General features: G+C 69.8%; 91 protein-coding genes, 1 tRNA gene, 1 other RNA gene and 2 pseudogenes. 58 read left to right on the top strand and 37 right to left on the bottom strand.

All coding sequences use genetic code 11. From position 1 onward, the window contains the following. Nucleotides 1–322 (top strand): annotated as a pseudogene (locus FM105_RS14675) (hypothetical protein); the annotation flags it as partial. Nucleotides 323–344: 22 nt separating this feature from the next. On the opposite strand, the gene FM105_RS07285 reads toward FM105_RS14675, so the two are convergent. The 5 genes from FM105_RS07285 to FM105_RS07265 all read right to left on the bottom strand — a co-directional run bounded on the left by FM105_RS07285 (nt 345) and on the right by FM105_RS07265 (nt 9,784). Continuing rightward, complete coding sequence (locus tag FM105_RS07285; RefSeq protein ID WP_087006792.1) at nt 345–1,772, bottom strand: M20 family metallopeptidase; 1,428 nt, start codon at nt 1,770–1,772, stop codon at nt 345–347. A 91-nt stretch (nt 1,773–1,863) separates the two neighbouring features. Beyond that, on the bottom strand, nt 1,864–6,924 hold the full coding sequence (locus FM105_RS07280; RefSeq protein WP_256970284.1) for an Lhr family helicase: 5,061 nt from the start codon (nt 6,922–6,924) through the stop codon (nt 1,864–1,866). An 80-nt stretch (nt 6,925–7,004) separates the two neighbouring features. After that, a complete protein-coding gene (locus FM105_RS07275) occupies nt 7,005–7,553 on the bottom strand; it encodes a type 1 glutamine amidotransferase domain-containing protein (RefSeq protein ID WP_087006788.1) in 549 nt (182 codons plus the stop codon). 216 nt (nt 7,554–7,769) lie between these two features. Then, entirely contained in the window at nt 7,770–8,699 is a 930-nt protein-coding gene (locus FM105_RS07270) for a cation diffusion facilitator family transporter (protein ID WP_087006786.1), read from the bottom strand. A gap of 146 nt (nt 8,700–8,845) precedes the next feature. Further along, nucleotides 8,846–9,784 carry a DUF808 domain-containing protein gene (locus FM105_RS07265; RefSeq protein ID WP_087006784.1) on the bottom strand — a complete coding sequence of 313 codons (939 nt, stop codon included), beginning with the start codon at nt 9,782–9,784 and terminating at the stop codon, nt 8,846–8,848. Between the two features lie 340 nt (nt 9,785–10,124). On the opposite strand from FM105_RS07265, the gene FM105_RS07260 reads away from it, so the two are divergent. The 4 genes from FM105_RS07260 (at nt 10,125) to FM105_RS07245 (ending at nt 19,061) form a co-directional block, all read left to right on the top strand. Further along, nucleotides 10,125–11,564, top strand: a complete 1,440-nt coding sequence (locus FM105_RS07260; RefSeq protein ID WP_087006782.1) for a glycosyltransferase family protein — start codon at nt 10,125–10,127, stop codon at nt 11,562–11,564. Then, nucleotides 11,554–14,256, top strand: coding sequence for a glycosyltransferase (locus tag FM105_RS07255; protein WP_087006780.1), 2,703 nt, complete (start codon nt 11,554–11,556; stop codon nt 14,254–14,256). The genes FM105_RS07260 and FM105_RS07255 overlap by 11 nt, the downstream gene beginning before the upstream one ends. Next, nucleotides 14,253–16,385: an ABC transporter ATP-binding protein gene (locus FM105_RS07250; RefSeq protein WP_087006778.1), complete on the top strand. Its 2,133-nt coding sequence runs from the start codon at nt 14,253–14,255 to the stop codon at nt 16,383–16,385. The genes FM105_RS07255 and FM105_RS07250 overlap by 4 nt, the downstream gene beginning before the upstream one ends. A 159-nt stretch (nt 16,386–16,544) precedes the next feature. After that, nucleotides 16,545–19,061: a phosphotransferase gene (locus FM105_RS07245; protein ID WP_143275845.1), complete on the top strand. Its 2,517-nt coding sequence runs from the start codon at nt 16,545–16,547 to the stop codon at nt 19,059–19,061. Nucleotides 19,062–19,182: 121 nt separating this feature from the next. Here the strand turns inward: FM105_RS07245 and FM105_RS07240 are convergent, their stop codons facing one another. Then, nucleotides 19,183–19,659: a MaoC/PaaZ C-terminal domain-containing protein gene (locus FM105_RS07240; RefSeq protein ID WP_256970282.1), complete on the bottom strand. Its 477-nt coding sequence runs from the start codon at nt 19,657–19,659 to the stop codon at nt 19,183–19,185. A 52-nt stretch (nt 19,660–19,711) separates the two neighbouring features. After that, nucleotides 19,712–19,807, bottom strand: an RNA gene (gene ffs, locus FM105_RS07235) — signal recognition particle sRNA small type. Nucleotides 19,808–19,911: 104 nt separating this feature from the next. Between ffs and purU the strand changes: the two genes are divergently transcribed. Further along, complete coding sequence (gene purU / locus FM105_RS07230) at nt 19,912–20,817, top strand: formyltetrahydrofolate deformylase (RefSeq protein WP_087006773.1); 906 nt, start codon at nt 19,912–19,914, stop codon at nt 20,815–20,817. A gap of 88 nt (nt 20,818–20,905) precedes the next feature. On the opposite strand, the gene FM105_RS07225 is transcribed toward purU, so the two are convergent. Then, nucleotides 20,906–21,367, bottom strand: a complete 462-nt coding sequence (locus FM105_RS07225) for a flavodoxin family protein (protein WP_087006771.1) — start codon at nt 21,365–21,367, stop codon at nt 20,906–20,908. A gap of 29 nt (nt 21,368–21,396) precedes the next feature. Between FM105_RS07225 and FM105_RS07220 the strand changes: the two genes are divergently transcribed. The 4 genes from FM105_RS07220 (at nt 21,397) to FM105_RS07205 (ending at nt 25,456) form a co-directional block, all read left to right on the top strand. Continuing rightward, nucleotides 21,397–22,341: an alpha/beta fold hydrolase gene (locus FM105_RS07220; RefSeq protein WP_087006769.1), complete on the top strand. Its 945-nt coding sequence runs from the start codon at nt 21,397–21,399 to the stop codon at nt 22,339–22,341. 228 nt (nt 22,342–22,569) lie between these two features. After that, complete coding sequence (locus FM105_RS07215; protein ID WP_179207109.1) at nt 22,570–23,493, top strand: helix-turn-helix domain-containing protein; 924 nt, start codon at nt 22,570–22,572, stop codon at nt 23,491–23,493. 300 nt (nt 23,494–23,793) lie between these two features. Next, nucleotides 23,794–24,894 (top strand): LLM class flavin-dependent oxidoreductase, encoded by a 1,101-nt coding sequence (locus tag FM105_RS07210; protein WP_087006765.1) that lies wholly within the window; start codon nt 23,794–23,796, stop codon nt 24,892–24,894. A gap of 46 nt (nt 24,895–24,940) precedes the next feature. Then, nucleotides 24,941–25,456, top strand: coding sequence for a flavin reductase family protein (locus FM105_RS07205; RefSeq protein WP_087006763.1), 516 nt, complete (start codon nt 24,941–24,943; stop codon nt 25,454–25,456). A 126-nt stretch (nt 25,457–25,582) separates the two neighbouring features. On the opposite strand, the gene FM105_RS07200 is transcribed toward FM105_RS07205, so the two are convergent. The 5 genes from FM105_RS07200 to FM105_RS07180 form a co-directional block, all read right to left on the bottom strand. After that, complete coding sequence (locus FM105_RS07200; protein ID WP_256970281.1) at nt 25,583–27,283, bottom strand: polyamine aminopropyltransferase; 1,701 nt, start codon at nt 27,281–27,283, stop codon at nt 25,583–25,585. Continuing rightward, entirely contained in the window at nt 27,280–27,705 is a 426-nt protein-coding gene (locus FM105_RS07195) for a DUF350 domain-containing protein (RefSeq protein ID WP_087006761.1), read from the bottom strand. The genes FM105_RS07200 and FM105_RS07195 overlap by 4 nt, the downstream gene beginning before the upstream one ends. Nucleotides 27,706–27,781: 76 nt before the next feature. Next, nucleotides 27,782–28,141: a hypothetical protein gene (locus FM105_RS07190; RefSeq protein ID WP_087006759.1), complete on the bottom strand. Its 360-nt coding sequence runs from the start codon at nt 28,139–28,141 to the stop codon at nt 27,782–27,784. After that, entirely contained in the window at nt 28,138–28,830 is a 693-nt protein-coding gene (locus FM105_RS07185) for a DUF2617 family protein (protein ID WP_087006757.1), read from the bottom strand. Before FM105_RS07185 ends, FM105_RS07190 begins: the two co-directional genes overlap by 4 nt. Beyond that, entirely contained in the window at nt 28,827–29,468 is a 642-nt protein-coding gene (locus FM105_RS07180; RefSeq protein WP_256970280.1) for a DUF4178 domain-containing protein, read from the bottom strand. The genes FM105_RS07185 and FM105_RS07180 overlap by 4 nt, the downstream gene beginning before the upstream one ends. Before the next feature lie 187 nt (nt 29,469–29,655). Here FM105_RS07180 and FM105_RS07175 point away from each other — a divergent pair, with 187 nt between their 5' ends. Together FM105_RS07175 and FM105_RS07170 are read left to right on the top strand one after the other, a co-directional pair. Beyond that, the gene (locus tag FM105_RS07175; RefSeq protein WP_087006753.1) at nt 29,656–30,534 is read left to right on the top strand and encodes a Sir2 family NAD-dependent protein deacetylase; all 879 of its coding nucleotides are present in this window, start codon (nt 29,656–29,658) and stop codon (nt 30,532–30,534) included. A 111-nt stretch (nt 30,535–30,645) separates the two neighbouring features. Next, nucleotides 30,646–31,404 carry a TIGR03085 family metal-binding protein gene (locus FM105_RS07170; protein ID WP_087006751.1) on the top strand — a complete coding sequence of 253 codons (759 nt, stop codon included), beginning with the start codon at nt 30,646–30,648 and terminating at the stop codon, nt 31,402–31,404. Nucleotides 31,405–31,448: 44 nt separating this feature from the next. Here the strand turns inward: FM105_RS07170 and FM105_RS07165 are convergent, their stop codons facing one another. Together FM105_RS07165 and FM105_RS07160 are read right to left on the bottom strand one after the other, a co-directional pair. After that, nucleotides 31,449–32,147 carry an ABC transporter ATP-binding protein gene (locus tag FM105_RS07165; RefSeq protein ID WP_087006750.1) on the bottom strand — a complete coding sequence of 233 codons (699 nt, stop codon included), beginning with the start codon at nt 32,145–32,147 and terminating at the stop codon, nt 31,449–31,451. A 72-nt stretch (nt 32,148–32,219) separates the two neighbouring features. After that, nucleotides 32,220–33,326, bottom strand: coding sequence for an ABC transporter permease (locus FM105_RS07160; protein ID WP_256970279.1), 1,107 nt, complete (start codon nt 33,324–33,326; stop codon nt 32,220–32,222). Between the two features lie 232 nt (nt 33,327–33,558). On the opposite strand from FM105_RS07160, the gene FM105_RS07155 reads away from it, so the two are divergent. Together FM105_RS07155 and FM105_RS07150 are read left to right on the top strand one after the other, a co-directional pair. After that, a complete protein-coding gene (locus FM105_RS07155; RefSeq protein ID WP_087006748.1) occupies nt 33,559–34,950 on the top strand; it encodes an ATP-binding protein in 1,392 nt (463 codons plus the stop codon). A 120-nt stretch (nt 34,951–35,070) separates the two neighbouring features. Further along, nucleotides 35,071–35,709 (top strand): response regulator, encoded by a 639-nt coding sequence (locus FM105_RS07150; RefSeq protein ID WP_087006814.1) that lies wholly within the window; start codon nt 35,071–35,073, stop codon nt 35,707–35,709. A 127-nt stretch (nt 35,710–35,836) separates the two neighbouring features. Here FM105_RS07150 and FM105_RS14785 read toward each other — a convergent pair whose 3' ends face one another. From FM105_RS14785 to FM105_RS07130, 4 genes are all read right to left on the bottom strand, one after another. Further along, nucleotides 35,837–36,133 (bottom strand): CsbD family protein, encoded by a 297-nt coding sequence (locus tag FM105_RS14785; RefSeq protein WP_218777923.1) that lies wholly within the window; start codon nt 36,131–36,133, stop codon nt 35,837–35,839. Nucleotides 36,134–36,261: 128 nt separating this feature from the next. After that, entirely contained in the window at nt 36,262–37,368 is a 1,107-nt protein-coding gene (locus tag FM105_RS07140; RefSeq protein WP_087006746.1) for a tartrate dehydrogenase, read from the bottom strand. Continuing rightward, entirely contained in the window at nt 37,361–37,651 is a 291-nt protein-coding gene (locus tag FM105_RS07135; protein ID WP_087006745.1) for a hypothetical protein, read from the bottom strand. Before FM105_RS07135 ends, FM105_RS07140 begins: the two co-directional genes overlap by 8 nt. Nucleotides 37,652–37,654: 3 nt before the next feature. Then, the gene (locus FM105_RS07130; RefSeq protein WP_087006743.1) at nt 37,655–38,317 is read right to left on the bottom strand and encodes a DUF1707 SHOCT-like domain-containing protein; all 663 of its coding nucleotides are present in this window, start codon (nt 38,315–38,317) and stop codon (nt 37,655–37,657) included. Nucleotides 38,318–38,404: 87 nt separating this feature from the next. Between FM105_RS07130 and FM105_RS07125 the strand changes: the two genes are divergently transcribed. The 14 genes from FM105_RS07125 (at nt 38,405) to FM105_RS07060 (ending at nt 54,174) form a co-directional block, all read left to right on the top strand. Next, the gene (locus FM105_RS07125; protein ID WP_087006812.1) at nt 38,405–41,893 is read left to right on the top strand and encodes a DNA polymerase III subunit gamma and tau; all 3,489 of its coding nucleotides are present in this window, start codon (nt 38,405–38,407) and stop codon (nt 41,891–41,893) included. Continuing rightward, nucleotides 41,890–42,495: a recombination mediator RecR gene (recR, locus tag FM105_RS07120; RefSeq protein WP_087006741.1), complete on the top strand. Its 606-nt coding sequence runs from the start codon at nt 41,890–41,892 to the stop codon at nt 42,493–42,495. The genes FM105_RS07125 and recR overlap by 4 nt, the downstream gene beginning before the upstream one ends. Before the next feature lie 220 nt (nt 42,496–42,715). After that, a complete protein-coding gene (locus tag FM105_RS07115; RefSeq protein WP_087006740.1) occupies nt 42,716–43,378 on the top strand; it encodes a hypothetical protein in 663 nt (220 codons plus the stop codon). 2 nt (nt 43,379–43,380) lie between these two features. Then, entirely contained in the window at nt 43,381–43,599 is a 219-nt protein-coding gene (locus FM105_RS07110; protein WP_087006738.1) for a helix-turn-helix domain-containing protein, read from the top strand. A gap of 210 nt (nt 43,600–43,809) precedes the next feature. After that, on the top strand, nt 43,810–45,108 hold the full coding sequence (locus FM105_RS07105; RefSeq protein WP_087006736.1) for an aspartate kinase: 1,299 nt from the start codon (nt 43,810–43,812) through the stop codon (nt 45,106–45,108). Beyond that, a complete protein-coding gene (locus tag FM105_RS07100; RefSeq protein WP_087006734.1) occupies nt 45,105–46,148 on the top strand; it encodes an aspartate-semialdehyde dehydrogenase in 1,044 nt (347 codons plus the stop codon). Before FM105_RS07105 ends, FM105_RS07100 begins: the two co-directional genes overlap by 4 nt. A 243-nt stretch (nt 46,149–46,391) precedes the next feature. Further along, the gene (locus FM105_RS07095; RefSeq protein ID WP_087006732.1) at nt 46,392–47,426 is read left to right on the top strand and encodes a metal ABC transporter solute-binding protein, Zn/Mn family; all 1,035 of its coding nucleotides are present in this window, start codon (nt 46,392–46,394) and stop codon (nt 47,424–47,426) included. Next, nucleotides 47,423–48,301 carry a metal ABC transporter ATP-binding protein gene (locus tag FM105_RS07090; protein ID WP_087006731.1) on the top strand — a complete coding sequence of 293 codons (879 nt, stop codon included), beginning with the start codon at nt 47,423–47,425 and terminating at the stop codon, nt 48,299–48,301. The genes FM105_RS07095 and FM105_RS07090 overlap by 4 nt, the downstream gene beginning before the upstream one ends. Further along, nucleotides 48,301–49,200: a metal ABC transporter permease gene (locus tag FM105_RS07085; protein ID WP_087006728.1), complete on the top strand. Its 900-nt coding sequence runs from the start codon at nt 48,301–48,303 to the stop codon at nt 49,198–49,200. The genes FM105_RS07090 and FM105_RS07085 overlap by 1 nt, the downstream gene beginning before the upstream one ends. 105 nt (nt 49,201–49,305) lie before the next feature. Beyond that, nucleotides 49,306–50,232, top strand: a complete 927-nt coding sequence (locus tag FM105_RS07080) for a metallophosphoesterase (protein ID WP_087006726.1) — start codon at nt 49,306–49,308, stop codon at nt 50,230–50,232. Between the two features lie 72 nt (nt 50,233–50,304). Further along, nucleotides 50,305–52,614, top strand: a complete 2,310-nt coding sequence (locus FM105_RS07075) for a transglycosylase domain-containing protein (protein WP_087006724.1) — start codon at nt 50,305–50,307, stop codon at nt 52,612–52,614. A gap of 113 nt (nt 52,615–52,727) precedes the next feature. Beyond that, complete coding sequence (locus FM105_RS14670; RefSeq protein ID WP_087006723.1) at nt 52,728–52,889, top strand: hypothetical protein; 162 nt, start codon at nt 52,728–52,730, stop codon at nt 52,887–52,889. 11 nt (nt 52,890–52,900) lie between these two features. Further along, the gene (locus FM105_RS07065) at nt 52,901–53,371 is read left to right on the top strand and encodes a RidA family protein (RefSeq protein ID WP_087006721.1); all 471 of its coding nucleotides are present in this window, start codon (nt 52,901–52,903) and stop codon (nt 53,369–53,371) included. A gap of 2 nt (nt 53,372–53,373) precedes the next feature. Beyond that, nucleotides 53,374–54,174 carry an MBL fold metallo-hydrolase gene (locus tag FM105_RS07060; protein ID WP_087006719.1) on the top strand — a complete coding sequence of 267 codons (801 nt, stop codon included), beginning with the start codon at nt 53,374–53,376 and terminating at the stop codon, nt 54,172–54,174. A 107-nt stretch (nt 54,175–54,281) separates the two neighbouring features. Here FM105_RS07060 and FM105_RS07055 read toward each other — a convergent pair whose 3' ends face one another. Then, nucleotides 54,282–54,959 carry a Crp/Fnr family transcriptional regulator gene (locus FM105_RS07055; protein ID WP_087006717.1) on the bottom strand — a complete coding sequence of 226 codons (678 nt, stop codon included), beginning with the start codon at nt 54,957–54,959 and terminating at the stop codon, nt 54,282–54,284. Nucleotides 54,960–55,091: 132 nt separating this feature from the next. Between FM105_RS07055 and nth the strand changes: the two genes are divergently transcribed. After that, entirely contained in the window at nt 55,092–55,985 is an 894-nt protein-coding gene (nth, locus tag FM105_RS07050; protein WP_087006715.1) for an endonuclease III, read from the top strand. Then, complete coding sequence (locus FM105_RS07045) at nt 55,982–56,704, top strand: NUDIX hydrolase (protein WP_087006713.1); 723 nt, start codon at nt 55,982–55,984, stop codon at nt 56,702–56,704. The genes nth and FM105_RS07045 overlap by 4 nt, the downstream gene beginning before the upstream one ends. An 83-nt stretch (nt 56,705–56,787) precedes the next feature. On the opposite strand, the gene FM105_RS07040 is transcribed toward FM105_RS07045, so the two are convergent. After that, nucleotides 56,788–57,195, bottom strand: a complete 408-nt coding sequence (locus FM105_RS07040) for a phage holin family protein (RefSeq protein WP_087006712.1) — start codon at nt 57,193–57,195, stop codon at nt 56,788–56,790. Nucleotides 57,196–57,329: 134 nt separating this feature from the next. Then, complete coding sequence (gene acs / locus FM105_RS07035; protein WP_087006709.1) at nt 57,330–59,261, bottom strand: acetate--CoA ligase; 1,932 nt, start codon at nt 59,259–59,261, stop codon at nt 57,330–57,332. A 272-nt stretch (nt 59,262–59,533) separates the two neighbouring features. On the opposite strand from acs, the gene FM105_RS07030 reads away from it, so the two are divergent. The 8 genes from FM105_RS07030 (at nt 59,534) to FM105_RS06995 (ending at nt 67,435) form a co-directional block, all read left to right on the top strand. Continuing rightward, the gene (locus FM105_RS07030; protein WP_087006708.1) at nt 59,534–62,260 is read left to right on the top strand and encodes a DUF308 domain-containing protein; all 2,727 of its coding nucleotides are present in this window, start codon (nt 59,534–59,536) and stop codon (nt 62,258–62,260) included. Between the two features lie 184 nt (nt 62,261–62,444). Beyond that, the gene (gene ssd / locus FM105_RS07025) at nt 62,445–63,557 is read left to right on the top strand and encodes a septum site-determining protein Ssd (protein WP_087006706.1); all 1,113 of its coding nucleotides are present in this window, start codon (nt 62,445–62,447) and stop codon (nt 63,555–63,557) included. Next, nucleotides 63,554–64,774 (top strand): TadA family conjugal transfer-associated ATPase, encoded by a 1,221-nt coding sequence (locus FM105_RS07020; RefSeq protein ID WP_087006704.1) that lies wholly within the window; start codon nt 63,554–63,556, stop codon nt 64,772–64,774. Before ssd ends, FM105_RS07020 begins: the two co-directional genes overlap by 4 nt. Continuing rightward, nucleotides 64,771–65,496 carry a type II secretion system F family protein gene (locus tag FM105_RS07015; protein ID WP_087006702.1) on the top strand — a complete coding sequence of 242 codons (726 nt, stop codon included), beginning with the start codon at nt 64,771–64,773 and terminating at the stop codon, nt 65,494–65,496. The genes FM105_RS07020 and FM105_RS07015 overlap by 4 nt, the downstream gene beginning before the upstream one ends. Then, entirely contained in the window at nt 65,493–66,125 is a 633-nt protein-coding gene (locus FM105_RS07010) for a type II secretion system F family protein (RefSeq protein WP_256970275.1), read from the top strand. The genes FM105_RS07015 and FM105_RS07010 overlap by 4 nt, the downstream gene beginning before the upstream one ends. Before the next feature lie 312 nt (nt 66,126–66,437). Next, nucleotides 66,438–66,707: a DUF4244 domain-containing protein gene (locus FM105_RS07005; RefSeq protein WP_087006808.1), complete on the top strand. Its 270-nt coding sequence runs from the start codon at nt 66,438–66,440 to the stop codon at nt 66,705–66,707. A gap of 1 nt (nt 66,708) precedes the next feature. Beyond that, nucleotides 66,709–67,059, top strand: coding sequence for a TadE family protein (locus FM105_RS07000; protein ID WP_087006700.1), 351 nt, complete (start codon nt 66,709–66,711; stop codon nt 67,057–67,059). Between the two features lies 1 nt (nt 67,060). Further along, complete coding sequence (locus tag FM105_RS06995; protein WP_087006698.1) at nt 67,061–67,435, top strand: Rv3654c family TadE-like protein; 375 nt, start codon at nt 67,061–67,063, stop codon at nt 67,433–67,435. Nucleotides 67,436–67,492: 57 nt separating this feature from the next. Here FM105_RS06995 and FM105_RS06990 read toward each other — a convergent pair whose 3' ends face one another. The 5 genes from FM105_RS06990 to FM105_RS06970 form a co-directional block, all read right to left on the bottom strand. After that, on the bottom strand, nt 67,493–69,937 hold the full coding sequence (locus tag FM105_RS06990) for a DEAD/DEAH box helicase (protein ID WP_087006696.1): 2,445 nt from the start codon (nt 69,935–69,937) through the stop codon (nt 67,493–67,495). 49 nt (nt 69,938–69,986) lie between these two features. Continuing rightward, nucleotides 69,987–71,291: an MFS transporter gene (locus FM105_RS06985; protein ID WP_087006694.1), complete on the bottom strand. Its 1,305-nt coding sequence runs from the start codon at nt 71,289–71,291 to the stop codon at nt 69,987–69,989. A gap of 51 nt (nt 71,292–71,342) precedes the next feature. Next, nucleotides 71,343–72,539, bottom strand: a complete 1,197-nt coding sequence (locus tag FM105_RS06980) for a Dyp-type peroxidase (protein WP_087006693.1) — start codon at nt 72,537–72,539, stop codon at nt 71,343–71,345. After that, the gene (locus FM105_RS06975) at nt 72,536–73,153 is read right to left on the bottom strand and encodes a copper chaperone PCu(A)C (RefSeq protein WP_087006691.1); all 618 of its coding nucleotides are present in this window, start codon (nt 73,151–73,153) and stop codon (nt 72,536–72,538) included. The genes FM105_RS06980 and FM105_RS06975 overlap by 4 nt, the downstream gene beginning before the upstream one ends. Before the next feature lie 185 nt (nt 73,154–73,338). After that, nucleotides 73,339–74,052 (bottom strand): hypothetical protein, encoded by a 714-nt coding sequence (locus FM105_RS06970; protein WP_256970274.1) that lies wholly within the window; start codon nt 74,050–74,052, stop codon nt 73,339–73,341. Nucleotides 74,053–74,174: 122 nt separating this feature from the next. Between FM105_RS06970 and FM105_RS06965 the strand changes: the two genes are divergently transcribed. Beyond that, on the top strand, nt 74,175–75,857 hold the full coding sequence (locus tag FM105_RS06965) for a class I SAM-dependent methyltransferase (protein ID WP_256970273.1): 1,683 nt from the start codon (nt 74,175–74,177) through the stop codon (nt 75,855–75,857). Nucleotides 75,858–75,962: 105 nt separating this feature from the next. After that, entirely contained in the window at nt 75,963–78,779 is a 2,817-nt protein-coding gene (gene topA / locus FM105_RS06960; protein WP_087006685.1) for a type I DNA topoisomerase, read from the top strand. A 156-nt stretch (nt 78,780–78,935) separates the two neighbouring features. On the opposite strand, the gene FM105_RS06955 is transcribed toward topA, so the two are convergent. Next, nucleotides 78,936–79,622 carry a lipoate--protein ligase family protein gene (locus FM105_RS06955; protein ID WP_256970285.1) on the bottom strand — a complete coding sequence of 229 codons (687 nt, stop codon included), beginning with the start codon at nt 79,620–79,622 and terminating at the stop codon, nt 78,936–78,938. A 177-nt stretch (nt 79,623–79,799) separates the two neighbouring features. Here FM105_RS06955 and tmk point away from each other — a divergent pair, with 177 nt between their 5' ends. Together tmk and FM105_RS06945 are read left to right on the top strand one after the other, a co-directional pair. Further along, nucleotides 79,800–82,649, top strand: a complete 2,850-nt coding sequence (gene tmk, locus FM105_RS14910) for a dTMP kinase (protein ID WP_256970272.1) — start codon at nt 79,800–79,802, stop codon at nt 82,647–82,649. Further along, the gene (locus FM105_RS06945) at nt 82,646–83,794 is read left to right on the top strand and encodes a DNA polymerase III subunit delta' (protein ID WP_087006683.1); all 1,149 of its coding nucleotides are present in this window, start codon (nt 82,646–82,648) and stop codon (nt 83,792–83,794) included. Before tmk ends, FM105_RS06945 begins: the two co-directional genes overlap by 4 nt. Here FM105_RS06945 and FM105_RS06940 read toward each other — a convergent pair. Together FM105_RS06940 and FM105_RS06935 are read right to left on the bottom strand one after the other, a co-directional pair. Then, nucleotides 83,784–84,992 (bottom strand): M20 family metallopeptidase, encoded by a 1,209-nt coding sequence (locus FM105_RS06940; protein WP_087006681.1) that lies wholly within the window; start codon nt 84,990–84,992, stop codon nt 83,784–83,786. The two genes, FM105_RS06945 and FM105_RS06940, sit on opposite strands and share 11 nt — an antisense overlap. A 46-nt stretch (nt 84,993–85,038) precedes the next feature. Then, on the bottom strand, nt 85,039–85,659 hold the full coding sequence (locus tag FM105_RS06935) for a LysE/ArgO family amino acid transporter (protein WP_087006802.1): 621 nt from the start codon (nt 85,657–85,659) through the stop codon (nt 85,039–85,041). An 86-nt stretch (nt 85,660–85,745) separates the two neighbouring features. On the opposite strand from FM105_RS06935, the gene FM105_RS06930 reads away from it, so the two are divergent. The 4 genes from FM105_RS06930 (at nt 85,746) to FM105_RS06915 (ending at nt 88,455) form a co-directional block, all read left to right on the top strand. Continuing rightward, a complete protein-coding gene (locus FM105_RS06930) occupies nt 85,746–86,645 on the top strand; it encodes an ArgP/LysG family DNA-binding transcriptional regulator (RefSeq protein ID WP_087006680.1) in 900 nt (299 codons plus the stop codon). 36 nt (nt 86,646–86,681) lie between these two features. Then, a tRNA-Thr gene (locus FM105_RS06925) sits at nt 86,682–86,754 on the top strand. A 139-nt stretch (nt 86,755–86,893) separates the two neighbouring features. Further along, nucleotides 86,894–87,799: a universal stress protein gene (locus FM105_RS06920; protein WP_087006678.1), complete on the top strand. Its 906-nt coding sequence runs from the start codon at nt 86,894–86,896 to the stop codon at nt 87,797–87,799. Beyond that, complete coding sequence (locus FM105_RS06915) at nt 87,796–88,455, top strand: NUDIX hydrolase (protein ID WP_087006676.1); 660 nt, start codon at nt 87,796–87,798, stop codon at nt 88,453–88,455. Before FM105_RS06920 ends, FM105_RS06915 begins: the two co-directional genes overlap by 4 nt. A 50-nt stretch (nt 88,456–88,505) precedes the next feature. Here FM105_RS06915 and mobA read toward each other — a convergent pair whose 3' ends face one another. Beyond that, complete coding sequence (gene mobA, locus FM105_RS06910; RefSeq protein WP_087006674.1) at nt 88,506–89,138, bottom strand: molybdenum cofactor guanylyltransferase; 633 nt, start codon at nt 89,136–89,138, stop codon at nt 88,506–88,508. A 114-nt stretch (nt 89,139–89,252) separates the two neighbouring features. Continuing rightward, on the bottom strand, nt 89,253–89,909 hold the full coding sequence (locus FM105_RS06905) for a TetR/AcrR family transcriptional regulator (protein ID WP_087006672.1): 657 nt from the start codon (nt 89,907–89,909) through the stop codon (nt 89,253–89,255). 152 nt (nt 89,910–90,061) lie between these two features. On the opposite strand from FM105_RS06905, the gene FM105_RS06900 reads away from it, so the two are divergent. From FM105_RS06900 to FM105_RS06880, 5 genes are all read left to right on the top strand, one after another. After that, nucleotides 90,062–91,672, top strand: a complete 1,611-nt coding sequence (locus tag FM105_RS06900; RefSeq protein WP_087006670.1) for a carboxyl transferase domain-containing protein — start codon at nt 90,062–90,064, stop codon at nt 91,670–91,672. A gap of 5 nt (nt 91,673–91,677) precedes the next feature. Then, the gene (locus FM105_RS06895; RefSeq protein WP_087006668.1) at nt 91,678–93,714 is read left to right on the top strand and encodes an acetyl/propionyl/methylcrotonyl-CoA carboxylase subunit alpha; all 2,037 of its coding nucleotides are present in this window, start codon (nt 91,678–91,680) and stop codon (nt 93,712–93,714) included. 38 nt (nt 93,715–93,752) lie between these two features. Next, the gene (locus FM105_RS06890; RefSeq protein ID WP_087006666.1) at nt 93,753–94,925 is read left to right on the top strand and encodes an acyl-CoA dehydrogenase family protein; all 1,173 of its coding nucleotides are present in this window, start codon (nt 93,753–93,755) and stop codon (nt 94,923–94,925) included. Nucleotides 94,926–95,022: 97 nt separating this feature from the next. Continuing rightward, a complete protein-coding gene (locus FM105_RS06885; RefSeq protein WP_087006800.1) occupies nt 95,023–96,687 on the top strand; it encodes a phospholipase D-like domain-containing protein in 1,665 nt (554 codons plus the stop codon). 115 nt (nt 96,688–96,802) lie between these two features. Further along, on the top strand, nt 96,803–97,372 hold the full coding sequence (locus FM105_RS06880; RefSeq protein ID WP_256970271.1) for a MaoC family dehydratase: 570 nt from the start codon (nt 96,803–96,805) through the stop codon (nt 97,370–97,372). Between the two features lie 102 nt (nt 97,373–97,474). Here FM105_RS06880 and FM105_RS06875 read toward each other — a convergent pair whose 3' ends face one another. From FM105_RS06875 to FM105_RS06865, 3 genes are read right to left on the bottom strand one after another with little or no spacing between them, the layout of a single operon-like run. Beyond that, nucleotides 97,475–98,233, bottom strand: a complete 759-nt coding sequence (locus tag FM105_RS06875; protein ID WP_087006664.1) for a LutC/YkgG family protein — start codon at nt 98,231–98,233, stop codon at nt 97,475–97,477. After that, nucleotides 98,230–99,912 (bottom strand): lactate utilization protein B, encoded by a 1,683-nt coding sequence (locus FM105_RS06870; protein WP_087006662.1) that lies wholly within the window; start codon nt 99,910–99,912, stop codon nt 98,230–98,232. Before FM105_RS06870 ends, FM105_RS06875 begins: the two co-directional genes overlap by 4 nt. Further along, a complete protein-coding gene (locus tag FM105_RS06865; RefSeq protein ID WP_087006660.1) occupies nt 99,909–100,730 on the bottom strand; it encodes a (Fe-S)-binding protein in 822 nt (273 codons plus the stop codon). The genes FM105_RS06870 and FM105_RS06865 overlap by 4 nt, the downstream gene beginning before the upstream one ends. 180 nt (nt 100,731–100,910) lie before the next feature. Here FM105_RS06865 and FM105_RS06860 point away from each other — a divergent pair, with 180 nt between their 5' ends. After that, nucleotides 100,911–101,756 carry an HpcH/HpaI aldolase/citrate lyase family protein gene (locus FM105_RS06860; protein ID WP_087006658.1) on the top strand — a complete coding sequence of 282 codons (846 nt, stop codon included), beginning with the start codon at nt 100,911–100,913 and terminating at the stop codon, nt 101,754–101,756. A gap of 15 nt (nt 101,757–101,771) precedes the next feature. On the opposite strand, the gene FM105_RS06855 is transcribed toward FM105_RS06860, so the two are convergent. Beyond that, nucleotides 101,772–102,464: an NADPH-dependent FMN reductase gene (locus FM105_RS06855; protein ID WP_087006657.1), complete on the bottom strand. Its 693-nt coding sequence runs from the start codon at nt 102,462–102,464 to the stop codon at nt 101,772–101,774. A 177-nt stretch (nt 102,465–102,641) separates the two neighbouring features. Here FM105_RS06855 and FM105_RS06850 point away from each other — a divergent pair, with 177 nt between their 5' ends. Then, complete coding sequence (locus tag FM105_RS06850) at nt 102,642–103,352, top strand: peptide deformylase (protein WP_087006655.1); 711 nt, start codon at nt 102,642–102,644, stop codon at nt 103,350–103,352. 33 nt (nt 103,353–103,385) lie between these two features. Here FM105_RS06850 and FM105_RS06845 read toward each other — a convergent pair whose 3' ends face one another. Further along, nucleotides 103,386–105,143: an ABC-F family ATP-binding cassette domain-containing protein gene (locus FM105_RS06845; protein ID WP_256970270.1), complete on the bottom strand. Its 1,758-nt coding sequence runs from the start codon at nt 105,141–105,143 to the stop codon at nt 103,386–103,388. Between the two features lie 190 nt (nt 105,144–105,333). Here FM105_RS06845 and msrA point away from each other — a divergent pair, with 190 nt between their 5' ends. The 5 genes and pseudogenes from msrA to FM105_RS06820 form a co-directional block, all read left to right on the top strand. After that, nucleotides 105,334–105,855, top strand: a complete 522-nt coding sequence (gene msrA / locus FM105_RS06840) for a peptide-methionine (S)-S-oxide reductase MsrA (protein WP_087006651.1) — start codon at nt 105,334–105,336, stop codon at nt 105,853–105,855. Further along, nucleotides 105,852–106,625 carry a nitroreductase family protein gene (locus FM105_RS06835; protein WP_256970269.1) on the top strand — a complete coding sequence of 258 codons (774 nt, stop codon included), beginning with the start codon at nt 105,852–105,854 and terminating at the stop codon, nt 106,623–106,625. Before msrA ends, FM105_RS06835 begins: the two co-directional genes overlap by 4 nt. Further along, complete coding sequence (locus FM105_RS06830; RefSeq protein WP_087006649.1) at nt 106,622–108,028, top strand: MFS transporter; 1,407 nt, start codon at nt 106,622–106,624, stop codon at nt 108,026–108,028. Before FM105_RS06835 ends, FM105_RS06830 begins: the two co-directional genes overlap by 4 nt. A 350-nt stretch (nt 108,029–108,378) precedes the next feature. After that, on the top strand, nt 108,379–109,236 hold the full coding sequence (locus FM105_RS06825) for a hypothetical protein (RefSeq protein ID WP_087006647.1): 858 nt from the start codon (nt 108,379–108,381) through the stop codon (nt 109,234–109,236). A 302-nt stretch (nt 109,237–109,538) separates the two neighbouring features. Then, nucleotides 109,539–110,046 (top strand): annotated as a pseudogene (locus tag FM105_RS06820) (hypothetical protein); the annotation flags it as partial.

The following is a 110,046-nucleotide window of genomic DNA, read 5'->3' as shown; positions in this document are numbered from 1 at the left end:
GATGGAGAACCTGCATGCGATGTGTAAGCACCATCATGAGTTGAAGACTCAGGGCATCATCCGGTTGCAGCGTCTGGGCAGGAATGAAGTGGCGTGGGTGCTGCCGATGGGGCAGACCGCGTCGACGAGCCCGCCGCCGTTGGCAGCGGGGTTGGATCCTCCTGACCCGGAGGTGTTGGTGGCACGGGCGGAGTGGTTGGATCGGGCGCCGGTGGGGGAGGACTTCGAGGGCCCGGACTTGTTCACCACGGTTCAAGCACCGGAGGAATCTGAGACGTCCGACGTGCCCGACGTGCCCGACGAGGTGCCACCCCCGTTCTGACGTCCAGGGCAGGGGTGGGCCCTCAGTCGAAGTAGCTCGGCACGTCGATCGCCCCACCGGTCCTGTCGAACTCCTCCGCGACAGCCGCGGCGAGCTCGTCGTCGTGGAGTACGTCCAGGAGTGTTGCCGCGAGGCCGTATGCACCGTCTGCCGCTGCCGCTCTCGCAAGGTCCGACGTCGCGGCATCCGCGAACTCTCGAGTGTGCAGGGCGACCGCCGAATCGCTGATCTTGATGAGGGGGTGCATCCCCGGGAGCCTGTGACTCACGTTCCCGAAGTCCGTCGACGCAGCGAGAGTCTCGGATACGACTCCTCGCGGCAGCGGATCACGGCCACGGCCGCGCTGTGCCTCCACCCACCTGCCGGTGAGTGCCTCGTTCGAGCGGACGGAGAGTGACGGAGGGTGCTCATCCCACCTGATAGTCACACCGCACCCGGTCATGAGAGCGGCCCCGCGGGCCACATCGTCGACCCGGGAGGAGAGGTCGCGCAGCGTCTCCGGGGCAGGGGAACGCACGTACATCTCGACGCGCGCGAGGTCGGGGATGACGCTCGCTCTGTCACCGCCCGACGTGATCACTGCATGGATCCGGTCGGTGGGCGGCATCTGCTGACGCAGGAGGCCCAGCCCCTGATACATGAGGGAAGCGGCATCGAGCGCATTGCGCCCCATGAACGGCTGCGCGGACGCATGGGCGGTATGACCGTGGAAGTCGACGGTGAGTGTGCGCCTGCCCAACCACAGCTGGTCGGCGAGGTCATGGCCGTACCCATGTGCCATGACGGCGACGTCGATCTCATCGAACGCACCCTCCTGCGCCATGTGCTCCTTGCCGGTATGGCCCTCCTCAGCCGGCGTTCCGAGGAACACCACACGACCGGGAACGGCCTCCGGGTCCTCGTCGGCCAGCATCTTCAACCCCAGGAACCCGCCGAGGCCCATGACGGCGATGACATTGTGCCCGCACCCGTGACCTATCTCGGGCAGCGCGTCGTACTCGGAGAGCACAGCGACGACCGGAGGCTTTGCTCCGATCGCATGCGTTGCTCTCGCATTCCCGGAGGTGGCAGAGGCACACGGGTTGATCTCGGCGCGGATCGCCGTCTCCAGTCCATGGACACCCAACTGCGCCTCGACTCCGTGGCGAGCGAGGACATCGACGATCGCCCGCGCGGACCGGTGCTCCTGGAACGCGGTCTCCGGATGCTCCGCCAGATCGAGCATGAGATCCACGAGTTCGGCGCGCACGGACTCGATGTGTGCTTCGAGCCGTGCGTGCAGGTCGGAGCTCGCCCCGGTGAACTCTGAACCCGGATGGTGAGCCGTCGCCTGTGCTGCATCGGAGTCCGCCTGCAGCCTCTCGAGGAAGTGCGTCGACGGAGCGACGGGGCTCGCAGGCGGGACGGGATCGGAGAAGTCCCGCGACGCTCGTGGAGGTCCTGCAGTCATGCAGCTCACGGTACCGGTCGACGGCAAGTGGCTGCAGCGCTCATCGAGCTCGTTCCGCCGAACACCCACGCGCGACGGCGGCGCAGAACACCTACGCGCGACGGTGGAAGCGGAGCCCTCGCGGTGTGACGGACAGGCCAGCATCCTGCAGCGCCGTCGACCAGGAATGCCGGTAGGTGGAGACCCCGTCGATGGTCTCCAGCGTGAGATCGGCGGCACCGGAGCGTCGGAGGAAGGCCACGAGTGCCTCCGCGTGCTGTCGCGTCTCGTCGGTGATGGAATCGTTCGCCGCGTCTGCCGTGCGTGCCGTGTCCGGAGCGTCTGCCTCCGCCCGTGGCGTCCGTGCCTCGTCGGCACTCGCGAACGTGAGGAGGGTGCGGCCGCCGCGTGAGAGCCACGCGCGCACCTCCCCGTCGTCCAGCACGACGAGTGCTCCCGCTGACCTCGACGGACGCGTGACACCGGGATCGTCCGGCCGGCTGCCCTCGCCTGTTCCCGGTGGCCAGGGCAGCATCCGACCGTACGGATTCGCGGGATCGACGGCGGAGACGACGACGGGACCGCCCGAGGGTGCTGCGCCCGCTGGACTCGGTGGAAGCACTGAACCCGCAGACCGCACTGAACCCACGGCGCTCGACGACGCGAGGTCGCGGAGCCGATCCACCGTGGACGGTTCCGCGAACTGTGCTCCACCGAGGCCGTCGACGAAGTGACCGCGGACCACATGACCTGCCTCCTCCAGGCGTGCGCAGATGCGGTGGACGACGGAGAATCCGCCGGGAACGGCCTCGGCGACGGCGGCGTCGCGGCTGACCACACCGTAGCGATCGAGCAGCGCTTCGACCAGGCCGAGCGCCCTCTCCGTCGGCCCCATCCGGTCGACGGCCGCAGCGGTCCAGCGGCCTCGCACGCGGGGGTCGGGCATGTCCACCGCAGTCGGCGCCAGTGACCGGTACGCCGACCCATACGACGAGCCGAACAGCTCGCTGTCTGCCCCCACCTCCCGGAGTCGCGGCCTCCGCCCGGTGCCGCGGGTCCGGCCCGAGCGACCCCGCGACCGCCGGTTGGCAGAACCGGCGGAACCACCGGCTCTGAGCCCCCGCACGCTGCGCTCCCGGCCCCCTGCAGGCGCCGCGTCCGCCGCGCCCCGCACGGGTGCGAGGGAATCCGTCGTCACGAGACCTCGGCGGGCCAGCCCCCACAGTGCCGTGCGCAACCCGTCGGGGGTCGGGGGCACAGCTGGCGAATGGGCCGGAGGTGGGGCCGGCGACTGCGCGGTCGCTCGCGCGCTGATCTCCTCGGCCGTCCAGGCACCGCCGGCGGCGAGGACGTCGAGGATGGCCCTTTGCAGCTCTGACAGGTCGGAGCCGTCGTCTGCGTGAGGGGATTCGTCCGCCAGTTCAGCGAGGGGCAGAGCGATGAGCGGATCCGGCGCCGTGTCAGCGGATGCATCGGCAGGTGTCCAGACGACCTCGCGGGCGGCGACGAGGTCGTCCAGCAGATGAGGCGAGAAGTCCCCGACGCGGGCGGTGAGGATCTGAGATTCCCACAGAGAGGCGGGCAGCGCGGCACCGGACAGCTGCTCGAGTGCGCGGACCAGTCCCGAGGTCCCGTGCCTCCGCCCGCCGAGAGCATGCCGTTCCGCGAGCAGCCGTGCGTAGGCGCGGGCAGGCACCGGACGCGTGGCCGCGCGCGCTGCCTGGAGTCCCCGCCGCCGCACGCGGGCGAAGACGTCCGTGTGCATCCACCCGGATGCGGTCGCGATGAGGACGCCCTCGCCGTCCAGTCGCTCGAGGAGGGGGAGGACGAGTGCGTGCCCCACTGCGAACCGCTCCGCGAGGTCGTCCGCCGTGACGACTCCGCAGGTGCGAGCACGGCGCACGACCAGGTCGCGCAGGGGATCGGGACCGGAGTCCAGATGCTCGTCGGGGATCTTCCGATCCGAGCGATCCTGCTGACCCGCTCCCGTCGCCGAGGTGCCCATACGCACTGCTGAGGGGCCCATGACAGCGCGCAGCCTGCCGGCGTCCTCGACCGCGGCCCACAGCGGAGTCGCGCCGGACGTCCGTGATGCGACGACTGCGCGGCCCGCCGCCGCCAGCGCGTCGAGCGCCTCCGCGGATTCCTCCGCCACCGCGTCAGCGTGTGCCGGGCCCGAGGTCTTCGCCCGAGCTGCGTTCTCCGGCTTGCCTGTGTCCTCTGACCGGTCTGTGTCCTCCGACCGGGCGTCAACCTCCCACCGGGCAGCGACCTCGGCGCCGGTCAGGGGTCCGAGTTCGCGCAGGAGGTCCGCGACGCCCTCCACGCCACGGGCGCGTCTGTCGGGGAGGGTGCGCTGGAGCTCGGCCTCGACCTCGGCGATGAGTGCGGGGTCCAGCAGCTCCGCGGCGTCCTCCCGGCCGACGAGATCGGCCAGCACCGCGGGGTCGAGCGCGAGGACGGACGCGCGCTGCTCCGCGAGCGGACGATCGCCCTCGTAGAGGAACTCACCCACGTACCCGAACAGCAGATCTCCGGCGAACGGCGACGGCACCGCCGTGTGCGCGACGTGCACCCGCACGGACTCCTCGCGGATCCCCGCCATGAGGCGCCGCAGACCGGCCAGGTCGTAGACGTCCTCGAGGCATTCGCGCGCCGTCTCGATGAGGATCGGGAAGTCGGGGAACTCGGCCACTGCCTCGAGGAGGCGGCCCGCCCGCAGTCGCTGCTGCCAGAGGGGTGTGCGCCGACCGGGATCCCGTCGCGGCAGCAGCAGCGCTCTCGCCGCGCACTCCCGGAACCGCGCGGCGAAGAGCGCCGACCCGCCCACGAGCCGTTCGACCCGCTGGGACAGGACATCGGGGTCGAAGGCGAACAGAGCGGGGTCGATGTCCGTCCCGTCCGCGTCCTCGGCGGGGATCCGCGCGACGATGCCGTCGTCGGCGGCCATCACGGCTGCGCTTCCGCCGAACCGCTCCCGCAGGCGCTCATCGATCGCCAGCGCCCACGGGGCGTGGACGCGGCGGCCGTAGGGGGAGTGCAGGATGAGGCGGAGGTCGCCGGTCTCCTCGGGACAGATCTCGAGCACGAGGTCGGTGTCGCTCGGCACGACACCGGTCGCGTCGCGCTGTGCGGAGACGAAGGACTGCAGATTGGAGGTGACGCGGTCGGGGCCGGGACGGGGAGGTCCGCCGAGGCTCGGGCCGGGGTGGTCTGCGGCGTCCGCGATGGCGCGCGCGAAGCCGCCGATCGCTTCGCCGAGCGCCATGGGACGCCCCGGTCCCTCCCCGTGCCAGAACGGCAGACGAGCCGAGCGGCCCGGTGCCGGCACGACCGTCACCCGGTCCGTCGAGATCTCCTGGACCAGCCACGATCCCGCACCCAGGGTGATGACGTCGCCCACCCGTGATTCGTGGACCATCTCCTCGTCGAGCTCGCCGACCCGCCGGGCGCCCGCGGCCTCGGCGCCTTCGGGGAGGACCACGGAGTACGCGCCGCGGTCGGGGATCGTGCCGGCATTGGTCGTGGCGAGGCGCTGGGCACCGGAGCGGGCCGTCAGAGTGTCCGCGTCCCGGTCCCACACGAGGCGCGGACGCATATCGGTGAATGCCTCGGACGACCAGCGGCCGGCGAGCATGCCGATCACCGATTCGAAGGACGCGCGGCTGAGGCGCCGGAAAGGGTGGGCCCGGCGGACCGTCGCCCACCACGCATCCAGCTCCACGTCCTCGAGCGCCGTCGCAGAGACCGTGTGCTGCGCGAGCACGTCGAGGGGGTTCGCCGGAGGCGAGAGCGGTTCCAGCAGGCCGCGCTCCATCCGCTCGACGATCACGGCAGACTCGAGGAGATCGCGCCGGGTCCGCGGGAAGACGAGGCCCGAGGCCGTCGCCCCCACTCGGTGGTTCGCCCGCCCGACCCTCTGGAGGCCGCTCGCCACGTCCGGTGGCGCGGCGATCTGGATGACGAGGTCGACATCGCCCATGTCGATGCCCAGCTCCAGGCTGGACGTCGCGACGACGCAGCGCAGGGACCCCGACTTCAGGTCGTCCTCCACGAGTTTCCGCTGCTCCTTCGACACGGAGCCATGGTGGGACCGCGCGATGACGGTGGACTCCCCGGGAGCAGTGATGGCGGGCTCGTCAGACGCAGGACCGTCCTCTGACGCAGCACCGTGCCGGCGTGTGGAGCGGTTCGTCGTCGGTCCGGTCGCGGAGTGCAGGACCTCGGGATGGGCGGCGTCGAGACGATCGGCGTGGAGCGCGTTGAGCTGCGCTGTGAGCTTCTCCGCGAGACCGCGGGAGTTCACGAAGACGATCGTCGATCGGTGGGCGAGCACGGAGTCGAGGACGCTCGCCTCGATGTGCGGCCAGATCGAGCCGGTCCTCTCGTCGCCGGCAGCGCTCGCGTGGGCGGTGGCGTCGCCGCTCCCTGCTCCTGCGATGTCGTCGAGGTCCGGAACGGGCACGACGATGCGCATGTCGGGGACCCTCTCGGCGGCCGGCTGCACGATCGTGACCGGCGCCGACCCGCCGAGGAACGCGGCGACGGTGTCGAGCGGACTGACCGTCGCGGACAGCCCGATCCGCCGAGCGGGTCGCTCGAGCAGATCGTCGAGGCGCTCCAGCGAGAGGGAGAGGTGCGACCCGCGCTTCGTGCCTGCGACCGCGTGCACCTCGTCGACGATGACGGTGTCGACGGTGCGCAGAGTGTCTCGCGCCCGTGACGTGAGCATGAGGTAGAGCGACTCCGGCGTCGTCACGAGGATGTCCGGCGGTCTGCGCACCAGCCGTGCGCGCTCCGCCGGAGGGGTGTCCCCCGTGCGCATCCCCACGCTGACGGTGGTGCGGGAGTCACCGGGGCCGAGGTCGTCGGCAGTCCCGGAGCCGGAGCTGGGGGAGGTGCCGGGGTCTGTTCCGGCACCGGAGTCGCGGTCGGCATCAGCCTGTCGTGCGGCGATCCCGGCGAGCGGCGCCTCGAGGTTCTTCCGCACATCGGCGGCCAGGGCCTTGACGGGGGAGACGTAGAGGACGCGAGTACCGGCGGCTGCGCGCTTCTCGCTCGCGAGCCGGTCGATCGCATGGAGGAACGCGGCGAGGGTCTTGCCGGAGCCGGTGGGGGCGACGACGAGTGCGTGCTCCCCACCGGCGACGGCGCGCCACGTACCGAGCTGCACCGGCGTGGGGCGGTCGAAGGTGTCCTCGAACCATTCCCTCGTGGCCGGTGCGAACTCGTGCAGCGCTGTCGGGGCGTCGTTCAGGCCAGCGCCTCGCGGATCGCTGCGTTGAACGCGTCGAGGTCGCCGGGGTTCCGGGACGTGATGAGGTTGCCGTCGACGACGACCTCCTCGTCCACCCAGCGGGCCCCCGCGTTCTCGAGGTCGACCTTCGTCGACGTGAACGACGTGAGGCGGCGATCCTTCGCGACTCCGGCCTCGGCGAGTATCCAGGGTGCGTGGCAGATCGCCGCGACGGTCTTGTCCGCGTCGAAGAAGGCCTTCACGAGCGCGACGGCCTCCGCGTTCGTGCGCAGCGCGTCGGCGTTGAGCGTGCCGCCGGGCAGGACCAGAGCGTCGTAGTCAGCGACGGACGCCTGCTCCACCGGCACATCCACGGGGAACGACTCCGCGTGGGTCCAGTCGCCCTCCATCGCCTGCAGCGTGTCCTTCGACGGCGACACGATCGCAGTCGTCGCTCCTGCCTCGTCCAATGCTGCGCGCGGGCTGGTGAGCTCCACCTGCTCGACGCCGCGCGTGAGGAGGAAAGCGACCTTCTTCCCAGTGAGAGGAGTGCTTGCGTCAGCCATGTGCGGATCCTTTCGTTGCAGAGCGATGTCCACCTTCCAGAACGGGTGGACGGCGAGCACTATTCCGCTGCGGAGCAGACCGGCTCGCAGTGCGACAGGGTCGAGGGGCGTGTGGGGCCCGGTCCCCTCGATTCGCCGCCTGCGTGTGTCGTTCGCCGGTGCGGACAGTGGAGTCCGGAGCACGCAGGCGGCCAATCGGCCGCGGCCTGCCCGGAGCTACGTGTGGGGCAGGGGCTCGTCTTCGCTGCAGTCAGATGGCTCCAGCTGGAAGGTGGTGTGCTCGATGCTCTCCTCGAAGTGATCGCGTACGCATGCGCGCAGGTCCTCGAGGATCGCCTCGGTGTGGCCGGCGGTGAAGCAGTCCGGATCGACTTCGACGTGGGCCGTCAGCACGGGGAGGCCCGTCCCGATCTGCGACACGTGCAGGTCGTGGATGCCCTGCACGTGCGTGTTCTCGAGCAGGTGGCCCCTCACGTCTTCGAGGTCGAGCCCCGACGGCACCGCCTCCATGAGGATCCGCACGGAGCTGCGGAGGATCAGGAACGCGCGCGGGACGATGAGTGCGGCGATGAGGAGGCCCGCGAGTGTGTCGACCTGCGCCCACCCCGTCGTCGCCAGGATGATCGCGCTCACGATGACCGCGACAGAGCCGAGCGCATCGTTGAGCACCTCCAGGAACGCCGCGCGGAGGTTGAGGTTGGAGTTCCGCCCGCCCAGGAGGACGACGAGCGACGCGATGTTGCCGGCCAGCCCAATGATGCCGAAGACCAGCAGGCTGCCGGCGGGGACCTCGGGCGGGTCGAACAGGCGCTGGGCGGCGATGATGACCGCGTAGGTGCCGACCGCCAGGAGGAGGAGGGACTGCAGGGCGGCGGCGAGGACCTCCGCGCGCCGCATGCCCCACGTGTGCTTCGCCGATGCGGGACGCAGCATGAGCTGCGCGGCGATGAGCGCCATGAGCAGTCCGCCCGCATCGGTGAGCATGTGCGCGGTGTCGACGAGCAGGGCGAGCGACCCGGTGAGCACCGCACCGACCGCCTGCGCGACGAGGACGGCCACGGTGATCCCGAAGGCGACGGCCAGGCGCGTGCGATTGCTGTGGGCGGCGCCGTGGTCATGCGAGTGACTGTGGGTCACGAGCGTCATCCTCCTGCAGGGCGAACATCCGAGACCTACATATTAGCAAACATGCATACGTGTCTCAGTGGCTCGGCTCACTCGAGCTCAGTGCTCCTGCTCACTCGGGTCCGCCCGTGCTCAGTGAGGCACAGCCCACCCAGGCTCACCCGTTCTCAGTGCCCCTTCTTGCCCCATGGCGTGAGACTCACGACGCCGAGCACCAGTGAGCCCACGAGGAAGCCCAGCACCATCGAGCACAGGGTGTTGATCAGCCAGGCGAGCAGCCCGCCCACCGCGGCGATCCCCGCGACGGGGACCTCGAGGGAGTGGACGAGGTCGTACGGCAGGGAGAAGCCCAGGTCGGACATGCCGACGAGCACGATGTGGCCGCCCACCCACAGCATGGCGAAGGTCCCCACGATCGCCAGGGCGTCGAGCACGTGGGGCATTCCCGCCACGAGTGCGCGCCCCACGCGCTGCGCCGCGGCGCGCGGACGCTGCGTCATCGCGAGGCCCACGTCGTCCATCTTCACGATGATCGCCACCGCGCCGTAGACGAGCACGGTAATGCCGATCGCCACGACCACGAGGATGATCGCGCGCGTCAGCAGCGTCTGGGCCGCGACTTCATTGAGGGAGATGACCATGATCTCGCAGCTGAGGATGAAGTCGGTGGTGATCGCACCGCGCACGACGGTGTCCTCGGCCTCCTTGCCCTTCACCTGAGTGGGCTCCTCGGTCCGCTCCGCGTGGTTGCCCCGCAGCTTCTCCCACACCTTGTGCGCGCCCTCGTATGACAGATAGGCGCCTCCCAGCATGAGCAGCGGCGTGAGGACCTGCGGCAGGAACGTGCTGAGCACCAGGAGGATCGGCACGATGATGAGGAGCTTGTTCCGGAGCGAGCCCTTCGTGATCCGCCAGATCATCGGGAGCTCGCGCGCCGGCTTCACCCCGGTCACATACTGCGGAGTGACGGCCGCGTCGTCGATGACCACGCCGGCGGCCTTCGCCCCCGCCTTCGCAGCGCCTGCGGCGATGTCGTCCACACTCGCCGCCGCCAGCCGAGCCATCGCGGCGACGTCGTCGAGGAGTGCGACCAGACCGCCGCTCATCGGAGGATTCCAGTGCTCGTCTGTGTGGGACTCGTCTGCATGGGAACAGCCTAGGACCGCCGGGGCGTGTTCGGTGACGCGAGCGGCGCCTCATCGCCGGAGGGCGGAGCCGGCTTTCCCGGATAGCTTCCCCGGTGAACTCGCCGGTGAGCTCCCCGGTGAACGTGCCGGTGAGCTCGCCGGTGAATGAGTCTTCCCGGTGAACGATTCGTGCATCACGGGTCTTCTATAAGAGAACACTCATGATCGTCTAACACGTGTCTCACACCCTCTTCCTAGCGTGGAGCGCACACACCGGCGGCGGAAGTCACCGTCGGCCGGACGAACCACAGGAGCTGCGATGCACGACACGACACATGCGGATGCACTGGGAGCTGATGCACTGAGAGTCGTGCTCTATTCCCACGATTCCGTGGGCCTGGGGCACACGCGGCGCAATCTTGCGATCGCCGAGGCGCTGGCCGCCGGCATGCCCAAGGCGACCGGCCGTCCGGTGTCCGGCCTCATCATCTCCGGCGCGAGCGATGCCGCCCAGTTCCCCCTCCCCAATGGCTGGGACTGGCTCCTGGTCCCCGGCATCACGAAGGACTCGAAGGGGAAGGGGGCAGGGTCGTCGACCGAGGCCGTTCCGACCGGCACCGCGCGCCGGGACCATGGGCACCGAGCCTTCTCCTCCTACGTCCCCCGCAAGCTCGACGTCGCGCCGCAGCGGGTCCGAGGACTGCGCTCCTCCGTCATCACGGGCGCACTGCTGACCTTCCGACCTCACCTCGTCGTCGTCGACCGCCATCCGTTCGGTGCGGACGGCGAGCTCGACGAGCCGCTCACCGAATTCCGCGCGCAGAAGCCGGAGGCGCGCATCGTGCTGGGCCTGCGCGAGGTGCTCGACGACCCGGTCACCGCGATGCGCGAGTGGGAGCACGTGGGCGTCGACCGCGTCGCCGACCTCTACGACGAGCTGTGGGTCTACGGCGACCGCTCCGTGCACGACACGATCGCCACCGGTGAGATCCCGCCGCAGCTCGTGCACAAGACCCGCTTCACCGGACTCCTCGCCGCGGATCGACCTGCGCGGGCGGACGTCGACCTGCCGCAGAATCCCCTCGTCGTCACCATGGTCGGCGGCGGCGGCGACGGGGCCGCGCTCGCAGGTGCAGCCGCGACTGCGCCGCTGCCCGACGGCGTCGAGCACCTCCTCGTCACCGGCCCGCAGATGCCGGCCGCCGATCGCATGGCGGTCCATTCGGCCGCCGTCGCCGCGGGCTCCCGCACCCGCGTCGTCACGACGGTGCCGGACGGGCTCGCCTGCATCCGCACGGCGGACGCCCTCATCGGGATGGGCGGGTACAACACCGTGACCGAGGCGCTGGCCACCGACACTCCCATGCTCGTCTGCCCGCGGGTGGAGCCCCGCACGGAGCAGCTCATCAGGGCGCGCGGACTGGGAACGCAGGGCTCCCTCGACTGGTGCACCCCTGCACGGCTGAGCCCCGAGACGATCGGAGAGTGGATCGCCTCCGCAGTCGCCGACGGCGGCACCGTACGAGACCGCCAGATCACCGCCCGAGGTGCCCTGCGCCTCGACGGACTGGCCCGCGTCGTCGAGTTCGCGGCCGGCCTCGCCACGGGGGAGTCGACGCGGGTGCGGAGCCTGTCCCGCGCCGTCACAGCTCGCCTCGGCTCGTCGCGCTCAGCACCCGCACTCGCATCCACACCCGCACCCGCCACCGGCTCACGTGCTCAGGGCGGAGACCGAATGGAGGCCGCCCATGCAGGCTGAACGACCCGCTGCAGCTGAACGGCGCACCGCAGCTGATCGGCGCACCGCCTACGTCGTCAAGGTCTACCCGCGCTTCTCGGAGACCTTCATCGTCACGGAGATCCTCGCCCGGGAGGCAGCGGGGGACTCGCTCGACATCTTCGCGCTGCGCCCCACGACGGACGTGCGGTTCCACCCGGAGCTCGCCCGCGTGAAGGCCCCGGTCCACTTCGTGCCGCGCCCGCGGAAGATGTCGGAGGGCTGGGAGATCATCGGCGAGGCCACCGCGCAGCTGCCCGGATTCGCACAGCGCTGGGCTGAGCTCCTGCCGGAACTCACCGAGTACCCCGCCGACGACGTGCACCAGGCCGTGTGGATCGCACTCGAGCTGCATCGCCGCGGCATCACGCACCTCCACGGCCACTTCGGCTCCCTCGCGGGCCAGACCGCGGAACTCGCCGCGCTGCTGGCGGGCGTGACGTTCTCCGTCACGACCCATGCGAAGGATCTCTTCCACGACTCGGTCGACCCCGACCGCCTCCGTCTCCTCCTGCGACGCGCGCACCACACCGTGACGATCTCGTCGTACAACCTCGCGCATCTGGCCCGGCTCGCACCGGAGGCGGCCGACCGCGTCCACCTGGTCTACAACGGCCTCGAGCTCGATCGTTTCCCCTATCGAGCTCCCCGCCGCATCGACCGGGGGACACCCCTGCAGATCGTCGGAGTCGGTCGACTCGTCGAGAAGAAGGGCTTCGCAGACCTCATCACCGCCGCCGGCCGTCTGCGGGACGCGGGGATCGCCGTCCGGGTGCGGATCGCGGGCGACGGCGACCAGCGCGAGGACCTCGCCGCGAGGATCGCCGAGGCCGGGGTCGGCGACATCGTCACCCTCCTGGGTGCCATGACGCAGTCCGAGATCGTCGACCTGCTGCGGGACGCGGACGTCTTCGCCTCGCCGTGCGTCGTCGGTGCCGATGGCAACGCGGACGGGCTGCCGACCGTCCTGCTCGAGGCGATGGCGGTCGGCGTCCCCTGCGTCGCCTCCACCGTCACGGGCATCCCCGAAGCGGTGCGCGATGAGGACACGGGGCTGCTCCACGCACCCGGCGACCTCGACGGACTCGTCCGCGCCCTCACCCGCCTGGCGGATCCTGCTTTCGACCGGGTGGAGATCGCCCGTCGGGCGAGGGCGCTCATCGAGGCGCGCTTCGATTCGGCGCGACAGGGACGCACCCTCATGAGCCTCGAGGACGGTGCGCCCACAGATGCCCTGACGGCCGCCGACACCGCGAGCCTCCACGCGCGGGAACAGGCGAGTCCGGCTAAGACCGCAGCGTCGGCAGAGTCCGCAGCGTCGGCAGCCACCCCAGCCTCGGCCTCGGCGGATGCGCCCGTGACCGGCCCGGTGCCGGATCTGCGGGGCAAGCGGGTCGCGTACGTGTGCGTCGATCCGGGGATCCCGGTGTTCGGCACGAAGGGCGCCACCGTCCACATCCAGGAGGTCGTGCGCGTCCTGCGCGACCGCGGCGCGGACGTCACCGTCTACGCCGCCCGGCGGGGGAAGGCCGAACCGCCCGCGGACCTCGCCGACCTCCGTGTCGTGGACGTGCCGGTGGGATCCGGCGCCACCGCCGAGCGCGAGCGTGCGCAGGCCGATGCGGCCCAGGAGATCGCGCACCGCGTGCTGGCCGATGGCACGGACCTCGTCTACGAGCGATACTCGCTCTTCTCCGACGTGCTCGCGCGGGCCGCCGCTGAAGGGGTTCCCGGCGTCCTCGAGGTCAACGCTCCGCTCATCGACGAGCAGCGGGAGCACCGCGAGCTCGTCGACGGCGACGCGGCACTCACTGCACTGCGCACCCAGGCTTCGGCTGCGACCCGCATCGCGTGCGTGTCCGAGCCCGTCGCGGACTGGGTGCGGAGCACGGCAGGCGACGCCGTGCGCGGTTCGTCGATCGTCGTCGCGCCGAACGGTGTGAACACGCGCCGGCTGCGCCCGCGGGCGGAAGCCGAGACTGCGGCGGCAGCAGCTCCAGCATCACCGACCGTGGAGCCAGCCACCGCGGCATCAGCACCAGCGACCGCGGCATCAGCACCTGCGACCACAGCATCGGCGACCGCACCCGTGCGTGTCGTGTTCGTCGGCACCCTCAAGCCGTGGCACGGGACCGATGTGCTGCTGGACGCGCTCGCGGAATCGTCCGGCGACTGGCGGCTGCGCATCGTCGGCGACGGCCCGCAGGGCGAGGAGCTGCGCGCCCGCGTGGCGCAGCTGCCCGCGCACACAGCGGGCCGAGTCGAGTTCACGGGCGCCGTCACCCCGGAGCAGGTCCCGGATCTGCTCGCGGACAGTGACGTCGCCGTCGCGCCGTACCCGCTGGCGGCTGCCTCGGACTCCTACTTCTCCCCGCTCAAGGTCTACGAGTACCTCGCCGTGGGGCTGCCGGTCGTCGCATCCGCGATCGGACAGATCCCGCAGGTGCTCGACGGCACCGGTGCGGGGATCCTGGTCCCACCGTCGGACGCAGGGGCGCTCGGCAGTGTCCTCGACACGCTGACCGCGGACCGGCCGACGCGTCAGGATATGTCCCGCCGCGCTCGCCGACTGGCTGTCGAGCGCCACGACTGGAACCGCGTCGTGGACGCAGTCCTCGAGGGCGTGGAGATCGGGGTCCTGGAGCCGCCGAACACAGCACGGGTGCCGGCATGACCAGCAAGGGATCGACAGGCCGCGTCGACAGCCACGCGCTGCGCCGCACGCTCGGCATCGTGTCGCCGCACGTGCGCGGGCACCGCGGTCTCATGGCCGGCGGCGTCGTCGCGCTCCTCTTCGAGGTCGTCTTCCGCGTGCTGGAGCCCTGGCCGGTGAAGTTCGTCGTCGATGCGGTCTCCGCGCAGCTCGGCGCGGACCTCGAGGGGGCCGCCGAGGCGACCACGGGTCTGCTCCTGGCGTGCGGTGCCGCCGTCATCGTCATCATCGGGATGCGGGCGCTCACCAACTACCTCGCGACGGTCGCGTTCGCGCTCGCCGGATCGCGCATCGCCACGCAGCTGCGCGCCCGCGTGTTCAGCCATGTCCAGCGGATGTCGATCGTCCGGCAGCGCCGGTCGCGCCGCGGTGATGTCGTCCAGCGGCTCGTCGGCGACGTCGGCAAGCTCCAGGACGTCGCCGTGACGGCGGGACTGCCGCTGTTCGCGAACATCATCACGCTCCTCGCGATGGGCATCGTCATGGCGATCCTCGACCCGCTGCTCGCGCTCGTGGTCGTGCTCGCATGCGCGTCCTACGCGCTGCTGTCCCGCGGTTCGACGGGGAAGATCACGCAGGCAGCGCGGAAGACGCGGCGAGGCGAGGGCCAGCTCGCGGACATCGCCCAGGAGTCGCTGGGCGCATCCGATGTGGTCCACGCCTACGGACTCGAGGACGAGGTCTCCGGACGCTTCGCCGGATCCAACGCGAAGACCCTCAAGGAGGGCGTGCAGGCGAAGCGCCTGGCGGCCGGACTGGAGCGCCGCACCGATGTCATCGTCGGTGTGGCGACCGCACTCGTGCTCGCCGGGGGCGGCTGGCGCGTCACGCAGGGTGCGATGACGCCGGGCGACCTGGTCATCTTCCTCACCTACCTCAAGACCGCGATGAAGCCGCTGCGCGACCTCGCGAAGTACACGGGCCGCATCGCACGGGCGACGGCATCGGGCGAACGGGTGGCCGACCTGCTCGACGTGCCGCTCGAGATCCGTTCCGCTCCGGGCTCCCGCGAACTGGGTCAGACCGAGGGGCGCCTGCGCTTCACCGGAGTCCACGCCGGCTACGGCATCCCCGACGACTCCAGTGACGGCGACTCCGCTGACGGCGGCGCAGATGGATCCGTGGCAGAGGCCGCCGCTCCGCAGGTGCTGCGGGGGCTCGATCTGGAGATCCCCGCCGGCCAGTCGGTCGCCGTGGTCGGTCCGTCCGGCGCGGGCAAGTCGACGCTCGCGATGCTGGCTCTGCGGCTGCTCGACCCCGTCGACGGTCGTGTCGAGCTCGACGGGACGGACCTGCGCACCCTCACTCTCGAATCCGTGCGCTCGCACATGGCGTACGTCCCGCAGGACACCGTGCTGTTCTCCGGCACGATCCGCGACAACATCCGCTTCGGCCGGCTCGACGCGGATGACGCGGAGATCGTCGCCGCAGCGCGCGCGGCGTCCGCGGACGACTTCATCACCCGGATGCCCGACGGGTACGACACCGTCGTGGGTGAGCGCGGCGGGACGCTCTCCGGCGGCCAGCGCCAGCGGATCGCGATCGCACGCGCCATCCTGCGCGATGCCCCCGTCGTGGTCCTCGACGAGGCGACCACCGGGCTGGACCCGTCCTCCGCCCAGGCTGTGCGCGATGCGTTGGACAGCCTCACCCGCGGGCGCACCACTCTGTTCATCACGCACGACGCGGCGACCGCGCTCGACGTGGACCGGGTCGTGTGGATCGAGGAGGGACGGATCCTCGTCGACGGTGCACCGCACGACCTGCTCGCGCACGGGGACGAGCGCTTCACCGCCTGGGTCGAGTCCCAGCGCGAGGCGAACGGCGGTCGCGAGGCGAACGGCGGTCGCGCCGGCGATCGCGAGTCGCGAGAAGAGGCATCCGCGCTGGGAGCGCGCGTGCCGGGGCAGGTGACCGGGGCCTCGGCGGTGGAGCTCGAGGCTTCGGCAGCAGAACCGACGACCATGCTTCCGTACATCCCGCCCAAGCCCTCGTGGCACCCGGCGGAGCAGATTCCGCCGCTGCCGGTGCACCCGCCGGGGGCGCGCCGCGCGCGGACCTCTGCCGACCGCATCCATGTGCGGGGGTGAGGGGCCGTGCACGGACACCAGCAGGTCGACGAGCCGCGCACGGCTGAGAAGCCGATCCGCGGGGCACGCACGCTCGATGACTCACGCGCCAGCGTCGGCTCACCTGCCATCGTCGGCTCACGTATGACCGGACGCTCGCATACGAAGGGGGACCACCGCATGACCGCTCCGATGGAATGGGTGCGCGACACCGCGGTCGAGCGTGAGGCCGGCGGCGAGCTCGCGCAGATCCTCGGGGACGATGTCCGGCTCGAGCACCTGCGGTACAAGCCGGGGTACTCGCTCTTCGCACGTGTGGTCCCCGCTGAACAGGGCCCGCCGCGCTGGCTGGTGCTGTTCGACCCCGAGGCGCGGGACAAGATCTCGAAGCTGCGGCGCGCCGCGAAGCGGTCGGGCATCGGCCTCGTCGACGCCACCGTGCCGCGTCATCCCGACTGCACGCTGCTGTCGGGCCCCATCGGGGTCGACCTGCGGCTGCGGCGCCGCCTGCGTGCGGTCCGCGGGCTCCTCCACCGCGATGGGACGCCGCGGGGCCACGTCCTGGCGTACAACCCGTGGAAGCGCCTCGTGCAGATCGTCGACTCCCCGCGCGTCGACGGCGAGGTCGTGGCCGCGGGCGAGGTCGTCGTCAAGGTCAGCGCACCCGACGGCGATGCCGCTGACGAGGCCGTGGTGCGGGTCCTGCGGGACCTCGCCGGGCAGGGGGTGCCGGTGCTCGAACCGTGCGCGGCACCTGCTCCGGGAGTCCAGATCTTCCCCGTCATGCCCGGCGGAGACCTGGCCCGTGCGCTGGGGGCAGCGGGTGGGGTGGGCGGTGGCACTGGTGTGGAGGGCGGCGCGGGTGGGGATGACGGCGCAGGTTCAGCCTCGTCCCGCCTCCTCACAGCGACGGCGGAGGCGCTGGCCGCGCTGCATGCGGCGGACCGCGGACGTGTGGACCTGGCCCTGGGGAGTGCGGGCCCGCTGTGCGAGGTCGACCCCGCAGCACGTGTGGCAGGTGCTCGCGATGCGATCGTTTCGCTCGCCCCCGCGCTGATCACCGCTTTCGACGCCGTGGCCCGCACCGTCCTGCGCTCGATCGCGGATGCCCCGACGGTCGTCCTGCACGGCGATTTCTCCACGGACCAGGTACTGGTGGGGGAGAAGGTGCTGGCGGACGCCCGGGACTCTGCTGACGACAAGATCCCCGCGGGCGAGCAGACTCCTGCGGGCGATCAGGTGCTCCTGAACGACTTCGACCGCGTGGGCGCGGGTTCCCCCGGCTTCGACCTGGGGTCGTTCGCGGCCGTCGAGCTGCTCGCTGATCGTGCCGCGACGATCGACCCGTTCCTCGACGCGTACGCGTCCGCCGGCGGCAGCCCGCCGTCCGATGTCCACGTGTGGACCGCCCTCCACCTGCTGCTGCGCTGCATCGAACCCGTGCGCGATCTTGCCCCGGATCACGTCGGCGAGGTGGAGCGACGGATCTCGCTCGCGGCTGAGCTCGTGGGTGCGGAGGACCTCGTGGGTGAGGGCTCGCGACCGACGCCGGCCTCACAGCCCACGGACGTCGCACGACCCGAGTCGGCCTCGCGACCGGCAGCCGGCGCTGCCGCTCGCCGAGCCTCCCGCCGAACCTCGCGACCGCTTCTGCCGGACTCGGTGGAGACCGTCGATGGGACCATCGCAGTGGGACGTGCCTGGCCGAGCGCTGACGGGGCCCAGCTGTTCGAAGGCCGTGACGGCGCGGGCCGGCTGCGCGCCGGAACCTGTGCCGCCGACGGCGGCGTCCGCCTCCTGCCGCACGCGACCGACGAGCGTCTGCCCGGCCTGCGATCCGGCGGCGAGCTGCTCGTCCACCGCGCGGGCCGCCGCGCTGTCGTGCGCGAGACCGCGGACGATGCTCCCGGCGGTGTCGTCTACGTGAAGCACCTGCGGCCGAAGAAGGTCGCGCGCGTCGCGGAGGCCTCGGAGACCGCCGGTCGGCTGGCCCGTGCGGCCGGCTTCGCCGCGCCCGAGGTGCTGAGCACCGACCAGCACTCTCTCACCCTCTCCTCCGCCCCGGGAATGCCCGTAGCGGACCTGGCCGTGCGCGCAGACCTCACTGCCTGGCAGGTGATGTGGGAGACCTGGCTGGAGCACTGGCCCCGCCTCGTGCGGTCGACCGGTGGGGAGGCTGACGTCCACGACGCAGGAGCCGAGGCCGAGGTCGTGGCGACCTGGGCGCGCCACCTCACCGACTACGACCCGCTGGGCTGGTGCGACAGCCGCGCGGGGCGGTCGATGCGCACGCACTACCTCGCGGCGGCGGACGATGTCGCGTTAGCACTGCGGAAGCGGACCGGGGGACTGGGCATCAGCCACCGGGACCTCCACGACGGACAGATGCTGTTCGACCCGGAGACCGTCGCGCTGTCACTGCTCGACTTCGACACGCTCGCGTACGCGGAGCCGGAATTGGACCTCGGCAACCTCATCGCCCACATGCGACTGCGCAATCACCAGGGACTGCTGGGGGAGCAGGCTCGGAATATCGCACTGACCGCTGTCGACCGTGCGGCGGAGGTGCTGGAGGCCGATGGAGCACGCCTGGAGGCGTACACGCGCGCCTCAGCACTGCGACTGGTAGGCGTCTATGCATTCAGGCCGCAGTGGCGCGCGCTCGCCCAGTCGTGGTGCGAGAAGCTGGTCGGGTGAGGGCATTCCGACGGTGCGGACCGGTGGGCTGAACGCGAAGGTCAGCGCTGGTCAGCGAGGCTTAGTGCTGGCCGTGGAGGTTCAGCCCTGGTGAGAGACGCTCAGCGCTGGTAAGAGACGCTCAGCCCTGGGCGCGGGCCACGAAGTCGACCGTGACGTCGAGGACCTGCTTGCCGTGCTGGTTCACGAGTGTTCCGGATGAGACGCCGACGGCTCGGCCGTTCTTCGGCGGGCTCATCTCCTCCACCCGCATCGAGCCGGTGAGTGTGTCGCCAGGCCGGACGGGCCGCAGGAACCGCACGGAGCGCAGCTGCTTGCCCGCGATGATGTCGAAGCCGCTGAGCACCGTCTCGACACTGAGCCGCTGGAAGACGGCAAGAGTGTGGATGCCGCTGGCGATGAGACCGCCGAAGTCCGATTCCTCCGCCGCAGCCGCGTCCACGTGGAAGTACTGGGGGTCCCAGTCGCGGCCGAAGGCGAGCACCTCGTCCTCTGTCACCGTGTGCGACCCGATCTTCCGCTCGACTCCGATGGGGATCTGCTCCGCGGGCAGGCGGACGGACGCATCCGTGGACGTGCCCGGAGTGGCTTCTGTCATCATCGACTCCTCGCTGGAACGGCTCCTCAACGGAACGGCTCCTCAACGGAACGTAAAGGACTTCCCACGCACCCGCCAGAGCTCACTTACCCTTGCTGCCTTTCGGCCCTGGGGGAGTTCGCAAGATGACGCCGCGTGGGAAGCCGGGAGCCAGTCTAGTCCAGCCCCCGCTGAAGGGCGAACCGGCCCCCGACGGGCGAGAAGGCTCCAGGCCCTGATGAGCGAGAGGACCCGGGATGCTTGAATGTCTCCATGACTTCCCACGACACGGTCTCCCCGGATGCGGCGACCGGCTCCTACGTCCTCACCCTCCACTGCGATGACCGTCCCGGCATCGTCGCAGGGGTGAGCCGCGTCCTGAGCGAGCACGGATGCAACGTGACGGAATCGAAGACCTTCGAGGACGCCGTCCACGGCACCTTCTTCGCCCGCTTCACCTTCACGGTGCCCGCCGCGCCGGCTGGAGGCGAGGGGCACGATGCGGAATCCGCCCTGAGCGCAGACCTGGACGTCATCGCGAATGAGTTCGGGATGACGCTTCGCCTGTGGCCCCTCGCACGTCGCATGCCGGTCGTCCTCATGGTGTCGAAGTGGGTGCACTGCCTGCGCGACCTGCTCTACCGGGCGCAGTCCGGTCATCTCCCCGTGGACATCGCCGCGGTGGTCTCGAACCATGAGGACCACCGGTCGCTCGTGGAATGGCACGGCGTCCCGTTCCACCACGTGCCCGTCACCCGCGACACCAAGCCGCAGGCCGAGGGGCGCCTCCTGGAGATCGTCGAGGAGACCGGCGCGGAGCTCGTGGTGCTCGCCCGCTACATGCAGGTCCTGTCGGAGGGGCTCACGGAGGAGCTGAGCGGCCGCTGCATCAACATCCACCACTCCTTCCTGCCCAGCTTCAAGGGCGCCAAGCCCTACCACCAGGCATTCGAGCGCGGCGTCAAGATGGTCGGGGCGACCGCCCACTACGTCACCAGCGACCTGGACGAGGGGCCGATCATCACGCAGCGGGTCGCTCCCGTCGACCACTCCTACAGTCCCGCGGACCTGCAGCGGCACGGCCAGGACGCGGAGGTCGCGGCATTGACCGACGCCGTCAGGATGCACGCCGAGCACCGCGTCATCATGCAGGGAGGGCGCACCGTCGTGCTGCGGTGAGGGTCACTGCAGCGCGAAGCCCATTCCAGCGTGAAGGCCATTCCAGCGCGAAGCCCATTCCAGCGTGAAGGCCACTCCAGTGAGAGCGTCACTCCAGGGCTGATGCCATGACCGTCGCGGTCATCTCCTGCACCTGCTCGAGGTGGGAGTCCTCGACCGCGCCGGTCCAGACGACGGGGTCGTGGGAGAGCTTCCACCCGATCCCGGTGGTGATCGCCTCCATCGCCTTCTCCGCACCCGTCGTGTCGTAGCCGCCGTGGATCCAGTACGAGAACGGCCGACCCGCCGTCTGCTCGCGGACATGGTCGTAGACGGTGTCGAAGAAGTGCTTGAGCGCGCCGGAGATGTAGCCGAAGTTCGCGGTGGTGCCCAGGACGTAGGCGTCGGCGGCCAGCACCTGGTCGATGTCCGGCTCCAGAGCCGCGACCTCGACCAGCTCCAGGTCGCCCAGCTCCGCGAGGTCGGGGATCTGCGCAGCACTCAGCGCGGCATCGGCGATGCCCCGCGTGGACTCCGTCGGCGAATGATGGATGAGCAGGATGCGAGCCATACCTCCACGCTACCGCCTACTGTGGAGCCATGGGAGACGCAGATCACACAGACGGTGCGGTACGTGTGGACACGCACGTCGGCAGCCCGTACGACAACAAGTCCATCGCCGCACGACTGGGCGGCGAGACATTCACGACCGACCTGGACGGGCTGGTCTTCGACGGCTTCCGCGTGCCGGCGACGGGAGATGCGGCAGACCGCCCCGTCGCGGTGCTGGTCCACGGGTGGCCGCAGTTCGCGGCCTGCTGGGAGGACACGGCGCGGCAGCTGGCCGCGGCCGGCATCGACGTCATCGCCTACGACCAGCGCGGGTACTCGCCGGGCGCGCGACCCGAGGACGTCGCCGACTACGCCCTCGACCGGCTCCTCGACGACCTCGACGGGCTCCGCCGCGCATGGGGCCTCGACCGCTTCCACCTGGTGGGCCACGACTGGGGCGGCGTGCTGGGCTGGTCGTATGCGGCGCAGCACCCGGAGGCGCTCGCCACGTTCACCTCGGTGTCGACGGCGCATCCGGTCGCGCACGCGACCCGCATCGCGGAGGACCCGGACCAGTACGAGCGGATGCACTACATGCGGCGGATCCGCAAGGACCCCGCAGGAGTCGAGGAGCGGATGCTCGCGGACGGCGGCGCGAAGCTCGCCGCGCTCTACGACGGGACCTTCGCCGAGGACCGGGTCCAGTCGTACATCGACCGGTTCTCCCAGCCCGGGGCCCTGAAAGCCGCACTCGCGTACTACCTGGCGTATGGCGGAGCGCGCCCGGAGGACGGGCCGGTCACCGTTCCCACCCTCTACGTGTGGGGCAGCGAGGACCTGGCATTCACACGCGGCGCAGCGGAGCTCACCGGCCAGTACGTCGAGGGCGACTACCGCTTCGTGGAGATCCCCGGCGCCTCCCACTGGCTGCCGGAGCAGGAGCCGGACGTGGTGGCGGGGTCCGTGATCGACTGGATCCGCGAGCACCCGTGATGGGGGCGGTCGCGTGGCTGTCTGCGCCAGTCGTGCACCGAGCGCATCGACGATCCTGATGGTGAACCCGGGTTCGACCTGAACGAGCTGAGAACCGATTCCCGCAGGTGTCGATGCCGCACTCCGTGCGCATCCGCTATGACGGTGTGCAGAATCTGTACACCACGATCGGTCCGCACAGGTGAGGATTATGATCGCATTCACGCAAAGGCGCGCTGTGGAGGTCGTATGGGACAGGAATCGGCGGCACGTGGGGAACCGCTGCGCCGCATCGTGCTGCGCGTGCTCGAACGGAATCGCAGTGAGCTCGAGGTCACCACGAGCTGGGTCGCGTTCGCGGATGAGAAGGGCCTCGTCTCCGTCGAGTGGTCGTCGGACCCACGGATCGAGCGTGAGATCCGCTCACTGTCATTGGGCGCTGGTGCGGAGCTCGACACCGACGTGGCGGGCAGGAACGACATCGGGACGGCTCTCCGGCTGGGCACCTCATCGTTGGTCCGAGGTGCCGACCACGACGACGAGAGGTTCTTCGAGCTCGTGTGCGCTGCCAGCCCAGTGCTGCACCCGGTCACCTCGGAAGTGTGCGGAGTCGTCAACGTGACCGGGCATCTCAAGGCATCGCACTCACATGTCGCGATCGCGCTCAAGCTCATCGTCTCCCAGATCCGGAGCGAGCTGATCCGGGCCACTCCGCCCCGTCCGCTGCGGTTGGCCGACGCGCACCGACGTCTCACCTCCCACGTGCCCAACGCTGTTGCGACATTCGATGAACACACCCTCATCGCCGAGGACGCGCTGACTCCTCAGCTCGCATCCGTCAATCGTCGCGAACTGTGGGAGTCACTGTCGACGCTGTCCGTGGCTGCTAAGGAAATGGTTCTGCCCACCGGTCACCGGGTGCAGGTCGTGCCGGTGACGAAGGGAACGTGGGTCGACGGTGCCTCGGCGGTGTTCGACATTCCGCGCGCCGAGTCGCTCGAGACAGGACGACCCGGCGGTGACGAAGGTTCGCTCACCCTTCTCGAGGAGGCGGAGCGCAGTGTCATCGCCTCTGTGCTCCGGGAGTGCGAGGGGAACAAGTCTGACGCGGCGGAGCGCCTGGGCCTGTCCCGAGGCACTCTGTATGCGCGCATTCGTCGCTACCGACTCTGACGTCTTTCTCTGACGTTTCTCCGCCGCACTGCACGTCTTCACTCATCGATCACGCTGTCGACGGATCGTCATCACTGAACGCGACTGTTCATCTTCTGAACACCCGGGCGCGAACAGCGAATGCGATTCGTAGGCTCGCAGTGAGATGCACCACAGAGACGGGGCGGCGACGTCCCGCTCAGCTGCCTCACACAGTGGATCTCGGCTCAAAGACGGGCACGAGGTCTACGCAGCGGCTGGGCCCTCCACGGGCCCAGCCCACAGAGCACTAATTCCGACCCCACGAAAGGCGCAGGGATCATGAAACTCGGACTCTTCGGAATGCCTATCCACCCCGCTGACGTCTCACTGGCCGACGCCTACGAATCAGATGCGAACAGGATTGTCCTGGCAGACGAGCTCGGCTACTCGGAGGCGTTCATCGGCGAGCACCAGACGTGCGCGACGGAGCCCGTCGCTTCACCCCTCATGCTCATGGCCTCCGTCATCCACCGGACGAAGAACATCACGCTGGGCAGTGGAGTGACTGCGCTGCCGATGTACCACCCTGCGATGGCCGCCGCGACTGTCGCGCAGTTCGACAACATGGCGCGCGGCCGCTTCATCTGGGGCGTCGGCCAGGGCGGTCTGGCAAGTGATTGGGAAGCCTTCGGCGTCATGGACGGCCAGGAGCGCAACGAGCGCATGATCGAGTCGGTCTCGATCATCAAGGAGCTGTGGACTGGCACGGCGCCATTCCACTTCACCGGCAAGCACTACCCGTTCTCCATCGATGAGACGGTGAATGCGGAGCTGAGCATCGGCCAACCCATCAAGCCGTTCCAGCGTCCCCACCCGCCGATCGCCGCGACCGCGATGTCTCCGGCGTCGAACAGTGTGAAGCAGGCCATCGTGCAGGGCTGGATCCCGATGTCAGCCAACTTCGTTCCCCTCTCGACCGTGTATTCCCACTGGGACAAGATCGTCGAAGGCTATGGCGAGCGCGGGGAGGAGCCGACCGGTGAGAACTGGCGGGTGGCGCGCAACGTCCTCGTCGCGCCCACCGACGAAGAGGCACGTGAAAGGGCCTTCGACCCGGCCGGCCCGAACTTCCACTACTTCCACTACCTCTGGAACCTGTTCTACGGGCTCGGCGCAGGTGCCGTCATGAATGGCACCGGTAAGGACGATGCGGACGTCACCGTCGATGACCTCATCGAGGACATGGTGATCCTCGGGTCGCCGGAAACAGTCGCACGGCGAATCGCTGAGATCCGGGAGAGGGCACCGTTCGGCACCCTGCTCACGACGATGCTCGATGGTTCCAACCCGGCGCACGAGGTGTACGAGCAGGAGTCGATGCGGCTGCTCGCCACCGAGGTCGCCACTCGCGTGGACGCGCCGGTCGGCGCTGCAGTCTGAGCCGACAGACCACTATCCGATTGCGTTCCTACGAGAGGAGCACGTCATGAATGCACTCACACAGCAGTTCGTCACTGCCTTTCGCAATCATCCCGCGGGAGTCGCGCTCGTCACGGCTGATGCGGGCGAAGGCCCGGTCGCGATGACTGCCACCTCCGTCTGCTCGGTGGATGCGGATCCGCCGACGGTCGCCTTCTCCGCGTCCGCACGGTCGTCGAGCACGCCGACTCTGCTGCGCGCGGATACGGTTGTCGTCCACCTGCTGAGCTCACGTCAGCTCGATCTCGCGCAGTTAGGTGCCACGAGCGGCATCGATCGGTTCGCGGACACGAGCCTCTGGCGACGGCTGCCGACCGGAGAGCCCCTCTTCACCAATGCCGCCGCGTGGATCCGAGGTCGCATCACCGGAACCCTGCCGGCTGCGGGTGGGACCCTGTTCATGGTCGAGGGGGAGGAGATCGGGGGTCGGCATACCGAACCTGATGCTCCGGTGGAACCGCCCCTCGTCTACCACAGCAGGGCCTGGCACTCTCTGGGCGAGACCTCGCAGATCGCGGTCTGAACACCGGTGAGCAGCGGCCGGTGAGGCGGAGCGGGGGCCGTGCACGGACGGCCCCCGCTCCGCCGTGTCGAGTGGCTGACCCGCTTCCGCGCGACCCACGAGCGAAGGATTGCCCACGATCTGCGGTCAGTACGCCACCCACGCCCTGCGGTGCTGGTCGATGACGTACGGGTGCAGCAGGGTCGAGGCCTGCGGCTCTCCGACGGATGCGCGGGCCCGATCCGGAGGGAAGACGGCTGCGGCGTCGATGACCGGCTCCGTGGCGTAGGTGAGGTCGTCCGGGGCGTCCTCGGGGAGACCCAGTGGCGGGCCGCCGGGGTCGGCTTCCGTGCCGGAAGCGCGGTCTGCGGGTGAGCTCTCACCCGACTCTCCTTCTGCCGACTCTCCCTCTGCCGGCGCACCCTCTCCCGATGCCCCCGCGAGGAGGAAGCCCCAGTCGCCAAAGCTGGGGACGTCGACGTGGTAGGGGGTGACGGCGAGGCCGGCTCGGCGGACGGATTCCGCGACGCCCCAGTACGCCTCCGGCGCGAAGTAGGGCGATCCGGCCTGGATCACCGTCCGCCCCTCCGGCGCCAGCGCACGAGCGACGAGCCCGTAGAACTCCACGGTGTAGAGCTTCGCCGTCGCCGCATCGTCCGGATCGGGGAGGTCGATGATGATCGTGTCGTAGGCGTCGGCCGCCGCTTCGCCGCGCAGCCACGCGAAGGCGTCCGCGGCGATCGTGGTCACCCGCGGATCGGACAGGGAGCCCTCGTTGAGCGCGCTGATGCGCTCGTCCGACTGCGCGAGCTCGACGACGGCGGGGTCCAGGTCGACGAGCGTGACCGCATCGACATCGTCGTACTCGAGCACCTCACGCGCGGCCATCCCGTCGCCGCCGCCCAGGATCAGCACGTCCTCACGCGGGCCATTCATCGCGGGGTGGACGAGGGACTCGTGGTACCTGTGCTCGTCGGTCGACGAGAACTGCAGGTCGCCGTTCAGGAACATCCGCAGGTCATCGGTGCGGTGGTCCCGCGTGAGGACGATCTGCTGGTAGTCGGAGCGCTCCGAGTGGGTCACCGTGTCCCGGTAGATGCTCTGCTGCCCGGTGATCTCGATCGTGTCCGTCGCGGCCCACGCGACCCCCAGCACGGCGAGGACCGCGACCAGCAGCACGGACAGCCACACCTTCAGCCGCCGGGTGAGCGTGCCGCGATACACCCAGAGGACCACCCCGACGCCGGTGATCGCGTTGACCGCACCCACGGCCAGCGCCCCGTGGGGGAGCCCCAGCAGCGGCAGCAGGAGGAACGGGAACGCCAGTCCGCCCACAAGCCCGCCCACGTAGTCGAACGAGAAGAGGTCAGCGACGGCACTGGACGCCCGCTGCGCGCGGATGCGCTGGAGGATCTCCATGAGCAGGGGTATCTCCGCGCCGATCAGAGCGCCGATCACGAACGCCGCCACCACCATCGCGACCGTGTACGCGTCGAGGAACGCGAATGCCAGGTAGAGGCTCAGGACGGACAGGCCGCCGACCAGCCCCAGCGCGGCCTCGACGAGCGCGAAGCTGACGGCGGGCCAGCGCACCAGGCCCTTCGCCGCGAAGGATCCGACGCCCATCGCGAAGACCATGACGGACAGGACGATCGACGCCTGGACGATCGTGTTGCCCAGCAGATACGACCCCAGCGCGACGAGCGCCAGTTCGTAGACCATCCCGCACGCCGCGCACAGGAACACCGCGAGCATGACGGCGAACCGGGCGATCCCCGGTCGTACGGCGAGAGGGTCTGCGGAGGAGGGATCCTCCGGCTCCTCCGCCGCATCCCGCACGGCGGTCACAGGATCGCGGAGGCCATGATGAGCGAGATGCCGATGTAGGCGGCGGCGGAGACGGCAGCGGCCGGGTGGATGTTCTCCTCGTGGACCATCTGGGCGTGAGAGCCCGGTGTCAGGAGGTTGATCGCCAGGAAGCTGAGCGCCTGGAGCACGATGCCCAGCAGGCCGAAGACGAACGTGGTCAGCAGGCCGAGGACGAAGTCGTCGGCGCTCGCCCGGATCGCCGTCGCCACGACGATCGCGACGGCGAGCAGGCTGGAGCCCACGAGGATCGCCGCGTTCTTCGACCGCTCCTGCCACAGGAGCTCATGGAGCTTCCCGGGCGTGACGAGGTCGACGACGAAGTAGCCGATGAGCATGAGGACCGATCCGACCCCTGCATAGGCCAGGACGATGCCGGATTCGGCGAGGAGGGAGAGGAACATGGGTTTCCTTGTCGACTGGTGGGTGGCTGGTGGGGGACTGTCGGTGTGCTGGGTGCTGAGGCCGGCGAGAGCGGGGCTACTTCCCGAAGCCGCTGCCGCCGCCGCGGTTGCCGGATCCGGAGCCGTAGCGGCTGCCGTCGCCCGGGTTGCCGAAGATGAAGAACCCGCCCCCGCCCCCGTTCGAGCGGTCGCCGCCGCTGCTGGAGCACCCGACGTAGACGTACGTGCCGTCGCCCTGCGACTCGTACTCCCCGGACCCGGGCGTGTGGTCGTACCGGCCGTCGACGAGTGAGTAGTCGCCGCACTGCTGGGATGCCGTGCTGCTCGACTGCGGGAGGAGCGATGTGAACATCCCGAACACGATCATGAGCGCGATGATGACCACGATCAGGGCGATCGCGAGGGATCGGGTCGAGGGCCCGTGCTGGGCGCTCATCGCGTGGCCCCCGGGACGAATCGGGTGCGGGTCTCCACGATCTCGCCGGCCTGCGGGTAGCTGTGCCACGTCCGCCAGACGAGCGCCTCGTCATCCGCGTCGCAGCCGAGGATCGTGAGGGCGTCCGGGTCGCCGGGGAAGCCGGCTGCGCACGACACCTCCATCGCCGAGGCGCTCGCCAGGGCCGCTGCCACGTCGCCCGACAGGTCGGCGGGCTCGTGCACGGTGTGTGCGACGTCGATCGTCCCGGTTGCGAGCTTGCTTCGCCGGTGCGGGGGCACCGGGCCGGCTGTGCCTGCGCCAGCGTCAGCACCAGAGTCTGCGCCAGGATCAGAGCCTGCGTCAGCATCAGAGTCCGACTCTGCGGCAGCGCCGCGGGCGTCCGCGGAGAGGCAGGCGAGGGTCTCGCGGACCAGGACACGGCCTCGGGCGCGGTGGTCCTCCGGCAGCGTCACCGTCACCTGGTGCGAGGTGCCCAGCACCCCGAGCTCGACCCGGAGGGAGCGCGTCGTGCCGTCAGGGGCTGTCACCTGCACGTCGGCCGAGGCGGTGGCCAGCGGTGTGATCCGCGGTTCGACCAGCGAGTACGTCAGCTGATCGGAGCGCGCATCGTGGAAGGGCGCGTCGATGTCCGCGATCGTCAGCGCAGCGGCGGTCGTCGTCGCAGCAGCGGTCGCTCCCGCACTCATATGCCGCCTCCCGGGTAGATCGTGAAGGAGCCGACCGGCAGCGGACGCCCCATCGAGACCTCCCAGCGGCCGTTGCCGAACCGCTCGAAGCCCAGGAGGGTTCCGTCCGAGGATTCGTAGTCGGCGTACTCCGAGGTGCCGTGCGGCGGGAGGCCCGTCGTGCCCTCTCCGCGGAAGGACGCGGTGCCGCGTTCTGAGAATGTGAAGGTGATGCCGTCGACGACGAGGCGCCGGGGTCCCGGCTCCAGCTGCACGTCGGGGCGGTCCCGCCAGACGGCCATCTGCAGCAGCGGGTCCTCCTCGACGGAGAGCCACTGGCGCACGGAGTGGGTGTCGGCCTGGAAGAAGTGCTCGGCCCAGACGTACATGCCCTCGCGGTAGCGCAGCGATCCGCGGATCCAGGCCTTGTCGTCGCCGAACTGCAGGAGGTCGCCGGCCTTCAGCGTGCGCGGGTCGCCTGCGGTCGAGGAGTCGGGGGCGAAGGGGTCCCGCGGCGGCTGGGCGGCGGACTGCTGGTGTCGCCTGCTCGACTCCTTGGAGCGGCGCACGAGGAGGATGATGAGGACGATCGCTGCGACCACGAGTGCGACCGCGATGACCCCCAGGATCAGCAGGAGGACCACATTGAACGACGACACGGAGGGCTCCTCGCGGACGGTGTGCTGATGTGCTGCGGGCGATGCCCCAGCAGGGCTGTCGCAGAAAGCGTACGGCATGCGCGGGCGCGCCCGGGGTGGGAGCGGTTGCAGTCCTGCGACATGGAGGGGGTGCTGGCACGGCGCGGGAATCGGCACGAGCGCGGGACGGGCGTGAGAAGGTGACTGCATGGCTGTGATCCGGGACCCTCTGCGGGGGCGTGAGCGCCCCGCCGCTCCGTCGCACACGGATGCGGAGGTCATCGAGCGGCTGCTGGCTGTGGGCGCCGAGCGGACCGTCGCGCTCGCCGGTGCGGGGATGAGCACCGCGTCGGGCATCCCGGACTATCGCGGCCCGGACGCCGCGCCCCGCTCACCGATGACCTATCAGGCGTTCCTCGCCGGACCGCTCCAGCGCTCGCGCTACTGGGCGCGCAGCTGGGTGGGCTGGGACCGGATCGTGTGGGCGGAGCCGAACGCGGGCCACCGCTCGCTCGCCGCCCTGGGGCTCGCGGGCACCATCACGCAGAACGTCGACGGACTCGACCGGCTGGCCGGAGTGCAGAACGTGGTGGAGCTCCACGGTCGGCTCGACCGCATCGTGTGCCTCTCCTGCGACCGCACGAACTCCCGGCAGTGGATGCAGGACGAGCTCACGCGCCTCAATCCGGGCTTCCTCGACCGGATCGACGTCGATCCGCGCGAGATCGAGGTCGCGCCCGACGGCGATGCGGAGCTCGAGCAGACGCGCGGCTTCCGGGTGCGCGACTGCCCGGTGTGCGGTGGACTGCTCAAGCCCGACCTCGTGTTCTTCGGAGAGACGGTCGATCGGGGAGTCGTGGACACCGCGCTGGGCATGGTCGAGCAGGCCGATGCGCTCGTCGTGCTGGGGTCGTCCCTGGCTGTCATGAGCGGGCTGCGGTTCGTCCGGGCGGCCGCGAAGCGCGGCGCGCTCGTCGTCATCGACACCGACGGGCCGACCCGCGGCGATGAGCTCGCGGACATGCGCTCCCTGTCGCGGACAGCCGACTTCCTCTCCGCGTGGGCGAGCGCCGCCGGCCGCGTGTGAGGCGCACGTGAGGCACACCGGACCTGAACATCAGATGTCCCGTCTCTGATCGTTGGCGCAAGGGGCGTGGCCGTGCTCGACACGCGCGGCCGCCTGGGGCAGGCTGAGGGTATGACATCGCTCGCACGGGAAGAACGACTCAGGCTCGCATCTCTCCTGCGGAAGGTGGGGCCTGGAGCGCCCACTCTGTGCGAGGGCTGGAATGCACGTGATCTCGCGGTTCACCTGGTGATGCGCGACCGTGACCTCCCCGCACTCGTCGGTGAGCACCTCAAGCTCTTCTCGAAGCGGCATGAACGAGTCGACGAGCTGCTGCGGGACACCCCGTGGATCGAGCTGGTCGGCAAGATCGCGCAGGGACCGACGGCGTGGAACCCCAGTTCGTGGGGCGTGGGCGTCGACTCGCTCATGAACACCGCCGAATTCCTCATCCACCACGAAGACGTGCGGCGGGCGCAGCCGGGCTGGCGCCCGCGGGAGCTCGGCACGCAGGTGCAGAAGGACATGCTGCCGCTCGTCCGTGCGCTCGCGCTCTCGTACGCGATCCGTCAGGGCCTCCACCTCGTCCTGCAGCCCCGGGGCTTCGACTCGTTCCGCGCTGGTCGGACCAACAAGACGACGATCACCGTGACCGGGATGCCGGTCGAACTCCTGCTCTACCTCTTCGGGCGCGAAGCGCACGCCGTCGTGGAGGTGCGCGAATCCGCTCCCGTGTCCGCTGACGAGGACGCCGAGGTCGTGGGCGGCACCCCGGACGAGGTCGCCGCAGCGGAATCTGACTCCGTCGAGGGTGAGTGGCCGGCCGCCGTGCGCTCCGAGAAGAAGAAGCGCGGCCCGATGGTGGAGAAGCCCGAGGGCTCAGAGATCTGACAGGCTCACACGGTTGTGTCCGAGACTGCTGTGCCCGAGGCGGCTCACACGGTTGTGTGAGCCGCCTCGATCATGGGCGCGAGGCTCCCGTCGATCATCTCGTACGTCGCGTCGAAGCGCAGCATGAGCTGCAGGTCGTGGGTGACGAGCAGCGTCGCCGTGCCCAGATCGCGGGTGAGGTCGACGACGAGCCCGATGATCTCCTCGCTGCGGGCGCGATCCAGCGCTGAGGTGGGTTCGTCGACGATGAGGACGTTCGGATCCCCCATGAGGGCGCGCGCGATGTTGATCCGCTGACGCTGCCCACCGGACAGTGCTGCCGGACGCGCGTCCCTGTGATCACCCAGCCCGACGACGTCGAGCAGCTCGTCCGCAGCCCGACGACGGGCGGCGCGGCCGCTGCGTGCGCCGTCCATCTCGCCCATGACGAGCAGCTGCTCGCGCGCAGTGAGAGACGGCAGCAGGTTCGACTGCTGGAAGACGATGCCGATCTTCTCGCGCCGCAGGCGGGCCGCTTCCTTCTGGGAGAGCGCCGTCGCGTCGATGCCCGCGATCCGCACGGTGCCAGCATCGGGCCGCACGAGCGTCGAGGCGACGGCGAGGAGGCTGGACTTCCCCGAGCCGGACGGCCCGGTGAGGCCCGCGACTGTGCCGTCGGCGACCTCGAGAGCGGCACGGTCGACTGCGGTGACGCGACCGTCGCCATCGGGGAACGTCAGGGTGATGTCGGAGAGCGAGAGCAAGAGGAGTCCTTCCGGGAGGTGGCGTGTCAGTGGAGTTGGGTGGTGGAGCAGTGGTGTGTCGGAGGAACTGGGTCAGCGTGCGGAGCCCAGCGCGGTGAGCGGGTCGGCCTGCGTGACGGAGCGCAGCGCGAACGCGGCGCCCACGAGCCCCAGGGCGATGAGGAGCACCGCCGGCAGGAGCGTCGTGTACCAGGCGACGACGAACGGGACGACTCCGCTCACGGCCAGGCCCAGGGCCGCCGTCAGCAGGATCCCTCCTCCGACTCCGGCGATCAGCACTGCGAGCGACTGCCCCAGGGCGTCCCGCATGAGCGACGGGGTCGAAGCGCCCAGCGCCTTGAGGACCGCGACGTCACCCGTGCGCTGCATGGTCCACACGGTGAAGAACGCGCCCACCACCAGGGCGGAGATGCCGAACAGCATGCCGACCATCATGAGCAGCGAGCCGATCTCCGAACGGAGCGACGCGATCGCCAGCAGTGACGACAGGTTGCTGTTCACGGTCGTCGACGACTCCTCGGCGAGCGCCTCGAGCTGGTCGTCGACGCTGGCATCGCCGGCCTCGGAGGCGTTGTCGGAGACGTCGAGTGTCAGCGCGGTCGCTGCCACGTCATCCCGCCCCAGGCGGGTCTGCATCTCCTGCCAGTCGCTCATCGTCACGTAGGCGACCGGGGTGTGCGCGTACCAGCGGTCCTCGGCGAGCACGTCCACCGCGAGGTCGATGCCCAGAACCGATACCTGGTCGGCGTCGCCCACGCCGAGGTCCTCTGCGGCCTGCGGGCTCAGCGCCACCTGGCCGTCGCGGGCGGGGGAGTCGGCTGCGCCGCCGAACATCGCGGCGGAGATCCCCGGCGCCGAGGTCCCGGTCTCGTCGGCGCCCGCCGCCTCGGTGCTGCCCGAGTCGGCTTCGGGGGCGTCGATCGTGAAGCGGAGGATCCCGACCTCGCGGACGTTCTCCACGAGGTCCGAGTCGTTCCACGCTTCGACCTGCGCATCGGTGAGCTCGGATTCGTCGAACGTCTCCGCCGCCAGCACGACGCGTTCTCCGTCGAGTGCGCGGACCGCGGAGATGTTCTGCTGTGCGAGCCCACCTGTGAGTCCGGAGAGCAGTCCGATGAGGAGCGTCATGAGCAGGACGACTCCGGTGATGAGGGCGAAGCGGCCGCGGGCGAATCGCATGTCGCGCCAAGCGAGGAACAAGACAGCCTCCGATGTGATGAGGGGCGGGCGGTTGCGGACGGTTCCCATCCGATAACCCCAGTCTTCTCGCCGGCGGGCGCTGTCACATCGGACGGGCGGACGGTCCTCCGGGGCCGGGAGGACTACTCCCGACTAGTCCTTTCGGGGGATACGGACACCGGACCTGTGGAAGCGGTGTCCGCTGCGGGCACAGCGCAGTAGCGTGGGGAGCATGTCCCGCACGTCCCCGGCCCCTCGCTCGTCATCGGTCACCGGCGCGACCGCTCCGACGTTGGCGTCCGCACCTCCGTCCGCGTCCACTCTGACGTCGACATCCGTCGCGGTCGCACTGCAGTGGGGACTGCACGCGCTCGTCGTCGGTCTGGGCGTCCTCGTCGTGGTCCGTGCGCTGTCCGGAGATGCGATCCACCCGGGGGCCGCGATCGTGCTGGTGGCGGCGTTCGAAGCGGTCTATCTGGCCGGCGCGGTGCTGGCGAGGAGGCTGGCGCGGCTGCGGCACCTGTGGGTGGCGACGCTCGCCGTCCTGTGGCTCGGCACGGTCGTGCTGGCCCCGGATGCGGCCTTCCTCGCCTTCCCCCTCTTCTTCCTCTGCCTCCACCTGCTGCGCGGGTGGTGGGGGCCTCTGTCCGTGGCGGCCGTCGCCGTGGTCGCGATCGTGGGGCTCGCGTATCACCGGGGACTCACCGTCGGCGGGGTCACCGGACCGCTCGTGGGCGCCGGGGTGGCAGTGGCGATCGGCCTGGGCGTGCGCACCCTCGTCCGGGAGGTCCGTGCCCGTGAACGACTCGTGACCCGCCTGCTGGCAGCGCAGTCGCAGCTCGCGGAGACGGAGCGCGCCGCAGGGGTGGAGGCCGAGCGCACCCGCATGGCCGCGGAGCTCCACGACACCGTCGCCCAGAACCTCTCGAGCATCCAGCTGCTGCTGAGCGCGGCGGAGCGGCGCATGGGCGCCGAGGCTGCGGGACTCCATGAGATCGCGCTCGCGAAGTCGTCGGCCGCTTCCGCACTGACGGAGACACGTGCTTTCATCCGCGCGCTGAACTCACCGAAGCTGGCTGCGGCGACCCTGCCGGATGCGCTCGCCCGTGTTGTGAGCGAGACGGGTTCCGAGGCCTCGACAGCGGGCACTGTGATCGAGAGGCACGAGCCATCGGCCGGGACCGGGGTCTCGGAGGGGACTGGGGTTTCGGACGGAACAGTGGCCTCGGTCGCGGGCACCGCCGACGCACCGGGAGGCGCAGCCGAGTTCGTGTTCCGCACGAGCGGCACCGCTCGCGCGCTTCCCCGGCCGGTCGAGACGACGATCCTGCGCATCGTGCAGGGGGCGCTCGGCAATGCGGTGACCCACGCGCATGCGGACAGGGTGCTCGTGACGCTCGCGTACGGGCACCAGCGGATCGCGGTCGACATCGTCGATGACGGACGTGGATTCGACCCGGCGGCGGTGCGGCCGTCGGGGGAGTCTGACTCGTTCGGGCTCGACGTCATGCGCGCGCGGGCACGGGCGGTGGGCGGGGCGCTCACCGTTGACTCGCGTCCGGGTGAGGGCACCACGGTGCGCGCGGTGTTCGACGTGGATGAAGAGGCGAGTGGCGAGCGATGACGGGAGTGGAGTGGCAGTGAGAGGCGAGGCAGTGAGAGTCGAGCGCGGCCGGGATGGCCATTGTGGTGGGGAAGACCATGGGCGGCAGGGAGCGCAGTGGGTGACGAGGAGGAGGCAGCGATGACAGTGCGCGTGCTCGTGTGCGATGACCACCCCGTTGTGCGGGCGGGGATCACGGCTCTGCTCTCGACGGATGAGGGGATCGACGTGGTCGGCGAAGCGGCCACGGGGGAGGAGATCGTCAGGCTCGCGGCAGAGGTGCCGGCGGACCTGGTCCTCATGGACCTCCAGCTGGGCAGCGGTGACGGCGTCATACACGGAGCGGAGGCGACCCGCAGGGTCCGTGCGGGCGGCCCAACGGCGCCGAACGTGCTGGTCCTCACGAACTACGACAGTGACGCGGACGTCGTGACGGCGATCGAGGCGGGAGCCGCGGGCTATCTGCTCAAGGACACCCCGCCGGATCAGCTGCTCGACGGGATCCGCCGGGCGGCGGCGGGGGAGACGGCGCTCTCACCCGACGTGACCGCCATGCTCATGAAGCGGATGAGGACACCCGCGATCAGCCTGAGCGTGCGGGAGCTGGAGGTCGTCGAAGCAGTCGCAGGCGGCCTGTCGAACTCCCAGATCGCAGGGCGGCTCTTCGTATCGGAGTCGACCGTGAAGACCCACCTCGCCCACATCTTCGACAAGCTTGGAGCTCGCTCACGGACGGACGCGGTGGCGAAGGCGCGCGAAGCGGGGCTCATCCGCGGGTGAGCTGCTCGACACGAGAGTCGCGTCGACATGAGAGTCGCGAAACGCCGGTTCCGTGCTCCAGACACCGTGTTCTGGCGCGGTGTCTGGAGCACGGAACCGGCGTTTCGGCCGCTAGACGACTGCGCGCTCAGCGCCCGGCGTCGTTGTCCTTGCCGAAGCGGTCCTTGAGCGCGTCCTTGGCGCCGCCCATCTTCTCGCCCAGACCGCTCGAGTTCTCCTTGAGGTCGTCGACGCCCTTGCGAGCCTTGTCGGCGGCGTCATTCACTGCGGCCTCGGTGCGATCCTTCGCCCCTTCGCGCTGGAGGTCGGGGTTGTTCGTGGCGTCGCCCACGCTCTCCTTGACCTTGCCGCTCAGATCCTTCGCCTTGTCTCCGATGCCCATGGTCGACTCCTCTCGTCGCACGCCCGCGGTGATGCGGGTCATGAACGACGATACCGGCAGGAGACGTTGTTGTCTCTGACAAGCCGTCCGGCCCCTGACAAGCCGTCCGGCCCCGTGACAAGCCGTCCGCACCAGCAGCCCGTCCCTCGTCGAGGACCAGCTGAGCTCCCTCAGCCCCGGCCGCGCACCACGGCCGGGTGGTTGATCGCATCGGCGATGGCCCTGCCCAGGCCGGCAGTGGTGCCGGCCCCGCCCAGGTCGGGGGTGACGATCCTCGTGTCACCGGCGGCGACGACGGCCTCGAAGGCCTCCTCGATCGCCGCGGCGGCCTCCGCCTCGCCCAGGTGATCCAGCATGAGCGCCGCCGACCAGATCTGGCCGATCGGATTCGCGATGCCCTGGCCCGCGATGTCGGGCGCCGATCCGTGGACGGGTTCGAAGAGCGACGGGTGGGTCCCCTCCGGATTGATGTTCGCGCTGGGTGCGATGCCGATCGTCCCGACGCACGCGGGTCCCAGGTCGGACAGGATGTCGCCGAACAGGTTCGAGGCGACGACGACGTCGAACCAGTCCGGGTGCAGGACGAAGTTCGCCGCGAGGATGTCGATGTGGAACTGGTCGACGTCGATGTCCGGGTACGACTCGGACATCGCGGCGACGCGCTCGTCCCAGTACGGCATGGTGATCGCGATGCCGTTGGACTTCGTGGCGGAGGTCACCTTCTTCGCGGGGCGCCGCTCCGCCAGGTCGAACGCGTAGCGCAGCACCCGGTCGATGCCGGTGCGAGTCATGATCGTCTCCTGGATGACGGTCTCCCGCTCCGTGCCCTCGAACATGCGGCCGCCCACGGACGAGTACTCGCCCTCCGTGTTCTCGCGGACGACGTAGAAGTCGACCTCGCCCGGCTCGCGCCCGGCCAGCGGGCTGCGCACGCCCTTGAGCAGCTTCACGGGCCGCAGGTTCACGTACTGGTCGAACACCCGTCGGAACTGGAGGATCGACCCCCACAGGCTCACATGGTCCGGGACGACGTCCGGCCAGCCGACGGCGCCGAAGAAGATCGCATCGACCGCCTCCAGCTGCTCCGCCCAGTCCTCCGGCATCATCGTGCCGTGGGCCTTCCAGTGCTCCGCGCTCGCCCAGTCGAGCTCGATGAGATCGAGTTCGAATCCGTAGACGTCCGCGGCGGCGTGGAGCGCACGGACGCCCTCTGGCATGACCTCGGTGCCGATCCCGTCACCGGGGATGACCGCGATCCTGTAGGTCCTGTCACTCATCGGTCCAGTCCTTCCCTCCGTCGCGTCCGGACTCCCCGTCGAGTCCACGCTCCTCGTCGAGCCGATCGAGGTCCCCGATCCGACGCTCCTCCTCCAGCCTACGGCGTTCGAGCTCGAGGCGCCTCTGATCCTCGTGCTCCTCCCAGCGCCTGCGCGTCCGGGCGCCGATCGCGGCGTCGGGGTTCCGCACCAGTCGGAGGATCAGCCAGCCGCCGCCCACCACCGCGACGAGGAACGCTCCCGTGATGATGAAGATCGCCAGTGTCGAGGGCTCACCGACCATGAGTCAGGACCTCTTCTCCAGGCGGCGCTTGTCGAACCAGTTGGCGTAGCGCACGGTGAGCGTGCTCATGCCCAGCGAGCCGCTCACCCGGACGAGGGGGAGGCCCGGCTGCGGCACCTGGTCCACGTGGGACTTCCTGGTGCCCCATGAGCCGCGGACGTCGTCGATGTCGACGCCCCAGCCGTCCGGCACGACGATGAGGCAGGTGCCCATCGCCCCGGCGACGTCGACGCTGATGATCTCCGGCGCTGTCTCCACCTCGAGAAAGCTCAGCTCGACGGTCGCACCGGTCGATTCGACGCGGATGAAGGGCGGGACCTCCCAGCGGCCTCGGCGGCGCTCGTCCTCCCAGCCAGCGCGCAGCACGAGCGGTCGGCCGAGCTCCCATCCGGGTGCGTCCCGGGACGGGACCACCGCGCCCGAGGCCGTCCGCGCGACCGTGCCCGGGGCACGTCCCAGCGCACTGGACGGGGGCGGAACGGGGAGGTCCTCGACGAGGAGGTCGAGATCGGCATAGGTCTTGGCGTCCGCGGCCTTCTCCATGCGCTCCGTGAGCTCTTCGACCGTCAGGCGTCCGTCACCTGCGGCGACGCGCAGCGTCTCGATGACGTCCTCGCGTTCGGCGTGTCCGATCCGGATCTTCCGGGCCGCGGAATCGCCGTCCATGTACTGGTCCTCCTCGCCCGTGGGCTTCAGTCTGTGCCGACTCTGGGCTGATGTTCTGTGTCCGTCCCTGACTATAGGGTGGGGGACGTGTCCACCGCACTGTATAGGCGCTACCGCCCCGAAGCCTTCGACGAAGTCATCGGGCAGGAGCATGTGACTCGCCCGCTGTCCGCCGCCATCGACGCAGGGCGCATCAACCATGCCTTCCTGTTCTCCGGTCCCCGCGGCTGCGGGAAGACGACGTCGGCGCGCATCCTGGCGCGCTGCCTCAACTGTGCCGAAGGCCCCACCTCGAATCCGTGCGGCCAGTGCCCCAGCTGCCAGGACCTCGCGAACGGCGGAGCGGGATCGCTGGACGTCGTGGAGATCGACGCGGCCAGCCACAACGGCGTCGACGATGCCCGCGACCTGCGGGAGCGGGCCGTGTACGCGCCGGCCCGGGACCGCTACAAGGTGTTCATCCTCGACGAGGCCCACATGGTGACGACGCAGGGCTTCAACGCCCTGCTCAAGCTCGTCGAAGAGCCGCCGGCCCACGTGAAGTTCGTCTTCGCGACGACGGAGCCGGACAAGGTCATCCAGACGATCCGCTCGCGGACGCACCACTACCCGTTCCGGCTGGTCCCGCCGGAGACCCTGGTGCGGTACCTCGACGATCTGAGCGGTCGGGAGAACGTGAACGTCGGCAAGGGGGTCCTGCCGCTCGTCGTGCGCGCGGGCGGGGGGTCGGTCCGCGACACCCTCTCCGTCCTCGACCAGCTGATGGCCGGAGCAGGCGCGGAGGGCGTCGACTACGCGACGGCGGTCGCGCTGCTGGGCTATACGGATGACTCGCTGCTGGGCGACATCGTCGATTCGTTCTCCGCTGGCGATGGTGCCGGGGTGTTCCGCGTCATCGATCGTGTCGTCGAATCGGGGCACGATCCGCGCCGCTTCGTCGAGGATCTGCTGGAGCGCTTCCGCGACCTCTTCGTCATCTCTGCGGCAGAGGATGCCGCGGCGTCGTTCCTGCCGGAGGTGCCCGCGGACAGGCTGGAGCGCCTCAAGGTGCAGGCTCGTGCGTTCGGCCCCGGTGAGCTGTCACGCGCAGCGGATCTGCTGAACGTGGGACTGACGGAGATGACCGGTGCGACGTCGCCGCGTCTGCAGCTGGAGCTCATCTGCGCGCGGATCCTCCTGCCGGGCGCGGAGAACTCACGTCGGTCCGTCGTGTCCCGCGTCGACAGGCTCGAACGGCGCATCGGCATGAGCGCCGGTGGCCGTATGCCGGCAGGGGCGGTGCCCGTGCAGGCGGCGGCTGAACCCGGTGGACCTGAAGCGGCCGGACCGGAACCCGCTGGGACTGAGCCTGCTGGACCTGAGCCTGCTGGAACCGACCTGGCTGGGACTGGGCGCACTGGCGCTGAGCAGCCCGGGGCGCAGCAGACAGGGGCCCAGCAGACTGGGACAGGGCGCACTGAGCACGCCGGAGCCGAGGCGGCACCGGGTTCGCGCGCTGCTCGCAGTCAGGAGTCGCCAGCGGGGCAGAGCCGTGCAGCGGGCGCAGCTGCGTCCGCTGAGCAGGACGCGGACCCGTTCGCGGGTATGGCCGCTGCGATGGCATCGGCGCGGTCGGTGCTCGACGGCGGACCGGAGGAGGCGCCTCGTGTCGCCCCGAAGGACAGGTCTCACGCCGCACCGGATGATCGGCCTCGCAGTGCACCGGAGGACACGCAGCGCGCCGCGCCGGCGTCGGCTCCCGCAGAACCTTTCCGTGCGGACCAGCAGCCCGACCCGCGCCCCGCACAGATGCGGCAGGCTGAGCCTCAGCAGCCTCAGCAGCCTCAGCAGCCTCAGCAGCCTCAGCAGCCTCAGCAGCCTCAGCAGCCTCAGCAGCCTCAGCAGCCTCAGCAGCCTCAGGGTGCTCAGCAGGTGGATGCCCCGGAGGCCGCAGTCCCGCCCGCTACAGACTCGATGGCCGACGTGCCGGAAGCGCACGCGTCACCGGAGATCCGGCAGGCTCCCGGAGTCGGGGCGGAGATCGACGCGATCCGTCGCGGCTGGCCCGACGTGCTCGCCAGGCTCCAGCAGCTGCGCAAGCTCTCATACGCGATCGTGAGCGGAAACTCCTTCCCGCAGCGGTTCGCTGATGGTGTGCTCTTCCTCGGCTTCAGCAACCCCGGATCGGTCCAGGCCTTCCGCCGAGGACCTCACGCGCAGTTCGTGAGCTCGGCCCTCGAGGATTCGCTGGGGATCCGCGCGGAAGTCCGTGTGGGAGACGAGAACGCGGGACCGCCTTCCTCGACCTCGGCGCCCAGTGGCCCGCAAACAGGTGGTCCGCAAACCAGTGGTCCGCACACAGGTGGTCCTCCATCCGGCGGTTCTCCTTCCGGCGGTTCTGCGGGGCCGGGCGGTTCGGGTTCGGCTGGTTCGGGAAGCAGCGGCCCAGGTCAGATGGCAGCGGCTCCCCATGATCGTTCGGGCCCGCGTGAGGTGACACAGGAAGAACTGGACTCCGTCGTCGGTCCGCGCGAAGCCGATCGGGCGCCCGTCGACCACGAGCGGTACTGGCAGAGCGACTCGGCCGACCAGAGCGGCGCAGCGCAGTCGGACGCGCCGACCAGTCAGCCGACGTCCCCGCGGGGACGCGAAGGCCGTGACGATGCGGAGGGCGACAGTCAGACTCCGCTGACGGGTGCAGATGCGGAACGGGACCCTCGTGAAACTTTCGCAGGCGCGCCCGAACCCTTCGCCGGCGCACCCGATGCTGAGCCTGCTGACGCGGAGACCAGCACATCTGCGCAGACGATGACATCTGCGGCTCCTGAGCCGGATGATTCTGCACCTGAGGGTTCGACAGCGTCGGATCCGTGGGCGCCGGAGGCCGGTCACGGATCGTGGTCGGGTGGCTCCCCCCAGGGCTGGTCAGGTGACTCCGCGCAGGACTGGTCCGGAGACTCCGCGCAGGACGACGGGCCCGTCGCGACTGCGGCGGGGGACAGGGCCGTGGACCTCGGTGCCGTCCTTGTTCCTCCTCCCGTCGACATCGAGCCCTATCCGGAGGACGGCGAATCCTACCCCGCCGATGGAGAATCCTCTCCCGACGGAGGCGCGTACCCGGACGCATACTCAGACGACTACAGGGACCCGCAAGGGGACACCCTTGCCGAACCTGTCGAAGAGGCTCCAGAACACGGGCCGCCAGACGAATCCGGGTCGTTCGAGGCACGGGAGTCGACGGGCAGCCAGACTCCCGCGGCGAGCGGCGACCTCGATTTCCTGGGTGCGTACGCCGACGTGGACATCTCCTTCACAGAGAATCCCGGCCACGCTCAGGCAGCGCGCACTGCAGAACCTGATGCATCCGCGGATTCGCCCCTGGGACGGTACGCCCACCTCGCGCAGCGCCACAGTGGCGATGTGAAGGGGGCGAGCCAGCCTCCGCCGCCCGTCGAGGAGCACGTGCCGGACCCGGTCGAGAACTACACCGATTACGACACCGAAGGCGACGCCGATATCGAGCACGACAACGAGTTCGGTCCCGCCGTCGTCCAGCGCCTGCTGGGTGGCGTGATCATCGAGGAGTTGAACGAGTGAGCCTGCTCTACGAAGGCGCCCTGCAGGATCTGGTCGAGGAGTTCGGCCGACTGCCGGGCATCGGCCCCAAGTCCGCGCAGCGCATGGCATTCCACATCCTCCAGGCGGACACCGCGGACGTCGACGCTCTGGCCGACGCTCTGCGCGAGGTGAAGCGCCGCGTCCGCTTCTGCGACGTCTGCGGCAACGTCGCAGAAGACGCGACATGCGTCATCTGCAAGGACGAGCGCCGCGACCAGACGATGATCTGCGTCGTCGAGGAGCCCAAGGATGTCCTCGCCGTGGAACGCACGCGCGAATACCGCGGCCTCTACCACGTGCTCGGCGGCTCCATCGATCCCATGGCGGGGATCGGTCCCGACGACCTCCGCATCAAGGACCTTCTGCCCCGACTGCAGTCGGGGGACGTGCAGGAGGTCGTCATCGCGACCGACCCGAACCTCGAGGGCGAAGCGACTGCCACGTACCTCATCCGCCTGCTCAGCAGCGTGGGTCTCACGGTGTCGCGACTGGCATCGGGGCTGCCCGTCGGCGGCGATCTCGAGTACGCGGACGAAGTGACGCTCGGGCGAGCGTTCGAAGGACGCCGTTCAGTCTCCTGACGCGCGGTCTCCTGCGCAGTCTCCAGCCCAGTCTCCAGCGCTGTCACCGGACACCTGCCCGGCTCACACCACTCCGCCGTGTGACGTGCGCTCCTTGACGTGCGCATCTTGACTTCTTATCGATAAACGGCAAACATATTGTTTATCGATATATCGACATTCGATAAGAGGCGGTCATGCGCCGCGTAGAAGTCTCACGTCAGTTAAGGGGCGAGCAGATATGAACACGCACGACTCGACACATCAGGTCCCCGGCCCCGAGGATCGTTCCGGTCCTGACGGGCCCACCACCGCAGGCGCGAAGAAGAAGCAGACGTGGGGGTTCGAGGTGCTCCTCGTCCTCCCGCTCATCGCCCTGCTCAACGCCGCGGCATCACCGCTGTTCAGTGCGGCGCTGTCCGACCGTCTGCCCGTCGCCCTCGAGTTCGATGAGCCGACCGATCTCACACTGGGCGGCGTCGAACTCGCCGTCGAGGGTCTGGCGACCCTCTCTGTGCCCGTGTCCGACCTCAGCGCGTGGGCGATGGGCCAGTTCATCGCGGCCAAGGCGATCTGGATCCTCGGGCTCTTCGCGGCGACGTGGTTCGCATCCCGTGCAGTCTCCGAAGTCGTGCACGGTCAGACGTTCTCCCCGCGCGTGGCCGGAAGTCTGACAGGACTGTCGTGGACCCTGGCCGTGACGGGACCGCTCTATGCACTTGCTCAGATCCCCGGCGACAACCTCGTCATCCGGGACCTCGGGCTGCGAGACGCGGCAGTGAGCAACGGCGTCACACAGGAGATGTCATATCTGTGGGTCGGGGCGGTCATCTTCGCCGAGCTCCTGCGCAGGGCCGTCAAGCGCGGTCGCGAGGTCCAGGACGAGCTGGAAGGAGTGATCTGAGGATGAGCTCCGGCGAGCCGCGGGTCGCCTGCCACATCGACAGCCTGCTCGCGCAGCGGGAGATGACGCTCACCCAGTTGTCCGAACGAGTGGGAGTGAGTCTGGCGAACCTCTCCGTGCTCAAGAACAACCGCGCGAAGGCAGTGCGATTCACGACGCTTCTCGCATTGTGCGAGGTCCTCGAATGCCAGCCGGGCGACCTCTTCAGCGTCGTTCGGTGAGGCGGGGCGGGAAGCGCCCGCACGAGCAGGAGTCGAGGTGCCGAGGCGGTGCCGACCGATCATGGCCGGCGCCGCCTCCGCGTCCCAGAATGACGGGGTGGCCGGAACACGGTCGGGAAGTGCCCGTAGAATGGTGCGCGGCTCGGCCGCAGCGGTGCTGCATCGTTTCGCCGCCGGCCGGACCGAACAGCCCGCGAGAGAATTGAGCACATGAGCCTCGTCGTACAGAAGTTCGGAGGTTCCTCCGTCGCCGACGCCGCATCCGTCAAGAGGGTCGCCAAGCGCATTGCGTCGTATCGCAAGGCCGGCCATGACGTGGTCGTCGTCGTATCCGCCATGGGGGACCAGACAGACGACCTGATCGACCTCGCACAAGAGGTCTCGCCCGTCCCACCGCCGCGTGAACTCGACATGCTGCTGACCGCCGGAGAGCGCATCTCCATGGCGGTCCTAGCGATGGCGATCGCGAACCTGGGGGAGAGCGCGCAGTCGTTCACCGGTTCCCAGGCCGGCGTGATCACGGACGAATCCCACGGACGCGCACGCATCATCGACGTCACCCCGGGTCGGATCCGCTCCGCGCTCGACGACGGCCACGTCGCGATCGTCGCGGGATTCCAGGGCGTGAGCCAGACGACCAAGAACATCACGACGCTGGGCCGCGGCGGCTCCGACACCACAGCCGTCGCGCTCGCCGCCGCGCTGGACGCGGACGTCTGCGAGATCTACTCGGACGTCGACGGCGTGTTCACAGCCGATCCCCGGATCGTGCCGTCCGCCCGCAAGATCGACAAGATCGGCTACGAGGAGATGATGGAGATGGCTGCCTCCGGCGCCAAGATCCTCATGCTCCGCTGCGTCGAGTACGCGCGCCGTTCCGGTGTGCCCATCCATGTCCGCTCGTCGTTCTCGAAGCACAGCGGCACGTGGGTCACCGACGGGGAGATCCCCGAGCCCTTCAGGACCGCAAGCACGAAGGAATCCACCATGGAACAGCCCATCATCTCCGGAGTCGCGCACGACCGCTCCGAAGCCAAGCTCACCATCGTCGGAGTGCCCGATGTGCCCGGCAAGGCAGCGGAGATCTTCAGCATCATCTCCGAGCAGGAGATCAACATCGACATGATCGTGCAGAACATCTCCACGCGCGATCCCGGCCGCACGGACATCTCCTTCACCCTGCCGATGGCGGATGGTGCGAAGGCGATCGAGGCGCTCGAGGCCCGCAAGGACAGCATCAGCTTCGACCACATCCGCTACGACGACCAGATCGGCAAGCTGTCGGTCGTCGGCGACGGCATGCGCTCGAACCCGGGGGTCACCGCGACCCTGTTCCGCGCACTCAGCGAAGAGCACGTCAACATCGACCTCATCTCCACCTCGGAGATCCGCATCAGTGTCGTGACGCGCGCCGAGGACCTGGACCGCGCCGTCACCGCGGCGCACAGCGCATACGGGCTGGACAGCGAAGAGACCCAGGCGGTCGTGTACGGAGGGACAGGACGATGACAGCAGTGACCATCGGAATCGTCGGGGCCACCGGGCAGGTGGGCGCTGTCATGCGCACCCTGCTCGAGGCGGATCCCGGGTTCGAGATCGGCGCGGTGCGCTTCTTCGCATCCGCACGCTCGGCGGGTAAGACCATGCCGTTCCGCGGCGAGGACATCGTCGTCGAGGACACGGCCACGGCCGACCCGACAGGCGTGGACATCGCACTGTTCTCCGCCGGAGGCGACACCTCCCGTGCGCAGGCAGAGCGCTTCGCCGCCGCCGGTGCGGTCGTCATCGACAACTCCTCCGCGTGGCGCGGCGATGCCGAGGTCCCGCTCGTCGTGAGCGAGGTCAACCCCGAAGCGGTCGACGATCGCCCGAAGGGCATCATCGCGAACCCCAACTGCACGACGATGGCCGCGATGCCGCCGCTCAAGGCGCTGCACGACGCCGCGGGACTCGAGCGCCTCAAGGTCGCCACCTACCAGGCCGTGTCCGGATCCGGGCTGGCCGGCGTCAAAGAGCTCACCGAACAGGCGCAGGCGGTCGCACCGCATGCGTCCGCTCTGGTGAGCTCGGGCTCCGCCGTCGATTTCCCTGAGCCGCAGGTCTACACGGATCCCATCGCGTTCAACGTGCTGCCACTGGCCGGCGCGCTCGTGGATGACGGCGAGTACGAGACTGATGAGGAGAAGAAGCTCCGCAACGAGTCCCGCAAGATCCTCGCTCTGCCCGACCTGCTGGTCGCCGGCACCTGCGTGCGCGTCCCCGTCGTCACGGGCCACTCGCTGTCGATCCACGCGGAGTTCTCCCGCGCGATCACCGCGGACGAGGCTCGCGAGGTGCTGGGGAAGGCCGCCGGCGTCGCGCTCGAGGACGTGCCCACCCCGCTCAAGGCCGCGGGTGCGGATCCCAGCTTCGTCGGACGGATCCGCCAGGACCAGTCCGTGCCGGAGGGCCGCGGACTCGTGCTGTTCGTCGCGAACGACAACCTCCGCAAGGGGGCTGCGCTGAACACGGTGCAGATCGCACGGATCGTGGCCGACCGTCTGGGCTGACGCTGCGCTTCAGTGGGGCGCAGCCCCACCGGACCGCTGTCCCCATCGGACCTTCGACGGCGCCTCTTCCCGCATGGGAAGGGGCGCCGTCGGCGTTGTGGCGGTCGGCGGACCGCATCGAAACATCGACATATCTGCATTAGTCCCGCCCCGGGCCCCCGCGTAGCCTGACAGCAATACGCACGATCTTCTGTGGAAGGCCGTGCGACCAGCCTCATCGATCCTCCTGGGAAGGCTCCGCCTATGCGCCGTCCACCTGTTCTGCTCGCTCTCCTGTCCGCATCCGGTCTGGTACTGGCGGGCTGCGGTGGGGACTCCGACGCGGCGTCGAGCGACGGCGGCACGACGGTGGTCACGTCGACGAACGTCTACGCCTCGCTGGTCGAGGCAGTCGCGGGCGATGCGGTCGACGTCATCCCGATCATCGACGACGCGGCTCAGGATCCTCACGAGTACGAGGCGACCGCGCGCGATCAGCTGGAGCTGTCACGTGCAGACGTCATCGTCATGAACGGCGGCGGCTACGACTCCTTCATGACGACGATGCTCGAGGCGATCGATGAGGAACCGGACGTCATCGACGCAGTGGCGGCGTCGGACCTCCCCGGTGCCGAGGAGGCGGCGGCGAACGGACACGATCATGATCACGCGCATGACCACGAGGAAGAACCGGACGACGACTCCGGCGATCATGCGGACGGTGCTCATGGGGGCGACGCCCATGACGAGGAGGGCCATGATCACGCCCACGACCACGGATCGTTCAACGAGCACGTCTGGTACTCGGTGCCGACGATGATCGCCGTGGTCGACGAGATCGAGTCCCATCTCGCGGAGACGACCCCCGACAGCGCAGAGGCGCTGACCGCCAACGCCGACGAGGTGCGCGGGCAGCTCACCGAACTGGACGACCGGATCAGCGACCTCGCCGCCTCGCACGACGGCGAGAACGCCGCGGTGACCGAGCCCGTCGCACTGCGACTCTTCGATGACCTCGGCCTCACGAACGTTGTTCCCGACCAGTTCGTCTCCGCCGTCGAGATGGGGTCGGAAGTCTCTCCGATCGCGGTCCAGGAGGCGACGGAGGCGCTCGACGACGACGTGAGGGTGTTCGCGTACAACACCCAGACCTCGGGTCCGGCGGCGGAAGAGCTCCGCGGACAGGCCGACGGCCTCGGCATCCCCGTCGTCGAGGTCACGGAGACGATGCCCGAGGGCACCGACTACGTCACCTGGATGACGGAGACCGTCGACGCTGTGGAGCAGGCGATCGCATGACGGACGTGCCGCCTGCCCGCGAGCCGACTCGCGAACCGACCCGTGCCCCGATCCTCGAACTGTCCGATGCGGAACTCCGGTTCGGCGAGCGCGTCGTGTGGCACCACCTGACCCTCGACGTGCAGCCGGGCGAGTTCATCGCAGTGCTGGGACCCAACGGCACGGGCAAGACGTCCCTGCTGCGCGCTCTGCTGGGGCAGCACCGACTGCGTGCCGGCTCGATCCGTGTGAACGGACACGCGCCACGCACCGGTGACGGCGACCTCGGCTACATCCCGCAGCAGCGCGGTATGGACCGCGACACCCCGATGCGCGGGCGCGACCTCGTCCGGATGGGAATCGACGGGCACCGGTGGGGGCTGGGTCGACTGAAGCGCGAGGAGCGCGACCGGGTCGAGGAGCTCATCGATGCCGTCGGCGCTCGGGAGTACGCAGACTCCCCGGTGGGTCTGCTCTCCGGGGGCGAGCAGCAGCGGCTGCGCGTCGCCCAGGCGCTCGTCGGCCAGCCGCGGATCCTGCTCTGCGACGAGCCGCTGCTGTCCCTCGACATGCACCACCAGCGCAGAGTCGCCGCGCTCATCGACGAGATGCGCAGGACACGCGATACCGCCGTCGTCTTCGTCACGCACGAGATCAACCCGATCCTCCCGTACGTCGACCGAGTGCTCTACCTCGCCGGCGGCCACCACCTGGTCGGCCCGCCGCGCGAGGTCATGACCTCGGAATCGCTCAGTCAGCTCTACCGCAGCCGGATCGAGGTCGTCGACGTGGGCGGACGGCTCGTCATCGTTGGCGGCGACGACCATCCCCACCATCCCTCGGCAGATGACTCGGTGGAGGACTCCCGCGTCCTCCCGGGGCGGGGGGCGCTCTGATGGAAGCCCTCACAGAACTCTTCACCTTCGAGGACTACGGCGCGCTCGTCTCCCTCCTCCTCAACTCCATCCTCGCCGCAGCGCTGCTGGGCGTGGTGGGCGGCCTCGTGTCCGTGTTCGTCATGACGCGCGACATCGCATTCGCCGTCCACGGCATCGCGGAGCTGTCGTTCGCAGGGGCCGCGCTCTTCCTCCTCATCGGCTTCGACGTGGTCCACGGCAGCTTCGTCGGCTCGATCATCGCCGCGATCATCATCGCCGTGGGCGGGTCCCGCGACTCGGAGAAGAACGCGATCATCGGCGTCATCATGCCGTTCGGGCTGGGGCTGGGGATCCTCTTCCTCGCGCTCTACGACGGTCGGGCGGCGAACAAGTTCGGCCTCCTCACCGGTCAGATCGTCGCGATCAGCGGGGACTCCCTACGGCTGCTGGTCGTGACCGCGCTCATCGTGCTCGCGGTGCTGGCGCTGGTCTGGCGGCCGCTCATGTTCGCCGGACTGGACCCGCAGGTGGCACGGGCCCGCGGCGTGCCGGTCGCGTCGCTGAACCTCGTCTTCATGGTGGTGCTCGGTCTGGCCGTCGCTCTGTCTGTGCAGGTGGTCGGCGTGCTGCTGGTCATGGCCCTGCTCGTCACCCCGGCCGCTGCGGCCACGCAGGTGACCGCCTCGCCGGTGCTGACCCCGATCCTGTCCGTCGTCTTCGCCGTCGTGTCGTCGGTGGGCGGCGTGCTGATCGCACTCGGCTCCCCAGTCGTGCCGATCAGCCCCTTCGTCACGACGATCAGCTTCCTCATCTACGCCGTGTGCCGGCTCATCGGCCGCCGCCGGATCGACCGGCACGTCCGTGCGAGGTCCCAGCGCGAGTCCGATCTGGACCGCCACCCGTCCCTGCACTCATGACCGCCGCCGAGGTGCGGGTCACCTGCCGTGGTCGGGTCGTCTGTGGCCGTCGGAACTCCTGCCGTGGACGGGTGGTCCGACCGCCGCGCTGACATAATCGGACGCATGGCCTCAGCACGCTCAGTCCGCGCCCTCCGACGCGCGGTGGGAATCGCCGCGGGGATCGGACTCGTGGGCCTCGCGGGGCTCGGGTACTCCGCCTTCGTCGAACCGCGGATGTTCCGAGTCCGTCGGCACACGCTTCCGCTCCTCCCACCCGGTTCCGACCCGGTGCGGCTCCTCCACCTGTCCGACCTGCACCTGGCGAGGAATCAGAACTTCCGGTCGCGGTTCGTGCGATCGCTCGCGGAATGGGAGCCCGACCTCGTCGTGAACACGGGGGACAACTTCGGCGGCGACACGCTGCCGCTCGTACTCGAAGCCCTGGACCCGCTGCTCGATGTGCCGGGGACCTTCGTGTTCGGCTCCAATGACGTGTGGGGACCGACCCTCAAGAACCCCGCCCGCTATCTCACCCGCCGCACGACGCAGGGGGAGGACAAGTCGAAGGAGCCCACCCTGCCGGTCGGTGAGCTCCGGGACTCCTTCGAGGCCCGCGGGTGGTCCTACCTCGACAACCGCACGCATACCCTGAAGATCGCCGGCACGACGGTCTCCTTCGCCGGTCTGGGCGACGCCCACGTGAACGCCGACCGCGTCACGGACGCGCACCCGCACTTCCCCGACGGAGACGTGCGGATCGGCGTCACCCACGCTCCGTACTCACGGACACTCGAGGCGTTCACGGGGGCCGGTGCGGACCTCGTGCTCGCAGGGCACACGCACGGCGGACAGATACGGATCCCGTTCTGGGGCGCTCCCGTGACCAACTGCGACCTGGACCGGACGCGAGCGCGTGGGCTCTTCCCCTACCGACGCGCGCGCGTGCACGTGTCGGCCGGTCTGGGATACTCGCCGTACTCGCCGGTGCGGTTCGCCTGTCCGCCCGAAGTCAGCCTGCTCACGCTGGTCGCGCGGCGCGGTTCGGACTGACGCGCGCACGCTGGGAGGTCCATCGGCGGTTACTGAGTCCTCGCGATTGACCGGGGCGCTAAAATCTAGCCCATGGTGTCCTCTGTCGCATCCAAGAAGCCTCCGAAGCTCAGCGCGCTCATCCAGTTCATCGCAGTCAGCTGCATCGCAGGGATCGTGTCCGCAGGACTCGCGATCCCGTCGGTCGGCATGGCCGCCGCCGCAGGTGACGGCGCTGTCGAGGTGTTCAAAGCGCTGCCCGCGGAGCTCGACGAACGACCGCTCGCGCAGCAGTCGCGCATGCTCGCCGCAGACGGGTCGCTCATCGCGAACTTCTACTGGCAGAACCGCAAGGAGGTCGCGTTCGACGACATCTCGCAGGAGATGAAGGATGCGACCGTCGCGGTCGAGGACTACCGCTTCTACGAGCACACCGGCGTGGACATCCAGGGCATCGCCCGTGCGGTGGTCCACAACCTGCTGTCCGATTCGACGCAGGGCGGTTCCACCCTCACCCAGCAGTACGTGAAGAACGTGCTGGCGGAGAACGCCCACGCGATCGAGGACGCAGAGGGCGTCGAGGCGGCGAAGGAAGCGGACGGAGCTGAAGGCTACGCCCGCAAGCTGCGCGAGGCGAAGCTGGCGCTCGCGGTGGAGAACAAGTACAGCAAGGACGAGATCCTCCACCGCTACCTCAACATCAACAACTATTCGGGATCACCCAACGTCTACGGCGTCGAAGCCGCCGCGCAGCGGTACTGGGGGATCCCCGCGTCCGAACTGAACATCGAGCAGTCGGCGACCCTGGCCGGAATCGTCCAGAACCCCAGCGCGAACAACCCGGAGCGGTTCCCGGAGCAGACGCTGAAGCGGCGCAACACCGTGCTGGGCCTCATGAACACCCACGGCTACATCGACGACGCGGAGTACCAGGAGGCGAAGGAGAAGGACCTGGGGCTGGACATCCACAAGACCCCGAACGGCTGCGCGACGGCCGGCAACATGGGGTACTTCTGCGACTACGTCCAGCGCGTCATCGAGAATGACCCGAGCTTCGGCGAGACGAAGGGCGAGCGACTCCAGTTCCTCAACCGGGGCGGCCTCACGATCCAGACGACGATCAATCCTGAGATCCAGGCAGCGGCGGATGAAGCAGTCAAGGACCGCGTGCCCGTGGGCGACCCGTCAGGTGCGGGCCACTCCGCAGTGACCGTGGAGCCGGGCACCGGCGACGTCATCGCCATGGCGCAGAACCGCAATTACGCGGTCGCCGAAGGCGAAGAGGACGTGGACACCCAGCTGAACTACAACGTCGACCGTGCGCACAACGGTGCGAACGGCTTCCAGGTCGGTTCGACGTGGAAGCCCCTCGTGCTCGCCGAATGGCTGGACGAGGGCAAGGGCCTGGACACCGTCGTGAACGCGAAGCGCCGCGAGTTCCCCGCGGGTTCGTGGACGTACGACGGGTGCCCGGCGATGGGCGGCGACTGGCATCCGAGGAACGCCGGTGACGGCGACGGGAGTGCGTCGATGACCGCACTGCAGGCCACGAAGCAGTCGCTCAACACCGCCTACGCGGCGATGGGCAACCAGCTGAACATGTGCGGCATCCTCGATACCGCGCAGAGCCTGGGCCTCAAGTACGGCAGCGGTGCGTCTCTCGAGACCGCGGACGACTCAGGGTTCATCCCCGCGCTCAGCCCCGCATCGATCCTCGGCACCGTCGAGGTCGCGCCCATCGACATGGCTGCCGCATTCGCCGCGTTCGCGGCCGATGGCGAGTACTGCAGGCCCACGCCCATCCAGTCGATCGAGGACGGGAACGGCGAGGAGATCGAGGTTCCGTCGGCCGACTGCAAGCAGGCGATCGACAAGGAGGTCGCGCAGGGCGTCGCCTACGCGATGAGCCAGACCTTCAACGGCGGCACGACCAGCAGCCTCGGCATCGGTGTGCCCGCCGCGGCGAAGACCGGTACGACGAACTTCGAAGTGGGCTCGACCTCACTGATCGGCTTCACCCGCACCCTGTCCACCATGGTGTGGACCGGCGACCCGGACGGCAGCCGCGACTGGCGGAAGAACTCCCAGGGCGCCGTGACCGGCTACGTCTACGGTGCGACCGTCTCCGGTGCCACGTGGCAGGACTACATGCGGGACGCGGTCAAGGAGACCGAGGGCAACACCGGCTTCTCCCGCCCCAGCGGCAGCGTGGGCGGCTCGCAGGGCAGCGATCGCTCCGGCGGTGGCAGCACCGGCGGCGGTGGCGGCAATGGCGGCGGAGGCGGCGGCAACGGCGGCGGCGGAAATGGCGGCGGAGGCGGCGACAATGGCGGCGGCGGTGACGACGGCGGCGATGACGACGAGGACGATGGCGGCGGCAGCGCCGGACTCGGCGGTAACTGACGCGTCGACTACAGCCCCAGCGTGCCGACCGCCGGTGTCCCTCCTGCCTGCGAACACATAGCATGGGCAGGACATGCGGGATCGAGCCCGCACGGACGACGAAGGAGCACCTCATGACGAAGTGGGAGTACGTGACCGTCCCCCTCATCACCCACGCGACGAAGCAGATCCTCGACCAGTGGGGAGCGGAGGGCTATGAACTCGTCCAGGTGATCCCCGGACCAGAGGGCAGCACCAACCTCGTCGCCTACATGAAGCGCCCGCTGGCGGGCTGAAGGGATTCCTCATGAGCCGCATCGAATCCGACCTCGCTGAGCGCGGTCTCGAGCTTCCGCCCGTCGCCGCACCCGCCGGTGCCTATGTCCCGGCACTGCGCGTGGGCGACCAGGTCCTCACCTCGGGTCAGCTCCCGTTCGTCGACGGAGCCCTGCCGACGGTCGGTGCCGTCGGCGGCAGCGTGACCCCGGAGGAGGCCTACGAGCTGGCCGGCGTCTGCGCACTCAACGCGCTGGCGGCGGTCAAGTCCGTCATCGGCGACCTCGACCTCATCGAGCGCATCGTCAAGGTCACCGGCTTCGTGAATTCCACTCCGGACTTCACCGGTCAGCCGGGCGTCGTCAACGGCGCCTCGGAACTGCTGGGCGAACTGTTCGGCGAGGCCGGCCAGCATGTCCGCTCCGCGGTAGGCGTCGCGTCGCTGCCGAAGGGCACGCCGGTGGAACTCGAGCTCACCGTGCAGGTCCGCGCGGAAGGATGACGGTGACGGACGACCATCTGCGGCGTGCTCTCGCAGACGACGGCGTCGACCTGGTGCTGGCGGACAACCCGTCGCCCATGACGCTCGACGGGACGAACAGCTACATCCTGAGGTCCCAGGACGGGGCGTCCGCGCTCCTCCTGGACCCCGGGCCGATGCTGGTGGAGCACCGCGATGCACTGCTGCGCACCGTGGGATCCGCGGAGCTCACTGCCATCGTGCTCACCCACCGCCACGGGGACCACTCCGGCCTGCTGGAGACGGTGGGGGAGTGGGCTCCCGGCGTGCCCGTCCACGCGGTCGATCCGACATTCTCCTCCGGCACCGCGCCGCTGGTGGACGGTGAGCGCATCGCGTTCGGGACGCACGATGCCGATGTGCTCTCCATCGTCACGACCCCGGGGCACACCGACGACTCCGTGTCCGCCGTGCACGGTTCCCGGCTGTTCTCCGGGGACACGGTGCTGGGCCGCGGCACGACGATGGTGTCCTTCCCGGACGGGTCGCTGGGCGACTACCTCGCCAGCCTGGAGCGATTGACCGCGCTCGAGGCCGCTGGCGGCGCTGCGACCATCGCCCCGGCCCACGGTGAGCAGCGGGAGGACGTGCGCGACCTGCTTGCCCACTACCTCTCCCATCGCCTCGAGCGCATCAACCAAGTGCGGGACGTGCTCGCGAGCGGTCGCACGACGGCGGAGGAGGTCGCGGATGTCGTCTACGCGGACGTCCCGGACTCCGTGAAGCCGGCGGCCCTGCAGATCGTGCGCGCGCAGCTCGCCTACATCGACACACTGGCGGACTGAGCCGCTCAGTCTCACGCGCAGGCATGAGCACAGCGACAGACACCGAGGCCGTGGTCACCGGAAGGGTGACCACGGCCTCGGCGTCTGTGCCGGCGCTGCCAGCGGTGTCAGGCGGCGCGGTGGCGCAGGCGATCGACGTCCAGGAGGACGACGGCGCGAGCCTCCAGGCGCAGCCACCCGCGCTGCGCGAAGTCGGCGAGGGCCTTGTTGACCGTCTCGCGGGACGCGCCGACCAGCTGGGCCAACTCCTCCTGCGTGAGGTCGTGGGCGACGTGGGTGCCGTCCTGCGTGGGCTGGCCGAAGCGGTCCGCAAGATCCAGCAGAGCCTTCGCGACACGGCCGGGGACGTCCTGGAAGACCAGGTCGCCCACCGTGTCGTTCGTGCGGCGCAGACGGATCGCCAGAGCCCGCAGCAGGTTCATGGCGGCCTTGGGGCGCTCCTCGAGCCACGAGGTGAGGTCCTCGTGACGGAGGCTCAGCAGCTCCGTCTGCGACACGGCGGTCACGTTGGAGGAGCGCGGGCCCGGATCGAACAGCGACAGCTCGCCGATGATCTCGCTGGGTCCGACGACCGACAGGAGGTTCTCACGACCGTCGGACGATTCGCGTCCGACCTTGAGCTTGCCGGTCGCGACGATGTACAGCTCATCGCCCGCATCGCCCTCGCGGAAGAGCACAGTCCCGCGTCGGACGCTGCGCGGCTTCATGTATTTGAGCAGCGCACTGGTCGCTTCGTCGTCGAGCCCGGCGAAGAGCGCGGCCCTGCGTACGACTTCGATGTCCACTTGGTTCCTCCTGATCGGTTCACGTCTGCGGCTCAATCTACCCTCACGCCGGTGCTCCTGCCCACAGTTCACGCCGCTGATCCTGGTATGAGCGCCGCGAACGGCCGCACAGGGCACCGATAGGATGGTGCGGTGCTGTCAGTCGCTGAGAAGAGCAGGCGGCGCTTCCTCGAGGAGACTCCGCTGGGGCGCACACGCCGAGCCAGGAAGATCCACCGCATCCTTGCGGACACCTATCCGACCGCGCATGCGGAGCTGGACCACCGCGACGCGTTCGAACTGCTGGTCGCCACGGTGCTGTCCGCGCAGACCACGGACGTCCGCGTGAATTCCGTGACTCCGGCGCTGTTCGCCGCGTACCCGGATGCCGGTGCGCTGGCCGCAGCCACGCGGGAGGACGTCGAGGAGATCATCAGGCCCACGGGCTTCTACCGCGCGAAGGCGCGCAGCATCGTGGGACTGGCCCAGTCGCTCGTCGACGAGTTCGGCGGCGAGGTGCCGAACTCCCTCGAGCAGCTCGTGACCCTGCCGGGCGTCGGGAGGAAGACGGCGAACGTGGTGCTCGGCAATGTGTTCGACGTCCCCGGCCTCACGATCGACACCCACTTCGCCCGCCTGGCCCAGAGGTTCCTGTGGACGGATTCGGACACTGCGGACCGCATCGAGAAGGACGTCGCCGCGCTCTTCCCCCGCAAGGACTGGACGATGCTGTCCCACCGGGTGATCTGGCACGGCAGACGCATCTGCCACGCCCGGACACCTGCGTGCGGAGCGTGCCCGATCAGTGCACTCTGCCCCGCGTTCGGCACCGGTGAGCTCGATGAGCGGAAGGCGCGGAAGCTCCTGCGGTTCGAACTGGCGGAGGATGCTGGGGCCGGAGGGAAGACCGACGGAGGATCGCGCGTTGACTCGGGGAGGGCTCACGGTTCGACGAAGGCCGATGGGCCGGCGAGGACTGATGCACCGACGAGGGCGGACGGCTCAGTGAGCGGGAACGCACGGACGAACGAAGAGGACACACGATGACCGGCACGGGTTCGGTTGAGCGGACGGCGGACGGAAGGGCGGACCTGAGAGAAGCGCTGGAGGGTCTGCTCGAGGCCGAGGCCCCGCACTCCTGGATGCGCCGCCCCGCAGCCCCCGAGGGGATGAACGTCCGGGACGCATCCGTCCTCATGCTGTTCGGGCACGGGACGCAGCCGCGCACCGCGGCCGGGCGGGATGAGCTCGAGCGCCTCGACGACCTCGGCGTTTCCGATGTCGACATCGTGCTCCTGCAGCGGGCCTCGACGCTGCGCAACCATGCAGGGCAGCCGGCGTTCCCCGGCGGGGCCAGGGACGCAGGCGACGGATCGGCTGCCTTCACCGCACTGCGCGAGGCAGAGGAGGAGACGGGGCTCGATCCCGCGGGCGTCGACGTGGTCGGGACTCTCGAGCCGCTCTACGTGCCGCCGAGCCGCTTCGACGTCACCCCCGTCGTGGGCTGGTGGCGGGAGCCGACGTCCGTCGCTGCTGTGGACCAGGCGGAATCCGCGCTGGTCGCACGTGTCGCGATCGCGGACCTCGTCGCTCCGGGCAACAGGGGGACGTTCAGCCCCGCGGACCGGCCGTTCTCCACCCCCGTCTTCGACCTGGGCATCATGCGGCCGTGGGGCTTCACCGCGGGGCTGCTCGACTGGTCGCTCGAGACGCTGGGCTGGGCGCGCGAATGGGACCGCGAACGGACGATCCACGTGGACTTCTGAGGGAAGTGGACGTCTGAGCGCAGGAGAGGGGCTCAGCAGGATGACCTGCTGGGCCCCTCATGCACTCAGTGCAGTCGCTGTGCTCAGTAGCGTGGACCGCCCGGGTTCGACAGCGCCCGCTTGACCGCAGTGACGACCGACTTGCCCGACGCGATCGCGCTGGCGGGTGTCGGATTGCCCTTCTTGAACAGGGGCAGGGCCACCGCGACGAGGATGAGGGCGATGAGCACCAGTGCGCCGAAGACGACGAGGAAGCTCAGCCACCACGCCCAGCCCAGTCCTTCGTGGAGGGCCGACGCGACGGTGAACATCGCCATGAACGACGACAGGAAGAGGAGGAAGAGGGCGCCGATCGCCAGACCCGCCCCGATGCCGAGGTTCTTCGCACCATCAAGGGCTTCGGACTTCGCGAGCGCAGCTTCCTCCTGAGCAAGGGCCTGCGCATCTGCGCCGATGTCCTTGACCAGCTTGGAGATGGACCGTTCCGACATGAGGCTCCTTCAGTGTTCGCGGCTGTCGAGGGCGTGCAGCTGATCCCCACTTTAATGCCTGCTGAGCGTGCCTGACCACGACGCGCCCGGCAGGCACCTCAGCAGAGGGCTCCAGCGGGTGCTTCGGGGCTGCTTCAGGACCCCTGCACCTGCTTCGAGATGACGTCCATGACGGAGGCGTCCGCGAGCGTGGACGCGTCGCCCACACCCTTGTCCTCCGCCAGTCCCTTGAGCAGCCGGCGGACGATCTTGCCGGACCGCGTCTTGGGCAGCTCATCGACGATGTGGACGCGCTTGGGCTTGGCGATCGGTCCGATGTCCGAGGCGACGTGGGCCCGCAGCCTCTCCTCCATGTCGTCCGTCCGCTCGATGCCGCCGCGCAGGATCGCGAAGGCGACGACGGCCTGTCCGGACGTCTCGTCCTCAGCGCCGACGACGGCGGCCTCGGCGACGATGTCGTGGGCGACGAGTGACGATTCGATCTCCGTGGTCGACAGCCGGTGCCCGGACACGTTCATGACGTCGTCGACGCGGCCCAGGAACCAGATGTCCCCGTCCTCGTCGTACTTCGCGCCGTCACCGGCGAAGTAGATGCCGTCGAAGCGGGACCAGTAGGTGTCCTTGAAGCGTTCGGGATCGCCGTAGACGCCGCGCAGCATCGCGGGCCACGGCTCGTCGATTACCAGGAGTCCCGGTTCGCCGTTCTTCAGCTCATTGCCCTCGTCGTCGACGACCCTGACGGAGATCCCCGGCAGCGGTCGCTGCGAGGAGCCCGGCTTCGTCTCCATCGCGCCCGGCATGGGTGCGATCATGTGCGCCCCGGTCTCCGTCTGCCACCACGTGTCGACGACGGGGCAGCGATCCCCGCCGATCACACTGCGGTACCAGGACCACGCCTCGGGGTTGATGGGCTCGCCCACGCTTCCCAGCAGGCGCAGGGAGGAGAGGTCGTACTGGCCGGGGATCTCGTCGCCCCACTTCATGCAGGTGCGGATCGCCGTGGGCGCGGTGTAGAGGATCGTCACGCCGTACTTCTGGACGACGTCCCACCAGCGGCCCTTGTCCGGCGTGTCGGGGGTGCCCTCGTAGATCACCTGGGTCGCGCCGGCGGACAGCGGTCCGTAGACGATGAAGGTGTGGCCGGTGACCCAGCCGACGTCCGCCGTGCACCAGAAGACGTCCGTCTCCGGCTTGAGGTCGAACGTCGCGAAGACGGAGTACGTGGCCTGTGTGAGATAGCCGCCGGAGGTGTGGAGGATCCCCTTGGGCTTGCCCGTGGTGCCGGATGTGTAGAGGACGTAGAGGGGGTTCTCCGCCTCGAACGCCTCTGCCGTGTGCTCCTCCGACTGCTTGCCCACGAGGTCCGACCACGCGACGTCGCGGTCGTCGAACCAGTCGACGTCCTCGCCCGTGCGCTCAACGACGACCACGTGCTCGACGGGGGTGCCGCCCTTCTCGATCGCTGCGTCGACGGCCGGCTTGAGGCTTGAGGGCTTGCCGCGCCGGAAGCCGCCGTCGGCCGTGATGACGACCCGGGCCTCGGCGTCGAGGATGCGGGAGTGGAGCGCATCGGAGGAGAATCCGCCGAACACCACGGAATGCGGGGCGCCCAGACGGGCGCAGGCCAGCATCGCGATGACGGTCTCCGGGATCATGGGCATGTAGATCGCGACGCGGTCGCCCTGCGTGACACCCAGCGAGGTCAGCGCGTTGGCCGCCTTCTTCACCTCGGTCGTGAGCTCCGCGTAGGTGATGCTGCGGGTGTCGCCGGGCTCGCCCTCGAAGTGGATGGCGACGCGGTCACCGTTCCCTGCCTCCACATGGCGGTCCAGGCAGTTGGCGGCGACGTTGAGACGGCCGTCGGAGAACCAGCGGGCGAACGGCGGGTTCGTCCAGTCGAGGGTCTCCGTGAAATCGGTCTCCCAGTCGAGGAGCGATCGGGCCTTGTCCGCCCAGAACCCCAGGCGGTCCTCGTCGGCGCGCGCGTATTCCGCGGCGGTCACGTTCGCCTGTGCGGCGAACTCCTCCGGGGGCGCGTACGTCGTCGAATGCGTGTGATCAGTCATCTGTTCGTCCTTCCCAGCATCGTCGATGGTCAGCCGCGAGTAGTCATCGCTGACTCCGGGATCCGAGCCTATACCGCACGCGGCCCGATCCGCAGGGTCGAAGTTGCGTGGGGGTTGCCTGCGCGGGGCGTGGTGGGGGCCTCCGGCTGGGAACCGGCTGATCGTCGCGCTGCGCTTGGGGCATGACAGCGGTGCAATGCAATGATGGGGACGGAAGCGCACACGACAGTGCCGATTCCGTGCTGTCCGCACGGAGTTCGGAAGGAGACGAGATGAGCACGCCCTATCAGCCCCCGCAGGGCTCGGGCCACCAGGAATGGGGCCAGCCCGGCGCGGATCCTGCCGCGCAGTACGGCTCCGCCGGAGCCCCCGCCTACGGTGCACAGCAGCAGTACGGCCAGCAGCAGTATGGGCAGGACCAGTACGGCCAGGCGCAGTATGGACAGCAGCCGTATGGTCAGGCGCAGTACGGGCAGGGCCAGCACGGGCAGCAGCAGTACGGCCAGGCGCCCTACGGTGCCTCCGAGCAGGCCTACGGCTCGCAGGGCCAGCAGTTCGCTGCGGGCCAGCCTGCTCAGGGTCAGTCGACTCCGCAGGGGCAGCAGTTCGCGCAGGGGCAGCCGATGCAGGGTCAGCCGATGCAGTCAGGTGCGGGGTACGACCCCTATGCGCAGCAGCATGGATCGATGCCGGGTGCGTACGGCTCCGGTCCAGCGGCCTATGGTTCCGCACCACAGGGCGTCCAGATGCAGAATGCGCACGGTGGTACAGGCTCCACGGCACGGCCGGGGAGCCTGCTGGGACCGCTCAGCCTGCGCGACCTCATGCTCCTGGTCGCCGCTCTGCTCTCCTTCATCGGCATGGTGACGCCGTTCTTCCGCTTCGGTGCCTTCAGCATGAGCTACCTGGAGTCCAGCGTCTTCTCCTGGTCGTTCTGGGGCATGGGCATGGTGTTCCTCGGAATCCTGCCGCTCATCGTCGCGGGTGTGCTCACACTCCTCCACAAGACCGTCTCCGGGTTCCCCGCACGGCTCGGCTCGCTGAGCATCGCGCAGGTGACGTCGGTCCTCGCCTCCGTGGCCTTCGCCGCGAACATCATCAATGTGTTCACCAGTGCGCCGATGCTGCACGTGGGCGCATGGCTGGTGTTCATCGCCGCGCTCATCGCCTTCTTCTTCGGCGTCTTCACGTTCCTGCCGTTCCTCGCTGTCGAGTTCACGACGCTGCCGGAGTCGCAGACGCACCCCAAGGCGCGTGCAGCGTCGGGTGCCGCCCCGCAGCAGTACGGGTCACAGCAGTTCGGAGCGCAGCAGTACGGATCACAGCCTCACGGTTCGCGCCCGGACGGTTCTCAGCCTCACGGAGGGATGGGATACGCCGGTGGAGCCGCGCTCGGCGGTGCAGCCGCAGGCGGTGCCGCCATGTACGGAGCTGCCGGCTCACAGCATCAGGCCTTTGGCTCGCAGGGTCAGGCGTATGGCTCGCAGGGGCAGGCCTACGGGTCGCAGGGGCAGCCGTACAGCGGCGCAGTTCCGTTCGATCCCGCCGCCCAGCAGTACGGCTCGCAGGGCCAGGCATATGGTTCGCAGGGTCAGCCCTATGGCGCGCAGGACCAGGCGTACGGCTCGCAGAGCCAGGCTCAGGACTTCCAGAGCCAGGCGGCTCCGGGCACCGAGCAGGGCGCAGCACAGGCTGACGCTCTCGGTGGTCATTCCGCTGCGGAGCCGACAGCCGCTGACGGACAGTTCGACGCTCACGGCCAGAGCTCAGAAGCCGATCAGAGCACAGCCGACGGGCAGGCCTATCTGGGTGCGGAGAGCGCAGCATCGCCCTCATTCGCCCAGTCCGAGCCGACGCAGGCATTCGCCGCCGGAGCCTTCGGTGCAGGAGCGTTCGGTGAGCCCGAGCCCACTCCGCAGTCGGAGACGGCCCCCGGTGAACAGGACGCTCATGCGGATGCTCTGAACGCTGAGCACGCCGCCCCCGCAGACGAGTCCTGGACAGCGCCCGAAGGGGCACCGGCCGAGGACACGCTGCAGGCTGACGACACCCTCGTCACCGGCGAGCCCGTGCATGCGGACGGACCTGTGCACGCTGACGATGCGGTCTCCGCTGAGGACGCAGCATCGACTGAGGACGCAGCACCTGCCTTCGACGGAGCACCTGCCGACAACGCAGCACCCGGCTCGGAGTTCGCTCCGGCAGACCAGGACGCGACCGCTGAGGCGGGTCACCCGTTCGTCGCATCGCAGTCGGCATGGACGGACGAGCCTGCCGACACCGCCGACGATCAGCCTGTCGTCGCACCCGAGGCGCCTGCTCCCGACTACGGGGCACCGGAGGCGCAGACATCCGAGCACACCGATCCGTCAGCCGGTGCGGGTACCACCGCACCAGTTGACGAGCAGGAGCGCTCCGGTTCCATGTTCGGTGCTGCTGCCGGTGGCACGGCCGTGGGCGGCGCCGCTGTGGCCGGCGGCGCGGCACTGGCACACGGGAACGACACGCACGAGGCCGACGGCGCGGGACTCCACGAACCCGATGCGGCGGACGCCGCCGCAGCAGAGGAGACCGCGATTCCGGTCGAGGCCGCACCAGCGGACAGCGACTACCGGGGAGGGTCTGCCCAGGCGGACGCTCCTGCAGGCGGACACATCCGCGGGGACGAGCAGGGCGGTTCGGAGAACGAGCCGACCCAGTGGTTCCGCATGGGCGGCGACAGCGACGCGCCCGCCGAGGACGCGGCCGCAGCGTCCACCTACGATGCGACGCAGGGAGAGCCGACCCAGGCGTTCAAGCCGGTCGTGTCGCAGATGTTCTGGTTCGCAGTGACGGAGCCCCGCCCAGCGGTCGATCCCGTCACCGGGCAGGAGGTCTTCACGGTCACGCCGAACGAATGGTTCCTCGCGCTCGAGGACCACGGATCGTTCTTCAAGGTCCGCGATGCCCACGGCCAGGAGGGCTACCTCAACAACGTCGAGGGCATCATCCGCGGCTGATCGCCGGCCTCTGACAGCCATCGGCTGACGCACGCACCCGTCCGGCACCTCGCCGGGCGGGTGCGTGCGTTGTGCTGGGCTTCGGAACCGCACTCGAGGTCACAGGACGCCGCTGAGAAGTTCCGTCATCCACAGGTTGGCGCACGCGGTTCCGCTCGCGCCCGATCTCGCCCAGAGTGGGCGCATGTCTCGGATCGCGCTCCTCACGCAGCTGCCCAGCCTCATCGATCAGTGCGCGGCGCTGGCAGACGGCATCGGCGTCACCCTGGCCGTCGCCTCACCGATGACGGGCGGATGGCAGGACGCCGCACTGGTCCTCCTGGGCGAGGACGTCTCCGATCCGCCCGGCGGGATCTCCGCACCGACGGTGCTCATCGCCGCGGAGGACCCGTCGACGGCCTCACGGACCTCGGCGGATGCCTTCGCAGCGGCGGCCCGGCTCGGTGCCGACCACGTGGCGATCCTGCCGGCCGCCGCCGAATGGCTGGTCCAGCGCATGATCGCCGCCGTGGAGCCGCCGGTGGCCCCCGCGACGACCGTGGGCGTCGTCCCGGGCTGCGGCGGGGCCGGAGCGACGATGCTCGCGGCGGCGCTGGCGGTCGAGGGGCAGCGGATCGGGCTGCGGACCGTGCTCGTCGACGGGGATCCGCTGGGAGGCGGCATCGACCTCGTGCTCGGTGCGGAGACGACCGAGGGCCTCCGGTGGCCCGCGCTCGCGGCTTCGAAGGGGAGTCTGCGACCGTCGACCCTGGTGGACGCTCTGCCCCGGGTCGCCGGACTGGCAGTGCTGTCGTGGGACCGGACGGACGCCGCGGACACGTCCGGCCACGTGTTCGACACCGTGCTGGGCGCGGCACAGCAGGCGTTCGACTTCGTGGTCGTCGACCTGCCGCGGCACGCCGCCGGGGGAGTGGTGCGTTCCTGTCACCACGTGCAGGTCGTCGTCCCCGCGAGAGTCCGTGCGGCAGTCGGCGCGGCACAGGTCGCGGGACGACTGAGAGCCGGTCACCACGGGGTGGGCCTCATCGTGCGGGAGGACGAGCGCGGTGGGATCCCCGCCCAGCAGGTCGCAGACGCGGTGGGCCTGCCGCTGACCGCGCGGATGCGGGCGGAGCGGGGGCTCGCGGGCCGCATCGACCGCGGTGAGTCGCTGCCGACCCGCAGGTCGTCGCTGACCGCGACGGCTGCCGCGCTGGTCGAGGAGTGGTTCCCCGCGCACGAGGTGCCGGAGACCTGGAGAGACCCGGCTGCGGTGGGCGGCGGGCTCGCCGAGCGGATGGCGGCCGGGCTGCGATGACCGCGCGCATCGAGGGAGCGCCTGCCCCCGGCGAGGCGGGGTGGCTCGACTCCGCTCTCGTCGCCGAGATCCGCGATGACCTGCTCGACCACCCGGGACCCGTCACCGACTCCGCGGTCGCGGCCGCCGTGCGCCGCTCGGGGCGGGTGCTCGGATCCGGTGCGATGCTGGAACTCGTCGCTCGACTGTCCGCGCAGCTGGCGGGCGCGGGTCCGCTCCAGCCGCTGCTCGACCGACCGAGGGTCACGGACGTCTTCGTCAACGGGCCCCGCGACGTGTGGGCGGACTTCGGGGCGGGCCTCGAGCAGGTGCCGCTGAGTCTGGGGTCCGAGTCGGACGTCCGCGCCCTCGCCGTGCGACTGGCGGCCTCCGGAGGACGCCGTCTGGATGACTCCTCGCCGCTGGTGGATGTGCGGATGCCCGACGGAGTCCGGGTCAACGCCGTCATACCGCCCCTGTCCGGCGACGTCACCGTCCTGAGCTTCAGGATCCCCCGTCCGCGCGCGTTCACCCTGCCTGATCTGATCACCGACGGGTTCGTCCCCGCAGCGCTCGTCACCCTCATCGAGGAGACCGTTGCACGGCGGGCGAACTTCCTGGTCTCCGGCGGGACGGGATCCGGCAAGACGGTGCTGCTGGGAGCGATGCTGTCCGCGGCTCCCCAGTCTCACCGACTGCTGCTCGTCGAGGACTCCCGCGAACTCGTCGTCGTCCACCCCCACGTGGTGCAGCTGTCGGCTCGGCAGGCGAACGTCGAAGGCGTCGGGGACGTGCCGATGACCGCTCTGGTCCGCAACGCTCTGCGGATGCGACCGGATCGACTGGTCGTCGGTGAGGTGCGCGGCGAAGAGGTCCGCGACATGCTCACCGCGCTCAACACCGGTCACGAGGGCGGGTGTGCGACCGTCCACGCGAACACCTGCGCCGCCGTCCCCAGCAGACTCGAAGCACTGGGTGCGCTCGCCGGGATGAGCGCCGCGGCCGTCCACGCGCAGACGTCCACCGCGATCGACCTGCTCCTCCACATCCGCCGTGATGCGGCGGGACCGGGCAGGCGTGGGATCGCCGAGGTCGCAGTCCCCGTACTCGTCGATGATCGCGTGCGCACGCAGCTGGTCTGGGACCGGGCGACCGGGTTCCAGCGCGAGGGGGTCGCGCACCTCCAGCGCACGTTCTCCGCGAAGTCGGCCGACCCGGTGTCGGAGGGCCGGCCATGATCGGTCTCCTCGTGGCCAGCGGTGCTGCCGTCCTCGGCGTGCTGCTCGTGACCCTGGACCCCGCTGGGCGGCGCCTGCGGACCCTCCTGCCGCAGCTCCGGGGCACGCACCGCGGTGAGTCGCGGTTCTCCAGGACTGACGCGAGACTCGGCTCGGGCCAGGCGACCGCACCCGAGGCCGAGGACGATCCGCATCGGGCGATCGCCGTCATCGACCGGGCTGCGGCCCTGCTGCGCATCGGGATGCCGCCGGCGACCGTCACGGCGCAGCTGGCAGAGGTGAGCGATTCCGACCTCGCCGCCGTCCTCACCCGCGTCTCGCGCTCGATGAGCCTGGGAGACGACCCGCGCACCGCGATCGCGCGCCACGCCGGCGGACTCCCGCCCACGCTCGCCGAGGTGCTCGTGGGGATGGGAGCGGTGTGGGAGGTGGCGGAATCGGCCGGTGCCCCCGCAGCCGATGTCCTCACCCGGTACGCGCACAGTCGGCGCGAGATCGCCGACGCGGAGCGGGAGCGCCTCGTCGCACTCGCGGGACCGCAGGCCACTGTCACCGTGCTGACATGGCTGCCCGCCGCGGGTCTGGGGCTCGCACTGCTGATCGGTGCGGACCTGGGTTCGCTGCTGGGCTCTCCTCTGGGACTTGCCTCGATCGGCGGAGGGGTCATCCTCCTCGCGTGCGGGAGGGTGTGGATGACGCGGATGCTGGAGAAGGCGACATGATCGTCGCCGTGCTGGTCGTCGCGTGTGCACTGGGCGGTGTCTTCCTCGTGACGCGTGCACCGCAGGTGAAGCGCCTGGCTCGCCTCACCGGTGCACGTACTCCCACCGGTCCAGCCGCCCCGGCGGATACGGACACCGGGACTGCGCAGAGCAGTCGACGGAGTGGCAGCGTCCCCGCGGGGACGTCTGCGGTCGACGACCTGGCGTTCGATCTGGACCTCGTCGCAGTGTGCCTGCAGGCGGGGCTGCCGGTGGACCGCGCACTGGATCACGCGGTGCGGGCGTCGGGAGACCGCTCCGGCCTCGCGCACATCGCCCGGTCGGCTCGCCTGGGGCTGGAGGGGGACACCGGGGACACCGGGGGCGAACGGACCGAGCTGTCCTCTGTCATCGCGGTCATCCGCTTCTCCAGTCGCACCGGCGTCGCGCTGGCGCCGCTGCTGCAGGCGCACGCCGACGAGCTGCGTCGCAGTGAGCACCGGCGGCGGCAGATCGCAGCGGCGCGCCTGGGCGTCATGCTCGTCATGCCGCTGGGCGTGTGCGTGCTCCCCGCGTTCGTGCTGCTGGGAGTCGTGCCCGTCCTCCTCACGCTCCTCAGCGATCTCGCTCCGGCGCTCACAGGGCAGTGACCGTGCAGAGAGTGACTGCAGTGCGCCACTGCGCCTTGGCTGGGCGCGTCACTGCTGCGTGCGCGCGTCACAGCCGCGTGCGTCATTGCGTGTCCTTGCGCACGGGAGGCTGTGGACCGCTGACGCTCCGTCCACAGCACGGGGGAGGGCCTTCTTAAGCAGCCGACCGACGGGGAAGCTCGTGGCACGACAGCCACCAGGGTGTCGCCGCCGTGGGAAGGGCCCGCGGTGCCGCAGGACGAGATGCGATCCGTGCTAGGGACGCACACGCGGGACGAGACCCGCAGAGAGAAGGGGAGCACCATGACGAGGATGTCTTCTGATGACAGCAGCGGTGCGGAACGACGGACGGAGGAACGGGACGTACCGGACCCCGGTCACCTCGACGGAGTGGTGGTCAGTCCGGGAACGGTGCGCGAGTGCCTGTCCGATGACACCGGGGCCACGACCGCGGAATACGCGATCACGACGCTTGCAGCATGCGGGTTCGCCGCACTCCTGGTCGTCGTGCTCAAGAGCGATCCGCTCCAGGAGATGATCACGGGCGTCATCACCGGCGCACTGGGACTGGGCGGAGCCTGACATGCCGGGACGCACCGGCGCGCGCGACGAGGGTGCCGCGGCCGCGGAGTTCGCGATGGTCATGCCGGCACTGGTCCTCATCATCGGGATCGTCGTGGGCGCCGGTGCGGTCGGCGCGACCCAGCTGCGCGCCATGGACGCCGCGCGGGGTGCGGCGCGCGAGGTGGCGCGCGGCGAAGCCCAGACCACAGTCGTGGAGGAGGCGCGGAAGCGCGCCGGAGACTCCGCGCAGGTCCTCATCGCTGAGGACGGCGGCTACGCGGAGGTCACGGTGGAGGTGCCGCTGCCGGACGTGCTCGCGCCGGTCGCGGATTCCGTCTCCGCCCACGCGACCGCGCGGAAGGAGGGCTGACGTGTCGGTGGAGCCCACGGCCGCCCCCACATCTGACGCCGGATCCACGACGGTGCCCGCCATCGGGATCGCGGGCGCCGCCGCTGCTCTCGCCCTCATGGTGGGGACGATCGGGCAGGGCCTGGTGGCCGGTGCGCGCGCCGACGCCGCCGCGGATCTCGCGGCGATCGCGGTCGTGCAGGTGCAGGGAGAGGACGGCTGTGCGACTGCGGAGGAGGTGGCGACGCGCAACGGGGCGACGATCACCGAATGCATCGCACGCCCTGACCTGGGGACAGCGACCGTGACGGTCGAAGCACCCCTGGGCATTCGGATCCCCGGCCTGGGCGACGACCTCACAGTCGAGGCGACGGCGGTCGCAGGCCGTGCCGAGTGAGCAGGGTCGGCTGCCCCGGACGACCTGCTGCCCCAGGACGTACTACCCCGGGACGACTTATCCCAGGACGACGCGCAGCAGTCGCGCGGCCGCGTCCTTCTCCAGCGGCTCATTGCCGTTGCCGCACTTGGGCGACTGCACGCAGGACGGGCAGCCGCTCACGCACTCGCAGGCCTCGATGGCCTCACGGGTCGCCGTCTGCCACGCGGAGAAGGCCTCGAATCCGCGCTCCGCGAACCCCGCCCCGCCCGGCTGCCCGTCGTGGACGAAGACCGTCGCCACTCCGGTGTCCGCGTGACGGGCCGTCGAGACACCGCCGATGTCCCATCGGTCGCACCCGGCGAACAGGGGCAGCAGCCCGATCGCCGCGTGCTCGGCCGCATGCACGGCACCGGGCAGATCACCGGTCGTCACATCTGCCTCGTCGATGAGTGCGTCGGGAGCAGTCCACCAGACCGCGGTCGTGCGCAGGACCTGCGAGGGCAGCTCGAGCGGGTACTCGCCCAGCACCGTGCCGCTGCCGGACTGCCGCATCCTGTAGCCCGTCACCTGCGACGTCACCTCCACCTCGCCCCAGCTGACCGCCGCACCGGACGGCAGGGGAACCGTCGCACGGGTGCCGAGGATCCCGATCTCCGTGACGGACTGCGACTCCGTCGTGTAGTCGACGTGGCGCTGCTCGACGAGGGCCACCCGCTCGTCGGGATCCAGATCGACCACGACGAAGGTGCGCCCCTGATGGACGTAGACCGCTCCCGGGTGGCTCTGGTGGTGGCTGCCGGCATCATCGACGGTGCCCAGCAGCGCACCCGTCTCCCGCTCCACGAGGCGGATCGTCCCGCCGCCCCCGGAGCGGATGTCAGAGAGGTCCGCGGGGTTCTCCGCCTTCGCCCAGAACCACCCGCCAGGTCGCCTCCTCAGCATCCTCGCGCTCGTGAGCTGGTCCACGATGGACGGAGCGGACTCCGGGAAGTGCGCGAAGTCGTCGTCGGTGAAGGGGACCTCGGCTGCGGCTGCGCACAGGTGACCCGCGAGTACGTACGGATTCCCCGGGTCGATGACGACGGCGTCCACGGCTTTGCCGAAGACCGCCTCCGGGTGATGGACGAGGTAGGTGTCGAGCGGGTCGTCGCGCGCGACGAGCACCGCGATCCATTCCTGACCGCTGCGGCCGGCGCGGCCCGCCTGCTGCCACAGGGACGCCAGCGTGCCGGGCCAGCCGGCGATGATGACCGCATCGAGCCCGGAGATGTCGATGCCCAGTTCCAGCGCGTTGGTCGAGGCGACGGTGAGCAGGCGGCCGCTGCGCAGCGCAGTCTCCAGCAGGCGCCGCTCTTCGGGCAGGTAGCCGCCGCGGTAGGCGGCGATCGTGCGCACCAGCGAATCGTCGACGCGGGCGACCTCGTCCTTGACGATCGAGGCCAGGGCCTCGGCGCCGCGGCGGGAGGCGATGAAGCCGATCGCCCGGCGGCCCGCGCACGTCGTGTCGGTGAGGAGGTCGGCGGCCTCGGCGAGCGACGACCGCCGCGCCTCGGAGATGCGGCCGACGGGGGCCTCGGGCGCGGGATCCTGCTGGAAGCGGTCGTGCGGAGCGGAGTCCGCCCACGGGTCCGGCGGGTCCTCGGGCTGCCCGAACGGATCACTCTGCCCGAACGGGCCGGTCTGCTCACCCGGGCCGGACTGCTCACGCGGATCGAGGCCGGGCAGCAGCGGGGGCTCCCACAGCAGGAAGCGGCCGGCGGCCCGTGGTGAGGCATCGTCGACGACAGCGCGGGCAGGGGATCCGATGAGGCGGGAGAAGACGTCCGCGGGATCGCCCGCTGTCGCCGATGCGCCGATCACGACGGGGGAGGCGCCGTAGTACCTGGCCAGTCGCAGCAGCCGGCGGAGGATGAGGGCGACGTGCGAGCCGAACACTCCCCGGTAGCGGTGGGCCTCGTCCACGACGACGTAGTCCAAGCGCTTGAGGACGGAGGAGAACCGTTCGTGGCCGGGCAGCAGCGAGCGGTGGAGCATGTCCGGGTTGGTGAGGATCAGGTTCGCATGACGGCGCGCCCAGTCACGGTCCGCCCGGGGCGTGTCGCCGTCGTAGGTGGAGGGGCGCAGGCCCTTGAGGACGAGCTCGCGCAGGGAGGTCAGCTGGTCGGCTGCGAGCGCCTTCGTGGGGGAGAGGTAGAGCGTCGTCGATCCGCGGCCGCTGGGCGCGGCCGTTCCGCGGATCGCGGCGTCGAGCACCGGCATGAGGTAGCCCAGGGACTTGCCCGATGCCGTGCCGGTCGCGACGATGACGTTCTCACCGGCTCGGGCGATGTCCGCTGTCTCGACCTGATGCTCGTAGGGGCGCTCGATCCCCGCAGAGACGAAGGCATCGCGCACTGCGGGATCCATCCAGGAAGGCCAGTCCGTCGTGCGGCCGAGGCGGGCGGGCAGCTGCTCGACATGGGTCACGCGGTCGACGCGGTCGCCGAACCGGGTGAGGATGTCGAAGAGCTCCGAGGTCATGGGCCCATCGTAGGGACTGGGGCCGCAGCGCCGGTGCCGGCTGCGCGCCTCAGGGCCGGCCGGTCTCCTTCACCGCGAGCACCGCGCCCACGATCGCGAGGATGCTCGCCGCGGCGAAGATCGCCGGGAGCATCGCGCCCTGGGCGAGGACGAGACCCGCGAGGATGCCGCCCATCCACAGACCGCCGTCGACGCCGAGGTTCCACACGACCGAGGCCCGTCCTGCATCCGTGCGCCGCATCGCGGTGTGCAGGGCGACCGTCTGCGCGGTTCCGACACCCAGGCCGAGGATCACCGCGCTGATCCCGATCGTCTCACCGTTGCTGGTGAACACACCGGTGATGCTGCCGATGACGAGCAGGATCGTCGCCAGCATGATCGTGCCGGAGCGGGTGATCCGCGGCTCCGCGAAGCCGCCGACCCACCGACCTCCGGCGGTCCCCAGCTGCGCGAGGAGGATCGTGAGCGCCGGGCTGACGCTGTCGCTGGCGAGCACCGGCAGGCTCGTGATCGCGTGGGACAGGAAGAGGACCGCGAGCAGGAGGAACGTGAGGGTCAGGGCGAGCACGCGGAGCGCGCCCGGTATCGTCGTGGCGTGCGGCTCCTCAGAGCCGGTGATGCCGGTCGCGCCGGTGACCGGACCGGATCCGGTGGTCCCGCTGTCACCGCTGGACCCGCTGGCATCGCTGGACACACTGTCACCGCTGGACCTGCTGTTCCCCTCGGTGCCGCCGGCCCCCTGAGTCTTCCCGGGTGCGTCGTCGCCACGGCCGATGCTCGCCGGGATCCCGAACGCAGCCACCGCGCCGAGCACGCACAGCACCACGGCGACCACGCCGAAGGTCGTCGGGGAGAACGCCACGCCCACCTGGACCCCGGCGGGTGATCCCAGCGCGGTCGCCAGTGCGGTGATGAGGCCGTAGAGCCCGAGCGCACGCCCGAGGCCGGTTCCCGGGACCAGCACGCCGACGCCCTGGGAGCCCGCGACGATGAGGATGCCGAACCCGGCCCCGGCGAGCGCACCGCCTGCCAGCAGCGCGACCAGCGCCAGACCGGAGGCCGCTCCGGTCCCGGCGATCCCGGCCACGAGCGCGCCCACGCCCAGGGCGGCGAGTGAGCCGGAGACGACCGTGCGCAGCGAGAACCGCCTCACCAGAGTCGGCGTTCCCACCTGCACCGCGATGACGCAGGTCATGAGGACGCCGACGAACGCACTGCCGACTCCCGGGTCGTCCGTCCGGGTCACCGGGATGAGGGAGTAGAGGGTGAAGAACGTCGCGACCCCCAGGGACACGGCCGCGGTGAGCGCGGCGAACGGCACTCGTATCCCGTCCGTGTCCTCGATGCGCGCCATGACCGCATCGTATGCAGGTCGTGCCCCTGGGGTCACGCGTGAGCGGTCTGCTCAGAACAGCGTGTCGCCGATGAAGCCTCCCTTCTGGCACCCCGGCGGGATCGCGAACACCGCGGAACCCACAGGAGTCGTCCACTGGTTGAGGAGGTCGAGTTCATCGAGCCGTCGCTGGACGGGGACGAATCCTTCGTCGACGTCGCGCTGGTAGGCCAGGAACAGCAGACCCGCATCGGTGATCCCTCCATCGCCCGCATCCACTGGATCGTCGTCGTAGTTGAAGCTGCGACGCAGCATGGTGGGACGGGGGTCGTCACCGCGGGCACGGGCGATGTGGGAGAAGTCCGGGATGACGGAGAACCCGTGCGGGCCCATCGCCTCGAAGTCCGGTTCGTCGAACTCGTGTTCTCCCGTCAGCGGTGCCCCGTCCGACTGCCGCCGCCCCATCGCCTGGTCCCGACCCGGCGTGTCCAGGCGATCCCAGCCGTCCAGGTCCATCCGGATCCGCCGCAGCACGCACGAGGTGCCGCCCGCCATCCATCCCTCGTCATTCCAGACCCCGGATGCGAAGTCGTCGTCCTCAGGCCGCAGGTTGACGGTCCCATCGACCTGGCCGAAGAGGTTCCGCATCGTGGTGCCCGGCTTCTCCGAGCCCCGCGACCGGCGGAATCCGGACTGGCGCCACTTCGGCAGTGCCGTCGCCCGAGCTGTCTTCAGCAGCATGCGCACGGCATGTGCGACTGTCACCTGATCATCAGCCGCGACGTGCAGCAGCAGGTCCCCACCTGTCCACCGATCGTCGAGATCGTCGATCCCGAACGAGGGCAGCGGCTTCAGCCACGAGGGCACGGCCGATCGCCCCGCAGCCCGCCGGACCAGTGCGGAGCCGAATCCCAGGGTGACGGTGAGTCGGGCGGGTGTCCGTGCCAGTTCGGGCTCCGTGTCCGCGAGTGCGCCACGACCCTCCGCGAGCCTCGAGGCATCATCCGTGAGCACCTGCAGCATGCGACGGATCGCCTCCGCATCCGCCTCGTTCCGCAGCGTGAGCGCCACGAACGTCGCGAAGGCCTGCGGCGGTGTGGCGATGCCCGCCTGGTGCGTGCCGAAGAACGGGATGGTGTCTGTCCCCACGTCCAGGAGGCTGTCCTGCGGCGTCTCATCGATGCCCGGCGTGCACGCCGTGAGCGCGGCGACACCGGCTCCGGCTGCTGCACCTCCCAGCAGCATCCTCCGTCTGCTCAGCGCCCTCATGAGTCATCACCATCGCCCAGGTGGGAGTGCTCGTGGTCGCTGCGCTCGTCATCGGAGTGCTCGTCGGATTCCTCGTGGGAATCTGTCTCCTCATTGCCATAGGACTCGTCGGCTCCCGCGAAGTCACGGATCGACGCCTCGTAGTCCAGGCGCGAGCCGTCTGAGAAGACGAGGGTGAGGTCCACCGTGTCGCCGGCCTGCAGCGGTCCGTCGAAGTCCATGAACATGATGTGATCCTCGCCGGGTGCCAGGTCGAGGGAGTCACCGGCTGGGATCGGGAAGCCACCCTCCTTCTCCTCCATCGACATCGCACCGGAGCCGTCGTCCGAGGTCTGATGCAGTTCGATCTCCTCGGAGATCGTCGATTCGACGGCCACGAGGGTGACGTCCTCCTCACCGGTGTTCTCGACGAGTCCGAATGAGGAGGTCATGCCCTCCTCCGCGGCCTTCACCCAGGGGTCGTCGACCGTGACGGATGCCGAGGAGTCTGTTGAGGACTCTGCCGCGGAGTCCGTGACGGAGTCCGCTTCGGAAGCGGTCCCGGCCGCGCTGCAGCCGGTGAGTACGAGAAGGGCGGCAGAGGACAGCAGGACGGCAGATTTCTGAATGCGCATGGTGGCGCCTTTCGTGAGTGTTCGGGCGCACGGCGGTATGAAGCATCGACGACGCGCGGCGTCGACGACGCGCGGGCCGTGCGGCCCTCAGACATGAGAGGGAGTGGGCGCGTCCACGGAGGGGCCGTGACGACCCGGCGGACCCGGACGTGAGCCGTCCGAAGCTTCGTGAGTCGTCCGAGTCTTCAGGCGTGGACGCGGATGCGCACCGGGGGACCGCGGTCCAGCCGCGTCGAGCGGACGACGCCCAGCGGTGCGGGAGTGTCCGCCTCGCACCCGGCACCCGGGCGCAGGCGCGGCGGCGCGACCCACGTGGTGTGCGTGAGCAGACGACGGAGCGGGGCCCACGCGCTCCCGAGCATGCGCAGCAGTTCCACGAGCGCCCGCAGGACGACTTCGGAGCGGTACAGCACTGCGACCGTCACGAGTGCGGCGACGATGTGGGCCACGGTCATCGCGGCACCGTTGTGCGCGGCGTGGTCGCCCGCTCCCGATCCCACGATCGAAGCGGCGAAACCAGGCGGCACACCGCCCACGTGATTCGCATGGAGGGCGAGCTGCGCCGCTGAAGAGCCTGCGGCCTCAGCGGAGGTCGCCGTGCCCGCAGTGGGGACGCTCGAGGCCGCCGTGCCGAAGATCCAGTGGAAGAGGGTCTGGCTGATGCCCACGGACGCGCTCAGCCGGAGCAATGACAGCTTCCGACCGCCCAGGACGACGCACACGAAGACCGCGAGGAGGAGCGGGACCCCGACGCCCAGGAGTGTGGGGGACTGGCCGCCGCCCGCGACGTGGGAGAACAGCGCGACGAAGGTCGCGAAGGCACCGGCGGCGACTCCGCGCAGCAGGCGAGTGTGGTGCGCCCGCGAATCGTCGAAGACGGGGGCGTCGGTGCTGGGCATCACACTCATCCTCGCAGGTCTTCTGCGGCCCATCGGCACCGGCCGGGGTCCGGACACTTCTGCTCACGACGCGGACGGAACGGGCCGGCGGGCAGACGACGACACGCCCCTACGATGGTCGGGTGACTTCTCTTCCGCCCGTCCCGGTGCTCCCGGCGGCGACCCTCGAACGGCTCGCCACGGCGCTCACTCGCGCGCGCTATTCCCCCGCCGCCCTGCGCGGGCTGTGGGGGACGGACGCCGACGCCGCACTCGACGCGAACGATCCGGCCCCCGCCCGCCGGCACTGCCTGCGCCTTCTCGGTGTGACGGCTGCCGCCGAAGGAGAGACCGCTGCCGAGGCTGCCCCCGAGGCCGAGGCGGTGCCCGCCCGCGACCGCGCGCTCGCTGTGATCGCGCTCCTCTTCCTCCTGGACACCCCCGTCGAGGAGGACGACGCGACCGCGGCACTGGGCGACGACCTGGTCGAAGCGCTGCGCACCGGAGGACTCCTGGTGAGCGGGAGTGAGGAGAGCCCGGGCCCGATCCGCTCCGTCCTCGCCCTCACCGCTCACCCGCTGCCGCTGGGCGTGCCCCGCGGACTGGCGCCGGGCGACGACACGCTCCTCCTCTTCGCGGACCACGGCACCCTCACCCGCCCGGACGCCCTCGACGGTGACTACGTCCTGGGCTACGGCGGCGCCGGACGGACCCTCCTCGACCTCACCCCGCGCGGTCCCGTCTCACTCGCGGCGGACATCGGGACCGGATGCGGGATCCAAGCGGTCCTCCTGGCGCGCCACGCGGACCGCGTGATCGCGACCGACCTCTCGCAGCGCGCGCTCGCCATCGCCCGCCTCACCGTGGGACTCGCGGGAGCCGCGGATCGAGTCGAATTCCGTCACGGATCGCTCTTCGAGCCCCTGCCGGAGGCAGTCGACCTGCTCGTCTCCAACCCGCCGTTCGTCATCACTCCGAGGTCGAACGTGTCGCAGGCGACGTCGGAGTCCAGCTCCTACGGCTACCGCTCCTACGGCTACCGCGACGGCGGACTCACCGGAGACGCGATCATGCGAGCGATGGTGTCCGGATCCCCCGAGCACCTGCGGGACGACGGCACCGCCGTCATGCTCGGCAACTGGGAGCACGGGGCGGACCGCGAGCCGCCCACAGCCTGGGTGGGCGGCGACGGGGACGCGCGCGGGACCTCGGCGACGGTGATCGAACGGCAGCGCATGCGCCCCGGGGCGTACGCGCGGACGTGGATCCGCGACGGCGGCGTCGCCCGGGCGACGGCCCGCTGGCACGCGGACGTCGACCGCTGGCTCACCGACCTGGAGGCGCGCGGCGTCGAGGAGGTGGGATTCGGCTGGGTCGTGCTGCACCGCGCGGCCTCGGCCGATGACGCTGTGCGCGACTTCGCGCAGATCGAATCCGGACCGGGATCGAACCCTGCAGGGCTCGCCGCCTTCCTCTCCACCCGCATCGGGCTGCTCGAGTGGCTGCACGAGGCCGATGACGCGGAGCTGATCGGCACCGCCTACCAGCTGGCACCCGACGTCACCGAGCACCGACACCTGCGCCCGGGCGCGGACGACCCCACGATGATCACCATCGAACAGGGCGGCGGACTCGCACAGACCTTCCAGGCCGATCCCGCGCTCGCAGGATTCCTGGGAGTCTGCGACGGGACGCTCACGATGGGGCAGATCTCCGCCGCGCTCGCCCAGCTGCTGAGCGTCGACGAGGCGGCCCTCACCGCCCAGCTCCTCGACCAGGTCCGCACCCTCGTCCCGGCGGGAGTGATCGTCCCAGTGACGGACTGACAGGAATACGCAGTGGTCGGCTGGTGCTACATTGTCCACACATCCGACCGCGGAACGATTCGCCGTGCCCGAAAGCATGCGGATGAGAGCAGGTGAAAGGAATCCATGGCCGCTACCACCACCCCCCGCAGACTCGTCATCGTCGAGTCGCCGACCAAAGCCCGCACGATCGTGGGGTATCTGGGGGACGGCTATGACGTCACAGCCTCCGTCGGCCACATCCGCGACCTCCCGCAGCCGTCGGAGCTGCCCGCGGACATGAAGAAGGGCCCGTACGGACGGTTCGCCGTCGACGTGGACTCGGACTTCACTCCGTACTATCGGGTCGATCCGGACAAGAAGAAGAAGGTCACGGAGCTCAAGTCGCTCCTCAAGGACGCCGACGAGCTCTACCTCGCAACGGATGAGGACCGCGAGGGCGAAGCCATCGCGTGGCACCTGCTCGAGGTGCTCAAGCCGAAGGTCCCCGTCAAGCGGATGGTGTTCCACGAGATCACCCGCGAGGCCATCGAGCGTGCGCTGGAGAACACCCGCGAACTCGATGTGGACCTCGTCGACGCGCAGGAGACCCGCCGCATCCTCGACCGCCTCTATGGCTACGAGGTGTCGCCGGTCCTGTGGCGCAAGGTCCGCGCGGGACTGTCCGCCGGCCGCGTCCAGTCCGTCGCGACCCGCCTGGTCGTCGAGCGGGAGCGCGAGCGCATGGCATTCGTGTCCGCGGACTACTGGGATCTGGACGTCGAACTCGCCGAGGCCGCGGGCGGCACCGCCTTCAAGGCACGGCTGGACTCGGTCGACGGCACGAAGGTCGCATCCGGCCGTGACTTCGACGACCGCGGTCAGCTGAAGAGCACGTCGAAGGCCGTCGTGCTGGGCGAGCCGCAGGCCACATCGCTCGCAGCGGCGCTGACGGGCCCCTCGCAGAAGGCGCTGTCCGTCACCTCGCTGGAGACGAAGCCGTACACGCGGCGCCCGGCTGCTCCGTTCACCACGTCGACCCTCCAGCAGGAGGCGGGCCGCAAGCTGCGGATGTCGGCGCGCCAGGCGATGCGCGTCGCGCAGTCCCTGTACGAGAACGGCTACATCACCTACATGCGTACGGACTCCACCCAGCTGTCCGGCCAGGCGATCTCCGCCGCCCGCCGGCAGATCGGGGAGCTGTACGGGGCGGACTACGTGCCCGGCAAGCCGCGCATGTACGGGGCGAAGGCGAAGGCCGCCCAGGAGGCGCACGAGGCGATCCGCCCCTCCGGCGATTCCTTCCGCACACCCGCGCAGGTGTCCGGTGCACTGAGCGGCGATGACTTCCGCCTCTACGAGCTCATCTGGAAGCGCACCGTGGCCTCGCAGATGGCCGATGCCAAGGGCTCGACCGCGACGATGAAGATCGGCGCGGACCTGGCCCCGGCCTCGGCGGAACTGGCAGGAGGGGGCTGGGAGACGGCTCCTGCGAACGCCGGCTTCACGACCTCGGGCACGGTCATCACCTTCCGCGGCTTCCTCGCGGCGTACGAGGAGGGCCGCGACACCGAGCGCTACTCGGAGTCCGGCAAGGACGGGGAGTCCCGGCTGCCGGACGTCAAGGAGGGCGACGGGATCGCCGTCGAGCGCGCGGAGGCCGACGGCCACACCACCGCACCGCCGCCGCGCTTCACGGAGGCGAGCCTCGTCAAGCGCCTCGAGGAGCTGGGGATCGGTCGCCCGTCGACCTACGCGGCGACGATCTCGACCATCCAGGACCGCGGATACGTGACCAACCGCGGCAACGCACTGGTCCCCAGCTGGGTGGCGTTCTCCGTCACCCGACTGCTCGAGGAGCACTTCGGCGGCCTGGTCGACTACCAGTTCACCGCCGACCTCGAGGGGGACCTCGACGAGATCGCGGGCGGTCGCGAGGACCGCACGCAGTGGCTCCACGACTTCTACTTCGGCGGCGAGGGCGAAGGCGTGAAGCCGGGCCTCAAGACCGTCGTCGACGACCTGGGCGACATCGACGCACGAGAGATCAACACCGTGCCGATCGCAGAGGGCATCGAACTGCGCGTGGGCCGCTACGGCCCCTACCTCGAGATCGCTCCGGAGAAGGAGGGCGACGCACCGGGCCGCGTGTCCGTGCCGGATGACCTCGCACCGGACGAACTGACCGAGGCCGCCGCCCGCGAACTCATCCGCACGCAGGGCACCGGCGACCGCGAACTGGGCGTCGACCCGGACACCGGCCACACGATCGTCGCGAAGTCCGGCCGGTTCGGCCCCTACGTGACAGAGGTGCTGCCGGAGCCGGAGGAGAAGCCCAAGCGGGGCGCCAAGAAGCCCAAGCCGCGCACGGCCTCGCTCTTCAAGTCGATGGAGCCCACGACGGTGACGCTGGAGCAGGCGCTGCGCCTGCTGACGCTGCCCCGCACCGTGGGCGAGGACGCCGAAGGCACGCCCATCACCGCGCAGAACGGCCGGTACGGCCCCTACCTGAAGAAGGGGACGGACTCCCGGTCACTGGAGCGGGAGGAGCAGATCTTCGGGATCACGCTCGAGGAGGCGCTCGAGATCTACTCGAAGCCCAAGCAGCGCCGCGGCGCGCAGGCGGCCCCGCCGCTCAAGGAGCTGGGCGAGGACCCGGAGTCGAAGAAGCCGGTCGTCGTGAAGGACGGGCGATTCGGCCCGTACGTCACGGACGGCACGACGAACGCGACTCTCCGCAAGGACGACTCCGTGGACGGCATCACTGAGACGCGGGCGTACGAGCTGCTGGCGGAGAAGCGGGCGAAGGGACCGGCGAAGAAGCGCACGACGACGCGGAAGACGACCGCTTCCAAGACGACGGCCGCGAAGAAGCCGGCTGCCAAGAAGCCGGCGGCGAAGACCACGGCTGCGAAGAAGACGACCACTGCGGCGAAGAAGACGACGACGCCGAAGACCCCGTGAACGTCTGACCGCACGCGGGGCTGAGCGTTCCAGCCGGCCCGCGTGACCGAGTCTGAGTCATCGAGCCCGCGTGATCGAGAGGGTGGATTTCTGCACTGAGAAGCGCAGAGACCCACCCTCTCGACGCGTGTGAGCAGTCAGAGGAGAGCGTGGCCGTCAGAGGAGGTGCGCGTCGACGAATCCGCGTGCGGCCTCGGCGTCCGTGGGGGTGAGCGTGCCCGGGACCAGCTCGTACTCGCGTGCGTACGCGGCGAGGAGTGCCTCTTCCACCGCGTCTGCCGTCACGTCCGGATGGAGCTCCGAGATGGCCCCGCCCGTCCGGGGCTCCCACACGAGACCCAGCGCCGCCTGCACGTCCGTGAGGACCGCACGGATGGGGTCCGGGTCCTCCACGATGATCGACGACGAGAAGAGCCAGGCCCCGCCCACCACGCGCTGCGCCGTGCCGATCGCCTTGATCTCGCCGCCCACGTTCACACTGTGCTCGCCGGGGCAGTACTCGCCGGGGATCTCGCCCATGCGCGCATCGATGCCGATGTCCCGCAGTGCGGCGGCGTACATCTCGCCGAACCGCACGAACCGGTCCTGCGTCTGGGTGAGGAACTCCCGCGTCGGCTCGATGTGATCGATGACGATGCTGCCCGGATGGTAGGCGGCGGCCCGTCCGCCCAGCGTGCGCAGCGCGGGGGTGAAGCCGTGTGAGCGAGCCGCCTCGATCGCAGGCCGGAAGCCGTCGAGGAACCGATCCCGCGCACCGAAGGCGACAGTGGGGGAGGGCCGATAGATCCGCAGGGTCGGACCGCGGTCGCCGTCGCGGACCGCGTTGAGCAGTGCCCGCGCCATCGCGAGGTCCGTGAGCGCGTCGCCCGGTCCGTGCCGCAGGACCGTGAGCTCAGGACGGGCGCCCCCGCCGAGGTCCCCTGCCGTCTCGTCGTTCGTCTCGTTCCGCACGTCCCCAGAGTAGTCTCGTCCGATCAGATCTCCCGAGTCGTGTCAGTGGCCGCGGGTAAGGTGTGGCCTGTGAACGACGTCGGATCCCCGCCTCCCGCCTCTCCCGCATCGCAGCCCGCACAGTCGCAGGGCGCCCGCCCTTCGGCGGGTCGTCCCCGGACTGATGTCATGGGCGTCTTCATCGTGGAGGTCGGTGCGTGGCTGACGATGCTGTCCGCCGCGGCGCTGAGCTTCGCCGTCGCGGGCGCCTACGGCGTCACAGCCTTCCTCGATCCGGCCGCCATGGCGGACATCCACACGCTCACAGGCGAAGAGGGCTTCTCCTCCCGGCCGGCGGTGCTGCTGTACGCGGCGGTGATCGCCGCAGGTGTGGCCGGCATGTTCGTGCCGCAGGAGAAGCTCCAGGGGAAGGTTTCCCTGCGCGTGGCGCTCATCGCCTCCGTGGTGATCGCGGGACTCGCGATCACTCAGCTGTTTACCGTCTCCGCGATCCTGGGCGTCTTCGTGGGCCTGGGCGTGGGCGCCGCCCTGGCGGCCGTCCTGAGCCTGGTCGCGGGAACGCGGGTGAAGCCGTGGCGCAGTGCGGGCGTCGCCGCGGCCGTCATGCTCTGCGCCTCGTACGCGGCGCAGCTGGTCGGCGGGACCGCTGGCGGACACGAGGCGCTGCGCTGGCTCCTGCTCCTGGGCAGCCTCGTCATGCTCGCCGGAGTCATCGTGCTCCTCACGCAGAAGTCCGATCAGGGCGTGCGACTGCCGGACACCGGCGCGCACGTGCTGGATCGCAGCACCGCACGGCCCGGGACTCCGGTGACCAGCGCGTGGCCCTGCCATCTGCTGTTCGGCGTGCTGGGCGCGGTCGGTATCCTCGCCCAGCCCTCCATCGCGGATCTGGGCTTCGGCCAGGCGGGGATGTCGGTCATCCTCTGCGCGGTGCTGCTGGGGTGGGCCGTCGGCTTCGAGACGGGACCCGACTTCGCACCCGGTATGACGCGCACCCGGCTCACCTCCTTCTCCCTCATCGCAGCGGGCGTCTTCACCGTCTCCGCCGGTGTGCTCGTGGAGCTGTCCGGCAAGGCCGTGCTGTCCGGCGGCGTCGCGTTCCTCGTGGGCCTGGGCGTCCGCTCCCAGCGCTACCGGTTCTCGCGGCGGATCGGCGCGGTCGTCGGCATGGCCGTCGCGATTCTCGTCACCGCGGTCGGCTTCACGGCAGAGGTCCCGCTGAGCTCCGTCGCGTCGTGGGACATCCTTCCCGCTGACCTGGCCTACGTCCTGATCGGCACCGTCGCACTTATCGGCGGCATCATCTCGCTCTTCACGTTCGGGCCCACTGGGATCAGCGGGATCGGCATCGACATCATCCACGCCTTCCGCCGCCCGGCGGCGACCGGTGACGCCGCGATGCGGGGTGCGGGCGCGGCAGATGCGCGTGCGGCCGGTGTGGAGACCGCTGCAGGTGCGGACTCAGCCGTCACCGACCCGCACGGTACGGGCGCAGCGGATGCGCGTGCGGCAGCCGGGGACGCTCCGACCGGGACCGCGACGGCAGCACACGCCCCGACCGGTCCTGCCGCCGGAGGGGGCGGCGCGCAGCCCCTGGCTGCGGCACTGGCCACGGCTCCGGATACGGCTCCGAATGCTGCGGACGGGTCTGCGGGATCATCCGGCTCGTTCCACGCCGGCGGTCTGTTCATCGCGATCGAGGGCGGAGACGGCACCGGCAAGTCCACGCAGATCCACCTCCTCGCAGATGCGCTGCGCGACCAGGGGCACGGCGAAGTCGTCACGACCCGGGAACCCGGCGGCACGGCCGCCGGCACGCTGCTGCGCTCCGTGGTGCTCGACGGAGACGGCGTCACGCCCCGGGCGGAAGCGCTCGTATTCGCAGCGGACCGCGCCCACCACGTCGCGTCACTCGTGAGACCCATCGTCGATCGCGGCGGCATCGTCATCACGGACCGCTACATCGATTCCTCCCGCGCGTACCAGGCGGCGGGCCGCGATCTGGGAGACGACGAGATCGTCGCGCTGTCGACGTGGGCGACCGAAGGGATGCGCCCCGACCTCACGATCATCCTCGATGCGAACCCAGCAGTGACCCGTCAGCGGACCACTGTCCGCGGCGAGGAGAACCATCTCGATGCGCTCGACCATGAGTTCCACTCGACCGTGCGCAGATCGTTCCTCGACTACGCGGCGGCCGCTCCGGACCGCTACGTCGTCATCGACGCGGGCCGTGACATCGACACCATCGCGGCACACGTACTCCGGGCAGTCGAGCAGAGACTCGCGCAGAGGCAGTCGGGCACCGACGCCCGACAGCATGCAGCGGACGACCAGGTCACGGTGGCGCGGCCCGCTCCGACCGCCGCTCCCCACGTGGAAGAGAGCCCGGCAGTCGGGGATCGACCGGTGGGAGCCTCGGCAGTCGCCGAGGACCCGGTCATCGAGATTCCGGTCGCCCGGGATCCGGCGGGAGCCGCCCCGGCCAGTGCGAACACGGCGGGTGCGAACACGGCGGGAGCCGCGCCGGAGGGTGAGAACCCGGTGGGATCCTCCTCGGTCTCTGAGGGTCCAGTTCCCGGGGCCCCGTTTGTCGATCCTCCGGTTGTCGAGGACCCGGTTGTCGAGGATCCGGTCACCGAGGTGCGTCCTCGTCCCGGATTCGTCCCGGCTGCGGCCGACGATCCCGTCACGGAGGTCCGTCCCGCTCCCGTCGTCGACGATTCGGAGGCTCCGACCACGGTCCAGCCGGCCGTCCCGTCCTCGGAGGGATCATTCCGGTCTGGACTCTCGCCCTCCCGGGAGACCAGCAGGGAACGTCTGCGGGCCCAGGCGGAGATCGAGCGCCAGGCGCGTGAGCGGCTCCGGGCCCAGCACGGCCACGATCGCCGCGACCCGGGCGCACCGGGACGACGATGAGCGTCTGGAACGAACTGGTCGGCCAGGAGCGCGCAGTCGACCAGCTGGCACGGGCTGCCGCGGCGGGCAGCACCGCGATGACCCACGCGTGGCTCCTCACGGGGCCACCGGGCTCCGGCCGTTCGAACGCAGCACGCGCCTTCGCCGCCGCACTCCTCACACCGGACGCGGGCGACAGCGATTCGCCGGAGGCCCAGCGAGCACTGCGCGGCATCCACGAATCCATGACGGTGCTGTCGACGCAGAAGTCGCTCATCTCGATCGACGAGGTGCGCGCGCTCGTCGCGACCGCCCATCAGGGACCGGTGAACGCGGACTGGCGGGTCGTCATCATCGAGGACGCCGACCGCATGGCGGAGAGGACCTCGAACGTCCTCCTCAAGGCCATCGAGGAGCCTCCGCCCTCCACGGTCTGGATCCTCTGCGCCCCCAGTCCGGAAGACGTCCTCACGACGATCCGATCGCGGTGCCGCAACGTGAACCTCCGCATCCCCAGTCCGGACGCGGTCGCACAGCTGCTGCGCGACCGCGACGGTGCGGATGCGGACACGGCCCGCTGGGCGGCGCATGCGGCGCAGAGCCACATCGGGCGCGCCCGTCGCCTCGTGACGTCGCCGAACGCGCGGTCGGAGCGGACCTTCATCCTCGACATCCCCCGTCACCTGACCTCCGTCGGATCGACCATCCGGATCGCCGCGCGCATCGTCGACGTGGCGAAGGACAGGGCGAAGGCGCGCACGGAGGAGCGCAACGCGCAGGAGAAGGAGCAGCTCCTGCGCACACTGGGCATCGAGGCCGGGGGCAAGATCCCACCCAGTGCGCGCAGTCAGATCCGCCGCCTCGAAGAGGAGCAGAAGCGCCGCGACGTCCGCGCGCGCAATGACGAGCTCGACTCGATCTTCATCGAGCTGCTCTCCCTGTACCGCGATGTGCTGGCCGCTCAGCTGGGCGCGGACACCGGGACGATCAACGTCGACGAGGACGAGCGGATCGGCAGGCTCGCGGCAGAGGGCGATTCGACCGCGACCCTCAAGAGGATCGACGTGCTGCGCCAGGCGCGGGAACGCTTGGCGACCAACATGGCGTCGGCTCTCGTCGTCGAGGCAGCCTTCGTCGGCCTGTCGAACCCGTGGATCACGGACTGACGCGGCGCAGGCTGGCGCGCCGCTGTCTGACGCGGCGCAGGCGGCCGTCCGCCGCCGGTCGCGCGACCGGGTCCCGCAGCAGCGAGTCGACCAGTGATGCCGTGAGTTCGACGCGCCGGGGGATCCACGACAGCAGTGCGTGCTCGTCGTCCGCATGGGACCCGCCGCCCACCGTGCCCAGACCGTCGAGCGTCGGTGTGCCCACTCCCGCCGTGAAGTTCGCGTCCGACCCTCCGCCCACACGGATCACCTCCAGCGGCGGATGACCGAGCGCCGCTGCGATCTCACGGGCGCGCTCGAAGAGGTCTGCGGCGAACCGCTCCTCCAGCGGAGGCCGGTTGATGCCGCCGTGCAGGATCAGCTCTGCCTCGGGGTGCACCGAGCGGAGTCCGCGCAGTTCGCGGTCCACGCGCTCCTGCTCCGCGACGGTGATGGCACGGGAGTCGACGCCGACGGTGGCACCGGCCGGCACCGTGTTCGTCGTCGTCCCCGACTGCATGACCGCGGGCACGACCGTCGTGCTCCCGTCCGGGGTGCCGATCCGGTCGATCGCGAGGACCTGGTGGGAGACCTCGACGGTCGCGTTCACCCCGCGGTCCGGCTCGACTCCCGCATGGGCGGCGCGACCGACGACCTCGAGCTCATAGATCGCGACGCCCTTGCGCGCGACCTTCACCTGGCCGGCAGGACCGCCGGATTCGAAGACGAGCACCGCCTCCGCGTCGCGGGACAGCTCCTCGATGAGCGGTCGCGACGTGGGGGAGCCCAGCTCTTCGTCCGCAGTGATGAGGACGCTGACTCCATCGAGCTGCTCCTCGCCCGCGTGGCGCAGCAGCGCCCCCAGTGCGTGGAGCGCGATGAGGATCCCGCCCTTCATGTCGTCGGTGCCGGGTCCGCTGACCGCATCGCCGTCGACGGACCATGGGATGGATGCGAGGGTTCCGCGCGGCCAGACCGTGTCGTGATGGCCCAGCAGCAGGACGCGCCGCGGGCCGGTGCCGACCTGGAAGTGGACGTGTGGGAACCCCTCGATCGTGCGGATGTGGGGGCGGATGCCCGTGATCTGCTCGCCGATCTCCGCGATGAGTCTGGCGCTCGCGGCGAGGGACCGCGGATCGTTCGACGGCGACTCGCATTCGACGAGGGTCCGGAACTGGGTGAGGAACGTCTGGGCCCTCTCCTGGGGGAAGTCGATCACTCTGTTCCACACCTCTGATCGTCGGGGTCGGTCTGTGTGGTCGAGATTACGCGAAGGCGAGCTTTGCGGCGATCATCAGCATGACCGCGGCGATCGCCACGTCGATGACCCGCCACACCCGCGGGCTGCGCAGCGACGGGGCCAGCAGATGAGCTCCCCACCCCAGCGCCGCGAACCACACGAGCGAACCGAGCATCGCGCCACCGGAGAAGACCCAGCGGAGCTCGTGCTGGTTCGCCACGGTGCCGAGCATGACGACTGTGTCGAGGTACACGTGCGGGTTGAGGAACGTGAGCGCCGCCGTGGCCGCTGCGACGGAGACTGCGGACGGCTTGTCCTGGGCTGTCGCCCCGCTCGCGGTCGTGGTGAGCGCTTCGGGGCCGCCGAACGCGGACCGGATACTCGTCCAGGCGAACCACACGAGGTAGACGACGCCTCCCCAGCGCATGATCTCCACGATCCACGGCGCGTGCTCGAACACGATGCCGATCCCCGCGGTCCCGAGTGCGATGAGAGCGACGTCCGCGACCACGCAGACGAGCACGACGACGGCGACCCGTTCACGGCGGATGCCCTGGCGCAGGACGAATGCGTTCTGCGGGCCGATGGCGATGATCAGCCCGACCCCCGTGAGGAAGCCGGTGGTGAGGAGCGTGAGGACAGGCATGAGTCGAAAGTACGCCGCGCGGCCCGTGAAGGCCATATGGATGGCCTTCACGTGGTTAAGGTGGGCTTCATGATCGGGAGAGTCTCATGAGAACCGATGCCCCCAGCCTCGTGCAGCTGGCGGCGCTCGTCGCCGTCGTCGACGAGGGCGGCTTCGACGCCGCCGGTTACGCGCTGGGCGTGAGCACGTCCGCGGTCTCCCAGCGGATCCGGGCGCTGGAGTCGACGATGGGCCACGTACTGGTGGCGCGCTCCACGCCTCCTCGCGTGACCTCCGCCGGCGAGGCGGTGCTCGCCACTGCGCGGCAGGTCGTCGCGCTGGTCGGCTCCCTCACCCCCGCCGCCGAGGCCCCCAGCAGATCCGCGCTGCCGATCGCCGTCGGTGCGGACGCGCTGGGAACCTGGCTGTCCGGAGCCATCGAGCAGGCTGCGGACTGGGACGACGTCGTCCTGCGGGTGAGCGTCGAGGACCAGGACGTCGGTCACCAGGCGCTGGCCCGCGGGGATGTGCTCGGAGCCCTCAGCTCCCTGCCCACCGCGCAGACGGGCTGCACGGCCACGCCGCTGGGGAAGATGCGCTATGTCCCGGTCGTCTCGCAGAAGCTGGCGGCGCGCCATCTCGACGCCGCCGGACACCTCGACCTCACGACCTGTCCGGTGCTGACGTTCGGCGCGGCGGACGAGCTCCAGCACAGGGTCCTGCGCGCGTGGTGCGAGGAGCACGACGCGGAGGCGAACCCGCCGACCCATATGATCGGGGCTCAGGACGGATTCGTGACGGGACTGCGCGCGGGCCTGGGGTGGGGATGCATCCACGAACTGCTCCTGGGCGCTCTCCCCGACGTCGGGGACCTCGTGCGGATCCCAGGACTGCCCATGCTCGACGTGGATCTCCACTGGCACCGCTGGGCGACGGAACTGCCCGTGCTGGACCGGTTCAGCACGGCCGTCGAAGCCGCCGCGGCCCGGGCTCTGCGCCCGTTTTGACCTCGTCGCAGAGATGGGGATAAGCTCTTCCGCGTTGCCTCCTTAGCTCAGTCGGTAGAGCGTTTCACTCGTAATGAAAAGGTCGTCGGTTCGATTCCGACAGGAGGCTCGGTCCGGAAGCCCTGTCATCGCGCGGTGACAGGGCTTCCGTCGTTCGGTCCCCATCGTCCCGACACGCGACAGGGCACTGCCGGAGCGCGTCGTCCTTCACTACCATCGAGGGAGCACCCGGATCTGAAGGAGGCGCTGTGCAGCTGAGCGGAGACGTGATCGTCGGAGTCGACGGTTCTGACCAGAGTGCGGAAGCCGCCGCGTGGGCCCTCAAGGAGCTGCGCGGCACCCGCCGTGCCCTCCGGCTCATCCATGTCATCACCCCCGCGCACCTGGAGATCGACGACGAGGTCGAACTCCAGGAGGCCGGCCGGACGGTGCTCACGGGACTCGCAGACCGACTCGGCGACCTCGATGCCGCCCACCCGGACGGCGCCTCGGGCACGGAGATCCTCACCGAGGTCATCGTCGGCGACGCCGGCGAGGAGCTCGCGATGCGAGCGGGGGATGCCGGACTGCTGGTGCTCGGACGGCACGGCGCGGGGACGGTCAACAGCAGGCGGATCGGGACGGTCAGCTTCGGGCTGCCCGGTCATGCGCTCAGCACCGTCCTGGTGCACACGGTGCGCGACGGCAGTGAGTTCGACGATCCCGGCCAGCACCCCAGCATCGCGCGCGGTGGGGCGACGGGCGGCGTCGTGGTGGGGCTCGACACCTCGGAGTACGCCGGAGTGGCGGCGCTGGACGCAGCATCACTGGCTGTGGCGAGCGGATGGCCGCTGCGCGTGCTCGTGGGCGTGGACGCACTGGGTGACCGGGCCGATGCGGAAGCCCGGGCCCAGGCCGATCTCGCCTGGCTGCGCGAGGCGTTCCCGGACCTCGACGCGGACATCGAGTTCCCCTCGGGGGACCCCGCGCAGATGCTCATCGACGCGTCGAAGGCGGCGGACATCGTCGTCGTCGGCAAGCGCGGCAGGGGAGTCTTCGCTGCGATGACCTCACAGCTGGGTCGCACGAGCTCAGCGGTGCTGACCGATGCGGATGCGAGCGTCCTCCTCGTCCCCTACCGCCGCGACCCGCGCCTGAGCGCACGGTCCGCGTGAGCAGCGCGCCCCTCACGGATTTCCCCCGCCCCTCGCTCGCGGTCGACACGGCGACCTTCACCGTCACGGGCCGCGGCCTGGAGATCGTGCTCGTGCAGGAGGACGTCGGGTTCGCCCTGCCGGGCACGTTCGTCCACGAGCGGGAGCGTCTCCACGATGCCGTGCTGCGGAGCCTGCGCCACAAGGCGGGAATCACGGGCCGTGAACCGGAGCAGCTCAAGGTCTTCGACGATCCGGATCGCGACCCGCGGGGATGGGTCGTCACCGTGGCCCACCTTGACGTGGTGCCCGGATCCGTCGTGGCGGAGGGCCTGCGCGGTGGGAGCATCACGCTCGCACCCGTGGGAGAGGTCGAAGCCGACGGGGGCGTGCGGCTGCCGTACGACCATCCGAGGGTGTTCGTCGAAGCGCTGCGGCGAGTCCGGGAAGCGTATGCGGAGTACCCCGATCCCTGGGGGCTCCTGCCCGCGTCCTTCAGTCTGGGCGACCTCCAGGCCCTGCACGAGTCCGTGGCCGGTGAGGATCTGCCGCGCGACACGTTCCGGCGGGCGATGAAGCGGCACCTTGAGAGCACGGGAGAACTCACGGACGGGCGCCGAGGTCGTCCCTCGCGTCTCTACCGGCACCCGCCCGGCCTGCCGACCCGCAAGACCTGAGCCTCACGCCCCGGAGCCTCGGAGCCTCGGAGCCTCGGAGCCCCTGCCGTTCAGAACGGTGGCGGTGGTGCGCTTCCCGTGATCCTGCGATAGTCATCCGGCGTATCGAGATCATCCGTGCTCGCGGCGCTGACCGGCACGCGAATCGACGCGACGCCCTCCCACAGCAGACGGACGGGCTTGCCGGCGGCGTGGCCGATGTCGTGCAGACGTCCGCGCAGAAGCCCTTCCGGCCACGCAGCGAACAGGGGTTGGAACCGCCCCGAGGCATCTTCGCCGCCCACTGCCCTCCCGGCTCGGGACGAGGCGGCGACCAACCGGTCGAGGTCTGCTGGATCCAGGTACGGCACGTCACCGGCGAGCAGGAGGATGGTCGACTCACCGGGGGCCATGCCGGCCAGTGCCGCGGCGATGCCCGCCAGGGGGCCGCCGAACCGAGGCGATTCGACGACTGAACGGACGGTCGCCCGGCCGGCGTCGTCCAGGCCGTCGAGCGGTCCGGCGACCCAGACCTCGGCGGTGGGGTCGAACGCTCGCACGGACGCGAGGACCCGGGTGAGAACAGGTGAGCCGCTCACCGCGACCCCGGGTTTGTGCACCCCGCCGAACCGCCGCGACCGGCCGCCTGTCAGGATCACCGCCCGCACAGCGGTGCTCGGAGCCCCGAAGCCTCGAACGTCCATGCTCCGAGCGTAGGCGACGTGTCTCGACGCCGAGGAGTCCGCTCTTCTCGGAACTGCTGCCCGGGCCAGCAGTCTCGGACCCGGCGATCCAGGAGGCCGGCACGGCGGAGAGCTTCAGTCTCGCTCCACCCCGAGCGCGGACCTCGCCGCGGCTCGCAGCTGGGTCGCGACGACCTCTGCGGGCAGCCGCCTGCTGAGGTGCGGCGTCGAGTTCACCATGCCGAAGAGCGCGTGGACGCGGACCGTCGCCTCCTGCTCGGACAGCTCCGGACCGCTGGATTGCACGACGCCGGCCCAGGCCGTGACGTACTGGCGCTGCAGCCTGCGCACGCTGCGACGCTCGGCGTCGGGCAGGGAGTCGAGGTCGCGGTCCTGGATGCGGATGAGCTCGGGCTCCGTGAGCGCGAAGTCCACGTGGAAGTCGATGAGGTCGCTCAGGGTCTGCGAGGGAGAACCTCCCGCCGCGATGATCCGCTCACCGCCTGTGTGCAGGTACTCGGAGATGCCGACGAGCAGCTCGGTGAGCACGGCCTCCTTCGATTCGAAGTGCCGGTAGACGGCGGGCCCGGACACTCCAGCGCCCTGCCCGATGTCGCCCAGGCGGACCGCGCGGAACCCGTAGCGCGCGAACAGGTGCTTCGCGGAGCCCAGCAGCTGCCGGCGGCGCTCCGCCTTCGCGGCCTCGCGGCTGTTCGCCTGGACCGCCGGTGCTCCAGTCCGGGCCGGGGGGCTCGTTGCGTCCTCGGAGTGGCTCTCTGTGCGCCTTGTCACGTCGGCTCCTTCCGGGCTATCATCACATCAGTTAATCATTGTTAACTGAGTGTGTCGATGACGCCGTCGCTCTGGACCTGCTGGGTCTGCCGGGCTTGCTGGGCCTGCTGGAACCGCGCGGACGTCGCCCACACCTGATTCGGAGGAGACTCATGCGTTCCATCGGCTCGCCGGTCGATCCGCAGACTTCACCCCACACCCAGGCGCACGCGCAGCTGCTCGAGGAACTCCGGCAGCGCACCGCGAAGACCGCACTGGGCGGGTCGGAGTCCTCGCGGCAGAGGCACCTGGACCGCGGCAAGCTGCTGCCGCGCGATCGCGTGGAGGGGCTGCTGGACCCCGGCAGCCCGTTCCTCGAGTTCTCCGCCCTGGCGGCGAACGGGATGTACGACGACGCGTCGCCCGGCGCCGGCATCATCACCGGCATGGGGCTGATCTCCGGCAGGCTCTGCGTCATCGTCGCGAACGACGCCACCGTCAAGGGCGGCACGTACTACCCCGCGACGGTGAAGAAGCACCTGCGGGCGCAGGAGATCGCGCAGCAGAACAACCTGCCGTGCCTCTACCTCGTGGACTCCGGCGGCGCGAACCTCCCCAACCAGGACGACGTGTTCCCGGACCGCGACCACTTCGGTCGCATCTTCTACAATCAGGCGACGCTGTCCGCCGCGGGCATCCCGCAGCTGGCGGCGGTCATGGGCTCCTGCACCGCAGGCGGCGCCTACGTGCCGGCGATGGCCGACGAATCGGTCATCGTGAACGATCAGGGCACGATCTTCCTGGGCGGGCCCCCGCTCGTGAAGGCCGCGACCGGAGAGGTCGTCACGGCGGAGGAGCTGGGCGGCGGCGCGCTGCACTCCCGCACCTCCGGCGTCACGGACCACCTCGCGGCGAACGACGAGCACGCACTGGAGATCCTCCGCGACATCGTCGAGACCTTCGGCCCCCGTCACGCCCCGGCATGGGATCGCGCGGAGCCGGAGGCGCCCGCCCACGATCCGGATGAGATCACCGCGGTCGTCCCCGTCGACTCGAAGGTCCCCTACGACGTGCGGGAAGTCATCGCCCGCATCGTCGACGCCTCGGAGTTCCACGAGTTCAAGGCCGAGTACGGCACCAGCCTCGTCACGGGATTCGCCCGCATCGACGGGCACCCCGTGGGCATCATCGCGAACAACGGCATCCTCTTCGGGGAGTCCGCGATGAAGGGCGCGCACTTCATCGAGCTGTGCGACCAGCGCTCCACCCCGCTCGTGTTCCTGCAGAACATCTCCGGCTTCATGGTCGGACGCGACTACGAGGCCGCCGGCATCGCGAAGCACGGCGCGAAGATGGTCAACGCCGTCGCGACGGCGCGCGTCCCGAAGTTCACCGTCGTGATCGGCGGCAGCTTCGGCGCCGGCAACTACTCGATGTGCGGCCGCGCCTATTCGCCGCGCTTCCTCTGGATGTGGCCCAACGCGCGCATCTCCGTCATGGGCGGTGAGCAGGCCGCGAGCGTGCTCGCGACCGTGAAGCGCGACCAGCTCGAGGGCCGCGGCGAAGAGTGGCCCGCAGAGGCCGAGGAGTCCTTCAAGGACCCCATCCGCCAGCAGTACGAGGACCAGGGCAACCCCTACTACTCGACCGCCCGACTCTGGGACGACGGCATCATCGATCCCGCCGACACCCGCCGCGTGCTCGCGCTCGCCCTCGAAGCCGCACGCTTCTCCCCGCTCGAACGACCGCTGGCCGCATCCGGCTACGGCGTCTTCAGGATGTGAGGCACATGTTCACCAGGATCCTCATCGCCAACCGCGGCGAGATCGCCCTGCGCGTCATCCGCTCCTGCCGGCGGATGGGCATCGAGACGGTCGCCGTCTACTCCGATGCAGACGCCGAGGCGGCACACACGAAGGCCGCGGACCTCGTCTTCCGGCTGGGTCCGGCCCTGGCCGCCCAGTCCTACCTCGACATCGAGCGCGTCGTCGCGGCGGTCAAGGCCACGGGCGCTCAGGCCGTCCACCCGGGCTATGGCTTCCTCTCCGAGAACGCCGCGTTCGCGCGCCGGCTCGAGGAGGAGGGCATCGTCTTCCTCGGTCCCACCGCCGCGTCCATCGACATCATGGGCGACAAGATCTCCGCGAAGCAGGCCGTCGCGGCACGCGGCGTGCCGCTGGTGCCCGGCGTCGCAGAGCCCGGACTCACGGACGAGCAGCTCATCGCCCGCGCCGACGAGGTGGGCTTCCCCGTCCTCGTGAAGCCGTCCGCCGGCGGCGGCGGCAAGGGGATGCGCGAGGTCCATGACCCCGCGGACCTGGCTGAGGCGCTCGCCTCCGCCCGCCGCGAGGCAGCGAGCAGCTTCGGCGACGACACCCTCTTCCTCGAGCGCCTGGTGCTCACCCCGCGCCACATCGAGGTGCAGGTGCTCGCCGATGAGCACGGGAACGTCATCCATCTGGGGGAGCGCGAGTGCTCCCTGCAGCGCCGCCACCAGAAGGTCATCGAGGAGGCGCCCAGCGCTCTGCTCGATGAGACCACCCGCGCCCGCATCGGCCAGGCCGCCGTCGACACCGCGAAGTCCGTCGACTACCGCGGTGCCGGCACGGTCGAGTTCATCGTGTCCGCGGACGATCCGGACGAGTTCTTCTTCATGGAGATGAACACCCGCCTCCAGGTCGAGCACCCGGTCACGGAGCAGGTCACGGGCGTGGACCTCGTCGAATGGCAGCTGCGGATCGGCGCCGGTGAGCAGCTGGCCCTGGCACAGGACGACATCACGCTGACCGGCCATTCGATCGAGGCCCGCATCTACGCGGAGGACCCGGCTCGCGGCTTCCTGCCGACGGGCGGCACCGCGCTGGACGTCTCCTTCCCCACGGGGGAGGGCATCCGCGTGGACGCCGGACTGGAGCCGGGACAACGGATCGTGAGCGACTACGACCCGATGATTGCGAAGCTCATCGTCACGGCCCGGGACCGGCAGGAGGCCGTCGCGCTCATGCGCACCGCGCTGGCCGGTTCCGCGGTGCCGGGCATCGTCACGAACATCGGCTTCCTCCAGACGCTCATGGAGATGCCGGAGGTCGTCGCGGGCGATCTGCACACGGGCCTCATCGACGCGATGACGGAGGACGACCTCGCCGAGGCCGTCGACCCCGCTGCGCTGCAGCTCGCCGCCGCACACGTCACCACCGCCGAGGCTCGGCGCGCGACCGACTCCCACATCGCGGGCGAGCCGGTCGGCATGTGGGCCGATGGCAGCGGGTGGCGCAGCGCCGCAGCGGCCCGGACCATCGTCCCGCTCGTCCACCGCGGAGAGCGCCACGACGTGGAGTTCGACCATCCGACGGTGCGCACGCTCGGCCCCGCCGCGGTCCGCAGCGGTGCCGCGACCGGCTCTGGCGTGGGGGCCTCGGGCGCGGGCGCCGCCCTCCGGCTCACGCTGGACGGCGAGCAGGTCACGGGACGCGTGTGGGCCTCGGCGGACGGTCGCACCTTGTGGGTGCGCACGAACGGGGGGCTGGCACAGCTCACCCGCCCGCAGGCGGACACCGCGATCGGTGCGGCGGCCGCCGGGGCCGAGGTCCTGGCCCCCATGCCGGGCTCCGTCACCGGCATCCGCGCCGAGGACGGGGAGACCGTCGTGACGGGGCAGCCGGTCGTCGTCGTCGAGGCGATGAAGATGGAGCACGTGCTGACCGCGCCCGCGGACGGCGTCGTGCAGCTGAGCACCGTGGCCGGCGCGCAGGTGGCGCTGGACGAGGTGCTGGCCGTCATCGTCCCGGAGGCCGAGGGCGACGCAGCGCAGGGCACCCAGGACTGAGCGAGCACTTGACCGCAATGACTCATGGAGGAGACACGATGACGACGTTCGTTCCGGGCATGCTGCCCGACGAGTACGAGACCCTGCGACGGACCGTCGCGCAGTTCACGGACGATGAGGTCGCGCCGGTGAGCGCGGAGCTCGATGCCAAGCACGAGTTCCCCTACGCGCTCGTCGAGCAGATGGGCGACATGGGCCTGTTCGGCCTGCCGTTCCCCGAGGAGTACGGCGGCATGGGCGGCGACTACTTCGCCCTGTGCCTGGCTCTGGAGGAGATCGCGCGGGAGAACCAGTCGCTCGCGATGACGCTGGAGGCGGGGGTGTCGCTGGGCGCGATGCCGGTCTTCCGCTTCGGCACGGAGGAGCAGAAGGCTCAGCTGCTGCCGCAGGTCATCGACGGCCGCGGGCTCGCCGCGTTCGGCCTCACGGAGGCCGAGGCGGGATCCGACGCGGGCGGCACGAAGACGAAGGCGGTCCTGGAGGACGGCGAATGGGTGGTGAACGGGTCGAAGTCGTTCATCACGAATTCGGGCACCGACATCACGAAGTTCGTCACCGCCACCGCTGTGACGGGCACGCGGACGGGTCGTGACGGGTCGCAGAAGCCGGAGATCTCCACGATCATCATCCCGAACGGGACGCCGGGCTTCACCGAGGAGCCCGCCTACGACAAGGTGGGCTGGAACTCGTCGGACACCCACCCGCTCACGTTCGAGGGCGTGCGTGTGCCGGAGGCCAACCTCCTGGGCGAGCGGGGCCGCGGGTACGCGAACTTCCTGCGGATCCTCGATGAGGGCCGCATCGCGATCGCCGCGGTGTCCGTGGGCGCGGCCCAGGGCTGCGTGGACGCCAGTGTGAAGTACGCCAAGGAGCGCACGACGTTCGGGAAGCCGATCGGCGACTACCAGGGCATCAGCTTCAAGATCGCCCGCATGGAGGCGCGCGTGCAGGCGGCGCGCGCCGCCTACTATGCGGCGGCGTCGAAGATGGAGTCCGGCCTGCCGTTCAAGAAGGAGGCGGCCATTGCGAAGATGGTGGCGTCCGAGGCGGCGATGGACAACGCGCGCGACGCCACGCAGGTGCACGGCGGCTACGGCTTCATGAACGAATACCTGGTGGCCCGCCACTACCGCGACTCGAAGATCCTGGAGATCGGCGAGGGGACCACGGAGGTCCAGCTCATGCTCATCGCCCGCGACCTGGGACTCTGAGCGCAGCGGCACTGCGGATGCCCGCGATCGGTCGGGGATTCCCGGACGGTCGCGGGCACGTGGCGCACCGCGCCGAGTGATTGCATAGTCTGTGACCGTGGACTCCAACGCACTCGACCTCGCGCAGTGGGACTGGGCTCAGATCGTGTCGACGACGTTCATCGTGCTCGACTACACGATCAAGGTCATCGCGGTCGGCGTCGTCCCGGAGAACCGGCGACCGTCGTCGTCGAGCGCATGGCTGCTGCTGATCCTCTTCCTGCCCGTCGTCGGGATCCCGCTGTTCCTCATGCTGGGCAGCCCGTACATCACGGGCAGGCGGGAGAAGATCCAGGAGGAGGCGAACACCCGTCTTCAGCAGGGCACGGTCGACATCCCGGACTGGCCGTCCGCGCTGGGCGTGCCGGAGATGTTCGGCGGGCTCGTCACCCTCAACCGGAACCTCACCTATCTGCCGATGGTGACGGGCACGGACCACGGAGTGCGGACGGACTACGAGGAGAACATCCGCGTCATGGCGGGCGCCGTCGATGAGGCCGACGACTACGTCGACGTCTGCATGTACATCATGACGGCGGATGCCACGACGGAGCCGTTCCTTGCCGCACTCGAACGGGCCGCAGCGCGCGGTGTGAAGATCCGCGTCATGTTCGATCACCTGGGATCGCGCAAGTACGCGGGCTTCCGCCCATTGAAGCGACGGCTGGATGCAGCGGGGATCGACTGGTCGCTCATGCTGCCGTTCCAACCGCTCAAGGGCAGGGTGCGGCGGGTCGACCTGCGCAATCACCGCAAGCTCATGGTCGTGGACGGAACGCGGGCATTCATGGGCTCGATGAACATGATCGAGTCGTCGTACGGCAGCGCTCGCAACGCACAGATCGGCAGGCACTGGCACGACATCATGGTCGAGCTCACCGGTCCGATCGTCGCGTCGCTCGAAGCGGTGTTCGTGACGGACTGGTTCACGGAGACCGGCGAGGACCTCACGATCCGCGCCTACGACGCCGCAGAGCGGCTGCAGGAGCGCGAGGTCGCGATCGGACAGCGACTCACGACCGGTCGTGGGGTGAGCGCGGAGCGGGACAGGTCCGGCAGGCTGGTGACGGCTGATGAGACCGCGACCAGCACCTCGGAGTCGTCCGACCGTGCATCCGGCCCGTCTGTCACGTCCGGTCCATCTGTCACGTCCGTGCCGTCGGATTCGGAGCTGAACGCGGTTCAGGTGATCCCGTCCGGGCCCGGATTCCGCACGCAGCCGAACCTCCGTCTCTTCGTGTCGCTCGTCTACCTCGCGCAGGAGCGGCTGCGGATCGTGAGCCCCTACTTCGTCCCGGACGAGTCGATGCTCGCCGCCGTCATCACCGCGGCGCACCGCGGGGTGGAGATCGAGCTGTACGTGAGCGAGCAGGCCGACCAGTTCATGGTCGACCACGCGCAGAGCTCCTACTACGAAGCGCTGCTGGAAGCCGGGGTGCGGATCTACCGGTACCCCGCTCCGAAGGTCCTCCACACGAAGTGCTTCACGGTCGACGACCTGTGTTCGGTGATGGGCTCGTCGAACATGGACATGCGATCGTTCGGCCTCAACTACGAGGTGAGCCTGCTGGCGTACGGCGGTGACATCACGGAGGGACTCCACGGGATCATGGACGCGTACCGCTCCGTGAGCTCGGAGCTCACGGCGGACGAATGGGAGGAGCGGTCGTGGGGCCGCCGCTGGCTGGATTCGGCGATGCGACTCACCTCCGCGCTGCAGTGATCCAGCCCAGAACTGTCAGATGCAGAGCTGTCAGATCCAGAATCGTTCGATCCAGGATTATCCGACCCAGTAGATTTCGGTTCAGAAGAAGCAGGTTCAGAGAGGAGCCCCGCACATGACGGAGCAGAACACAGCAGGCCAGAACACAGCAGGCCAGAACACAGCGGGCCAGGATGCAGCGAGCCAGAACGCCGCCGACCAGGAGGGCCCCGTCATCACCCAGCGCGGGCTGTGGTTCGAGGAGTTCGAGGTGGGGGCGACGTACCGCCATGCTCCCGGCCGCACGATGACTGAGGCGGACAACACGTGGTTCACCGCGGTCACGATGAACACGCAGGCGCTGCACCTGGACGCGCACTTCGCGGAGTCGGAGCCGTTCGGCGAGAGGCTCGTGAACTCGATGTTCACCCTGGCCACGCTGGTGGGGCTGTCCGTCTCGCAGCTGACGCAGGGCACGATCGTCGGGAACCTGGGCTTCAGCGAGGTCGCATTCCCCAAGCCTGTGTTCCACGGTGACACGCTCTACGCGGAGACGAAGATCCTCGACAAGCGCCTGTCGCGTTCGCGCCCGGGGGAGGGGATCATCTCGCTCGAGCACATCGGCCGCAACCAGAACGGTGATGTCGTCGCGCGAGCTGTGCGCAAGACGATGGTCTTCACACAGGACCACGCGCAGGACGCCTGAGCGCGGAGGAACAGTCGACGCAGTGCTGAGGGGCCGTGCCGGAATGGTCCGGCACGGCCCCTCAACACTGCGTCAGCTCAGCCCATCGTCAGCTCACCACGGTCAGCGGTCGGTGATGATGATGACGTCCAGCTGCCGCGGTCCGTGGACACCCTCGACGCGCTGGAGCTCGATGTCGCTCGTGGCCGACGGCCCGGAGATCATCGTGACCGGGCGCGTCAGGTCGATCCGGGCGACTGCCTCCGGCACGATCTCCACGACCGTCGATTCCGGCACGAGGCACACGTGATGGTCCGGCACCAGCGTGATCATGCGGCGGCCGCAGTCCGTGTCGCCGTCCAGCATGATCGTGCCCGTCTGCGCGACGGACACCCGTGACGCGGTGATGACGGCGCTCGTCGCGTCGAGCTCGTCGATCGTGTGGATGCGGTGGGCCGCACTGGCGAACCGGTCTGCAGCCTCCGACTCCACCTCGGCCTTCGCGACCGCACCGTCCTGCGCCTCGGCGGCGTCGACGGTGATGCGCACGGGCTCGGGCAGCTGCGAGACCACATCGGCTTCGAGGCCGGGCGGGATCACGACGGAATCAGCCTGCTCCAGCCTCTGGGCCACGACGCGCGGAACGTCTGCGGCAGGCACCTGCGTCACCCACGCCTTGTAGTCCACGAGCCGATCGACGAGCTGTTCGATGACGGCCGGCCGCGCGAGGCTGCCCTCGCGCAGGTAGGCGCGGGGGACCTCGGCGTCGATATCGACCGGCTTCCCCGTCGACGGGACGACACCCGTACGCGTCGTCGTGCCGTCCTCGCGACCCAGCGCGGTGCGCAGACGGGTCAGGATCTCTTCACGCGCGCCGGTCATCGTGCGTCCCCCTCATTCTGCGAGCCGTGATCGTCTCCAGCACCAGCACCAGCACCAGCACCAGCACCAGCACCAGCACCAGCACCAGCACCAGCTTCCTGCTGGGCGGCGATCGCGTCCGCGTCCGTTCCGCGGGTCTTCCGCCACCAGTTCCTGAACGACTGGTCCGGCAGCGCGGGGATGTCGCGGCTGGACGTCCACTTCCCGACGACTCCCGGCAGCCGGCTGATGCCGCCGGTGAGCCGGGTGAGTGCGGCGGCGATGGGCAGCGCGCGCTCGGCCAGTGCGATCCGCCGCCCGTCGGCCATCGCCCACGACGCCGCGGCGAGTCCGGCCGACAGCTGTCCGCTCGAGCTGGTCGCGTCCCTGACCCGCTCCGTGGCCGATTCCCCCTCCTGCGTGGTCGAGACGTCCTCACCGCGCAGGTGGACGAGGATCGACGGGATGTCGATCTTCACCGGGCATGCGTCGAAGCACGCACCGCAGAGGCTCGAGGCGTACGGCAGGGAGTTGTTCTCCTCCGCCTGCACGCCCGTCATCAGCGGCGAGAGGATCGCGCCGATGGGTCCGGGATAGGTCGATCCGTACGCGTGTCCACCGGTCCGCTCGTAGACCGGGCAGACGTTCATGCATGCGGAGCAGCGGATGCAGTTGAGCGCTGAGCGGCCCCATTCGTCCGCGAGCGCCCGCGACCTGCCGTTGTCCATGAGGACGACGTGGACGTTCTGCGGTCCGTCGCCCGCAGTCGCTCCGGTCCAGAAGCTCGTGTACGGGTTCATGCGCTCCGCGGTGGACGACCGCGGCAGCAGCTGGAGGAAGACCTCGAGGTCCTCGGGCTGCGGCAGCAGCTTCTCCACGCCCATGACGGTGATGAGGGTCTCCGGGAGGGTGAGGCACATGCGGCCGTTGCCCTCCGATTCGACGACGCCCAGGGTGCCCGTCGACGCGATGCCGAAGTTCGCGCCGGACACGGCGACCTTCGTCGTGAGGAACTTGTGCCGCAGATGCTGCCGCGCGGCCTCGGCGAGCTTCGCCGGTTCGTCCGTGAGGCCCGGGTCCACCCCGGGGATCCCCTCGAGGAAGATGTCGCGGATCTCCGAGCGGTTCTTGTGGATCGCCGGCACGAGGATGTGGCTGGGCAGGTCATCGCCCAGCTGGACGATGAGTTCGGCCAGGTCCGTCTCGAAGGCGTCGATGCCGTGCGGCTCCAGGTACTCGTTGAGCCCGATCTCCTGCGTTGCCATCGACTTGACCTTCACGACCTCGCGGCGGCCGTTGCCCAGGATCGGTGCGTTCTCCTCGATGAGGTCGCGGACGATCGAATTGGCCTCCTCCGCATCGCGCGCCCAGTGGACGTGGCCGCCGCGCGCTTCGAAGGCGTCCGCGAACTGCTCGAGCAGATCGGGCAGCTCCGCCATGACGCGCTGCTTGATCGCGGCGCCGGAATCGCGGAGGTCCTCCCAGTCGGGCAGCTCCGCGACCGCACCCAGGCGCTTCTCGCGGATCGTCTTGGTCGCGTGGCCCAGGTTGCGGCGCAGCTGCTCGTCCTCGAGCTCTCGTGAGGCGTACTGGGGGAACGGTTCGCGCTCGAACACGTTTCCCTGGGCGCCGGGCAGGCCGTCGGCGACCTCTGCGCCGTCGGCGCGCAGGACTGAGGGCATACCGAGGAATGTCGTCATCGGAGGCTCCCTCCTGACAGCAGTGGTTCGGATCGTGGGGGCAGGAGCGGCTTCTCCCGGGTCGACGCGAGGATCCGCGCCAGATGGACGGTGCCGACCTCGCCGCGCGGGCTGCGGGCACCGGTGCGGGACAGCCCGCCGCCGATGTGCATGAGGCAGCTCGCGTCACCGCCGGTGCACAGGCTCGCTCCGGTCGAGACGACGTTCTCCGCCTTGTCCTCCAGCATCGCGGTGGACACCTCCGCGTTCTTCATGGAGAACGTGCCGCCGAACCCGCAGCACTGGTCCGCCTGCGGCAGTTCGCGCAGGTCGATGTCCTGGACGGTGCTCAGCAGATCGCGCTGCCGGTCGCCCAGGCGGAGGATGCGCATGCCGTGGCACGACGGGTGGTAGGTGACGGCGTGGGGGAAGTACGAGCCCAGCTGCTCACCCGCGTCGGTGATGCCGAGTACGTCGGTGAGGAGCTGGCTGAGTTCGTAGGTGCGTCCCGCGAGGTCCTCTGCACGGTTCGCGAGGTCGTCGTCGCCCGCGCGGCGGGCGATCATCGGCTGCTGGTGGCCGGCGGAGGCGGCGCAGGAGCCCGAGGGCGCGCAGATGACGTCCCAGTCGGGGCCGTCCTCGAACGCGCGGACGTGGCCCTCGACGACCGGCACTGCCCCTGCGAAGTCGCCGGAGTTCACATGCATCTGGCCGCAGCATGCCTGGCGCTCGGGGAAGACCACCTCGTGGCCCAGCCGTTCCAGGATGGTGACGGTGTCACGGGCCACCTCCGGATACATCGCATCGACGATGCAGGTGGCGAACAATGCGATTCGCATGCGGCTCCTCCTTCGGGGCGACCGCAGCCGCCGGAGGCTGCGTGCTGGATCACACTCTAGGGCGCAGTCGCGACGGAAGAGGAACGGCGGCGCGGCGCATGCGCACCCCTGGGGAGTGGAGCGCGAGGGTGTCAGCGCTACGATGTCGACGACGAGGACGTCCCCGATCTGAAGGTGAATATGAGCTTCGACATCCGCCCCGCATGGCTGTTCGTCCCCGGTGACAGGCCGGATCGCTTCGCGAAGGCCGCACAGCGATCCGACGTCGTCATCGTCGATCTTGAGGACGCGGTCTCCGCCGGTGACAAGGACACCGCCCGGCAGGCGCTGCGCGACGCTGTTCGCGACGTACCGGAATTGTCTCCGAAACGTACCGTGATCAGGGTGAATGCAGCGGATACGGAACACTTCTCTGCTGATATTGAACTGCTGAAGGAGCTTCCGTTCGAGATGGTCATGCTGCCGAAGGCGGAGTCCGCGGAGGACGCCGCACGGCTCGCCGTGGCGCTGCCGGGCACGGGCGTCATCGCGCTCATCGAGACCCCCGCCGGTGCGGTGAACGCGGCAGAGATCGCAGCCGCGCAGAACGTCCACGGGCTCATGTGGGGATCGGAGGACCTCATCGCCGCACTGGGCGGCGGATCGTCGCGCGGAGCGGGCGGCTCCTACCGCGCCGTCGCCATGCACGTGCGGTCGCAGACGCTGCTGGCGGCGAAGGCGCACGGCAAGTGGGCGCTCGACTCGATCTGGACGGCGATCGATGACATCGACGGGCTCGCGGACGAGGCGCTCGACGCAGTGGAGAGCGGGTTCGACGCGAAGGTGTCGATCCATCCCAAGCATGTGCCCGTCGTACGGAAGTCGTTCGCGCCCACGGACACGCAGACCACGTGGGCTGCGAACGTGCTCGAGGCGGCGAAGGGGCAGAAGGGCGCGTTCACCTACGAGGGCTCGATGATCGACGCGCCCCTGCTGGCGCACGCCCGGTCGATCCAGGCGCGCGCCGCGGCGGTGCGGGAGGCCTGAGTCGCCTGAGCCGGCTCAGGCGGCTGGTCGCTGCGCCCGCGCACCTGCGCGCTCGGCGACCCAGCCCAGAGCGGCTCGGAGGCTGTCGGCGGACCCGGCGACGACCTCGGCGGCGTTCAGCAGTGTGCGGTCCTCGCCGTAGTGGCGACTGCGCACGCGGATCGCAGGGTCGACCTCGGCGAGGTCCACCCGCAGCTGGGTGAGGACCGTCCGCAGCTGTGCCGCGGCGCTCTTCCCGCCGGCGCCGCCGTAGCTCACGATGGCGCTCGGCAGGCCGGCCCACTCCTCCTTGAGGAAGTCGATCGCGTTCTTCAGCGGGGCGGGGTAGCCCCCGTTGTACTCGGACGTGACGAAGATGCACCCGTCCAGTCCGGAGACGGTCTCGGACCACGCGCGGGAATGGGTCAGGGTGCGCTCGCCGGAGGACGGGGGAGTGGGCTCGTCGAGGAACGGCAGGGCGATCTCGCGCAGGTCGAGGAGCACGGCGTGGGAGCGGTCGTCCTCACGAGCGTGGTGGGTGACCACGTCTGCGACCGACTCGGCAGTCACATCAGCGACCACGTCAGCGACCGAATCGGCGACCACGTCAGCAACCACGTCCGCAATCTGCCGGCCGATGCGCACCGGCCGGGTCGAACCCACGATGACCCCGATGCGGGGTCGCAGCGGTCGTAGCGGGGTGGTCGTCGTCTGCGTGAGTGCGCTCATGCGGGCACGGTACGGAGCCGCGCGACTCGCGCGCGGGCGTGCGGACACGAATCGACACAGGACGACACAGATGGACGGCACGACAGGGCTGGTCAGAGCGGCAGGGGTGGACAGCGCTGCACAGGTGGACAGCGCCGCGCAGGTGGACAGGGCGGCAGGGGCGGACAGAATAGGTGCATGACGGAATCGACGGAACCGATGAGCACGACCGACACCCGTGATGCGGCGATCCGCGACCACGTGCGCAGGCTGCTCGAGGCGGCGGATGCAGCGGAGGGCCTCCTGCCGATCGTCGAGGCGGGCGACCCCGTCCTGCGCATGCCGTGCGCTCCGGTCGACGGGCAGCTTGATGACGCGGAGCTGAACGCGTTCGCCGACGCGATGCAGCGCACGATGCGCGCGGCCCCCGGCGTCGGCCTGGCCGCTCCGCAGGTGGGAGTGCCCCTGCGGATGTTCGTCGCCGAGGACCCGGTCCCCACCCAGCCCGACGAATCAGTCGCAGCCCGGCTGGCGCTCCGGCGCCGTGTGCCGTTCGGGCCGCGGGTCGTGCTGAACGCTGAGTATTCGGCGACGACGGACCGAACGGCCTCGTTCTTCGAGGGATGCCTGTCGATACCCGGGTACCAGGCGGTCGTCGACCGGCCGCTGACGATCGGACTGACCGGCCAGGACCTCGGCGGTGCTGCGATCGATGAGGAGCTGACCGGCTGGCCGGCGCGGATCGTCGCCCACGAATCCGACCACCTCGACGGCGTGCTCTACCTGGATACGGCGCAGATGCGGTCGCTGGCGACCAACGACGCGGTCGCGCGCTGGTGGGGCCGGGCGGATACCCGCGAGGCCGCAGCGGCACTGGGGTTCGAGGTGCCGGCGACGAGCGTGTTCTGAGCGCGCCTGGACGGGCGCGCCTATACAGCGCACCTACACACTGTCTGCGGCGGGGCTCAGATCGATGCGCCGTCCCTTCCAGCCTCGGCGGAGCCAGCGGTCGTGGGAGGTGATCACGACTGTGCCGGGGTACTCCACCAGCGCGTCTTCGAGCGCGGTGACGAGGTTCAGCGAGAAGTGGTTCGTCGGCTCGTCCAGCAGCAGGACCTCGGGCGGATCGGCCAGCAGCACGGCCAGGGCGAGGCGACGTTGCTGCCCCACGCTCAGCTCGGCGACTGGTCGATGGTGGTCGCGACCGGCGAGCAGACCGAACGTGCTGAGGGGGACGTGTCCGGCGAGCTCGGCGCCGATCATATCCGTGTAGACCTCACTCACTGTGCGTCCGGTGCCGCGGCCACGGGGATCGGGGAGCTCGGTCTCCTGCGCGAGGACCTTGACGTGGTCGTTCGCTGACCGTGTGACCTGGCCGGTGGTGGGTGGCAGGCATCCTGCGAGGACATGCAGGAGGGTGGACTTCCCGGAGCCGTTCGGTCCGGTGATGAGCCACTTCTCACCGCGGCTGATGCTCAGCGAGAGGGCAGCCAGCCGGTCCCGGACGGCGACGTCCGTGGCGGTGAGCACCGGTTCCACGGGGCCCTTCACCCGCAGGTCGCCGGCGGCCGTGAGGCCGCGGAACTCCAGGTGCGCCGGGGGTCTGCGGATCTGTTCGGCCTCGCGAGTCTCGAGGCGCGCTCGGGCGTCATTGACCCGACGAGAGACGACCTTCGCGTTCCGGTCGGCATAGAACTTCTGTGCCCCGCGGACCTCCGTGCGCGGCTTCCAGTCCGCGTGCCCCACCGTCTGCTGATCCGTGACGGAGGCGCGCAGCCGCGAGAGTGCTGCCTGTTCGTCCCTGTACTGCCGCTCCCATCGCTGCTCGGCCTCCCTGCGCACGGTGAGGTAGTCGCTGTAGGCGCCGGTGAAGCGGGTGACTCCGATCCCGGTGCCTGTGCCGTCCTGGACGAGTGGTCCGGCGACCGCGTGCGGGATCGGCGATGGGTCGAGGTCGAGCAGGGAGGTCGCCGTCTCATCGAGGAACGCCCGGTCGTGGCTGGCCATGAGCAGAGGACCGCGCCATGCGGTGAGCACGCTGACGAGGTAGGCGGTCGCCGCATCGTCCAGGTGGTTCGTCGGCTCGTCGAGCAGCAGTACGTCCGGCGAGCTGAGGAGCAGCCAGGCCAGGGCCAGCCGTGCCCTCTGTCCACCGGAGAGCGAACCAGTGGGACGCGTGCGGTCGACATCCCCCAGCCCCAGCCCGGACATCATCGTGGAGACGCGCGCATCGGCCTCCCACGCTCCCAGGCGCTCGGCCGTCTCCAGGGCTCGGGAGAAGGCATCCAGCGTCGTCTGGTCCTCGGGGTGCTGCGCCAGAGTGCTGCCGAGGTCGCTCACGGCCTGTGCGGCGCGCCGTGCGGGAGCGACCGCGGTCTCCAGCGATTCAGCGATGGAGGACTCTGCGGTGAAGGGTGCTTCCTGATGGAGGAGTCCGATCACGGGCTGGTCGGTGCCGGGAGAGCGGGCGGTGACGGTGCCGGCGGTCGGTGTCAGGAGTCCTGCGATCACGCGCAGCAGGGTGGACTTCCCGGAGCCGTTCTCTCCGATGAGGCCCACCCGCTCGCCCGCGGGTACGACGAAGGACACGTCGGTGAGCACGCGACGGTCGGCGAAGGAGAGTGAGACGCCGTCGATCCGCAGATGCGAATCCGGGGTCGAGGATGACGTGGGGGATGAAGGGGAGGATGAATGTGGCACGAGTGTTCCCATGAATGAAGCGGAACCCGCCGGGCAGCTGGCCGCGGACGCGGGTCGGGGGACACTCAAAGCTTCATGGGCGCACTGTAGCAAGCCGCGGGGTGAGGTCGCTCGACGTGTGGGGCTGGAGCTGCACTGCTCGGAGCAGCACCGCTGGAATAAAACGCGCCCCGATCCTGTCTGCACTCATATGCAGACTCTTACCCTGGGCGCCGGATGCTTCTGGTGCCTCGACGCCGTCTACCAGCGCACGCACGGAGTCTCCTCGGTCGTGAGCGGTTACACCGGTGGTCACGTCGACCACCCCACCTATGAGCAGGTGTGCTCCGAGACGACCGGCCACGCGGAAGCGCTCCAGGTGACGTTCAACCCGGAGATCGTTCCCGAGCACATCATCCTCGGACTGTTCTTCACCGGGCATGACCCCACGAGCCTCAACCGGCAGGGCAACGACATGGGCACGCAGTACCGGTCCGCGATGTTCTACCGCGATGAGGACGAGAAGAACCGGTTCGCGCAGATCATCGAGCAGGTCCAGGCGCAGATCGAGCGGCCCGTGGTCACGACGCTCGAACCGCTGGGCACGTTCTGGGAGGCGGAGACCGTCCACCAGGACTTCTACACGAAGTACCCCACCAACGGGTACTGCCGCTTCATCGTCGAGCCGAAGCTCGCCACCGCACGCGCCCACTTCCACGAGTGGGTCGCGTGACCGAACTGCTGGGGGATTCGGGTGCGGCCGGGAAGCCGTACTCGGCCGGGGGCTCGGCTCCGTCTGTCCGCCGCACCGTCGTCAATTCGCCGGGTGCTTCGACCTACCGGACCCCCGTGCTGGCCGCGATGGCGCGCCGCCGGTCCGTCGCGAAGGTCGGTTCGAAGGCGCCTGACGATCGTGAGCTCCTGACACTCCTGCGCTCCGTCGTGACCGTCGCCGACCACGACGCGCTGCGTCCCTGGCGCCTCCTCACCCTGCGCGGCGATGACCGCGTGCGGCTGGGCACGGCGCTCGACGCGGCCGCCGGCACCCAGCGCGCGCCCGGGGAGTCCAACCTCAAGCCGCTGCGCGCGGCACTCCTGGTCGCGATCATCGCCTCGCAGGTCGACCACCCGAAGGTGCCGCACTGGGAGCAGGCGGCCACGGCCGCTGGAGCGGGCCACCTCCTGTCGCTGGCGCTGTCCGAAGCAGGCTGGGGCGTCATGTGGCGGTCGGGCGTGCACACGAACGCGCAGCCGGTCCGCGATCTCCACGGTCTCGCGGACGATGAGTTGCTCATGGGCTGGCTGTACGTGGGCGACGTCGACCCGTCGTTCGCGCGCAGGTCGGCGACGTCCTCGCGTCCGGTCCCGGATCCGACGGCGTTCCTCGGTTCGCTGCCGCCCGCAGACGGCACGACGTCACGGATGGCTGCCCGGTCGCAGACGGCGGACGGGTCGCAGATGACAGACCGTTCGCGGATGACAGACAGCCCGATGCCCCGATGAGGAATCGTTCGGAGACTGCTGCCCCTCCGCTGCCGGCCGACATCTGGGTGCTCGTGTCCGCCGCGTTCATCGTGGCGATCGGCTTCGGCATCATCGCGCCGATCCTGCCGCAGTTCGCGGCGAGCTTCGACCTGGGTGTCACCGCCGCCAGCATCGTCGTGAGCTCGTTCGCCTTCTTCCGGCTGGTCTTCGCTCCGATGGGTGGCAGGCTCGTGGACAGGCTTGGGGAGCGGCGCGTCTACGTCGTCGGCCTCCTCATCGTCGCGGCGTCCACGTATGCGGTGGCTGCGGCGACGACGTATTGGCAGCTGCTGCTGTTCCGCGGTCTGGGCGGCATCGGTTCGACGATGTTCACCGTGTCCGCGATGGCGCTGATCATCCGCATGGCACCGCCGAAGGCGCGCGGGAAGGCCACCGGGGCGTATGCCTCCAGCTTCCTCTTCGGCAACATCCTGGGTCCCGTCGTCGGCGGCATGCTCGCGGGCCTGGGGATGCGCATCCCCTTCGTCATCTATGCGACGGGCCTGCTGCTGGCCGCCGCCGTCGTGTGGTTCCGGCTGGAGCGGAAGCCGCAGCTGGACCGCCCGGTCGCGGAATCGGCGGATGACGACCCCGCCGCCGAGGCGAAAGAGCCGACCGCGGTGACCGGCACCTCGGCGGCGGGAGACGTCGGTGATCCCGCGCCCGAGGCGGACAGGAATGCCGTGGTGACCGGCACCTCGGCCGCGGGAGACGAGGGCGACCCCGCGCCTGAGGCGGGCACGACGACGTCAGGCGATGGCATGCCGCGGATGCGATTCCGCGACGCGTGGGGGGACTCCGCGTACCGTGCATCGCTGGGCTCCGGAGTGGCGGTGGGCTGGGCGGCGATGGGCGCGCGGATCGCGCTGTACCCGCTCTTCGTCGTCGCAGTGCTGGGTGCGGATGAGCGCGTCGCAGGCATCGCACTGACCGTGTTCGCCGCAGGGATGGCCGTGTCCGTCGCAGTCGCCGGCCGCCTGACCGACACGTGGGGGCGGAAGCCGTTCATCCTCGTCGGCCTCGCTCTGCTGGGCACGGCGACGATCGCGGTGGGCTTCTCCAGCATCGTGTGGGTGTTCTTCGCGCTGACCCTGATCGCGGGTCTGGGCGCTGGGCTCGTGAACCCGTCGGTGCAGGCAACGGTGGGTGACGTGATCGGCAACGATCGGCGCGGGGGAACCGTGCTGTCGCGGTTCCAGATGTCGATCGACGTGGGTGCGATCGCGGGCCCGGTGGTCTCCGGCATGCTCGTCGACGCGTTCGGCTACGACTGGGCGTTCCTCGTGACGGGCCTCATCGTCATCGTCGCGCTGGTGATCTGGCTGCAGGGCAGGGAGACGCTGCCGAGCAAGCAGGCGGAGGCGTCGCCGACCGGACGGTGAGGTCCGGCCCCGCAGGTTCGGGATGCTGCGAGCGGTGACGGGATCGCAACATCGGGAGTCGAGGTGGTGCGCCCGGCATGCGGCACCATGGAGTCATGAACGAGTGGACTCCCGAGCAGCGCGATGCGTCCGATCGCGGCCAGCCGCCGCATGGGTGGCAGGGACGGGCAGATGGGTGGTCGGCACCGCAGCGACCTGTTGGGAGGCCACCTGCTGGGATGCGGTCTGCTGGGTCGCGGCCTGTCGTGCCGCCACGTCCTGTGGGTCCGCCGTCAGGAAGGCCGGGTGCTGTGCCGTACGGCGCTGGGAGGTCAGGTGCTGTGCCGCCGTCTCCTGGGAGGCCGGGTGCAGTGCCCCCGCGTCCTGGGTCGCCGCCTGCTGAGCAGCCGCTCTCCGGGGGACTTCAGCGCGTCCCGCCCCCGAGCGAGCCGCAGCCCTCAGACGAGCAGCGCCGCGAAGAGGCGGCACGGCAGCAGCGCGCAGCCGCGCGGGCGCAGAAGGAGGCGGAGGTTCCCTCATTCGGCCGGGACCTGCTCAGGTCCGTGGGGCTCGCCGTGTTCGCGCAGGTGTTCTTCGGTTCGACGATCCTCCTCGTGCGGTGGCGGGTGCTCCACTACAACAACTTGGAGCCGGTCGAAGACGCGCACAGCTGGGCCCAGGTCGTCGTCATGGTCATCGCACTGATGTGGGTCTTCCTCCAGATGAAGCGACCACGGCCCGACCTCGGATTCCGCCGATCGGGACTGGTGCCCTTCCTGCTGATCGCTGTGGTTCTCGTGACACTCGTCCAGCTCGTCGCGATGCTCGTGTGGCCGCTGCTGATCGGACCCGATCTGAAGTCCTTCACAGTGCTCGCCGAGGTCTGGTCGGATCCGGTGGCATTCCTCATCGCAGCAGGCGTCGTCCTGTTCCTGAACGCGATGTTCACCGCGATCGTGCTGCCGATGATCACATGCGGCTGGAAGGCCGCGCTCGTGTGCCTCCTGCCGTACCTCGGCATGATCGTGCTGGGCGGGTACCTTGCGGTCGTCGTCCTCGACTCGCCGCCGTTGATGACGGGTGCGGCTCTGTGGATGGGTGCGGGCCTGCTCGGCCTGGTCCTGCTGGCCGCCTCGTCTCTGGTCGTCGTCTGGTTCCGCCGAGATGACATCGGTGCGGAGAGGACGCGGGCTGCGAGCGGCGGCATGTCGGGACGTCCGTCGCTCTAGGAGTCGGGGCCGGCCGCGTTGGTCGCCCATACGCGCCGGACACGTGCTCCGGAGCGATCCCGTCGTCCCCTGGGGCCGAACGACCGTCTTTCACCTGAGGTCGCGCAGTCGTCTCACCTGCACTGTTGACGGCTGAACGCCGGGGCGCAGAGTTATGTCCGTGCCTTCGAATAGTGTGTAGAACATCAATGAAGATGGTCTGTCACCCATCGTGATGGGTGGGATGAAGGATCGCACGGTGGCTGTGTCTGCCACGCGTGTTCTGCAGGGTGGTTGAGGCTTCGAGGGGGAGGCGAGGGGCGATGACGGAGGATCTTGCTCGTGGTCGGCTCCGTGACGAGCCCGAGGGCGGTCCCGCCCAGCTGCTGACAGTGGCTGATGTGCGCGCCGCGATCGGGCGGGTGGCTTCGGGCGAGTTCGGGGTCACGGGCCCGTTCTCATGGTCGTTCGGCTCCCAGCCAGCGGCGGAGACCGTCGCCGCGGTCGTTGAGGACCCCGAGGCTGCGGTCTCGTCTGTTGGTCTGCTGGGTGAGTGGTCGGGAACCGCCGAGGTCGTGGGACGGTTGCGGGCTGTGGAGACCGCCCAGCTCGCGGCGTTCCTGCTGAATCGTGTGCTGAATCGGAAGGGTGGGGAGGGGGAGCTGGAGACGTTCCTCACCGCCCCGGAACCCAAGCAACCAGAGAACAATGCGACACAAGCACAGGCTCCTGAAGACCCTCCTGCCGGTTCTGCGTTTGCTGCTGGTTCCTATGACGATCCGCGGATCTCGACGCGTGCCCGTGAGCTGCTGGCCAGTGAGGACATGATCG

The sequence above is a fragment of the Brevibacterium yomogidense genome, assembly GCF_900163715.1.
Lineage (GTDB): Bacteria > Actinomycetota > Actinomycetes > Actinomycetales > Brevibacteriaceae > Brevibacterium > Brevibacterium yomogidense_A.
This window is presented reverse-complemented; position numbering and strand designations above follow the sequence as displayed.

Coding starts and splice junctions, on each gene's coding strand:
- FM105_RS07285 (WP_087006792.1), bottom strand. CDS start 1,772: ATGACTGCAGGACCTCCACGAGCGTCGCGGGACTTCTCCGATCCCGTC.
- FM105_RS07275 (WP_087006788.1), bottom strand. CDS start 7,553: ATGGCTGACGCAAGCACTCCTCTCACTGGGAAGAAGGTCGCTTTCCTC.
- FM105_RS07270 (WP_087006786.1), bottom strand. CDS start 8,699: ATGACGCTCGTGACCCACAGTCACTCGCATGACCACGGCGCCGCCCAC.
- FM105_RS07265 (WP_087006784.1), bottom strand. CDS start 9,784: ATGAGCGGCGGTCTGGTCGCACTCCTCGACGACGTCGCCGCGATGGCT.
- FM105_RS07260 (WP_087006782.1), top strand. CDS start 10,125: ATGCACGACACGACACATGCGGATGCACTGGGAGCTGATGCACTGAGA.
- FM105_RS07255 (WP_087006780.1), top strand. CDS start 11,554: ATGCAGGCTGAACGACCCGCTGCAGCTGAACGGCGCACCGCAGCTGAT.
- FM105_RS07250 (WP_087006778.1), top strand. CDS start 14,253: ATGACCAGCAAGGGATCGACAGGCCGCGTCGACAGCCACGCGCTGCGC.
- FM105_RS07245 (WP_143275845.1), top strand. CDS start 16,545: ATGACCGCTCCGATGGAATGGGTGCGCGACACCGCGGTCGAGCGTGAG.
- FM105_RS07240 (WP_256970282.1), bottom strand. CDS start 19,659: ATGACAGAAGCCACTCCGGGCACGTCCACGGATGCGTCCGTCCGCCTG.
- purU (WP_087006773.1), top strand. CDS start 19,912: ATGACTTCCCACGACACGGTCTCCCCGGATGCGGCGACCGGCTCCTAC.
- FM105_RS07225 (WP_087006771.1), bottom strand. CDS start 21,367: ATGGCTCGCATCCTGCTCATCCATCATTCGCCGACGGAGTCCACGCGG.
- FM105_RS07220 (WP_087006769.1), top strand. CDS start 21,397: ATGGGAGACGCAGATCACACAGACGGTGCGGTACGTGTGGACACGCAC.
- FM105_RS07215 (WP_179207109.1), top strand. CDS start 22,570: ATGGGACAGGAATCGGCGGCACGTGGGGAACCGCTGCGCCGCATCGTG.
- FM105_RS07210 (WP_087006765.1), top strand. CDS start 23,794: ATGAAACTCGGACTCTTCGGAATGCCTATCCACCCCGCTGACGTCTCA.
- FM105_RS07205 (WP_087006763.1), top strand. CDS start 24,941: ATGAATGCACTCACACAGCAGTTCGTCACTGCCTTTCGCAATCATCCC.
- FM105_RS07195 (WP_087006761.1), bottom strand. CDS start 27,705: ATGTTCCTCTCCCTCCTCGCCGAATCCGGCATCGTCCTGGCCTATGCA.
- FM105_RS07190 (WP_087006759.1), bottom strand. CDS start 28,141: ATGAGCGCCCAGCACGGGCCCTCGACCCGATCCCTCGCGATCGCCCTG.
- FM105_RS07185 (WP_087006757.1), bottom strand. CDS start 28,830: ATGAGTGCGGGAGCGACCGCTGCTGCGACGACGACCGCCGCTGCGCTG.
- FM105_RS07175 (WP_087006753.1), top strand. CDS start 29,656: ATGGCTGTGATCCGGGACCCTCTGCGGGGGCGTGAGCGCCCCGCCGCT.
- FM105_RS07170 (WP_087006751.1), top strand. CDS start 30,646: ATGACATCGCTCGCACGGGAAGAACGACTCAGGCTCGCATCTCTCCTG.
- FM105_RS07160 (WP_256970279.1), bottom strand. CDS start 33,326: ATGCGATTCGCCCGCGGCCGCTTCGCCCTCATCACCGGAGTCGTCCTG.
- FM105_RS07155 (WP_087006748.1), top strand. CDS start 33,559: ATGTCCCGCACGTCCCCGGCCCCTCGCTCGTCATCGGTCACCGGCGCG.
- FM105_RS07150 (WP_087006814.1), top strand. CDS start 35,071: ATGACAGTGCGCGTGCTCGTGTGCGATGACCACCCCGTTGTGCGGGCG.
- FM105_RS14785 (WP_218777923.1), bottom strand. CDS start 36,133: ATGACCCGCATCACCGCGGGCGTGCGACGAGAGGAGTCGACCATGGGC.
- FM105_RS07140 (WP_087006746.1), bottom strand. CDS start 37,368: ATGAGTGACAGGACCTACAGGATCGCGGTCATCCCCGGTGACGGGATC.
- FM105_RS07135 (WP_087006745.1), bottom strand. CDS start 37,651: ATGGTCGGTGAGCCCTCGACACTGGCGATCTTCATCATCACGGGAGCG.
- FM105_RS07130 (WP_087006743.1), bottom strand. CDS start 38,317: ATGGACGGCGATTCCGCGGCCCGGAAGATCCGGATCGGACACGCCGAA.
- FM105_RS07115 (WP_087006740.1), top strand. CDS start 42,716: ATGAACACGCACGACTCGACACATCAGGTCCCCGGCCCCGAGGATCGT.
- FM105_RS07110 (WP_087006738.1), top strand. CDS start 43,381: ATGAGCTCCGGCGAGCCGCGGGTCGCCTGCCACATCGACAGCCTGCTC.
- FM105_RS07105 (WP_087006736.1), top strand. CDS start 43,810: ATGAGCCTCGTCGTACAGAAGTTCGGAGGTTCCTCCGTCGCCGACGCC.
- FM105_RS07100 (WP_087006734.1), top strand. CDS start 45,105: ATGACAGCAGTGACCATCGGAATCGTCGGGGCCACCGGGCAGGTGGGC.
- FM105_RS07095 (WP_087006732.1), top strand. CDS start 46,392: ATGCGCCGTCCACCTGTTCTGCTCGCTCTCCTGTCCGCATCCGGTCTG.
- FM105_RS07090 (WP_087006731.1), top strand. CDS start 47,423: ATGACGGACGTGCCGCCTGCCCGCGAGCCGACTCGCGAACCGACCCGT.
- FM105_RS07085 (WP_087006728.1), top strand. CDS start 48,301: ATGGAAGCCCTCACAGAACTCTTCACCTTCGAGGACTACGGCGCGCTC.
- FM105_RS07080 (WP_087006726.1), top strand. CDS start 49,306: ATGGCCTCAGCACGCTCAGTCCGCGCCCTCCGACGCGCGGTGGGAATC.
- FM105_RS07075 (WP_087006724.1), top strand. CDS start 50,305: ATGGTGTCCTCTGTCGCATCCAAGAAGCCTCCGAAGCTCAGCGCGCTC.
- FM105_RS14670 (WP_087006723.1), top strand. CDS start 52,728: ATGACGAAGTGGGAGTACGTGACCGTCCCCCTCATCACCCACGCGACG.
- FM105_RS07065 (WP_087006721.1), top strand. CDS start 52,901: ATGAGCCGCATCGAATCCGACCTCGCTGAGCGCGGTCTCGAGCTTCCG.
- FM105_RS07045 (WP_087006713.1), top strand. CDS start 55,982: ATGACCGGCACGGGTTCGGTTGAGCGGACGGCGGACGGAAGGGCGGAC.
- FM105_RS07040 (WP_087006712.1), bottom strand. CDS start 57,195: ATGTCGGAACGGTCCATCTCCAAGCTGGTCAAGGACATCGGCGCAGAT.
- acs (WP_087006709.1), bottom strand. CDS start 59,261: ATGACTGATCACACGCATTCGACGACGTACGCGCCCCCGGAGGAGTTC.
- FM105_RS07030 (WP_087006708.1), top strand. CDS start 59,534: ATGAGCACGCCCTATCAGCCCCCGCAGGGCTCGGGCCACCAGGAATGG.
- ssd (WP_087006706.1), top strand. CDS start 62,445: ATGTCTCGGATCGCGCTCCTCACGCAGCTGCCCAGCCTCATCGATCAG.
- FM105_RS07020 (WP_087006704.1), top strand. CDS start 63,554: ATGACCGCGCGCATCGAGGGAGCGCCTGCCCCCGGCGAGGCGGGGTGG.
- FM105_RS07015 (WP_087006702.1), top strand. CDS start 64,771: ATGATCGGTCTCCTCGTGGCCAGCGGTGCTGCCGTCCTCGGCGTGCTG.
- FM105_RS07010 (WP_256970275.1), top strand. CDS start 65,493: ATGATCGTCGCCGTGCTGGTCGTCGCGTGTGCACTGGGCGGTGTCTTC.
- FM105_RS07005 (WP_087006808.1), top strand. CDS start 66,438: ATGTCTTCTGATGACAGCAGCGGTGCGGAACGACGGACGGAGGAACGG.
- FM105_RS07000 (WP_087006700.1), top strand. CDS start 66,709: ATGCCGGGACGCACCGGCGCGCGCGACGAGGGTGCCGCGGCCGCGGAG.
- FM105_RS06990 (WP_087006696.1), bottom strand. CDS start 69,937: ATGACCTCGGAGCTCTTCGACATCCTCACCCGGTTCGGCGACCGCGTC.
- FM105_RS06985 (WP_087006694.1), bottom strand. CDS start 71,291: ATGGCGCGCATCGAGGACACGGACGGGATACGAGTGCCGTTCGCCGCG.
- FM105_RS06980 (WP_087006693.1), bottom strand. CDS start 72,539: ATGAGGGCGCTGAGCAGACGGAGGATGCTGCTGGGAGGTGCAGCAGCC.
- FM105_RS06975 (WP_087006691.1), bottom strand. CDS start 73,153: ATGCGCATTCAGAAATCTGCCGTCCTGCTGTCCTCTGCCGCCCTTCTC.
- FM105_RS06970 (WP_256970274.1), bottom strand. CDS start 74,052: ATGCCCAGCACCGACGCCCCCGTCTTCGACGATTCGCGGGCGCACCAC.
- topA (WP_087006685.1), top strand. CDS start 75,963: ATGGCCGCTACCACCACCCCCCGCAGACTCGTCATCGTCGAGTCGCCG.
- FM105_RS06955 (WP_256970285.1), bottom strand. CDS start 79,622: ATGGCGCGGGCACTGCTCAACGCGGTCCGCGACGGCGACCGCGGTCCG.
- FM105_RS06945 (WP_087006683.1), top strand. CDS start 82,646: ATGAGCGTCTGGAACGAACTGGTCGGCCAGGAGCGCGCAGTCGACCAG.
- FM105_RS06935 (WP_087006802.1), bottom strand. CDS start 85,659: ATGCCTGTCCTCACGCTCCTCACCACCGGCTTCCTCACGGGGGTCGGG.
- FM105_RS06930 (WP_087006680.1), top strand. CDS start 85,746: ATGAGAACCGATGCCCCCAGCCTCGTGCAGCTGGCGGCGCTCGTCGCC.
- mobA (WP_087006674.1), bottom strand. CDS start 89,138: ATGGACGTTCGAGGCTTCGGGGCTCCGAGCACCGCTGTGCGGGCGGTG.
- FM105_RS06900 (WP_087006670.1), top strand. CDS start 90,062: ATGCGTTCCATCGGCTCGCCGGTCGATCCGCAGACTTCACCCCACACC.
- FM105_RS06895 (WP_087006668.1), top strand. CDS start 91,678: ATGTTCACCAGGATCCTCATCGCCAACCGCGGCGAGATCGCCCTGCGC.
- FM105_RS06890 (WP_087006666.1), top strand. CDS start 93,753: ATGACGACGTTCGTTCCGGGCATGCTGCCCGACGAGTACGAGACCCTG.
- FM105_RS06880 (WP_256970271.1), top strand. CDS start 96,803: ATGACGGAGCAGAACACAGCAGGCCAGAACACAGCAGGCCAGAACACA.
- FM105_RS06875 (WP_087006664.1), bottom strand. CDS start 98,233: ATGACCGGCGCGCGTGAAGAGATCCTGACCCGTCTGCGCACCGCGCTG.
- FM105_RS06870 (WP_087006662.1), bottom strand. CDS start 99,912: ATGACGACATTCCTCGGTATGCCCTCAGTCCTGCGCGCCGACGGCGCA.
- FM105_RS06865 (WP_087006660.1), bottom strand. CDS start 100,730: ATGCGAATCGCATTGTTCGCCACCTGCATCGTCGATGCGATGTATCCG.
- FM105_RS06860 (WP_087006658.1), top strand. CDS start 100,911: ATGAGCTTCGACATCCGCCCCGCATGGCTGTTCGTCCCCGGTGACAGG.
- FM105_RS06855 (WP_087006657.1), bottom strand. CDS start 102,464: ATGAGCGCACTCACGCAGACGACGACCACCCCGCTACGACCGCTGCGA.
- FM105_RS06850 (WP_087006655.1), top strand. CDS start 102,642: ATGACGGAATCGACGGAACCGATGAGCACGACCGACACCCGTGATGCG.
- msrA (WP_087006651.1), top strand. CDS start 105,334: ATGCAGACTCTTACCCTGGGCGCCGGATGCTTCTGGTGCCTCGACGCC.
- FM105_RS06830 (WP_087006649.1), top strand. CDS start 106,622: ATGAGGAATCGTTCGGAGACTGCTGCCCCTCCGCTGCCGGCCGACATC.